This window comes from Pseudoalteromonas sp. AWH4_217 (assembly GCF_056161105.1).
The window spans coordinates 114,968-230,310 of record NZ_JBSWYM010000010.1; the positions used below are offsets into that span (position 1 = coordinate 114,968).

At 48.8% G+C, this 115,343-nt stretch carries 100 protein-coding genes and 2 riboswitches (2 of these 102 running past the window's edge); of the genes, 56 read left to right on the top strand and 44 right to left on the bottom strand.

Annotation, left to right across the window (positions count from 1 at the left end; all coding sequences use genetic code 11):
• Together pta and ACXAH1_RS14040 are read right to left on the bottom strand one after the other, a co-directional pair.
• On the bottom strand, positions 1-1,976 hold the 5' portion of the coding sequence (gene pta / locus ACXAH1_RS14035) for a phosphate acetyltransferase (RefSeq protein WP_475197503.1). It extends 172 nt beyond the left edge of the window; only the first 1,976 of its 2,148 coding nucleotides appear in the window; the start codon lies at positions 1,974-1,976; its stop codon lies off the left edge, out of view.
• Positions 1,977-1,979: 3 nt separating this feature from the next.
• Positions 1,980-3,179, bottom strand: coding sequence for an acetate kinase (locus tag ACXAH1_RS14040; RefSeq protein WP_475197506.1), 1,200 nt, complete (start codon positions 3,177-3,179; stop codon positions 1,980-1,982).
• Between the two features lie 325 nt (positions 3,180-3,504).
• Between ACXAH1_RS14040 and yfbV the strand changes: the two genes are divergently transcribed.
• Positions 3,505-3,948 carry a terminus macrodomain insulation protein YfbV gene (yfbV, locus tag ACXAH1_RS14045; protein ID WP_138551364.1) on the top strand — a complete coding sequence of 148 codons (444 nt, stop codon included), beginning with the start codon at positions 3,505-3,507 and terminating at the stop codon, positions 3,946-3,948.
• Between the two features lie 49 nt (positions 3,949-3,997).
• On the opposite strand, the gene rlmA is transcribed toward yfbV, so the two are convergent.
• From rlmA to xthA, 3 genes are read right to left on the bottom strand one after another with little or no spacing between them, the layout of a single operon-like run.
• On the bottom strand, positions 3,998-4,801 hold the full coding sequence (gene rlmA, locus ACXAH1_RS14050; protein WP_475197507.1) for a 23S rRNA (guanine(745)-N(1))-methyltransferase: 804 nt from the start codon (positions 4,799-4,801) through the stop codon (positions 3,998-4,000).
• A complete protein-coding gene (locus ACXAH1_RS14055) occupies positions 4,798-5,424 on the bottom strand; it encodes an energy-coupling factor ABC transporter permease (RefSeq protein ID WP_475197509.1) in 627 nt (208 codons plus the stop codon). The genes rlmA and ACXAH1_RS14055 overlap by 4 nt, the downstream gene beginning before the upstream one ends.
• A 5-nt stretch (positions 5,425-5,429) precedes the next feature.
• On the bottom strand, positions 5,430-6,239 hold the full coding sequence (gene xthA, locus ACXAH1_RS14060; RefSeq protein WP_475197511.1) for an exodeoxyribonuclease III: 810 nt from the start codon (positions 6,237-6,239) through the stop codon (positions 5,430-5,432).
• A gap of 295 nt (positions 6,240-6,534) precedes the next feature.
• Here xthA and ACXAH1_RS14065 point away from each other — a divergent pair, with 295 nt between their 5' ends.
• The gene (locus ACXAH1_RS14065; RefSeq protein ID WP_253046268.1) at positions 6,535-6,966 is read left to right on the top strand and encodes an exonuclease III; all 432 of its coding nucleotides are present in this window, start codon (positions 6,535-6,537) and stop codon (positions 6,964-6,966) included.
• Positions 6,967-7,198: 232 nt separating this feature from the next.
• Positions 7,199-9,865, top strand: coding sequence for a TonB-dependent receptor plug domain-containing protein (locus ACXAH1_RS14070; RefSeq protein ID WP_475197513.1), 2,667 nt, complete (start codon positions 7,199-7,201; stop codon positions 9,863-9,865).
• Between the two features lie 138 nt (positions 9,866-10,003).
• On the opposite strand, the gene ACXAH1_RS14075 is transcribed toward ACXAH1_RS14070, so the two are convergent.
• Genes ACXAH1_RS14075 through ACXAH1_RS14095 form a run of 5 tightly spaced genes read right to left on the bottom strand, consistent with a single transcriptional unit; the run spans position 10,004 to position 17,516 of the window.
• A complete protein-coding gene (locus ACXAH1_RS14075) occupies positions 10,004-10,783 on the bottom strand; it encodes a peptidylprolyl isomerase (protein ID WP_138551326.1) in 780 nt (259 codons plus the stop codon).
• 47 nt (positions 10,784-10,830) lie between these two features.
• A complete protein-coding gene (narI, locus tag ACXAH1_RS14080) occupies positions 10,831-11,511 on the bottom strand; it encodes a respiratory nitrate reductase subunit gamma (RefSeq protein ID WP_475197515.1) in 681 nt (226 codons plus the stop codon).
• Positions 11,512-11,521: 10 nt separating this feature from the next.
• On the bottom strand, positions 11,522-12,235 hold the full coding sequence (gene narJ / locus ACXAH1_RS14085; RefSeq protein ID WP_475197517.1) for a nitrate reductase molybdenum cofactor assembly chaperone: 714 nt from the start codon (positions 12,233-12,235) through the stop codon (positions 11,522-11,524).
• A 5-nt stretch (positions 12,236-12,240) separates the two neighbouring features.
• Positions 12,241-13,776 carry a nitrate reductase subunit beta gene (narH, locus tag ACXAH1_RS14090; RefSeq protein WP_138551323.1) on the bottom strand — a complete coding sequence of 512 codons (1,536 nt, stop codon included), beginning with the start codon at positions 13,774-13,776 and terminating at the stop codon, positions 12,241-12,243.
• Positions 13,777-13,790: 14 nt separating this feature from the next.
• Complete coding sequence (locus tag ACXAH1_RS14095; RefSeq protein WP_475197518.1) at positions 13,791-17,516, bottom strand: nitrate reductase subunit alpha; 3,726 nt, start codon at positions 17,514-17,516, stop codon at positions 13,791-13,793.
• 209 nt (positions 17,517-17,725) lie between these two features.
• On the opposite strand from ACXAH1_RS14095, the gene ACXAH1_RS14100 reads away from it, so the two are divergent.
• Positions 17,726-19,606, top strand: a complete 1,881-nt coding sequence (locus tag ACXAH1_RS14100) for a histidine kinase (RefSeq protein ID WP_475197520.1) — start codon at positions 17,726-17,728, stop codon at positions 19,604-19,606.
• A 4-nt stretch (positions 19,607-19,610) separates the two neighbouring features.
• On the opposite strand, the gene ACXAH1_RS14105 is transcribed toward ACXAH1_RS14100, so the two are convergent.
• From ACXAH1_RS14105 to ACXAH1_RS14115, 3 genes are all read right to left on the bottom strand, one after another.
• Positions 19,611-20,015, bottom strand: coding sequence for a hypothetical protein (locus tag ACXAH1_RS14105; protein WP_475197521.1), 405 nt, complete (start codon positions 20,013-20,015; stop codon positions 19,611-19,613).
• 34 nt (positions 20,016-20,049) lie between these two features.
• Positions 20,050-20,487, bottom strand: coding sequence for a hypothetical protein (locus tag ACXAH1_RS14110; RefSeq protein ID WP_475197522.1), 438 nt, complete (start codon positions 20,485-20,487; stop codon positions 20,050-20,052).
• Between the two features lie 176 nt (positions 20,488-20,663).
• Positions 20,664-21,116, bottom strand: a complete 453-nt coding sequence (locus ACXAH1_RS14115; RefSeq protein WP_475197523.1) for a hypothetical protein — start codon at positions 21,114-21,116, stop codon at positions 20,664-20,666.
• A gap of 530 nt (positions 21,117-21,646) precedes the next feature.
• Here ACXAH1_RS14115 and ipdC point away from each other — a divergent pair.
• The 10 genes from ipdC to ACXAH1_RS14165 all read left to right on the top strand — a co-directional run bounded on the left by ipdC (position 21,647) and on the right by ACXAH1_RS14165 (position 29,430).
• The gene (ipdC, locus tag ACXAH1_RS14120; protein WP_475197525.1) at positions 21,647-23,293 is read left to right on the top strand and encodes an indolepyruvate/phenylpyruvate decarboxylase; all 1,647 of its coding nucleotides are present in this window, start codon (positions 21,647-21,649) and stop codon (positions 23,291-23,293) included.
• 71 nt (positions 23,294-23,364) lie between these two features.
• Positions 23,365-23,495, top strand: a riboswitch (molybdenum cofactor riboswitch).
• A complete protein-coding gene (gene moaA / locus ACXAH1_RS14125; RefSeq protein ID WP_475197526.1) occupies positions 23,483-24,454 on the top strand; it encodes a GTP 3',8-cyclase MoaA in 972 nt (323 codons plus the stop codon). (Overlaps the previous riboswitch by 13 nt.)
• A gap of 1 nt (position 24,455) precedes the next feature.
• Positions 24,456-25,022 (top strand): molybdenum cofactor guanylyltransferase, encoded by a 567-nt coding sequence (mobA, locus tag ACXAH1_RS14130; protein ID WP_475197527.1) that lies wholly within the window; start codon positions 24,456-24,458, stop codon positions 25,020-25,022.
• Complete coding sequence (gene moaB / locus ACXAH1_RS14135; RefSeq protein WP_138551317.1) at positions 25,010-25,561, top strand: molybdenum cofactor biosynthesis protein B; 552 nt, start codon at positions 25,010-25,012, stop codon at positions 25,559-25,561. Before mobA ends, moaB begins: the two co-directional genes overlap by 13 nt.
• Positions 25,561-26,055, top strand: a complete 495-nt coding sequence (moaC, locus tag ACXAH1_RS14140) for a cyclic pyranopterin monophosphate synthase MoaC (RefSeq protein WP_475197528.1) — start codon at positions 25,561-25,563, stop codon at positions 26,053-26,055. Before moaB ends, moaC begins: the two co-directional genes overlap by 1 nt.
• Positions 26,048-26,293 carry a molybdopterin synthase sulfur carrier subunit gene (gene moaD / locus ACXAH1_RS14145; protein ID WP_475197530.1) on the top strand — a complete coding sequence of 82 codons (246 nt, stop codon included), beginning with the start codon at positions 26,048-26,050 and terminating at the stop codon, positions 26,291-26,293. Before moaC ends, moaD begins: the two co-directional genes overlap by 8 nt.
• Entirely contained in the window at positions 26,293-26,745 is a 453-nt protein-coding gene (locus ACXAH1_RS14150; protein WP_475197531.1) for a molybdenum cofactor biosynthesis protein MoaE, read from the top strand. The genes moaD and ACXAH1_RS14150 overlap by 1 nt, the downstream gene beginning before the upstream one ends.
• A 15-nt stretch (positions 26,746-26,760) precedes the next feature.
• On the top strand, positions 26,761-27,504 hold the full coding sequence (gene modA, locus ACXAH1_RS14155; protein ID WP_475197532.1) for a molybdate ABC transporter substrate-binding protein: 744 nt from the start codon (positions 26,761-26,763) through the stop codon (positions 27,502-27,504).
• 4 nt (positions 27,505-27,508) lie between these two features.
• A complete protein-coding gene (gene modB / locus ACXAH1_RS14160) occupies positions 27,509-28,210 on the top strand; it encodes a molybdate ABC transporter permease subunit (RefSeq protein ID WP_475197533.1) in 702 nt (233 codons plus the stop codon).
• Positions 28,211-28,212: 2 nt separating this feature from the next.
• On the top strand, positions 28,213-29,430 hold the full coding sequence (locus ACXAH1_RS14165; RefSeq protein WP_475197534.1) for an ATP-binding cassette domain-containing protein: 1,218 nt from the start codon (positions 28,213-28,215) through the stop codon (positions 29,428-29,430).
• Here ACXAH1_RS14165 and ACXAH1_RS14170 read toward each other — a convergent pair.
• Genes ACXAH1_RS14170 through narL form a run of 3 tightly spaced genes read right to left on the bottom strand, consistent with a single transcriptional unit; the run spans position 29,422 to position 31,627 of the window.
• The gene (locus ACXAH1_RS14170; protein WP_475197536.1) at positions 29,422-29,667 is read right to left on the bottom strand and encodes a hypothetical protein; all 246 of its coding nucleotides are present in this window, start codon (positions 29,665-29,667) and stop codon (positions 29,422-29,424) included. The two genes, ACXAH1_RS14165 and ACXAH1_RS14170, sit on opposite strands and share 9 nt — an antisense overlap.
• 44 nt (positions 29,668-29,711) lie before the next feature.
• Positions 29,712-30,971: a molybdopterin molybdotransferase MoeA gene (moeA, locus tag ACXAH1_RS14175; RefSeq protein WP_475197537.1), complete on the bottom strand. Its 1,260-nt coding sequence runs from the start codon at positions 30,969-30,971 to the stop codon at positions 29,712-29,714.
• Between the two features lie 2 nt (positions 30,972-30,973).
• Entirely contained in the window at positions 30,974-31,627 is a 654-nt protein-coding gene (gene narL, locus ACXAH1_RS14180; RefSeq protein ID WP_138551309.1) for a two-component system response regulator NarL, read from the bottom strand.
• A gap of 274 nt (positions 31,628-31,901) precedes the next feature.
• Here narL and ACXAH1_RS14185 point away from each other — a divergent pair, with 274 nt between their 5' ends.
• Positions 31,902-33,515, top strand: a complete 1,614-nt coding sequence (locus ACXAH1_RS14185) for an MFS transporter (RefSeq protein WP_475197539.1) — start codon at positions 31,902-31,904, stop codon at positions 33,513-33,515.
• A gap of 71 nt (positions 33,516-33,586) precedes the next feature.
• Entirely contained in the window at positions 33,587-33,958 is a 372-nt protein-coding gene (locus tag ACXAH1_RS14190) for a ribonucleotide reductase subunit alpha (protein WP_475197540.1), read from the top strand.
• Between the two features lie 118 nt (positions 33,959-34,076).
• On the opposite strand, the gene ACXAH1_RS14195 is transcribed toward ACXAH1_RS14190, so the two are convergent.
• On the bottom strand, positions 34,077-35,801 hold the full coding sequence (locus ACXAH1_RS14195) for a bifunctional protein-serine/threonine kinase/phosphatase (protein WP_475197542.1): 1,725 nt from the start codon (positions 35,799-35,801) through the stop codon (positions 34,077-34,079).
• Positions 35,802-36,117: 316 nt separating this feature from the next.
• Here ACXAH1_RS14195 and ACXAH1_RS14200 point away from each other — a divergent pair, with 316 nt between their 5' ends.
• From ACXAH1_RS14200 to ACXAH1_RS14210, 3 genes are all read left to right on the top strand, one after another.
• Positions 36,118-37,386, top strand: a complete 1,269-nt coding sequence (locus ACXAH1_RS14200) for an MFS transporter (protein WP_475197543.1) — start codon at positions 36,118-36,120, stop codon at positions 37,384-37,386.
• Entirely contained in the window at positions 37,383-38,585 is a 1,203-nt protein-coding gene (locus tag ACXAH1_RS14205; RefSeq protein ID WP_475197545.1) for an NnrS family protein, read from the top strand. Before ACXAH1_RS14200 ends, ACXAH1_RS14205 begins: the two co-directional genes overlap by 4 nt.
• Before the next feature lie 150 nt (positions 38,586-38,735).
• Complete coding sequence (locus ACXAH1_RS14210; protein WP_475197546.1) at positions 38,736-39,176, top strand: putative zinc-binding protein; 441 nt, start codon at positions 38,736-38,738, stop codon at positions 39,174-39,176.
• Here the strand turns inward: ACXAH1_RS14210 and ACXAH1_RS14215 are convergent.
• Complete coding sequence (locus tag ACXAH1_RS14215) at positions 39,173-39,919, bottom strand: HesA/MoeB/ThiF family protein (protein ID WP_475197547.1); 747 nt, start codon at positions 39,917-39,919, stop codon at positions 39,173-39,175. The two genes, ACXAH1_RS14210 and ACXAH1_RS14215, sit on opposite strands and share 4 nt — an antisense overlap.
• Positions 39,920-40,118: 199 nt before the next feature.
• On the opposite strand from ACXAH1_RS14215, the gene ACXAH1_RS14220 reads away from it, so the two are divergent.
• Entirely contained in the window at positions 40,119-41,309 is a 1,191-nt protein-coding gene (locus ACXAH1_RS14220; RefSeq protein ID WP_475197548.1) for an alginate export family protein, read from the top strand.
• A gap of 314 nt (positions 41,310-41,623) precedes the next feature.
• A complete protein-coding gene (locus ACXAH1_RS14225) occupies positions 41,624-43,102 on the top strand; it encodes a NarK family nitrate/nitrite MFS transporter (RefSeq protein WP_475197550.1) in 1,479 nt (492 codons plus the stop codon).
• 65 nt (positions 43,103-43,167) lie between these two features.
• Here ACXAH1_RS14225 and mog read toward each other — a convergent pair whose 3' ends face one another.
• Positions 43,168-43,695 carry a molybdopterin adenylyltransferase gene (mog, locus tag ACXAH1_RS14230; RefSeq protein WP_475197551.1) on the bottom strand — a complete coding sequence of 176 codons (528 nt, stop codon included), beginning with the start codon at positions 43,693-43,695 and terminating at the stop codon, positions 43,168-43,170.
• Positions 43,696-43,938: 243 nt separating this feature from the next.
• On the opposite strand from mog, the gene nrdG reads away from it, so the two are divergent.
• Positions 43,939-44,388, top strand: a complete 450-nt coding sequence (gene nrdG / locus ACXAH1_RS14235; RefSeq protein ID WP_475197552.1) for an anaerobic ribonucleoside-triphosphate reductase activating protein — start codon at positions 43,939-43,941, stop codon at positions 44,386-44,388.
• Between the two features lie 3 nt (positions 44,389-44,391).
• The gene (nrdD, locus tag ACXAH1_RS14240; protein ID WP_475197553.1) at positions 44,392-46,203 is read left to right on the top strand and encodes an anaerobic ribonucleoside-triphosphate reductase; all 1,812 of its coding nucleotides are present in this window, start codon (positions 44,392-44,394) and stop codon (positions 46,201-46,203) included.
• 69 nt (positions 46,204-46,272) lie between these two features.
• Here nrdD and ACXAH1_RS14245 read toward each other — a convergent pair whose 3' ends face one another.
• The 5 genes from ACXAH1_RS14245 to ACXAH1_RS14265 form a co-directional block, all read right to left on the bottom strand.
• Complete coding sequence (locus tag ACXAH1_RS14245; protein ID WP_475197554.1) at positions 46,273-46,932, bottom strand: hemerythrin domain-containing protein; 660 nt, start codon at positions 46,930-46,932, stop codon at positions 46,273-46,275.
• Positions 46,933-47,241: 309 nt separating this feature from the next.
• Positions 47,242-47,823, bottom strand: coding sequence for a DUF4136 domain-containing protein (locus ACXAH1_RS14250; RefSeq protein ID WP_475197555.1), 582 nt, complete (start codon positions 47,821-47,823; stop codon positions 47,242-47,244).
• Between the two features lie 107 nt (positions 47,824-47,930).
• The gene (locus ACXAH1_RS14255) at positions 47,931-50,708 is read right to left on the bottom strand and encodes an ATPase (RefSeq protein ID WP_475197556.1); all 2,778 of its coding nucleotides are present in this window, start codon (positions 50,706-50,708) and stop codon (positions 47,931-47,933) included.
• On the bottom strand, positions 50,705-51,256 hold the full coding sequence (locus tag ACXAH1_RS14260) for a condensin complex protein MksE (protein WP_054016843.1): 552 nt from the start codon (positions 51,254-51,256) through the stop codon (positions 50,705-50,707). Before ACXAH1_RS14260 ends, ACXAH1_RS14255 begins: the two co-directional genes overlap by 4 nt.
• 8 nt (positions 51,257-51,264) lie before the next feature.
• A complete protein-coding gene (locus ACXAH1_RS14265; RefSeq protein ID WP_475197558.1) occupies positions 51,265-52,521 on the bottom strand; it encodes a hypothetical protein in 1,257 nt (418 codons plus the stop codon).
• Positions 52,522-52,678: 157 nt separating this feature from the next.
• On the opposite strand from ACXAH1_RS14265, the gene nhaD reads away from it, so the two are divergent.
• The 4 genes from nhaD (at position 52,679) to ACXAH1_RS14285 (ending at position 57,780) form a co-directional block, all read left to right on the top strand.
• On the top strand, positions 52,679-53,926 hold the full coding sequence (gene nhaD, locus ACXAH1_RS14270) for a sodium:proton antiporter NhaD (RefSeq protein WP_475197559.1): 1,248 nt from the start codon (positions 52,679-52,681) through the stop codon (positions 53,924-53,926).
• A 117-nt stretch (positions 53,927-54,043) separates the two neighbouring features.
• A riboswitch (Lysine riboswitch) is annotated at positions 54,044-54,217 on the top strand.
• A gap of 84 nt (positions 54,218-54,301) precedes the next feature.
• A complete protein-coding gene (lysC, locus tag ACXAH1_RS14275; protein WP_475197560.1) occupies positions 54,302-55,648 on the top strand; it encodes a lysine-sensitive aspartokinase 3 in 1,347 nt (448 codons plus the stop codon).
• A 90-nt stretch (positions 55,649-55,738) separates the two neighbouring features.
• Entirely contained in the window at positions 55,739-56,269 is a 531-nt protein-coding gene (locus tag ACXAH1_RS14280; RefSeq protein ID WP_475197561.1) for a DUF924 family protein, read from the top strand.
• 185 nt (positions 56,270-56,454) lie between these two features.
• Positions 56,455-57,780, top strand: a complete 1,326-nt coding sequence (locus tag ACXAH1_RS14285) for a sodium-dependent transporter (protein ID WP_475197562.1) — start codon at positions 56,455-56,457, stop codon at positions 57,778-57,780.
• Positions 57,781-57,836: 56 nt separating this feature from the next.
• Here the strand turns inward: ACXAH1_RS14285 and ACXAH1_RS14290 are convergent, their stop codons facing one another.
• Both ACXAH1_RS14290 and ACXAH1_RS14295 read right to left on the bottom strand, forming a co-directional pair.
• Positions 57,837-58,814 (bottom strand): 2-hydroxyacid dehydrogenase, encoded by a 978-nt coding sequence (locus tag ACXAH1_RS14290; RefSeq protein ID WP_475197563.1) that lies wholly within the window; start codon positions 58,812-58,814, stop codon positions 57,837-57,839.
• Complete coding sequence (locus ACXAH1_RS14295; RefSeq protein ID WP_138546785.1) at positions 58,780-59,295, bottom strand: glutathione peroxidase; 516 nt, start codon at positions 59,293-59,295, stop codon at positions 58,780-58,782. The genes ACXAH1_RS14290 and ACXAH1_RS14295 overlap by 35 nt, the downstream gene beginning before the upstream one ends.
• Before the next feature lie 132 nt (positions 59,296-59,427).
• On the opposite strand from ACXAH1_RS14295, the gene ACXAH1_RS14300 reads away from it, so the two are divergent.
• Positions 59,428-60,312 (top strand): NAD(P)-dependent oxidoreductase, encoded by an 885-nt coding sequence (locus ACXAH1_RS14300; RefSeq protein ID WP_475197564.1) that lies wholly within the window; start codon positions 59,428-59,430, stop codon positions 60,310-60,312.
• A gap of 67 nt (positions 60,313-60,379) precedes the next feature.
• On the opposite strand, the gene ACXAH1_RS14305 is transcribed toward ACXAH1_RS14300, so the two are convergent.
• Positions 60,380-61,726 (bottom strand): dicarboxylate/amino acid:cation symporter, encoded by a 1,347-nt coding sequence (locus ACXAH1_RS14305; RefSeq protein WP_253046279.1) that lies wholly within the window; start codon positions 61,724-61,726, stop codon positions 60,380-60,382.
• Between the two features lie 178 nt (positions 61,727-61,904).
• Here ACXAH1_RS14305 and ACXAH1_RS14310 point away from each other — a divergent pair, with 178 nt between their 5' ends.
• Together ACXAH1_RS14310 and topA are read left to right on the top strand one after the other, a co-directional pair.
• A complete protein-coding gene (locus ACXAH1_RS14310) occupies positions 61,905-66,833 on the top strand; it encodes a hypothetical protein (RefSeq protein ID WP_475197567.1) in 4,929 nt (1,642 codons plus the stop codon).
• A gap of 254 nt (positions 66,834-67,087) precedes the next feature.
• On the top strand, positions 67,088-69,730 hold the full coding sequence (topA, locus tag ACXAH1_RS14315; protein ID WP_475197568.1) for a type I DNA topoisomerase: 2,643 nt from the start codon (positions 67,088-67,090) through the stop codon (positions 69,728-69,730).
• A gap of 73 nt (positions 69,731-69,803) precedes the next feature.
• Here the strand turns inward: topA and ACXAH1_RS14320 are convergent, their stop codons facing one another.
• Positions 69,804-70,052 (bottom strand): hypothetical protein, encoded by a 249-nt coding sequence (locus ACXAH1_RS14320; protein WP_054016854.1) that lies wholly within the window; start codon positions 70,050-70,052, stop codon positions 69,804-69,806.
• A gap of 220 nt (positions 70,053-70,272) precedes the next feature.
• Here ACXAH1_RS14320 and ACXAH1_RS14325 point away from each other — a divergent pair, with 220 nt between their 5' ends.
• Genes ACXAH1_RS14325 through ACXAH1_RS14335 form a run of 3 tightly spaced genes read left to right on the top strand, consistent with a single transcriptional unit; the run spans position 70,273 to position 73,623 of the window.
• Complete coding sequence (locus ACXAH1_RS14325) at positions 70,273-71,754, top strand: alpha/beta hydrolase (protein WP_475197570.1); 1,482 nt, start codon at positions 70,273-70,275, stop codon at positions 71,752-71,754.
• A gap of 1 nt (position 71,755) precedes the next feature.
• Complete coding sequence (locus ACXAH1_RS14330; protein ID WP_253046284.1) at positions 71,756-72,490, top strand: ABC transporter ATP-binding protein; 735 nt, start codon at positions 71,756-71,758, stop codon at positions 72,488-72,490.
• Entirely contained in the window at positions 72,487-73,623 is a 1,137-nt protein-coding gene (locus ACXAH1_RS14335) for an ABC transporter permease (protein WP_475197571.1), read from the top strand. The genes ACXAH1_RS14330 and ACXAH1_RS14335 overlap by 4 nt, the downstream gene beginning before the upstream one ends.
• Positions 73,624-73,664: 41 nt before the next feature.
• Here ACXAH1_RS14335 and ACXAH1_RS14340 read toward each other — a convergent pair whose 3' ends face one another.
• Positions 73,665-73,910, bottom strand: a complete 246-nt coding sequence (locus ACXAH1_RS14340; protein ID WP_475197572.1) for a hypothetical protein — start codon at positions 73,908-73,910, stop codon at positions 73,665-73,667.
• Positions 73,911-74,079: 169 nt separating this feature from the next.
• Here ACXAH1_RS14340 and ACXAH1_RS14345 point away from each other — a divergent pair, with 169 nt between their 5' ends.
• Entirely contained in the window at positions 74,080-75,150 is a 1,071-nt protein-coding gene (locus ACXAH1_RS14345; protein ID WP_475197573.1) for a hypothetical protein, read from the top strand.
• A gap of 51 nt (positions 75,151-75,201) precedes the next feature.
• Here ACXAH1_RS14345 and ACXAH1_RS14350 read toward each other — a convergent pair whose 3' ends face one another.
• Positions 75,202-76,530 (bottom strand): anti-phage deoxyguanosine triphosphatase, encoded by a 1,329-nt coding sequence (locus ACXAH1_RS14350; RefSeq protein ID WP_475197574.1) that lies wholly within the window; start codon positions 76,528-76,530, stop codon positions 75,202-75,204.
• A gap of 304 nt (positions 76,531-76,834) precedes the next feature.
• Here ACXAH1_RS14350 and ACXAH1_RS14355 point away from each other — a divergent pair, with 304 nt between their 5' ends.
• Positions 76,835-77,656 (top strand): glucosaminidase domain-containing protein, encoded by an 822-nt coding sequence (locus tag ACXAH1_RS14355; RefSeq protein WP_475197576.1) that lies wholly within the window; start codon positions 76,835-76,837, stop codon positions 77,654-77,656.
• Between the two features lies 1 nt (position 77,657).
• Positions 77,658-78,302 (top strand): DUF2987 domain-containing protein, encoded by a 645-nt coding sequence (locus tag ACXAH1_RS14360; protein WP_475197577.1) that lies wholly within the window; start codon positions 77,658-77,660, stop codon positions 78,300-78,302.
• 78 nt (positions 78,303-78,380) lie between these two features.
• Here the strand turns inward: ACXAH1_RS14360 and htpX are convergent, their stop codons facing one another.
• The gene (htpX, locus tag ACXAH1_RS14365) at positions 78,381-79,241 is read right to left on the bottom strand and encodes a protease HtpX (RefSeq protein WP_475197579.1); all 861 of its coding nucleotides are present in this window, start codon (positions 79,239-79,241) and stop codon (positions 78,381-78,383) included.
• 333 nt (positions 79,242-79,574) lie between these two features.
• On the opposite strand from htpX, the gene ACXAH1_RS14370 reads away from it, so the two are divergent.
• Positions 79,575-81,470, top strand: a complete 1,896-nt coding sequence (locus ACXAH1_RS14370) for a DUF294 nucleotidyltransferase-like domain-containing protein (RefSeq protein WP_475197580.1) — start codon at positions 79,575-79,577, stop codon at positions 81,468-81,470.
• Entirely contained in the window at positions 81,470-82,177 is a 708-nt protein-coding gene (locus tag ACXAH1_RS14375) for a 3'-5' exonuclease (RefSeq protein ID WP_475197582.1), read from the top strand. The genes ACXAH1_RS14370 and ACXAH1_RS14375 overlap by 1 nt, the downstream gene beginning before the upstream one ends.
• A gap of 101 nt (positions 82,178-82,278) precedes the next feature.
• On the opposite strand, the gene ACXAH1_RS14380 is transcribed toward ACXAH1_RS14375, so the two are convergent.
• The 9 genes from ACXAH1_RS14380 to ACXAH1_RS14420 form a co-directional block, all read right to left on the bottom strand.
• Positions 82,279-83,856, bottom strand: a complete 1,578-nt coding sequence (locus ACXAH1_RS14380) for a BCCT family transporter (RefSeq protein ID WP_475197584.1) — start codon at positions 83,854-83,856, stop codon at positions 82,279-82,281.
• 404 nt (positions 83,857-84,260) lie between these two features.
• Positions 84,261-84,923 (bottom strand): CoA transferase subunit B, encoded by a 663-nt coding sequence (locus ACXAH1_RS14385; protein ID WP_010381523.1) that lies wholly within the window; start codon positions 84,921-84,923, stop codon positions 84,261-84,263.
• Between the two features lie 10 nt (positions 84,924-84,933).
• Positions 84,934-85,632, bottom strand: a complete 699-nt coding sequence (locus ACXAH1_RS14390; RefSeq protein WP_054016864.1) for a CoA transferase subunit A — start codon at positions 85,630-85,632, stop codon at positions 84,934-84,936.
• A gap of 35 nt (positions 85,633-85,667) precedes the next feature.
• On the bottom strand, positions 85,668-86,576 hold the full coding sequence (locus tag ACXAH1_RS14395; protein WP_475197587.1) for a hydroxymethylglutaryl-CoA lyase: 909 nt from the start codon (positions 86,574-86,576) through the stop codon (positions 85,668-85,670).
• Between the two features lies 1 nt (position 86,577).
• On the bottom strand, positions 86,578-88,521 hold the full coding sequence (locus ACXAH1_RS14400) for an acetyl/propionyl/methylcrotonyl-CoA carboxylase subunit alpha (protein ID WP_475197589.1): 1,944 nt from the start codon (positions 88,519-88,521) through the stop codon (positions 86,578-86,580).
• Between the two features lie 10 nt (positions 88,522-88,531).
• Positions 88,532-89,314, bottom strand: a complete 783-nt coding sequence (locus tag ACXAH1_RS14405; RefSeq protein WP_475197591.1) for an enoyl-CoA hydratase/isomerase family protein — start codon at positions 89,312-89,314, stop codon at positions 88,532-88,534.
• A 9-nt stretch (positions 89,315-89,323) separates the two neighbouring features.
• On the bottom strand, positions 89,324-90,931 hold the full coding sequence (locus tag ACXAH1_RS14410; RefSeq protein ID WP_054016868.1) for a carboxyl transferase domain-containing protein: 1,608 nt from the start codon (positions 90,929-90,931) through the stop codon (positions 89,324-89,326).
• A 9-nt stretch (positions 90,932-90,940) separates the two neighbouring features.
• Positions 90,941-92,116, bottom strand: a complete 1,176-nt coding sequence (locus tag ACXAH1_RS14415) for an isovaleryl-CoA dehydrogenase (protein ID WP_475197592.1) — start codon at positions 92,114-92,116, stop codon at positions 90,941-90,943.
• Positions 92,117-92,194: 78 nt separating this feature from the next.
• Positions 92,195-92,587, bottom strand: a complete 393-nt coding sequence (locus ACXAH1_RS14420; RefSeq protein ID WP_054016870.1) for a MerR family transcriptional regulator — start codon at positions 92,585-92,587, stop codon at positions 92,195-92,197.
• A 396-nt stretch (positions 92,588-92,983) separates the two neighbouring features.
• Between ACXAH1_RS14420 and ACXAH1_RS14425 the strand changes: the two genes are divergently transcribed.
• From ACXAH1_RS14425 to ACXAH1_RS14460, 8 genes are all read left to right on the top strand, one after another.
• Positions 92,984-94,162 (top strand): acetyl-CoA C-acyltransferase, encoded by a 1,179-nt coding sequence (locus ACXAH1_RS14425; protein ID WP_475197594.1) that lies wholly within the window; start codon positions 92,984-92,986, stop codon positions 94,160-94,162.
• Between the two features lie 69 nt (positions 94,163-94,231).
• Positions 94,232-95,722, top strand: coding sequence for a CoA-acylating methylmalonate-semialdehyde dehydrogenase (locus ACXAH1_RS14430; RefSeq protein ID WP_475197595.1), 1,491 nt, complete (start codon positions 94,232-94,234; stop codon positions 95,720-95,722).
• A 132-nt stretch (positions 95,723-95,854) separates the two neighbouring features.
• Positions 95,855-97,012: an acyl-CoA dehydrogenase family protein gene (locus ACXAH1_RS14435; RefSeq protein WP_475197596.1), complete on the top strand. Its 1,158-nt coding sequence runs from the start codon at positions 95,855-95,857 to the stop codon at positions 97,010-97,012.
• A gap of 12 nt (positions 97,013-97,024) precedes the next feature.
• Positions 97,025-97,801: an enoyl-CoA hydratase gene (locus ACXAH1_RS14440; RefSeq protein WP_475197597.1), complete on the top strand. Its 777-nt coding sequence runs from the start codon at positions 97,025-97,027 to the stop codon at positions 97,799-97,801.
• Entirely contained in the window at positions 97,801-98,940 is a 1,140-nt protein-coding gene (locus ACXAH1_RS14445) for an enoyl-CoA hydratase/isomerase family protein (protein ID WP_475197599.1), read from the top strand. The genes ACXAH1_RS14440 and ACXAH1_RS14445 overlap by 1 nt, the downstream gene beginning before the upstream one ends.
• Before the next feature lie 11 nt (positions 98,941-98,951).
• The gene (gene mmsB, locus ACXAH1_RS14450) at positions 98,952-99,842 is read left to right on the top strand and encodes a 3-hydroxyisobutyrate dehydrogenase (protein WP_475197600.1); all 891 of its coding nucleotides are present in this window, start codon (positions 98,952-98,954) and stop codon (positions 99,840-99,842) included.
• Between the two features lie 21 nt (positions 99,843-99,863).
• Positions 99,864-100,625 carry an SDR family oxidoreductase gene (locus ACXAH1_RS14455; protein ID WP_475197602.1) on the top strand — a complete coding sequence of 254 codons (762 nt, stop codon included), beginning with the start codon at positions 99,864-99,866 and terminating at the stop codon, positions 100,623-100,625.
• 304 nt (positions 100,626-100,929) lie between these two features.
• Positions 100,930-101,538 carry a MarC family protein gene (locus ACXAH1_RS14460; RefSeq protein WP_475197603.1) on the top strand — a complete coding sequence of 203 codons (609 nt, stop codon included), beginning with the start codon at positions 100,930-100,932 and terminating at the stop codon, positions 101,536-101,538.
• Positions 101,539-101,621: 83 nt separating this feature from the next.
• Here the strand turns inward: ACXAH1_RS14460 and ACXAH1_RS14465 are convergent, their stop codons facing one another.
• Positions 101,622-102,137 carry a DUF2062 domain-containing protein gene (locus tag ACXAH1_RS14465; RefSeq protein WP_054016879.1) on the bottom strand — a complete coding sequence of 172 codons (516 nt, stop codon included), beginning with the start codon at positions 102,135-102,137 and terminating at the stop codon, positions 101,622-101,624.
• A 24-nt stretch (positions 102,138-102,161) separates the two neighbouring features.
• Between ACXAH1_RS14465 and ACXAH1_RS14470 the strand changes: the two genes are divergently transcribed.
• The 7 genes from ACXAH1_RS14470 (at position 102,162) to tcdA (ending at position 109,545) form a co-directional block, all read left to right on the top strand.
• Positions 102,162-104,372, top strand: a complete 2,211-nt coding sequence (locus ACXAH1_RS14470) for a DNA internalization-related competence protein ComEC/Rec2 (protein WP_475197632.1) — start codon at positions 102,162-102,164, stop codon at positions 104,370-104,372.
• 63 nt (positions 104,373-104,435) lie between these two features.
• On the top strand, positions 104,436-106,178 hold the full coding sequence (gene msbA, locus ACXAH1_RS14475) for a lipid A export permease/ATP-binding protein MsbA (protein WP_475197605.1): 1,743 nt from the start codon (positions 104,436-104,438) through the stop codon (positions 106,176-106,178).
• Complete coding sequence (lpxK, locus tag ACXAH1_RS14480) at positions 106,175-107,158, top strand: tetraacyldisaccharide 4'-kinase (RefSeq protein ID WP_475197607.1); 984 nt, start codon at positions 106,175-106,177, stop codon at positions 107,156-107,158. Before msbA ends, lpxK begins: the two co-directional genes overlap by 4 nt.
• On the top strand, positions 107,148-107,345 hold the full coding sequence (locus ACXAH1_RS14485; protein WP_010381495.1) for a Trm112 family protein: 198 nt from the start codon (positions 107,148-107,150) through the stop codon (positions 107,343-107,345). The genes lpxK and ACXAH1_RS14485 overlap by 11 nt, the downstream gene beginning before the upstream one ends.
• Positions 107,333-108,097 carry a 3-deoxy-manno-octulosonate cytidylyltransferase gene (gene kdsB / locus ACXAH1_RS14490; protein WP_253046308.1) on the top strand — a complete coding sequence of 255 codons (765 nt, stop codon included), beginning with the start codon at positions 107,333-107,335 and terminating at the stop codon, positions 108,095-108,097. The genes ACXAH1_RS14485 and kdsB overlap by 13 nt, the downstream gene beginning before the upstream one ends.
• A complete protein-coding gene (locus ACXAH1_RS14495; protein WP_475197609.1) occupies positions 108,084-108,749 on the top strand; it encodes a TIGR01621 family pseudouridine synthase in 666 nt (221 codons plus the stop codon). The genes kdsB and ACXAH1_RS14495 overlap by 14 nt, the downstream gene beginning before the upstream one ends.
• A 1-nt stretch (position 108,750) precedes the next feature.
• Positions 108,751-109,545 carry a tRNA cyclic N6-threonylcarbamoyladenosine(37) synthase TcdA gene (gene tcdA, locus ACXAH1_RS14500; protein ID WP_475197610.1) on the top strand — a complete coding sequence of 265 codons (795 nt, stop codon included), beginning with the start codon at positions 108,751-108,753 and terminating at the stop codon, positions 109,543-109,545.
• 22 nt (positions 109,546-109,567) lie between these two features.
• Here the strand turns inward: tcdA and ACXAH1_RS14505 are convergent, their stop codons facing one another.
• The 3 genes from ACXAH1_RS14505 to ACXAH1_RS14515 all read right to left on the bottom strand — a co-directional run bounded on the left by ACXAH1_RS14505 (position 109,568) and on the right by ACXAH1_RS14515 (position 112,618).
• Entirely contained in the window at positions 109,568-109,975 is a 408-nt protein-coding gene (locus ACXAH1_RS14505) for a SufE family protein (protein ID WP_475197612.1), read from the bottom strand.
• A gap of 2 nt (positions 109,976-109,977) precedes the next feature.
• On the bottom strand, positions 109,978-111,201 hold the full coding sequence (locus tag ACXAH1_RS14510; protein ID WP_475197613.1) for an aminotransferase class V-fold PLP-dependent enzyme: 1,224 nt from the start codon (positions 111,199-111,201) through the stop codon (positions 109,978-109,980).
• Positions 111,202-111,331: 130 nt separating this feature from the next.
• Positions 111,332-112,618: a citrate synthase gene (locus ACXAH1_RS14515; RefSeq protein WP_046003811.1), complete on the bottom strand. Its 1,287-nt coding sequence runs from the start codon at positions 112,616-112,618 to the stop codon at positions 111,332-111,334.
• 411 nt (positions 112,619-113,029) lie between these two features.
• Between ACXAH1_RS14515 and sdhC the strand changes: the two genes are divergently transcribed.
• The 3 genes in view from sdhC to sdhA are tightly spaced (each overlapping or abutting the next) and all read left to right on the top strand, a layout consistent with a single transcriptional unit that may run on beyond the window.
• Positions 113,030-113,407 carry a succinate dehydrogenase, cytochrome b556 subunit gene (gene sdhC, locus ACXAH1_RS14520; protein WP_082225568.1) on the top strand — a complete coding sequence of 126 codons (378 nt, stop codon included), beginning with the start codon at positions 113,030-113,032 and terminating at the stop codon, positions 113,405-113,407.
• On the top strand, positions 113,398-113,745 hold the full coding sequence (gene sdhD, locus ACXAH1_RS14525; RefSeq protein ID WP_046003812.1) for a succinate dehydrogenase, hydrophobic membrane anchor protein: 348 nt from the start codon (positions 113,398-113,400) through the stop codon (positions 113,743-113,745). The genes sdhC and sdhD overlap by 10 nt, the downstream gene beginning before the upstream one ends.
• Positions 113,746-115,343, top strand: the 5' portion of a protein-coding gene (gene sdhA, locus ACXAH1_RS14530; RefSeq protein WP_010381483.1) for a succinate dehydrogenase flavoprotein subunit. 175 nt of this gene lie beyond the right edge of the window; 1,598 of the gene's 1,773 nt are visible here — the first part of the coding sequence; its start codon is at positions 113,746-113,748; the stop codon falls past the right edge of the window.

Genomic DNA, 115,343 nt, shown 5'->3' on the forward strand with positions numbered 1-115,343 from the left:
GTATTGAGGTCCGGGAATACAAATACCGTCGCTTTACCAGCTACTTTGCTGTTTGGCGCTTTCTTACGTGCGACATTTTCCATAATGGCTGCGTCGTACTGCAGTGGCCCGTCGATATCCAAATCCGGTCGCTTTTCTTGCGCAATACGCGTTGCTTCACGCACTTTGTCGACATCGGCTCCCTGGCCAGATGTGCCGGTACTATAGCTTATCATCGCCACTTTGGGCTCAATGCCGAATGCGGCAGCAGACTCAGCAGACTGGATTGCAATGTCAGCCAGTTGCTCAGCGGTGGGGTCCGGGTTAATTGCACAATCGCCATAAACAAGAACCTGATCGGGCAATAGCATAAAGAACACAGAACTGACCAGTGACGAGTCCGGGGCTGTTTTGATTAGCTGAAGTGGTGGACGAATGGTGTTCGCGGTCGTGTTGACTGCACCCGATACCAAACCGTCCACTTTGTCTTCGGCCAGCATCATGGTGCCCAGCACCACATTGTCTTGTAGTTGCTCTGCCGCCACAACTTCCGTCAGGCCCTTGTTTTTGCGCAGCTCAACCATAGGCGCTATGTACTTTTCAACCTCTTCATTGGGATCGAGAATGGTGACATTGTCATTCAGCTCGACCCCTTGCTGCGCGGCGATACGTTCGATTTCTTCTCTGTCACCCAGCAGCACTGTTTTGGCAATGCCTCGCTCACCACAGATAGCTGCGGCTTTGATGGTACGAGGCTCGTTGCCCTCTGGCAGTACTATAGTCTTATTTGCTTTACGTGCTGAATCTGTCAGCAAGAAACGAAACGCCGGAGGCGATAACTTTCGGGTTCGGGCCACGCCCTGAGCCAGCGAGTCCAGCCAGTCGGCGTCAATATGATCGGCATTATGTTGCTTCACTTTGTCGATGCGCTGTTCATCATCAGCAGGGACTTCCATATTAAAGTTATGCAATAACAACGAGGTCCGCCAGGTATCTGCAGTGGTAGCCAGGATTGGCAGGCCCGTTGCCATGGCTTGTTCGCACAGCTCCATGATTTTGGCTTCTGGTTTGAATCCGCCAGTGAGCAAAATGGCACCCAGCTTTGTGCCGTTCATGGCACTCAAGCAGCCCGCAACCAGAATATCGGAGCGGTCACCTGGCGTGACCAACAGGGCGCCTGGTGTAAAGTGATTGAGGATATTTGAGACGGTTCTGGCACAAAAGGTGACGCGTCTTAAACGGCGATGCGCCATGTCACCGGCGTTGATCACCTCCGCGCCCAGATAGTTACTCAGGTCAACCACACGTGGTGCGACCAGATCAAAATCCCACGGAATAGCACCAAGCAACATAAACGGATGCTTGCGGAAGATGGGCAAAGAAGCCAGCCTGTTTAGCTCATTCTCCAATTGCTCCGGCTCATGTTGATCAACCAGATCGGCACGTGCCCGGCCATCTTCATCAAGTGGTGCGTTTACTTTGTTAAAGATACAGCCTAATACCCGAGCGTGGTCGACGCCACCATAGTTGCCCGCGGCAATTTCCAGGCGGTCTTCGAGCTGGTCATTGCTGTCGTTGCCCGGGGTGAGTACAAACACAATATCTGCACCGAGTGTCTGGGCGATTTCCCGGTTGACACGGCCTGCGTAAGGCTGACGACGTGTTGGCACCATGCCTTCGATAATAGCCACTTCACCCGGGTTAATAGCACTTTCAAAGCGCTCGACTATTTCTTCGAGTAAATCGTCGCCTTTGCCATCGCCAATCATTTGTTCGGCATAGCTCAGCTCAAATGGTTTAGGCGGGGAAATAGAAGATCCCTGTTGTACAATCAAGGTTGATTTTTCCGGGCCTGTGTCTTCTTTTCGGGGTTGTGCTATTGGCTTAAAAAAATTAACCGCAACGGCTTTTTGTTCCAACGCGCGCACCAAACCAACCGACACGGACGTTAAGCCAACGCCGGTTGAAATAGGGATCAGCATAATACGACGGCTCATGATTTAGTGCTCCTGTGCCAGTTGCGCGGCATCATGGGCAATGACCCATTCTTCATTCGTTGGGATCACCCATGCTTTAGTCGCAGCGCCAGCGCGGGTAATTTCACCCTCTTTGCCAAAGCGGGCATCGAGGTTTGCCTGCGCATCAATCTCCATCCCTAAAAAGCCGAGTTGTTCAACCACTTTTGCGCGGATCACATCTGAGTTTTCGCCAATACCACCGGTAAATACCAGCGCATCTACGCCACCCAGGGGCACTGCAAAGCTGGCAATTTGCTTAGCCAGGCGATAACAGAACATGTCCAGCGCTAAGGTTGCCTGGGGGTGTCCATCTGCGGCGGCTTCTTCAATGGTGCGGCAGTCATTCGACAATTCACTGATCCCCAACAAGCCACTTTGTTTGTTCAGCAAGGTATCGACCTGTTCAACACTGTAATCCAGCTGGTTAACCAGGTAGGAAAACAGGCCCGGATCGATATCACCGCTGCGAGTACCCATGATCAGGCCCTCCAGTGGTGTCAGTCCCATGCTGGTATCGACCGATTTACCATCTTTTATTGCACAAACAGAGCAGCCGTTACCCAGGTGTGCGGTAATAATGCGAGAACTTTTTTGCTCAAGGTCTAATGCTTTGATGGCTTGAGTCGATACAAAATAGTGGCTGGTGCCATGGAAGCCATAGCGGCGGATCCCATGGGATTTGTATAGCTCGTAGGGGAGCGCGTAGAGATACGCAGTAGGCGCCATGCTCTGGTGGAAGGCTGTGTCGAATACCGCAACCTGGGGCAAGTGACTGAATGCCTGAGTAGCAGCATCTATGCCCAGCAGGTTGGCTGGGTTGTGTAACGGAGCCAGATCGGCTGTTTTGACAATAGCCTGGCGCACATTGTCATCTATCAGTGCGGAGTGTGTAAAGTGCTCACCGCCATGCACTACGCGGTGACCGACTGCCACCAGTTCTTTATCCAACCCAAGGGACTTGACCAGTTCAACCAGTTTGTCGATAGCAACCTGGTGGGCGTCGCCAGTATTGAGTGTGACAACGTGCTTTTGGCCTTCATGCTTATATTTTATCTGTGGATCGCTTTCGCCGAGGCGTTCCGCGAGTCCAGAAAGGTGTTCCTGGGCGGTGTTTGGGTCGATGATTGCGAACTTGAGGCTGGAGCTGCCACAATTGAGTACCAGAACATGGGAAGATGACATAATGACTATCCGTTTTGACAATAACTGTTATTGCGTATTAAGCTAAATGAAAAGGCGCATTTAGCTACATATTAGACTAAGGTATAATTGACGAGTATGAAGTTAATTTTACCCGATTTTTTTAAGAAACGTTAGGCCATCGGTATTGGTTTATCGTGATTTGTTGCTCGTTTTGTTGGTTCGAAAGTAGGCAACGGTCGATGGCAAGTAAGCAACAGGTTAATGATGTTGCTCCGCTTTACGAAATTGACCAAATGTAAGTTGTCAGTTGCCGTGTTAAGCTGATATAACGAGTAAAAATTTGCCCTTGCACCCGGGAGTTATGATGCAGAAAAGTCTTATTTCACAAGTGCAACTTGGACGTCAGTACGCCAAAGAATGGCCAATGCGCAAGGAATTGACGCTGTTATTTCCCGAATTCAGAGTGATTAAAGCGACTGAATTTGCCCTGCAGGTGATGCCTGTGTTGGCAGTTATTTCGGTTTTTATTCAGACTTCGTACCTGGGAATGGCGTATCTTCCTCAGGCCATCACCATTGCTCTGTTCTTTTTGTCTTTGCCTGTACAGGGGTTGTTGTGGCTTGGTAAGCGGGCAGATACACGCCTGAATCCGGCGTTGAATAGTTGGTACAAAGAGCTTTATCACAAAATGGTAGCCAATGGTTATCAGGCCGACGCGTCACGGGATCCCAAATACCGTGAGTTGGCAAAACTGCTCAAAGATATGTTTGAGAAAATGGATAAAGCATTTGCAAAAGAAAACCTCTGACAGCTCAGAGGTTTTCTTTTATCTGGTATGAGTGTTGACGACAGCCAGCTCAGGACTTTTGATAGCGGGTTACCAAGAAAGAGAAGGTGACCTGGTGGTTTGGCGCTTGTTCCAGCGTTTGATAGTGGCTCTCTTTGAACTTCCACGCGAATGGGGTCATCTTGATCAGGTGCTTAATAACCTCTGTGGCCACTTGCTGTGTTTGCTCCAGGTGAAGCTGTTCCACTTCAACAAATCCTGACGGACAATCTGGCGCGTCGTGCAGGCGAACGTCATCATAGATATGTTGTTTTAACTCATACAGGTGCTTAGGTCCCGGGCTGACAACCAATAATTGCCCTTCGGGCTTTAGCAGGCGAGCCATTTCCTCTGCAAATACTGGGGCGAACACACTACACAGCACATCGGCCTGCCCAGCTAAAAATGGCGCATCTTTAATCGAAGCGACACTGAAGTGGACCTGAGGGTAGCGTTTTGCGGCGTATCTGATAGCCGGTTTAGAAATGTCCACACCAAACACCTGGCTGGATTCAGGTAGCGCGCTGGCAATGGCCTGAGTATAAAAGCCCTCTCCACAGCCCATGTCTATGACAGACTCGCATGGCATAGCTGAAATGGTTTGTGCGAGATGGGTCTGTAAAAACTGATAGTGCTCGGTGGAAAAAAAAGCACGCCGGGCTTGCACCATATCCAGATTATCACCAGGCTGGCGGGAGTTTTTAAACTGGACCGGAAGCAGGTTAACATACCCTTCTTTTGCCACATCAAACTGATGATTGTGCTCACAACGAAGCGTCTTGTTTTGCTCAGTCAAAGGTGCCGAGCAAATGGGGCAGCGATAATGCAGCGTCATTTATCTAAGTAATCCCTATCATAAAAGGTTTTGACCCAGTGTGGTCGGTAGGTGATCAGTAAGGTGATGGCCATTCCGTTAAGCATGGCTTCCGGAAACCACATGATGATCGCGTAAAAAATATAGTTGTCGACCAGCACAGGCCAGTCATAAAGCCCGATACTGAAGTAATACAGTGCACTTATCGCTATCTTACTGGCTGCTACCAGACCTCCACACAAAAATGCACAGACGAAGATATAGACGAAAAAGTGGCGGCTGAGAAAATGATAACAGAGTAAGAACAGACCATAGCTCAGATAGACAGGTAGCAGGGCTGTAAAGAGCCAGAATGTCCAAAAGTTATCGATGGGCATAGGACCAAAGAAATAACTGAGCAAAGTTGCCAGCGTCGTGCACAGCAGACCCATATGCCAGCCAAGTGTGAGTGTCGCCGCGGTGATCCCCAAAATATGGATAGACAGTTGCGGTAAAATACCAGCCTGGATCTGCCACAGCAGCGCCAGTACCAGCGCACAAGCCAGCACACCGGTTTGCCGTGCCGGCGTTTGCAGCAGTGCCTGATACTGGTGCTTATTGATACTCAGGGCAAACAAGCCGATGGCTACAAGAGCGGTAAACATATCGACTATAGATCAAATGTTGCCCATACCGGCGCATGATCTGAGGGCTTTTCGATACCACGCAGTTCATAATCAATGTCACTTTCGACACATTTGGCCATCAAAGGGGCAGTGGCCAGAACAACGTCGATGCGCAGGCCGCGATTGTCATCGAATCCTTTAGAGCGATAGTCAAACCAGGAATATTTATCACAGGCATCCGGGGTTAGTTCACGGAAGGTATCCTTGAGACCCCAGTCCAGCAAAGTCTGCAGCCATTCACGCTCTATTGGCTGGAATGAGCACTTACCGGTTTTCAGCCAGCGCTTACGGTTAGGCTCGCCAATGCCGATATCCAAATCGACAGGGGAAATATTGATATCACCCATGACTATCAGATTTTCACCGTTGTCTGCTGTTGTGTTCAGGTGGGTCATTAAATCAGCATAGAACTGACGTTTGTACGGAAACTTGGTTTCGTGATTAATGTTATCACCCTGGGGGAAGTAACCGTTCATCACCGTGATGTCTTCACCATTGTCACTTTCAAAGGTGCCGATGATCATCCGCTTCTGCGACTCTTCTGTATCTGTTGCAAACCCTTTTTGGATCAGCTTGGCGGGTTTTTTTGAGAGCAGTGCGACACCATAGTGTGCTTTTTGACCGTGAAAATAGACATGGTAGCCCATTGCTTCAACATCTGCGACAGGAAAAGCTTCGTCATGTACTTTGATCTCCTGCAATCCGATCACATCGGGTTGATGTTTGTCGATCAGGGCTTGTAGCTGGTGCAGGCGAGCGCGCAGGCCATTTATATTGAATGAGATAACTTTCATCGTTGTTGTTCTTAATTTGCATATAGTCAGTGACGCTAAGTCTATCATTTTTGTCTGCATGAATGGAGGGGGAGGTGCGAATTTAGCAGGGTATGTTCGGCCCTCTAGGTGTTCTAAAAATTGGGAATTATGACATCTAAAATTGTTAATGAATGCGAAAATTGTAACGGCTTTAAAGCGCCTGATTAGGGAGTTGTGAATAGGCTATTAAATGATCAAGAAAGTTCATTTTTACCATTTACACACTAAAACTTGTATATATAATGCGCACCAATTCGTTCATTTGGGGTAAATTATGTTTAAGTCTCTCTCTCTTGTTACACTGATCTCGATTGCATCTTTTTCTGCTACTGCTGCACCAGTTGTGAGCGGTAACGCATCACCAGAATCTAAAGTATGCGCTATCGCGGCGGAACAAGGTCTGAGTGCTGCACGTGCATATGGAGCGAAGCACGGTGTATTCGTATCACGTTTTTCTAAGACGCTTGAGTGTAACGGTGAAGACATCCGTTCATTTGCCAAACAGGCACAGATTGAGTCTGCGAATACCGAAGCGAAAGTGAAACTTGTCGCTAAAAACAGTACTGTTGCAACTGAGCTTTGCCTAAAAGCAGCCAAAGAGGGACTTTCCAGTCTGGGCAAACTTCGCCATCAGACACGTAACCTGAAGTGCAATGATGTACCAGTTAAGCAGTTTATTAAAAACATCAATAATACTGCTATCTAAATATCCGCGATAAACGCAATAAAAAGCCCGCACAGCGGGCTTTTTTGATCTTGCTATAAATATACTTTAAGGGGAGCACAGGACGGTTCCCATGTATTCCATATGCTTAAATGTAACCTCTGCATTAATTTGTTTCTCTTTTGTATTACATAAATGTTCTTAATGTGTTTTTCATATGTTATAAAATGTTTGGTTATTACAAATATAATTAACACTATGGAGAAGAGGAAGAATGAAAAAGGGGATTACACTTACTGCACTTGCAGTCTCAACCGTACTTTCAGGCAGTTTACAGGTTGCTATGGCGGAAGAAGGTGAAGTGGAACGCATTGAAGTGACGGGGTCGCATATTAAACGTTCAGACATGGAAGGGCCCTCACCGGTTCAAACTATTTCAGCATCTGACCTGGCAGCGACGGGATCAACTGATCTGATAGGCGCTTTACAAAAGCTACCCGTTGCGGGCACAGGCACCTTTAGTACCCAAGGTAACTCTAGTGATGACACCGCCAATGGGGGGTCTAGTGTAGCGCTGCGTGGTCTTGGTGCATCATCGACTCTGGTATTGATCAATGGACGGCGGGTGGCTGTTAGCCCGTTTGCAAAAGACATTGAAACGTCCTTCGTTGACTTAAACACCATTCCTGTTTCTGCGGTTAAGCGGATTGATGTACTTAAAGATGGTGCGTCGGCTACCTATGGTTCGGATGCAGTAGCAGGTGTTATTAACATCATTTTACGTAACGACATAGACGGCTTCGAAGTCGCGGCTAAAGTCTCTGATACAGCCGATGGCGGTGGTGAAGAGCAAAACTTTACTTTACTGTGGGGTAACTCCACCAGTAAAGGACATCACAACTTTACGCTTGATTACTTCAAACGTGGCGACGTGTTTTACTCGGATCGGGATTATACCGCAACGGCTGATCAACGTTTTCGCGGCGGCAATAATTCGCTGAGTTCATCTGGTTTTCCAGGCAGTGTTGAAGTAGAGCGTGCGTCACTGAGTGACGAACAATGGGCCCGCTTACCTGTTGTCCGTGTAGAAGATGACGGCACACAGGTTCGTCAAACCCTGTTCGCTGACGTATGGGGTAATGATGTCTGCCCGGCGGACATGATAATCGGGGATGTATGTCGCTATGACTATGCGCCGCATATGAGCCTGGTGCCCTCAACCGAGCGAGTGACTTTTAACTACAATGGTGTCCAGGAGATCATGGACGGTGTTGAAGGCTTTGCAGAGTTTTCGGCGCAGCATGCCTCAACCTTCATTCAGGGTGCCGGTAGCCCGAGTTTTACTGAGCTGACAATGGCGGGTGACAACCCGAACCACCCGTTAGCTGATCAGCCTGATCACTTCCTTCATGGTGTAGACATCTCAATGCGACGCCGCACCGTAGACATTGGTAACCGTAAAAAAGACGTGGACTCAGAATACTATCGTGCCGTGATGGGGATGCGTGGTCAGTGGCAGGATTGGGAGTGGGAATTTGCATACTCGGCTATCCGCTCCAGTGCTGTTGAAAAAGGCTTTGACGGCTTCCCGAATAAACGCCTTGCTCAACAAGCCATTGATGAAGGCCGCTGGAATCCATTTGAGCCCAGCACTAATACACAGGAAGGATTAGATTTCTTTGAAACGACGACCACCCGTTATGGCTCTTCGACCATGCAATCACTGGATGGCACCATTTCCGGTGAGCTATTTGAACTTGGTGACGGTTATGTCTCTGCGGCGTTCGGTTTTGAGCACCGCTATGAAAAAATTGAAGATAACCCGGATAGCCAGTACCTTCGGGGCGAAATCTTTGGTACCGAAGCGACACAAGCCAATGGTGATCGGGACAATACCGCGGTCTTTGCGGAATTTAGCGCGCCATTACTGGATAACCTTGAACTTCAGTTAGCACTGCGCCACGAGGATTACAGTGATTTTGGTAATACCACAGACCCTAAAATCGCTTTTCGCTGGACACCCATAGATTCTGTTGTGGTACGAGGTTCCTGGGGGACTGCATTCCGCGCGCCTTCGCTCGTTCAGTTACACTTGGGGCGCACCGACGAATCGCCCAGCGTAATCGACAAAGAGCGTTGTAAGCAAACAGGCGCAGATGTGGATTGTTCGCCTACCGAATATACCGCCATCGTTGCCGGTAATAAGCAATTGCAACCGGAAGAGTCGGAGAACTTCAACCTGGGTGTGATCTGGCAGGCGACGGATACCTTTAGCATTGGGGTAGACTACTGGAACTATGATCAGGAAGACTTGATCAAGAAAATTGGTGCGCAAAAGCTGGTCGACTGTTGCGGTACCGATCCCAATCTGGTTGTGCGGGCTCCCAGCCAGGGCAGCACCTTAGGCCGTATTCTGACAATCAATGATACCTTCGTGAACATTGGTGGTCGTGAAACGGACGGTCTGGACTTAGACATCGAATACTTGCTCAACACCTCTGATATGGGTGAGTTCCGCTTTAACTATAATCTCACTTATACACTGAACTTCGAAGAGCAGTCGTTTGAAAGTGATGATGACGGAAATACCAGTACCGTAGTTGAAGACCTGAATGGTGAGTACCAGCATCCGAAATACCGCTGGACAGCCGGGGTTGACTGGTCAATGGATGATTTTGTTGCCAACCTGAGCTTTAACTATGTCGACAAGAACCTGGACCTGGCCGACAGCAACGGGGATAAATATGAAATTGATTCCTGGACGACGGTTGATACCAGCGTAAGCTATGTCGGCTACGACAAACTAACCGTGACTTTAGGTGCATCAAACCTGTTGAATGAAGAGGCGCCACTGGCGCCGTCTGAATCTATGGGTATTGATAATAAGACCCACAGCGCCTTGGGTCGTCAGATGTATCTGAAGTTTGGCTATCAGTTTTAACGACCCGATATCTAAGCGCAGAAATAATATGTACGAATATCGTACGGTTATTTAAGCAATGAATAATACATGTAAAGGCGAGGGACCTGCCTTTACATGTGATAATTGAATTTACCTCCAACCCGGGGATTGCAAGCGTCACTGCACCAGCGGGCTGGCACTTACGTTAAAATCAAACCCTTCTATTTTTGCCTTGGAAATTAAACACTCTATATATTGTGCAATGGCTTTACGCTCTACTTTTTTATCCAGGTAGTTTTTGATACGTGTTTTGACTGCTTCAAAGGGCAACTGTTTGCCTGCTTGTTTAAAGTCGACAAACACAATGTGAAAGCCAAAGCGACTTTCCACTGGGTGGTCTATCAACCCTTCATCGGCACTGAACACCTGACGTTCAAATTCACTGACGGTCTGGCCTTTCGAGAGCTGTCCGAGTTGACCGCCAAGCTTGGCTGACTCGCACTTAGAATATTGCTCGGCCAGTACACTAAACGATTCTCCTTTGGTCAGTGCTTCCAGAATGGACTCTGCGGTTTCTAAAGCGTTGGCTCTGGCATTTTCATCTTCCACAGGTGCCGGTATTAAAATATGGCGTGCAGCAATTAAAGGGGAAGAACAAAACTTAGCCAGGTTCTGTTGGTAATAGTGCGCACATTCTTGCTCTGTTGCACAGGGAATGGCCACCTCAGTTTCAATTAGTAAGTTCAGCAGGGCATTTTGCTTTTGTTCCTCACTGTCAAGCTGCTCGCCTGTTTGCAGATGCAGTCCCAGCTCATCCAGGCGCTGATTGAACAGCTCGCCTATGATCAAGCTTTCTGCTGCGTCTATCATGGCTGCGCGGTGGTCCTTTGCCGGATGATACTGCATCTCCTGAAGTATCTGTGCTTCGCTGATTGTTGTTTGGTTGACGGTAATCATAATTGACCTCAGCTAAAGCCCTGGCTGGCAGGGCTTATATTTAGGGGTTATTTGCTACGTACGACCTGGTAGTTCCGGGTCAGGTACTGAAGTGGCACACTGGCAATGTGGACCAACCGGCTGAACGGGAAGACAACAAACAATGTCATGCCCAAGAATACGTGCAATTTGTAGATCCAATGTACATCAGAGATAGCAGCAGCAGCGGCGGTGCCGTTAAAGGTCACCATGTTTTGCGCCCAGCTCATCAGCTTCAGCATCTCAGCGCCATCCATATGGCCTGCTGAAACAAAAATCGATAACAGGCCCAGAATGAGCTGAACATAAAGTAGCAGCAGGATGGCAATGTCCATGGTACTGCTGGTGGCGCGAATACGCGGATTAAACAGGCGGCGTCTGAGCAATATGGTCAGGCCATAAAAGCAAATTAACCCAAAAAAGCCACCTAAGCCCATTGCTATCAGCTGTTTATGACTGGCTTCAATGCCTAACAGGTGCCAGATCTCTGATGGTGTCAGCAGGCCAACAAAATGACCGAGTAACACCATAATGACGCCAATGTGAAAGGCTCTGCTACCTTGCTTTAATTGTTTGCTTTCCAGCAGCTGACTGGAGCCTGTTTTCCATGTGAACTGCTCACGGTCATACCGAACTACCGAGCCTATGATAAAAATAGACAGGGCTATGTAGGGATATATCCCAAATAGTAGTGTATTTAAATAAGTCATAATGTACTCCTTAACTGGCCTGCTTGTTAAAGTCAGTCCAGGTCACTGGAACATGTTGATCTTTGCGTTGAGATTCACTGGGGCGATTGACCGCGCTCGGGCAGCTGTCGGCATCCGGCGCACCAAAGGTGACGGCTTCTTCTTCCCATTCTTTGTCTATGGCCTGCTTAGTATCATCGCGTTTTTCACCATTGACCTGGTCGCGCAGTGTGCTCAGGTCAAAGGTGCTTTGTGCGATATCAAGTAACGACACAAACACAATGGCGTATTCGCTGTCGCGTTTTTCCAGTCGACATTGCAGCAGGGCCAATATGTGTTCTACTTCGCTCAGCCATTGCCGGGCATTGTCCTCGCCTTGGGTTGCCAGAAACTCAAGAAACAAAGGGATGTAGTCGGGTAGTTCGTTTTGTGCCAGTTCCAGACCGGCTTGCTTGTACTGCCCAATTAAGTCGATCATTGCCTGACCACGGTCACGGCTTTCACCGTGAACGTGTTCAAACAGCCAAAGCCCCAATGCACGACCGCGCTCAAACAGGCCATCGTACTCTGCTTGCCATTCCATGACGTCTTTTGCGCATTGTGTTTCGATAAAAGCACAGAGCGCCTTACGTGTGTCGGGGCTGATCGAGCTCTCGTTGACAATCGCCAGCAGATCTTCTTTCGCTGCAACAAACTCGGCTGATGGATAGTCGAGCAAATGGGATAGTACACTTAATACTTGCATGGTCTTTACTCCGTTATCTCGACAGGGATGATTTGTTTACCAGTTTGTTTTTTACCGCCAAACAGGTTCACTCCGTTGTTGCCATCACTACAGCCGTTACCAAAGCTGAACCCACAACCACTCTTCATGTCGTACGCATTTTCTGCATAGGATTTGTGGCTGGTTGGGATCACAAAGCGATCTTCATAGTTGGCAATCGCCATGTAGCGGTACATGTCTTCAACCTGTTCGGGGGTAAGGCCAACCTGTTTCAGTACTGCCAGATCTTCCTGTCCCTCAACTTGTTGTGCGCGTTTAAATGCCCGCATAGCAATCATGCGCTCCAGTGCTGTCACAACCGGCTTTTCATCGCCCGCAGTCAGTAAGTTGGCGAGATAGCGCAGTGGGATCCGCAGTGACTTCAGGTCCGGTATGACGCCCGCCATACCCACATGACCCGCTTCTACCGCTGTCTGAATAGGTGACAGGGGCGGGATGTACCACACCATCGGCAAGGTTCTGTATTCCGGGTGCAGGGGCAGGGCAACTTTCCAGTCCATCGCCATTTTGTACACCGGTGACTGGCATGCCGCTTCCAGCCAGCTGTCAGGAATGCCTTCTTCTTTGGCTGCTGCAATAACTTCTGGATCATGTGGGTCTAAGAACATACCCAGTTGAGCGGGGTACAAGTCTTGCTCGTTGGGCGTATTAGCCACTTCTTCTACTTTATCTGCATCGTAAAGCAGCACGCCCAGATAGCGGATCCGGCCTACACAGGTTTCGGAGCACACTGTAGGTTGGCCAGCTTCAATACGCGGGAAGCAGAAAATACACTTCTCGGATTTACCGGTTTTCCAGTTGTAGTAGATTTTTTTGTAGGGGCACCCTGATACGCACATGCGCCAGCCACGACATTTGTCCTGATCAATCAGTACAATGCCATCTTCTTCGCGCTTGTAAATTGCACCAGACGGGCAACTCGCTACGCAGGCTGGGTTGATACAGTGTTCACACAGGCGTGGTAAGTACATCATAAAGGTCTTTTCAAACTGACCGTAAATGTCTTTTTGCACCACGTCGTCGAAGTTTTTGTCTTTCTTACGTTCAGAAAACTCAGTACCCAGGATTTCTTCCCAGTTCGGGCCCCAGTTGATTTTTTCCATACGCTGCCCACTGATCAGTGAGCGTGGGCGCGCAACGGGCTGATGTTTGCTGTCCGGCGCGTTGTGCAGGTGTTGGTAGTCAAAATCAAACGGTTCGTAATAATCGTCGATCTCGGGCAAGTCCGGGTTGGCAAAAATATTGGCCAGTAATCGACGTTTGTTACCCTGGCGAGGCTCAAGTGTGCCATTGCTGTTGCGTTTCCAGCCACCGTTCCACTTGCTCTGGTTTTCCCACTCTTTGGGGTAACCAATACCAGGTTTAGTTTCAACATTGTTAAACCAGGCGTACTCAACGCCTTCGCGGCTGGTCCAGACATTCTTACAGGTGATAGAACAGGTATGGCAGCCGATACATTTGTCCAGGTTTAAGACCATGCCTATTTGTGCACGTACTTTCATAATATTATCCTCGGCTACTCGTTATCTAACCAATCAACTTTGTCCATTTTACGGACAATGACGAACTCATCGCGGTTACAGCCCACAGTGCCGTAATAGTTAAACCCATAGGCTTGCTGCGCATAGCCACCTATCATGTGGGTTGGTTTCATGACCGCGCGGGTCACCGAGTTATGGATACCGCCACGGGTACCTGTCACCTCGGAGCCAGGGGTGTTCACAATGCGCTCCTGTGCGTGATACATCATACTCATCCCTTCAGGGACACGTTGAGAGACCACCGCACGCGCGGCAATCGCACCGTTGACGTTAAAAACTTCAATCCAGTCGTTGTCTTTAATACCGCCTTCTTTGGCATCGGTTTCACTGAGCCAGACAATGGGGCCACCACGGCTGAGTGTCAGCATCAACAGGTTGTCAGAGTAGGTTGAGTGAATGCCCCATTTCTGGTGTGGGGTGATCCAGTTAAGCGTTAACTCTTTATGTCCATTTGGCTTTTTGCCCAGCAAGGGCTGCGTTGTTTTCAAGTTAATAGGGGGCTTGTACGACACCATGGTTTCACCAAAATCACGCATCCATTGGTGGTCCTGATAAAACTGCTGTCTGCCCGTAACGGTACGCCAGGGTATCAGCTCATGTACGTTGGTGTAGCCGGCGTTATAAGACACATGCTCATCTTCAAGACCTGACCAGGTCGGCGAGCTGATGATCTTACGCGGTTGCGCCTGAATATCCCTGAAACGGATTTTTTCCTCTTCTTTGGGGCGTGCCAGGTGCGTGTGGTCTCTGCCCGTAAACTCACCCAGTGCTTCCCAGGCTTTTACTGCGACCTGACCATTGGTCTCGGGTGCCAGGCTCAGGATCACTTCAGCGGCATCAATGGCAGTATCAATTTTAGGGCGTCCTTTGTGTGGCCCTTCCTCTGTGTGTTTGTAGTTTAGTTCTCCCAGGAACTCGACTTCTTTTTCGGTGTTCCAGTTGATCCCTTTGCCGCCGTTACCCAGCTTGTCCATCAATGGACCTAACGAGGTGAAGCGGTTGTAGGTATTCGGATAGTCCCGCTCGACCGGGATCATGTTAGGCGCTGTTTCGCCCGGAATGAGGTCGCACTCGCCTTTCCACCACATTTTCACACCGTCAGGCTGAGCCAATTCCCCTGGGGTGTCGTGCATCAGTGGCATGGTTACCAGGTCGTTTTCAACACCCAGGTGTCCGTCACACAGCTCAGAAAACTTCTTCGCAATGCCTTTGAAAATATCCCAGTCTGAACGTGACTCCCATACCGGATCGACCGCTTTAGATAGAGGGTGAATAAACGGGTGCATGTCCGAAGTATTCATATCATCTTTTTCGTACCAGGTTGCCGTTGGCAGTACGATGTCTGAATACAGGCAGGTCGTTGACATACGGAAATCCAGCGTAACCCAAAGGTCTACTTTGCCTTCCGGTGCATCGTCGCGCCATACCACGTCTTCTGGTTTTTTATCACCACTCTCTCCCAGCTCTTTACCTTGCAGGCCGTGTTTAGTGCCCAAGAAGTGACGCAGCATGTATTCATGGCCTTTGCCCGAGGAACCAAGCAGGTTTGAGCGCCAGATAAACATGTTGTGTGGGAAGTTTTGCGGATTGTCCGGATCTTCACAGGCAAATTTCAAATCACCCGATTTGAGCTGTTGCACTGCGTAGTCTTTTGCAGACATCCCGGCTTTTTCGGCGTCTTTGCACAGTTGTAGTGGATTCATACCAAGCTGTGGTGCTGAAGGTAACCATCCCATGCGTTCTGCGCGGGTGTTGTAGTCAAGAATGGAGCCGGTCCAGTTGCTTTTGTCTGCCAAAGGTGAGAGGACTTCCGTCATTTCCAGTTTTTCGTAACGCCATTGGTCAGAGTGGTTATAGAAGAACGAGGTGCCGTTCATCTGACGTGGCGGACGCTGCCAGTCCAGACCGAATGCCAGGGGCAACCAGCCGCATTGTGGACGCAGTTTTTCCTGCCCTACATAGTGTGCCCAGCCACCACCGGATTGACCTACACAACCACACATCATCAACATATTGATAAGACCACGGTAGTTCATGTCCATGTTGTACCAGTGGTTGAGGGCAGCCCCAACGATGACCATACTGCGACCGCGCGTTTTGTCTGCGTTGTCTGCAAATTCGCGGGCAACCTGGATCACGTGGTCGGCGTTTACACCGGTGATTTTTTCCTGCCATGCTGGTGTATAGGGCACGTCATCGTGTAGTGTCTTCGCAACTGCTGGATCGTCCAGGCCATTGTCTACCCCATAGTGCGCAACCATCAAGTCGAATACGGTGGCAACCAGTGCTTCGCTACCGTCTTTCAATGTAATGGTTTTAACCGGTACTTTGCGCACTTGTATTTCATCGTGCTCCGTGTGCTGGAAGTAGCCCAGCTCATGCGCCTGACCACCGAAATAAGGGAACAGCACGGATTCAACTTTGTCTGAGTGCTGTTTCAGGCTCAATGCCAGTTTGACTTCGTTTCCGGTTTTACCATCTCGTTGTTCAATGTTCCACTTGCCTTTTTCGCCCCAGCGGTATCCGATAGCACCTGTTGGAGAGACCATGGAACCAGACGTTTCATCTATCCCGATGGTTTTCCATTTCGGGTTATTGTCCTGTCCCAGGTTGTCTGCCAGATCTGACGCTCTTAAAAATGCCCCCTGAGTGTAGCCTTTGTCGGTTTGATCCAGTACTACAAGCATCGGCATATCCGTGTAACGACGAACATAATCCGTGAAATATTCACTGGGTTTATCTATGTGGAATTCTTTTAAGATGACATGGCCGAACGCCATAGCCAGTGCTGCGTCAGTACCTTGTTTTGGTGCCAGCCACATGTCTGATAATTTTGAACATTCAGAATAGTCAGACGTGATGACAACGGTTTTTGTACCTTTGTAACGAACTTCCGTAAAGAAGTGGGCATCAGGTGTTCTTGTTTGAGGCACGTTTGAGCCCCAGGCAATAATATAGTTGGAGTTGTACCAATCGGCGGATTCAGGCACATCGGTCTGCTCACCCCAGATCTGTGGCGATGCGGGTGGCAAATCACAATACCAGTCATAGAAGCTGAGACAGTGACCACCGATCAGCGACAGGTACCGGGCCCCTGCGGCATAGCTCACCATACTCATCGCCGGAATGGGTGAAAAACCGATGATGCGATCTGGTCCGTATGTTTTTGCCGTGTATACGTTGGATGCGGCAATAATTTCGTTTACTTCATCCCATTTAGCACGAACAAAGCCACCTAATCCTCGCTTAGATTTATAGCTTTTGGCTTTTTCGGGGTCAGTAACAATGGAGGCCCATGCTTCAACGGGATCAGAGAAGTTCTGTTTCGCGTCTCGCCAAAGCTTTAGCAGAGCTTGACGGACTTTGGGGTATTTTAATCGGTTGGCGCTATAAATATACCAGGAGTAGCTCGCGCCACGCGGACAGCCCCGAGGTTCGTGATTGGGTAAGTCCGGGCGGGTACGTGGGTAGTCTGTTTGCTGTGTTTCCCAGGTAACCAGACCGTCTTTAACGTAAATTTTCCAGCTGCACGACCCTGTACAGTTTACCCCGTGCGTTGAACGTACAATTTTATCGTGTTGCCAGCGGCGGCGGTATCCGTCTTCCCAATCGCGATTTTCGTCGGTGGTAACACCGTGACCGCCAGCAAAGCTTTGCTCGTTGGTCTTGAAAAAGCGCATTTTATTTAAGAAATGGCTCATATCTTTACTCTCCTATCCTGCTCAATTTATGTGTGCTGCCAGGTGACACATTAATTAGGCAGGCAGCTACATTGCTCATCAAATATAGTGGCGTAGCAGTAAAGTAACTTGACGATGATCAAATTCTCAAGCTCTGTAAACTACTGAAAAATATTGGAATACCTACAAAGTGGTAGAGCATTTTGCGGCGCTTTATGGCGAAATAACTGGTGTTGATAACATTCAAGCGTTATCGTCTGTTGGTAGAAAATAAGTGGGTAATTATTGTGGGTATGCGGTTCAATGAACTAAAAAGTCGCTTCAAAGGCTCGGTGATGGTTTACATCAAGGGCTCTATTATTGGCGTGATCAGTCTGGCGATTTGTACTTTGTTTGCATCGTACTGGATAGCAGAGCTGGCCGACCTGGATGCCAGAGCGATTAACCTGAGTGGCTCGCTGCGAATGGACGCGTATCAACTGGGCATGTATGGCTTAGAGGGTCGCTCAGAGCAAGTGGGCGAGCGGATTGCACTGCTTGAGGAAAAACTCAGAAACCCCATCTTTCAAAAGTTGCAAAGCGACGCTGAGATAAATCAACTGTGGTCTGCCCTGGTTGAACACTGGCACAGCGCATTAAAACCTGAGTTGATGAATTTACCCATCGAAAATCACTCCCAGTTCAATGAGCTGGTGGCGATGCATGCAACATACGCCGATAATTTCGTCCTGGCGGTACAAATGCACGCAGAAAGTAAGATCCGCTTACTGCGCACAATACAGGTTGCCGCCTTATTTATCACCTTGCTGTTCGGGGCATTTATTCTGCATCTGATCAGCCTGCGAGTAGAAAAGCCACTGATCGAATTAACCCATGCAGCTTATGCTATCGGCAAAGGCAACTTTACCCACCAAATGAACCTCAAGGGCGATGATGAACTGGCGCTGTTGGCAGCCACGTTTAATCATACCAGCAGTGCTATCGCGTCTATGTATGGTCAGCTTGAAAGTCGCGTTAAAGAGCAAACCCAGGAGCTTGAAGTAAACAACCAGGCACTCACCTTTTTGTTTAAAACGGCAAGGCTGTTATTAGAGTCCCAGGAAAACAAAATAGATTTACAGCACGTACTGGACGATCTTGCCCAGCTGATAGAGGTCGATGATATCGAGCTGTGTTTAATGACTGCAAGTGGCGACATACCCTATGCACAATTAAAGCCTCATACTGACAGCAATGCTCTCTGTGGGGCGAAAAACTGTGATAACTGTGATGGCAGTGGGGCATTTATTGCACTAGCGCAACCCACTGTGATGAAGTTTCCTCTGGTTTACGGTAGCAACAATTACGGCGTGATTGTCGTTCGAGGTCAAAAGCGTTTTGAGTCAGACTCATGGCAAATGCAACTGGTACAATCGGTTGCTGATCAGGTGGCCTTGTCATTGAATTTAGAAGTGCAGCACGACCAGGAACGGCGTATTGCATTGTTAAATGAACGTACCGTGATCGCACGTGAATTGCACGACTCTCTGGCTCAGGCACTGTCGTACTTAAAGATTCAGGTCACACGGTTGTCCAAAACCCAGGAAAAGCAGAAGTTTGACCTCCAACCGCCCATCATTGATGAGCTTAAAATGGGGCTGGATTCTGCCTATCGTCAGTTGCGTGAGCTACTTACTACATTTCGGCTTAAAATGGTCAGTGAGGGGCTCGAAGCAGCTCTAGAGAAAACTATCGAGCAGTTGTCAGAGCAATCAAAAATGCAATTCCACTTAAATTTTGCCATCCAACAAATTCCGCTGTCGCCAATGGAAGAGATCCATCTACTGCAAATTACCCGTGAGGCGTGTCAAAACACGGTGCATCACAGTAAGGGGAACAATGTCTGGGTCGATCTACAGGTCACTGAGGACAAGCGACTTCAGCTGGTTGTTGCCGACGATGGTGTGGGCATCGCGAGTGGATCGGAAAAACTCAATCACTATGGGATGGCCATTATGCAGGAGAGAGCCAAGCACCTGCACGGTGAGCTGTTTATTGTCCCCAGGGCTGAGAGAGGGACCGAAGTAAAGCTGCTATTTCAACCCGTTGGTGGCGGCCAGAATTATCATTGATGTGTTAGCTGCTACTTGACCATAGTTCGTATCTACGACTTTGATGTTGGCGTCCAACTGGGCATAAGTAATCGATAAATATTATTAATTTATTATCCGTAATATTACGAATATAACCGAAGCTTTTTGGGTTAGTTCCCTTATTAACTTCAGAAATACTTAAAGCGATGTCTAAATTATCTTTATTTAGTATTACTGTGCCGACTTTCAAAGGAGCGCAACCATTTAGCTCTTTGGGGCCTACAATACTGATATTTGTAGCCTCTTTGTCACGAGATAACTCGATAATGAATCCAAGTGCACTTGCCAGAGTTTGATTTAGCTTTACTGACTCGATAGGCGCAGATGCTTGAGTAATAAATGAAACAAAAAGACCTAAACTTAAAGCGACAGCTCGAAGCATAACCATATGGCACCTAACGCTTTCCCACTTTAGTAACTTGTTAAATACCATAGTTCTCCGATAGTACGTCAGAAACACTAGATAAACTCTCCCCATATGCAAAAAAATCTATAGCTACCAGCCATGTATCTTTGTATTTTTGGCCACTTAAATACATTGCTGAACCAAGTTGAACATCATCGAAGTATCCAGAACTTTTTAAGTTTTGATCAATTGAACTTTGCTCGCCATATAGCCAAGCTCCGTCTGCATGAATGATTTTATTTGACACTTCTCTTAGACTTTTCAGGGGTTGATATTTGCTGTAATCGAAACCAAAATTTGGAATAAATATGTTTTTATTAAAGGCTGTATTATCAAGCTCTGCCTCTTTCAATAAAGCTTTATATTTATATTCTAGCCTTCGATGAAGAATTGCGGTACTCAATAATTTTAATCGAAGTTTATCTAAAAAAACTGTTCGAAATGATTCGTACACTTCAGCTTTTCTTAATTTTGATTTTTCTGATTTTTCTTGTTTTATAAATAAAATTTTACATCTTCACTACACGGCCTGCAGGCGAAAGAAAAAGAACTAAAAATACTAATGTTCTCCTCTATTTTTACCTTCAAAATAACGCAGCCAAGTTTTCTACGTCCTACTTGATAACTTTGTTAGAGCTTGCTTTTTGCCCAAGAGTTTATGCTTGATATTACTATTACGCCAGCTAAAAACAATAAAGCATATGAAGTTAACCCCACAAATTGGAGTTTGGTCAAAGTATTTGGTTCGGAATATTTCCATGCTACTGGAATAGCAAACAAAAGACCTGAAGTAAGGCGATAGATACCCAATGTACCATCCCCAACTTCTCCAATGTAAATTATTTTTTGCTTTGCTTCTTTTTGTTTGTCTGGGTTAAACCTATACCCGTATAACCAGAAAAATAAGGTTAAAAATAGGTGCAACAAGAAAAATGATAAGAAATAATAAAAGAGATAGTTTGGAACCAAAGCACCAGATACAAAATCTTTGAGCTTGCCTACTCCCTCGTTATATTGAACTAACAAAGCAGGAAAGCAACCAGTTGAAGCTACTAATATTATTTCTTTAATGGTGATGTTCATAACACTCCATGTAAGCTCTAACGCTTTAGTCATCACGCGCACCCAGTACGCTTAAACTCTTGTTGAACTTGGCCGCTATCTGCACGCCTTATTCAGCTGGTGTGGTTTTTGCGAAGGGGATTAACTTTTGATGAGTAACTTGTGTAATGAACCGTTTGTGATGCAAACCGATACAGCACGACTCACCCCGCCTGAACAACGTATTAATGCACACTTATTAGACCCACTTTTGTCTAGTTTGGCAAGGTACAGTGACTCTTGCGTAGTCAATCGCACTCTGCCTTGCCGTTGGCCCTGGCAGACTAACTATCTCCGCGTGGCGGCTTAGTTCAACAGCACGTTAGATGTGGTTACTTCTAAATGGAGGCACATTGGAGCGTATAATTTTTATTATGGAGGTATAAAAAAGTGAGCTATCAGCGCATTGGGGGTAGTGTGGTTTACAGACAATTCTGAATTGAGCTAAATCAATATCCGATCAATTTGGTTCTGGCAAGGTGTCCCGAAATTGTTGTCTATCGGAGGTGATTATGACGCTCGCTCGTACTCTATTAACCATGCTCAAAAGCGTTGGAGCAAAACAAGTCTGGGGGATCCCTGGCGACTTTATACTGCCTTTTTTCCGAGAAATGGAACAGAGTCAAATCCTGCCCGTGTACTCCCTGAGTCATGAACCCAGTGTAGCGTTCGCGGCAGATGCCAGTGGGCGGCTGCACGATGGCATTGGGGTACTTGCGGTAACATACGGCGCCGGTGCGCTGAACAGTGTTAATGCCGTTGCACAGGCATACGCCGAACGCTCCCCTTTAGTAATAGTGGCGGGGGTCCCTTCGCAAAGCGAAATGGAAATGGGCTTACAGTTACACCATCAGGTTAAGTCAATCGACAGCCAGGCCCATATTTTTAAAGAGATCACGTGCGCGCAGATCCGCCTGGACGATATCAGTCAGGCACCCAAACAAATCGCTAAGGTACTGAGCACCTGTAAAGAGCAATCGCAGCCGGTGCTGATTGAAATACCGCGTAATCTGTCAGCGGCGCCGTGTGATGCGGATAACGCAGGTTTGCTGAACATGTTACAGGCAGATTCCGAAGTGGCTTCGATAGAAAAATGTGTTCAGGATTTACAACAAGTTATTGCCAGCGCACAGCGGCCCGTTGTGTTAGTGGGAGTAGAGGTAAAACGCTATGATCTGGAAGATGTATTGTGTCAGTGGCTCAATAAACTGGCAGTCCCTTGTTTTACCACTTTAATGGGCAAAGGTATCGCGGCTGAGCAGAAAAACTCACCGGTTAAAGGTACTTATTTGGGAGACGCTGGCGACCCCCATATTGCAGCCATTGTCGAACAGTCTGACCTCGTGATTATGGTCGGAGCGATACTGTCTGACAGCAATTTTGCGATCAGCGCAGAAACCTTGTCCGGTCGCCAGGCCGTATTTATTCAACATCGCGAAGTCAATCTTGGACACTACAGTTATCATGGGATCGGGTTAACCGCCGTATTATCAAAGTTGGCGGACCTGGCTGAGTGCAAAAATTGGGACATGCACCAGCCACACCACGTCGTTGAACAACAAAGCCCAGATGTGCCCGATGGGACTATTGCCCCTATGATGATTGCCCAGACGCTCAATCGTTGCTTTGAACACTATGAACAACTGCCTGTTGCCAGCGACGTGGGCGACTGTTTGTTTGTCAGTCAGGGCATAGAGAACAGCGCGGTGGTGGCACCGGGTTACTATGCTTCAATGGGGTTTGGGGTGCCAGCCGGTTTTGGCATTCAGGCAACCACTGGCCGGCGGCCCGTTGTGTTGGTGGGAGATGGTGCGTTTCAGATGACGGGGATGGAGCTTGGACATTGTCGTCGTTATGGCTTTACGCCCATTGTTGTGGTGCTGAACAACCAGGGCTGGGAAATGATCCGCGCGTTTGCCCCTGACAGCCAGGCCGCTGATTTAGGGCTATGGCCGTTTGCAGAAATGGCGACGCTATGGGGAGGCAAAGGAATTCGGGTCTCTACACCCGATGAACTCGCAAGCGCCATGGACAATGCATTTGAAGATCCTTCGCAGTTTTATCTGATCGATGTACAAATTCCAAAAGGGTGTATGACACCCAGTCTTTCACACTTCGCTAAGGTTTTGACCAGTAAACAAAATATGGCGAGATCTTAAGCATCTACCCATTCTGGGGTAGGTCAACTGCCCCTTCTTTTGTATGGTGTGCCCGGGTGATAGCCACTATTCTGGGCATCATACGCCGAAGTATACTCACCTAAACCCAAACGGGCATGGCGAGTATACCGTGGTTTACCACCGGGTTTGTCAAGAAATTGCCAGGCCTCCCGATTTGGAAAGGCTAACATGCTGCAAGATTCGTTTAACCGAAAGTTCAACTATTTGCGTTTGTCGGTCACGGAAGTCTGTAATTTCAAATGTAATTACTGTCTGCCGGATGGCTATAAATGCGAGACTCGTCCGACTACACTGGCATTGGCGCAAACGCACACGCTACTGCGGGCATTTGCGATGGTCGGCACCAAAAAAGTGCGCTTAACCGGTGGTGAGCCAACCTTGCGCAAAGAGCTACCTGACATCGTGGCCCTGTGTAACGACACGCCGGGTATTGAGTCTGTGGCACTCACTTCAAACGGCTATCGCCTGACTCAAAAACTGCCCAGACTGATTGATGCGGGCCTCACCGCGCTTAACTTGAGTGCAGACAGCCTCAGCCCTTACACGTTTTCTCAAATAACGGGCAACAACAGCCTGGATGAAGTATTGCGTTGCATTGATTTGGCATTTGAGCTGGGGCTGAAAAAAGTAAAGCTAAATGCGGTGCTACTGAAGCAGTACAACGGCACTCAGTTAACGCAATTCCTTAATTTTATTAAAGACAAACCGGTCACTTTTCGCTTCATTGAGCTAATGCGAACGCTTGATAACGCCGCGTATTTTAACGCGCAGCATGTATCCGGGCAGAGTATCCGTACCACGCTGGAAAACAGCGGGTGGCAAATGCAACCCAAGGGGCCGGATGCCGGGCCAGCGGTGGAGTTTTGTCATCCAGATTATGCCGGTCAGGTTGGCTTAATTATGCCTTACAGTAAAGATTTCTGTGCGAGCTGTAACCGCTTGCGGGTGTCTGCTGACGGCAAACTGTACTTATGTTTGTTTGGTGACGCCAATGATGATTTAACCCCCTGGCTTGACGATGGCGATGTCACAGGTCTGGCAACCTATTTGTCCAATCGCGTTTTAACCAAATGGCAAGGGCATCAATTGCACCTTGGCAAGTCCGGCCTGACCAGAGATCTGGCGATGTTGGGAGGTTAATATGCTACTGGGTATTATTCTGGCGGGCGGTCAGTCACGCCGTATGGGGACAGATAAGGCCACATTATGCTGGCAAGGAGATACCTTGCTATCTCATGCACAGCAACTGCTGTTGGCAGTGGGATGCGATCAGGTGCTGATCAGTCGAAATGGCCCCGGTTATGTTCAGGATGTTTATACCGGGAAAGGGCCTCTGGCCGGTATTCACGCGTGTCTTGAGCAACATGTATGCGATGAAGCGGTGGTTATTCCAATCGATATGCCGCTGTTGTCCAGTGCTTGTCTTAGCGCGCTGATCAAACAAGGCCGCACGGCGCAACATAGTTGCCATTTCGCTGACTCAGTACTGCCTTGTTATCTTTCAAATTATTCTCAGGCGCTGGCGCAGTGCCGCAACCAGCTTAGTCAGCAGCGCTTATCTGTGCGAGGGTTTCTCGGTGCCATCACTGCATCAGCTATAGAGGGTGAGCAGCCCAATAGCGAACTGACCTTAATGAACACCAATACACCCGAGCAGTGGGCGTGTGCACAACAAATCATGCAACAGGAGACAGTATGGGCCGTGTAAAATCAGAACACTTTATACCGCTGAACATTGCTATCTTAACGGTGAGCAATCGCCGCACATTAATTGATGACACGGCGGGTGACCTGTTACAGGAGCGAATTGGCAGTGCAGGACATAGTGTGGCTGACAGGCTTGTCGTGCGTGCCAACAAGTACCACATCCGCGCCGCTATCAGCAACTGGATTGTCAGTGCCGACATACAAGTGATTGTGGTCTCGGGCGGAACGGGGTTGACCGACGATGATGTGACACCCGAGGCCATCGAGGTGTTATTTGATAAAAAAGTAGAAGGATTTGGTGAGCTATTCCGTCAGTGCTCTTTGCGACAGATTGGCTATTCAACCTTGCAGTCGCGTGCGACAGCAGGCCTGGCCAACAAGACCTTGATCGTTGCGCTGCCCGGCAGTCCCCGGGCCTGCGAGCTGGCTTGGGATGAAATGCTCAGCTCACAGCTGGATGCACGTCAGGGTCCGTGCAATTTTGCACCCCATCTGAAAGCAACAGATGCGGATGCGTGTACATCAAGGGAGCGCAACTAATGGGATTAACGCATATAGATCAGCACGGTCATGCCGCGATGGTGGATGTCGCCGATAAACCTGTCACCGCCAGGGAAGCCAGCGCGCAAGCCTGCGTTGAGATGAAGCCAGAGACGCTGCAATTAGTCAGTCAAAATCAGCTAAAGAAAGGCGATGTACTGGGTGTTGCACGGATTGCCGGAATACAGGCTGCAAAGAAAACAGCTGATCTGATCCCGCTGTGCCACCCGCTGGCACTCAGTAAAGTGTCTGTTGAGTTTAAGCTGGACGAAGAAAAATCACAGATATGGGTGTTTAGTTACTGCAAACTGGCAGGCCAAACCGGTGTTGAGATGGAGGCGTTGGCCGCAGCTTCCGTTGCATCGCTGACCATCATCGATATGTGTAAAGCGGTGGATCAGGATATGGTGATCTCCGGGTTGTGTGTGACACACAAGTCAGGGGGTCGACGCGGGGTATATCAACGAGTAAGTGAGGTCAGTGATCATGAATAAAATTCTGTTTTTTGCCCAGTTGCGCGAGCGGCTGGAATGCGACGAACTTGACCTGGATGTCGCCGGGCTCAGCGTCGGCGAGCTGCGTCAGCAGCTGGCACAAAAAAATGAACGCTGGCAAAAGTGGTTGCTCGACAAAGACGTGCTGGTGGCGGTTAATCAGACGTTAGTCGCCGCAGACAGTCGTATTGGCGCGGGTGATGAAGTGGCGATGTTTCCGCCGGTGACCGGAGGATAATGATGATCCGTGTACAACAAGCCGATTTTGATATGAACCAGGAGTATCAGGCACTGATCAGCGACGATTGCAGCTCTGGTGCTGTGGTGATGTTTGTTGGCCGGGTGCGGGACGTGAATCAGGGTCATCAGATAGATGAGTTGTATCTGGAGCACTACCCCGAAATGACGAACAAGTACTTATCACAGCTGGAGCAGCAAGCTCGGGCGCTCTGGCCACTTGAAAACGTGACGATTATTCATCGCGTTGGTCCTTTGCAGTTAGAAGACAAAATTGTGCTGGTTGGCGTGTCGAGTGTTCACCGGGAAACGGCATTCGAAGCTGCTCAATATCTGATGGATTTATTGAAAACCAATGCGCCATTTTGGAAAAAAGAAGTGATCGAAGGTGGACACAACCGCTGGGTTGAGGCGAATCACAAAGATACCGTTGCCGCAGCGCAGTGGGCCTGAAGTTGAGGGGGTAGCGTGAGCAGATCTGGAGTCGGACACAGTTACACAGCGATATGCTTGGTTGTATTACTGCTGCTTTTTGTGCCCTTGACAGAGGCCAAGCCGACGCGCCTGACCCTGGCTTGTGCGGCTAATTTCAGTGCTACCATGAACAAGCTGGTCATGCTGTTTGAGCTGCAAACCAAAGAGGCCATGGATATTCGCGTATCCGTTGGGTCGTCTGGTTCATTGGCTACCCAGATCCAACACGGTGCGCCCTATGACGTGTTTTTATCTGCCGATAAGCACTATGTCGAGTTACTTACGCAAGCTGGGTTTGGTTATGACAGGACCCCCTATGCCATAGGGAAGCTGGTGCTGTATTCACTCGATAAATCACCCCAAGGGCTGGATCTGGCGTTGATGAATACCGCAAAAGCAACGGTTGCCATTGCCAATCCAAAGCACGCGCCGTATGGTCGCGCGGCAGAGCAAATCCTGCAACGCCACCGTGCAATGCCAAAGCGGCTGGTTAAAGGCAATTCTGTGTTACAGGCTTTTCAGTATGTCGAAAGTGGCCATGCTCAGTACGGCTTAATTGCCAAAAGTTTATTAAAACCGGGATTTAAAGGGCAGTGGTTCGACATTCCCGCACATTGGTATGACCCCATTGAACAGCACGCGTTGCTGTTGGCTGAGCACGCGGCAGCCCGGGCGTTCTTTGAGTTTATTCAAAGCGATGATGCGCAGCAGCTGATAAAGGCATCAGGGTACAGGTGAACGTATGTCCGACACAGATTTGCAAGCAACAATCCTGACGCTACAGCTGGCAAGTATGACCACCCTTTGTCTGCTGCTGATCTGTGTGCCGGGCGCCTATTATCTGGCGCACAGCCGCAGTGTGGTAAAACCTTTTATAGAAACCCTGGTCACCTTGCCACTGGTGCTGCCACCAACGGTGATGGGGTATTATTTCTTAGTGCTGTTTTCTCCCAATGACGGGCTTGGGTTATGGTTACGTGACACCCTGGGCATAGAGCTGGTATTTAGTTTTTCAGGCATCTGGCTTGCGTCGATGATTTACAGCCTCCCTTTTACGTTCAGACCACTGCAAAGTGCTTTTGAACAATTGCCGAAAGACCTGTACAACGCCGCTGCACTGCTGGGATTTTCCCCCTGGCAACAATTCAGAAAAGTGATATTGCCAGCCATTAAACCGGCTCTGTTTACGGCTGCAACGCTGAGCTTTGCTCATACCATAGGTGAGTTTGGTGCCATTCTCATGATTGGCGGTAACATTCCGGGAGAAACTCAGGTGCTGTCTTTGGCGCTGTTTGATCACGTAGAAAGTTTAGATTTTCAGGCGGCAGAACAACTGGCATTGCTGATGCTGGCGTTTTCATTTAGCGTTGTGTTTGCCTGTCAGTGGTGGCAAAAGCAAAGTGCCTATGTGGGCTACATCTCAGACGATCAGGTCAGGGGGTAACCATGCTGAACGCGATCCTAAACACGTTTAACATTACAGAGTCAGCATCAGAGCAGAGACAAGATTGCCGATGCGCTGGTACGGTCATGATTGACGTACAGGTCAGCTCACCTGTGTCACAGCATTTCAGCTGCATGTTGCGCTGCGCTCAGGTTGGTGTCTTGTTAGCGCCGAGCGGGGCGGGGAAAACCTCTCTGCTAAACGCACTGGCGGGTTTGAGCCCCGCAACGGGCTCTATTCAGGTCGATAGCAAGGGGGCTGAACAAATAGACTTACCTGCTCATCAACGGCGTATCGCCTATGTAACCCAGTCCCCGACTTTGTTTGGCCACCTCTCGATACAAGCTTTATTGAATTTGGTGTCTGCTGAGCAGACGAATGCATTCGACGTGACCTGGGCGGTTGGGTTATTGAACCTCAGCGGCGTGTTGCATTTACGCGCTCAGCAGCTGAGTGGAGGCCAGCAGCAGCGGGTGGCGCTGTTACTGGCGATGATCAAAGGCGCGCCGTTATTGCTCTTGGATGAAGTGTTGACCGGGCAGGATCACACCATGAAGCACGCTTGTATTGCCGTCATAAAAGAGTACCTGAAGCAAACAAATGCTGCTGCGCTGATGGTGTGTCATCAGATGGAAGACGCACTGGCGCTGGCTGATATGGCATGGGTGCTTAAAGATGATGGAAGTTGCAAGCACTGGCAGGCGATGCCTATTGGTGCTGGTCTGCACCTGTATCAACACCAGCTGTTGACATCGTTTCAGGATGGTTTAAATGGAGGTGAGGGCCATGCCAGCGAGTTCTTATCTGTTGTGCAGGCGACCACATTGGCGCATCGCACATCACTTGGGCTGACCGAGTATCGGCTGAACGGGCAGGCCTGTTTCAGTGTTCATACGCCCCACACCAAGCCGGGGCAAGCTGTGTCATTGGTCCTTAAGGCAAACCGGGTTGGTCTGTCCAGGAAGGCTATGCCAGATAGCAGTTTTGTCAATCAATGGCTGGCAACCATCACCAGTACACGTGAAATCGTATGGCAGGGCGAGCAGGGTATGCTGATCGATGTTAAATTGGTGAGCAAAGACGACAGCGATGCAGCACAGTGTAATGACCTGTCCGTCTGGATAACCCGCCTGTCTTTCAATCAGCTTAAGCCCGCCGTCAACGAGCCCTGGTATCTCATCAGTAAAGCCGACGCACTGAGTGTTAACAGCCTACATTAAGCGGTTACGTACCAAACCACGTTTAACGTTTTTACAGAGCTTAGCGAAGCGCCTGATGTCATCAAACTGGGGAACCACACCACAGTTGAGCTGGTGTTCCCAGTAGGTTAAATCAGTATCCACTAATTCCATGAGTTTTTTCGGGCAACCGACACAGGAGGTGTTGGTACCACAAAAGAAGGTATCCGGCTCGTAGAGCGGCAACTCTTTTTTGACTTGCTCGATGAGTAACCGCATTGCGGTTACTCTGTCGGGCTTACGGGGGCGCATTGTTACTGTACTCAGCTCAGTACCCAGTCGAAAGGCACATAGGTGACCAGCTCATTCTCTTGCCAGTTGGCACCGTCAGCGTCGAGTAGCAGGTATCCGCTGCTTGCAGCAAACGTACTCAGAATACCTGAGCCTTGTCCCTGTAAGGGCTTAACTCGAGTACCTGACGGGCTGTGTTCAAGGGATGCTCGGATAAACTCCAGTCGCCCGGGTCTTTTTGAGATAGGAGAGGCGAGCGGCAGCCGCTGCGATAGTGCAGGGGTCACTTGTTCTCCTGCTAACTTCCGCAGCGCCGGGAGCGCCAGTTGATGCAGTGTGACCACACTTGAGACCGGGTTTCCAGGTAAGCCAAAAAAGCGTTTGTGGTGGCCTTGTTGGTTACAGGTGTGAAAATGCCCATACGCAAACGGTTTACCCGGTTTGATGGCGACTTTCCAGAACTGCATATTACCCAGCTCATCCAGCACTGTTTTGGTGTGATCGGCGTCACCAACAGACACACCGCCTGAAGATACCACTACATCTGCCTGTGCAAGTGCCTGATTAAAGGTACTGGACAGTGCGTCAGGGCAATCAGGGACAATACCAAAGTCCAGTACTTCAAAAGCCAGATTCTCAAGCATGGCGCGGGTGGTGTAGCGGTTGGTATCGTAGATTTCACTGGCTTGTTTATCGTTACCAGGCTCACAGAGCTCATCTCCCGTTGATAAAACGGCCACTTTTAAGGGCCGGAACACAGATACAGATCCTACGCCGATAGACGCGAGCAAGCCAATATCCGTGGCCGTTAACCTGTGCCCATGGGCAAAGAGCGCAGTATTGGCGGCAATATCCTCGCCGCGTTTACGTAAGTTCTGCTGAGGTTTCGGTGCAGTTGTGAAGTGGATATGTGTTTTATCTTCAATTTGCTCTGCGACTGCCTGTTCCTGCATGACGATGGTGTCAAAACCCTCTGGCACGGGGGCGCCGGTCATAATGCGAATACAGCTGCCCGGTTGCCAGGTGCCGGTAAACGGGTGACCCGCCAACGCCGTGCCGATAAGTTCAAATTCGCTAAACTGCCCCAGGTCCTGATACGCAATAGCGTATCCGTCCATGGCCGAGTTGTCATAACCCGGCACATCAAACGGCGCGATAATATCTGCAGCCAGGATCCGCTGCCTTGCACTGTGTAACGGGCGTGTCTCGCTACCAACAAAGGTTGAGGCATCTTCTTCTAGTGCCGCTAATGCCGCTTCAAAAGAGAGGAAAGTGGGTTTGGGATCAGTCATGGCTAGGCCCCTTTTTGTTGGTTTATCATCCATACTGCGGCTTCTACACGCGAACGCAGGCTTAGCTTTTTCAGCAAATGCTTGACGTGTACCTTCACCGTACCGTCTGAAATATCCAGTTCTCTGGCGATGAGTTTATTCGACAGCCCCTTGGCAATCAGCTTGAGTATTTCAAATTCCCGACTGGTTAAAGAGTTCAGAATGTTGGCTTTCTGAGAGACATCTGGCTTGCGAATAGCCTGCGCCAGTACACCGGTCAGCTTTTCACTGAGTACCATTTTACCCAGTGCGGCTTGTTTGATTTTTTCGAGAATGTCTTCCGGGTCCATGTCTTTGAGCAAGTAGCCGTCTGCGCCGTAACTGATCGCAGTCAGGACATCTTCATCGTTGTCTGACACCGTTAACATAATGATCCTCGATGTCACGTCATTGGCACGCATGGCCTTGAGTGTTTCCAGACCATCCATGCCCTGCATGTTCAGATCCAGGATGATCAAATCCGGGTCGCTATCAATGGCGATTTCTAAGCCTTCTTTGCCATTGGCTGCTTCGCCAATCACCGTTAGCTCATCTTCTAACTCGATTAACTGCTGTAAACCTTTGCGCAGTAAGGGGTGGTCATCCACAAGTAGTATTGTGCTAACTAGCTCACTCATAAGTTACTCTTACTCTATAAAGACGGTCAAAATCACGTGTTTATAATAGTAACTTGGATTAACAAGGCATTCATTACAAACATCGGGTGCTACTCCAAAAGACCTTTTAACCACTCTTTAAAAGTCATAAAAATTAGATGGTTACATGTTTTTATACCTAAAAGTGGGTATGTCCTGCTATTCCCTCATTGTTGCTTATTACCCATCAATGTGAATTGTCTGTCCTCTTTTTTATGCACATAGTGAGGGTAATTCGATTGTAAGGAGCGGCACTATGGCTGATCTACAAAAATGGGAACCCGAAAACGAGGCCTTTTGGGAATCTCAGGGTAAAAAAATTGCACAGCGCAACTTGTGGATATCCATCCCAAGTCTGTTGTGTGGCTTTGCTGTATGGCTCTACTGGGGCATTTTAACGGTACAAATGATGAACGCGGGATTTAACTTTTCCGCACAAGAGCTATTTACACTAACGGCGATTGCGGGCTTGTCCGGTGCGACTTTACGGATCCCCAGTAGCTTCTTTATTCGTTTCTGTGGTGGCAGAAATACCATCTTCTTCACAACCTCTTTGTTGATTATTCCGGCCTTCTTTACTGGTATGGCACTGCAAGACCCCACCACGCCGTTGTGGCAATATCAGTTGTTGGCGTTGCTCTCTGGATTTGGTGGCGGTAATTTCGCATCGTCGATGTCCAATATCAGCTTCTTCTTTCCCAAGAAGCAGCAAGGTCTGGCACTGGGACTCAATGCGGGGTTAGGTAACTTTGGCGTGACGACCATGCAGATACTGATCCCACTGTTTATGACCTACGGTGTGTTTGGCGCACTCGGGGGCGATCCGGTGACGCTGGTCAGCCCTTCAGGTAGTTTGATCGGGAAAATTCCAGCGGGTTCAGAAACCTGGATCCAAAATGGCGGATTCCTGTGGTTGCTGTTGTTGGTGCCTCTATTCTTTGCCACCTGGTTTGGCATGAATAATATCCGCACGCCAGAAGTATCGCCAAATCTCGGCAGTCCATTGGGCGCGTTCGCGATGATTTCTGTGATGCTGACCATTGGTCTGGCAACAGCTGCGGCGGGGTTATGGTTAATGCTGCCCGAATCGGCTAATGGTTCCGGGTTTGGGGTACCAAAAGAGCTGGTGTTGGTGTTGGTGGTTGCGACGACTGTGTTCTTGCTCAAGATGTTACCCGGCGCGATTGGTGAAAGCCTGTCTAAGCAGTATCAGATTTTCAACAACAAACACACCTGGGTGATGAGTGTCATCTACACCATGACATTCGGCTCTTTCATTGGGTTTGCGGCAGCATTCCCGCTGGCAATTAAAGTTATTTTTGGCTTCCAGCACGTGATGGTTGATGGTGTGATGACCCACGATACGGTGAATCCGAATGGTCCAAGTGCCCTTATGTATGCCTGGATGGCCCCTTTCATCGGAGCGCTTATTCGTCCGCTTGGCGGCTGGATTGCTGACAGGTTGGGTGGCGCGTTAGTAACACAGATTTGTTCTGTGGTCATGGTAGGTTCTTCACTGGGGGCGGCCTACTATATGCAAACAGCTTATCAGTCTGCGACGCCAGAAGAGTTCTTTGTACCTTTCTTTGTACTGTTTTTAATCCTGTTTGCTGCCACTGGTATTGGCAATGGTTCAACATTCCGCACCATCGCCATGGTGTTTCCAAAAGAGCAAGCGGGTCCGGTACTGGGCTGGACATCGGCAGTGGCAGCTTACGGTGCTTTCTATATTCCTATGGTCTTTGGCCAGCAGATTAAAGCCACCACACCAGAAGTGGCCCTGATTGGGTTTGCGGTGTTCTACGGAGTATGCGTATTCATTAACTGGTGGTTTTATTTGAGAAAGGACGGTGAGTTCTACAACCCATAATCATCTCCACTATAGCAAGAGCCATTAACATCAGGTTGTGGCTCTTTTTCCAATTTTGCAGGGTAAAATAAATGAGCAAGTTTCAAGAGTTACTAACCATGTCACGTTATCAGCCAGAGCCCGTTAAGCTTCTGATGCTGTTTACCAAAGCCAATGTTGAAAGTGCATCGAACGATGTGAACAAAGGGTTTATTGAGCCAGTTATGTGCGTTGATAAACTCCCGAACGAATTAAGCGACTATGAGGCCTTGTGCAAAGAGGCGGATGTTATAAACCCTGATTGGGATTTGGTTTTTCTGACCAGTATAAATGCAAATGTTGACAGCAGTATTATCGACAAGAGTATGAAATCTATGGTCAGTGACGTCCAAACGGGTAAAAATACCTCAATGTATGTTGTGCTCGACCGTCAGGACAATCTCGTTGAGCTGGTAGGTAGTTAAGCGCTCACGCAGGTTAATTCGTAATCTGAAGAGCGATTGTGTAGATAAAGTAAAGGCAGCAAATACTGCCTTTCTTGCATTGAAATTTCGATAGCCAACCGACTCAGGTTTTGCGTGGTTAAAGCTTTGACTGACTGAACAGATAAATCACTAAAATTAACGTGATAAACCAAAAGCCACTGACCAGTTTCCAGAACACCAGACTGCTGGCTTCTTTGGGCTCAGGTTCTGGCTTGAGGAATAGGGGGTTGGGTTTGGTGAGATCCTCTAATAGCGCATCTATGGTTTGATATCGCGTAGTCAGATCAAAGCTCACACCTTTTTGCAGTGCTTTATCAAACCACACGGGAATAACCGGGTTGTATTTGGTCGCGCTCTGGTAGCGCAATTTGTCATAGTCAAACATGGAAGTACAGGTTTCAACTTTGTCGCCATAAGGCAGATGCCCGGTAAATAGTTCATAGCAAATGGTTGCGAGGCTATATACATCTCCCTGAATGGCCGAATTTTTGCCAACCAGATAGTTTGGGTCGGAGTAACTGGCGGTGCCCAGCGCGCCAATGTGTTCAATAGGGCGGTACAGTTCAGCGACACCGGCCACAAACACCGAGCCAAAGTCCACCAACTTAACTGACCCATCTTTCATTATCATGATGTTGCCGGGCTTTAGGTCCTGATGAATTGCATCGTTGTCGTGAAATGCCTGGAGCCCTTTAGCAATGTCTTTAACGATTGCGATGGCGTGTTTTGGCTTCAAAGGGGCATTTTTTGCGAGCCAGTGGTCGAGGCTCAGACCCTCGAGATGCTCCATCAGGTAGTAGAGCGCGGTTCTTGGGCGGTTGTGCTGGATGATCTTAACTACGTAGGGTGAATCTATGCGGCTACCAATCCATTTCTCTTTGAGGAAACGGTCAATGTAGTGTACGTCGTCTTCAAAGTTCATGGAAGGTGTTTTCATCGCATAGTGCTGACCACTCTTTTCATCTTCTACCAGATACAACTGGCTTCTGGGAGAAGCAAAGATCTCTTCGATGACCCGATACCCATCCAATTTCATGCCCGCTTCCAGAGGCGGGGGAAACGGCAAACGGGTTAAGTCTGCGTTGAACTCATTGTCGTCTTGATGGGGCAGGGACTTCACCCTTAATACCACGCAACTGATGTTGTCATCACTGCCATTGGTCTGAGCTTGTGCACACAGCGAAGATGCGATATCGCTGGCGGGTACTGAGGAGGACAAGGCTCTTATCAGCGCTGCGGTCGGGATAAAGTCGTGCACGCCATCCGTGGTTAACAGGTAACAATCTCCCTCCTTGAGCTCGAAATTGCTGTAGTCAATGTGAATGTTGTTGTCCATACCAAGGGCGCGTGACAGGAAGGACTTACCCTGACCTAAGTGGGTTACGTGGTCAGCGGTGAGTTGCTCAAAGGAGTCTGAGCGCAGCCGGAATACCCGGCTGTCGCCAACGTGAAATAAATGGCCGTGAACACCTTTTAAGAGCAGGCAGCTTAAAGTGGTCAAGTAGCCTTTATTATCCTGCTTAAACTGATGGCTTTTACGGTATAGTCTGAGGTTTATTGCTGACAGGACTTGCTCACCACAACGGCTCACGGACCAGGTATCCGGGGTCTTAAAGTATTCTGATAAAAAGCGCGTCACAGCAGTTTCACTGGCTTCTTTGCCCGCTTCTGCTGAACTCACGCCATCGGCAATGCAAAATGCTAGCCCTTTGACTTTGCTTAGGTAACTATCTTGTGGGATCAGGAAACCCGCGGCGTCTTCGTTGATGTCTTTGATACCCGCAGTGGTTTTTACCCCAACCTGAACCCTGATGTTTTGCATTTATCTCACACTTTAACCCTGTCTTAATGTGAAAATAGTGCAAGAAAAGCACGCTGTAGTTCAACCTAAAATAGGTCTGGTTGGGGTAAAAATGACAGCCTCTATGACTAAATGGTACCAAGCATACCTATTATTGGGTATGTGGCGTGCTTTATATCTATGTGAAAATAAACGCATCTTTTGCTGATGGGGTATTAGCGCCGGGCATGTTGAGGCATTGGGGGTAGAAGTCCACTACCTCTCAACAACTTAGGTAGAATATACACCATACTATTGTTACTCAGAACCTGGCTAAATTATTGGGGTGGTTTGCTATATGTCAGAAAAAATTGCAAAACGCGCATTGCTACTCGCTACCCTCGCATTCGCAGCAAATTTTTCCGTTTGGACACTGTATGCTGCTTTGGTTATTCCTATCACCACACAATGGGAGTTGGGTGTACTTGAGGTAACGGCACTGTTGTCTGCCCCGATGCTGACGGGGGCACTCTCCCGTATTCCCGCGGGTATTGCCGCCGACCAAGGCTCCCCAAAAAAACTGTTTGTGATTCAAATGCTGATTTGCCTGCCGCCACTGGCGCTGTTGTATCTGGCAGATACCTACATGGCGTTATTCCTGATTGGCTTGTGGCTTGGTCTGAGCGGCAGTTCTTTTACGCTGGGTAATCGTTATGTCAATGACTTCTTTCCCCGAGACCAGCAGGGCACTGCGATGGGGGTATTTGGTGTGGGCAATGCCGGGGCCGCGATTACTTTGGTGTTTGTGCCCTTTTTGATGCAGTCGGTCGGCTGGCACTATGTTGGATTGGTTTATTCCGTTGGGCTGTTGCTTGTAGCATTGGCGTTTTTGTTTTTTGCACCACAGCGACCAGCCAGTGAAAATCGACCAGAACCGTGCAATGAACCCTGGTATACCCTGTTAAAGCAAGCCCGGATATGGCGACTTGGCCTGTACTATTACTTTGTATTTGGATCGTTTCTCGCCCTGCTGCTGTGGCTGCCTTATTACTATACCGAGGCCTACCAACTACCGCTCTCTCAGGCCATGGCTTTTACCTTGTTTTTTGTTGCCACTTCGTCTGTGGTTCGGGCCTTGGGAGGGTGGTTTGCAGACAAATACGGTGGCCGAAGCGTGAACTGGAGTGTGTTCTGGGTGTGTCTGGTATGCCTGTTTTTCCTGAGTTACCCACCCACCACGATGACCATTCATGGCGTTGAGCAGGATGTGCATATTCAGATTGCCATTAACGTGTGGTTTTTCTCTGTTTTGTTATTTGTGATTGGTATAGCGCAAGGTTTTGGCCGCGCAAGCGTGTTTAAAATGATCCATGAATACTATCCGAACGATATGGGCAGAGTTGGTGGAATTGTTTCCGCAATTGGCGCATTGGGCGGCTTTACGTTGCCCGTTCTGTTTGGTGCTGCGGTAGAGGTGTTAGGTTTCTACAGTGCCAGCTTTATGTTGCTGTACGGGGTACTGGCTGTGTGCATGATGGCAATGTACTTTGCAATCCGGGCAGAGCGTTACAGCCGCAGGCTGAAAGAAGCTGCGAGCTATAATTTTTTGGAAGATGATGACTTATGATGCAGATACTCGATACCCAAAAAGAGGAGCAGATCCCGCCAGTGCTCCGCTTGGCCTTTAGACCTTTTTTCCTGTTAGGCGGTTTTTTCAGTTGTTTGGCGTTAATTGTATGGGGTAGTGTTTTAAGCGGTACCTTACACTTTACGCCGTATGGTCATGTCCTTTTCTGGCACAGCCACGAGATGCTATTTGGTTTTGTTAGTGCGATCGTTGTGGGGTTTTTATTAACGGCTGTGCAAAACTGGACGGGTATACCCAGCATCAGAGGCAGCAGGTTGGCCGTTCTTACGGGATTGTGGCTGGCAGCTAGGATCCTGATGTTGTTTTCTTCGGTACCCCCATGGCTTGTTATTTCTGTGGACTTACTGTTTTTACCCTTAGCAGGGTACTGGCTAGCTAAACCCATTATTGCAATCGGACAGATGCGCAATTTGTTTTTTGTGCCGATACTGGTTTTTCTGAGTGCAACTAACCTGCTCATGCATATGGGAGTTGTGCTTAATTTGCCCAGCTTATATCAACATGGTTATATTTCAGCTATCTGGCTTATTACGCTGTTGATGAGTATTTTGGGTGGCCGCGTGATCCCGTTTTTCACGGCCAACGGAACCAAAACTAAAAAAGTCACACCAATCCGCTGGCTGGAGCATCTGGCTTTGGGGACAACATGGGGCATATTCGCCTTGTATATCTCGGGGCTAAATCATTATTTTCCCGAGCAATTTCTGGGCGGGTTCATGCTGCTATGTGCGCTAGCCCATGTGATTCGTGTGCTGAGGTGGAAATTCAGGCTAACGCTGAAAGTCCCGTTGTTGTGGAGCCTGCACGTGGCATACTGGTTTATCCCCATTGGGATTGCTTTGATAGGTATTTCCTATCTATCCGACATGTTGACGTTGTCGACGGCTTTTCATGCGTTAACGGTTGGTGCAATGGGGAGTATGATCCTGAGCATGATGTCGCGAGTAAGCCTCGGTCACACCGGGCGAAAACTGGTGGTCAGGCATCTGGTGGTGGTGGCATTTGGTGCCGTGTTTGTGTCGGCCCTGATCCGGGTGTTTGGGAGCTTGTTCTTTGCCAGTTTTAGTTTTTCATCGATTCTTGTTTCGATAGTGGCCTGGTGTATTGCCTATGGTCTGTTCACTCTGGTGTATTATCCGGTGTTGACGCAACCAAGGGCGGATGGTCGCCCAGGCTAATCCTCATTGCTACTTCCTGTGGTAACCCGAAAGGGTTACCAACTACCTCTTTTGCGCGCATAAATCACTTAAGGCTGTTGATGTGGATCAAGCTCCAATTCCATGTGGTGCCTATGCTTTAAAACACAGTTCAACTTGGAATGTGTTGCAATGAAAAATACTCCCTTACCTTGCATTATGAGCTGCTCTGGTTGTTGTCACGGCGGAGCGCTGTCTGACGATATCGCGATTATCCTGCAGCAACAAGGCAAAGTTGAGCGGGTAGCGGTGGCGGCCATTGCGGCTGGGTCGCCTCAGCATCTGAAAAAGATTAAACAAAGCGGCCAGATTATCGCCGTAGATGGCTGCGCATTACAGTGTATCAAGCGCTGTTTAACCGCTTGTGGTATTGACGGGGTAATCCATTTCGACATTGCCAAAATTGTCAGAGAACTACCGGACAAAGCAAAAAGAAGCACCTTACAAACTGAGCTTCAGGTTGCATCATACGTCTGTCGAGAGCTGGCGCTGCGATTACCGGATGCTCAACCGCCTCAATCAGAGTCGGCGGACTCCAACATTATTGCACTGTTCCCGTGTACGAAGGGTTAGTGAGTGCCTGAGCAGGTTGGACAGTCTGCGCGCTTGGGGATGTCAAACGCCCTGAATTGCATAGACTGGGCATCATATAAGGTTAGTTTGACCGTGTCTGGGGCTAATTTTAACAAGCTCTTGAGGGCTTCGGTTGCCTGCAAAGTACCTATGGTACCGACGACCGGTGACAGGACACCCGCTTCCATACAGCTCAGAGACTGCTCGCCAAATAAACTGGCGACACACGCATAGCAGGGGTCTTTGGCACGCATGGGAAAGTGGATCACCTGACCTTCCAGGCGTATTGCAGACCCAGAAATCAACGGCGTGTGATAACGCCAGCACAGATCATTTAACAACAAGCGTGTTTGCAGGTTGTCGCTGCAATCTACGACCACATCGGCCTGTTCTATCGTTTCACTGTGGACTTCACTCAGGGCTGTTTCAAAGATATTGACCCGGATGGACGAATTGATTCTGCTGAGCGATTCAGCGGCCGATTGTGCTTTGTTTTTCCCTACATTGTGCTCGCAATGCAGGATCTGGCGTTGCAGGTTGGTGATGTCGATCTGATCATGGTCAAACACGGTGAGTGTACCGACGCCTGACGCTGCAAGATAAGGTAAAACAGCGCAGCCCAAACCTCCGGCACCCACCACCACAATATGGCTTTGTAAAAATGCTTCTTGCCCGTCCTCCTGCACCAGAGGCAGTAAAATGTGCCGACAGTAGCGCATTGTATTTGTATCATCTAACTTCATGCTGCTTTCACCTTGTTGTGTTCAGGCCACGTATTAACTAAAGACTACAGCAAATTGGGAAGTGTTGTTATACCCACAAAGAGAGAGGTAAGTGCAGAGTGGGTAACGCAAATCAGGCTTTGATATAAATCAAATTAGGAGGCAGATCATGGCATTAGGCTACGTACAACATCACTACTGCGTAGCAAGGTATTAAAGTATGAAAACACAGCTTTCTGTAATTGCCACATTGCTCTTATCCGGTCTGAGCATTTCGGTTCAGGCATTTGTTCACGACGGTATCGACAACATGCTATCAGAAGGCAAGGCCAGTGGCTTGCTGAGATATAGATATGAAAATGTTGATCAACAAGGCGTTGACGAAAAAGCACACGCCTCTACATTGTTAACACGACTGAATTACACCAGCGGGACATTGCGCGGTGTCCGGGCGTTGTTGGAAGTCGATAATGTCACCCGTATCGGCAGCGACAACTACAACAGCACAGTCAACGGGATTAAGGACCACCCGGTGGTGGCTGACCCAACTGGCACAGAAGTCAATCAGGCCAATCTGCAACTCAATCAGGGCAAGTTGGCGTTTACCCTGGGCAGGCAGCGGATCAATCTGGATGACCAACGCTTTATTGGAGGTGTGGCATGGCGACAAAACGAACAAACGTTTGACGGATATCGCGCGCGCTATAAGGCCAGCGACGCTCTGACGTTTGATTATAGCTATGTGTACAACGTGAATCGTATTTTTGGCGAAAAAAGTGCCAAGAGCGATTTACCCGGCAGGCTCCATCTGGGCAATGTCGCTTATCAGGTCAGTCCCGCGTTCTCGGTATCGGGTTTTGCTTACCTGTTAGACTTTGAGCACAATGCGGCCATTTCAACGCGCACACTGGGTGTGCGGGTTGCGGGCAAAGCCTTTGATAACGTGAAGTACACATTGAGTTATGCCCAGCAACAGGACTATGGTGACAATCCAACAGATTTCAGCACCGACTATTTTCTGGCTCAGGTAAAAGGTAAGTTCAAAAAACTTGGCTGGACGATTGGTTATGAGTCACTGGGATCGGACAATGGTGTTGGCTTTAGTACGCCACTGGCCACGGCACACAAGTTTCAGGGCTTTGCCGATAAGTTTCTGGGCACCCCACCCAATGGCGTGGCAGACTGGTATGTTGGCGTCAATGGCATGGTATCTGGTGTAAAGCTGGGCGTGACTTACCACAAGTTTGACAGCGTGGAAAACAGCATTGATTACGGCAGTGAAATCGATTTTACGGCGGCGTATAAGGTCACAGATAAATGCAAGTTGTTGCTCAAATACGCCATGTACGATGCAGAGGCATTGGCCTCCGACACAGACAAGTTGTGGTTGGTGTTGGCACATAAATTCTGAATGCGCTGACACCATTACTATAAGATTCCCTGCAATATGTTGAGCCTCTTCGGAGGCTTTTTTTGTTTTTCGTTAGTTCCTGATTGCACTGAGTATCACTATTGATATCAAGGTGGTGGGTTGGGGTAGTCCGTATATATCTTAATAGGTAGTCAGCTGCGTATTTCCGCATGCTGCCACTTTATGACCAAAAATCCAAATAGGTAGGGGCGTTATTACGCGCATTTTACGGCCGGGAATTACTTGATTTACGTCAATTATTTTTGTGCAGATCGAGCCAGAATGGCTTGGAATCTACCGTATTGGAGAGAATTATGGCCAGTGAAAAATTTAATGTGTTTTCCATGAAGGGGAAAATGAAAGTTCTGCACTTAAGCTGGATTGCATTTTTTATTACCTTCTTAGTGTGGTTTAACTTTGCCCCTCTGTTGCAGGCCGTAAAGACGACCCTTGGACTCACTACCGAACAAATCAAGACACTTCTGATACTCAACGTTGCGTTAACTATCCCTGCGCGCGTTATTATTGGCATGCTCACGGACAAATACGGCCCGCGCATTGTCTACTCCAGCCTGCTTGTATTATGCTCTGTACCCTGTTTTATGTTTGCCTTTGCCGATAGCTTTTTACAGGCAGCGATTGCCCGTTTCTTGCTGGGCTTTATTGGTGCCGGTTTTGTGATTGGTATCCGCATGGTTTCTGAGTGGTTCCCACACAACGAACTAGGCACCGCTGAGGGCATTTACGGCGGCTGGGGTAACTTTGGTTCTGCGGCAGCAGCTTTTACTCTGCCAACGGTGGCATTGCTCTTTGGTGGTGACGATGGCTGGCGTTATGCCATTGGAATAACCGGGGTGATGAGCCTGGTTTATGGTTTTATTTACTACGCCAGTGTGACCAATACACCAAAAGGCTCGACCTATTTTCGGCCTAAAAACCTGGGGGCGATGGAAGTCACGTCTAAGGGCGATTTCTTTTTACTCTTGCTAATGAAAATACCTATGTATGCAGCCCTTGCACTGTTGGCCTGGAAACTGTCTCCCAATGGCGTAAACATGCTGGATGCAACTGTCGTAAATGCGACCTATGTTGCGTTGTGCCTGCTGTATCTGTTTGAAGTGAAAAAGGTGTGGTCGGTCAACAAAGGCGTATTTGAAAAAGAAGTCCCCGAGTTACACCGTTATAGCTTTAAGCAGGTCGCGGTACTGGATATTTTGTATTTTACCAATTTCGGCTCTGAGCTTGCTGTTGTGTCTATGTTGCCGCTGTTCTTTGCTGAGACCTTCTCGCTGGACCCGGTCATGGCCGGTATGGTGGCAGGTGCCTATGCATTTATGAACCTAATGTCTCGCCCCGCAGGTGGCTGGATCTCAGATAAATTTGGCCGTAAAACAACCTTGCTGATTTTAACCGCTGGCCTGGCAATGGGATATTTCTTAATGGGCATGGTGGATGCGCAATGGCCGTTATGGCTGGCAGTTGCCACAGCAATGGCGTGTTCTTTCTTTGTTCAGTCTGGCGAAGGCGCTGTGTTTGCAGTGGTACCGCTGATCAAACGTCGCCTAACCGGTCAGATCGCGGGTATGACAGGAGCTTATGGTAATGTGGGCGCGGTGACCTTTCTGACCGTTCTGTCTTTTGTTGACTATGCCACCTTCTTCTACGTTATTGCAGGTACCGCCATGATTGGATTTGTAACCTTGTTTTTTATGGATGAACCCAGAGGACAAATTGCAGAAGTGCGTGAAGACGGTACCGTTGAACTGATCGATGTATCACACAAAAAAGTTTAGCAATCTCCAGAACCAAAAAGCCAGTGCAAATGCACTGGCTTTTTTATGGGTAATGATTATACAGATTAAGATTCTGGCCTGAATACCTGGATCACAGCATCATCGCATGTCAGGTAAGGGCCTTCCAGCAGGTCAATACAGTAGGGCACAGCCGGGAATACCGCATCCAGACACTGTTTGATGGCCTTTGGTTTGCCCGGCAAGTTGATGATCAGTGCCTGATTGCGAATGCCGGCAGTCTGGCGGGATAAAATCGCGGTCGGAACATATTTTAAACTTTCCTGGCGCATCAGTTCGCCAAAGCCGGGCATCATCTTATCACAGACCGCTTCTGTTGCTTCGGGTGTGACGTCGCGTTTTGCCGGGCCTGTACCGCCGGTGGTGATGATTAATGCACAGCCTTCGTCATCGCTCAGTTTACGCAAAGCCTGCTCAATCAGTGGTTGTTCGTCTTCAACAAGAATACGCACAGCCTGCCACGGCGAAGAAAGATAGGCCGTGAGTGTGTCAATAATAGCGGGTCCGGAGAGATCCTCATACTGACCTCTGCTCGCACGGTCGCTTACCGTTAAAATACCAATTTTAGCTGTCATAGCCGCCCTTTAACATTCGTAAAAAAGCCAGTCTAGCAAAGAATATACAGTATGAAACTCCTCCAAAGTAGGTAGAAGCACCCACACAGTACACCCTTGCGCATGCACCTTTTTTGTTACCACTAAAGTGTCTTTTTTAACCGTGAGTAAGCTTGATTCAGATCAAGCGGGAGACTGGTCGGAATACACTGAAGTGCTATATATTGTGTTTTAAATTTGAAAAATAACTACATATGGTGTTTTGTGAATGTGTTTGAGCCGCAGATCTGTTTTCAGGAAGTGCCCAATGAGATAGCGTTGGGCTTTTTGTGTACCGGGTGCCAGATCGGTTGCCGGGGGTGTCACAGCCCACAGGTGTGGGATGCACAAAACGGCACGCCACTCACGGTTGCACGCTTTACCGGGCTGTTACACAAATACAGTGGGCTTATCACCTGTGTGGTGTTCTTTGGTGGTGAGTGGCAGGCACCGCTGTTGATCAAATTACTGCAACTTGCCAGACACGCTGGCCTGAAAACCTGCCTGTATACCGGGCAGCAGGCAGTGCCTGCGCCATTGCGAGCAGAGCTCACTTACCTGAAAACCGGCCCGTACATCCAGGCTTTAGGTGGCCTGGACAAGCCAAATACAAACCAACGTTTTATCGACGTGGCCTCCGGCCAGATCCTTAATGCACACTTTTCCAGGGAGTAATCTATGTCTGTGCTGACCCAGCATCAACTCGAAGAAAAACGCCGTTTTATAGGCAACTACTGTGCGGCGCACAATGCCGCCGACGGCTCCACCATGGACGCCAACGCCAATGTGACGCTCAAAAACATCGCCACCTTAGAATCTGAACTAATGAAAGACTATTTTATTCAGGTTAACCGGGCGCAGGTGGCGGCAAAAATCAAAGCGCTTTATGGCGATGCACTGGCACAGGAATATCAGCGTCAGATCACCGAACACGAGATCTATGTGCACGATGAAACCAGCCTGAAACCCTATTGCACGTCTGTTACTATGTACCCTTTTTTACTGGACGGGCTGACCCGCCTCGGCGGTGAGTCGAAGGCGCCGCAGCACCTGGAGTCATTCTGCGGTAGCTTTGTCAATCTGGTGTTTGCCATCAGTGCGCAATTTGCCGGTGCGGTTGCGACGGTCGAATTTTTGATCTACTTCGATTATTTTGCACGTAAAGATTACGGTGACGACTACCTATCAACACATAGCAAAAAGATTGAAAACCACCTGCAGCACGTGGTGTATGCGTTAAATCAGCCCGCCGCCGCACGGGGGTATCAAAGCGTATTTTGGAATATCTCTTTGTATGATCAGCCCTATTTTGAGGCCATGTTTGGTCACTTTGTGTTTCCTGATATGACCTCGCCGTGCTGGTCGTCGGTTAAAGCACTGCAACACTTTTTTCTTGACTGGTTTAACGCCGAGCGCAACAAAGCCATTTTAACATTTCCGGTGGTAACTGCCGCCATGTTGGTAAAAGCGGGCGAGCCAGTGGATACGGGATTTTCCAGTATGTGTGCTAAAAACCTCAGCGAAGGTGGGGCATTCTTTGTGTATCAGTCTGAGCATGCCGACTCGCTGGCGTCCTGCTGCCGGCTTCGTAATGAAATCAGCGATCACGGCTTTTCTTACAGTCTGGGAGCGGGTGGGGTGGCGACAGGCTCGGTGAATGTCATCACACTGAATATGAACCGATTGGTGCAGGACGGTCGGGATCTCGCCACTGAAGTCAAAAAAATACACCAATATCAGATAGCCTACCGCCAGTTGATGGAGGAGTATCAGGCCGCAGGATTGCTACCAGTGTACGATGCAGGCTTTATCTCTTTTGACAAGCAATTCCTGACCATTGGCATTAACGGACTGGTAGAAGCGGCCGAGTATCTCGGCATTGAGGTTGGTACTAATGAGCAGTACAACGCGTGGGTGCAGTCGCAACTCAAAGTGATTTATCAGTTAAACCGGACGGCGTCTGAAGAAACCGGGTATTTGTTCAATACCGAATTTGTACCCGCCGAAAACCTGGGCGTGAAGAATGCAAAATGGGATGCAAAAGATGGCTATGTTGTGCCGCGAGACTGCTACAACAGCTATTTTTACCGGGTAGAAGACGACACCCTCAATCATCTGGACAAGTTTATTTTGCACGGTAAGGCGCTGACCCAGTATCTGGATGGTGGCTCAGCATTGCATCTGAATCTACAAGAGCATTTAGACGAGCAGCAATACCTGCACCTGTTCGGGGTAGCCGCCAAAACCGGCTGCAACTATTTTTGTATTAATGTTAAAACCACCATCTGCAATGTCTGCGGACATATTGAAAAATCGACCCGAATGCACTGCACTGCCTGTGGTTCCATTGATGTTGATTTTGCTACCCGTGTGATAGGGTACTTAAAGCGTATTTCGGCTTTCAGCCAAGGCCGCAGAGTAGAGCATGAGTTCAGACATTATCATAGGCAACAGATTAAACGGCAACACAGTACAAGCAACGCCAGATAGCCAGTGAAAATAAAAAGAGCAGGCCGCAGGTAAACTTCGGCCTTTGTGCTGGAACGACTTTATGCGCGCTTAACTGGGTGGTTGAAACAAAATATCGTTCTCGAGGTGGATATGTGCTTTCAAATCAAAATAGAGAGCCTGTAAATCAGTATACAGTTTAGCCCAGCTGTTGCTGGCATCGGCAGGTGGTGCAAATTCATTAGTTAATTCCCTGAGGTATTCCAGCGATTTGGCATGATCAACATGCTCGGCTTCCATGACTGAGATAGGCCCACTCGGATAGATCCCTTTTTCCATCATTGGAAACAGGATCACTTCTTCTTTCATCATATGTTCTTCAAGATCAAACTGCATCCGAGTTAGCTGGGCTTCTAATTCGTGCGGAAAATTGGCGTGGTGGTCATGAGCTGTCGCCACTTTTTGCGTAAGCCGGATAGCGTCTGAGAATTGAACACGGTGCTTTTCGTGATAATTCTCAATAATATGGGCTATCAGCTCGTTGGCACTGACTTGTCGCCATCGCTCATAGCCACTGTCAGGGCCGGTACGCAAAAGAAACTCCAGCCGTTCAGTGACTTCGAACAACTTCAGTTTGCCGTTTAAGACGGCATCCTGCAGAGGTTGTTTTTTTTCCGTCCTATAATTAATTTGATAAGTCTCAAATAGCTCTGATGCGCCAGGTACGTTAACAGCGAGATCCTGAACTGAACGTTGTACTAGATTCATCATCTGCTCCTTTTTCAGAATTGTAGTGTGATTCTAGAGCAATCTGCGGTATTTGATATTCCCATTAAGGGGTAGGTGTAAATTGAATTGACAGAATCATTTATCCTGGTGCAACCTCCAGAATCGCTGATTTTGATGTCGCTTTTGTAAAAAGTAAAAAACGTACACACTTTTATTTGGTATGTACGTTTCATCAGCAAGTTTAAAACCTTGTATATATTGAACAGTATCTCAACCGTGAAAAGACGAGCTATATTACTGCAAACACTTAAAGAGCAGAGGTATTACCCGCCATTTTCATGTCACACACGTCTAATGCTGCACTTTAGGCGGGAAGTTCGCCAGGATCTCGGCAATGGTTTTATTAATAGACTCGGTTCGTTGCTCTGGTGTTTGCTTGGCGCGCAAACGGCTTTCTTTTGCACCGCGCCAGACTAACTGATTAGAAGTACGATCAATGATGTCAACCACCAGGGTGCCGACTTTATATTCCCGAGTGGTCGTGTGGTGATCAACACCCCAGCCCCAGTAGCTCCAACGTGCGCCATAACTGACCTTAAAGGTGTCTACTTCCAGCTTTTTATCCACTGCTACGTGGTAGTTGATTAGTATATCGGCAGCAGGTGCATCCACCAGCCTGAAGCCCTGTTTTGCCATTTGCTCGGTGATGGCGTTACGAATGCGCTTTTCCATCAGCCCGTTGATTTGGTAATTTTGCGGACGAGCTTTTAAGCTCGCTTCGGCTGACCAGGCATAGGTTTTATAGTTGGTAAATTCTACCGACTTGTCATAGTCCCAGTCTGGCGTTGTACCACAGGCACTGAGCATCAATAAACCGGCTACAATGGCGAAGGTTTTGGTGCTGGCAAGGTGCTTTTTGAGTTGGTTCAGCATGGCTTACTCCTTAAAAACATAAAATCTAACGCGTACCTTAGTATACGACAGTTAAAACGCTAAGATCATCACAAAAAAAGGGCACTAAAGTGTGCCCTGATTTTATCTTAACTGTGTTCGACTTCGATCCAGTCTTTTTCGTCAACCCAGTTCTGGCTGCCCTGATTGACGCTGCGGATTGGCACCAGATAGTCACAACTTATTTGCGGTTTAACCGACGCGAAAATTGGCACAAAGCCAAAGCTGAGGGCGGTTTCGATGATCGCCTTCTGGTTTTGCGGGTCAATGTCGGCCGCTTCATCAATGTAAATCGGAATACGATACATCGCCTGCTCCTGATCGGAAAGCAGGTAGCGAATAAACAACATACCACACAACAACTTTATGGTGATCCGTGTACCATTCGAACCGGCAGAGTCAATTTTATCAAAGTGCTCGGTATCGCCTGCGCGATTGACTACCTCAAAGCGGATATCAAACAGATCGGTCAGTGTCAGGCCTGCTTTGTCACTGGCCAACTTGATAATGTGATCTTTCGCCTTGTTAACGGCATTACTGTCGGCTGGCTGCTCGCTTAGTAAGTCAAAGCTCTCGCCTTGCTCGTACAAGTCGGAGGTTGCGATAATGGTATCGATACTCTCTACCAGCATTTTTCTTGGGATCACATTGATCTTAAACGCCTTAAGGTTCGAGATACGGTGCTGACTAATGCCCTTATTAAAACTGTTCATTTCCCGGCGCAGGCGATCTAAGTCTTCACGCAGGCCCTTAATGGTCGCTGCAACTTCAGTCAGGGCTACGCGGGCCTGACGCTCTACCGCATCGCGCTCATTGTCTATGTTGTGATAGGCGCTGATCAGCTTGGCGTATTTTGTCGCGTCGTCTGTTTCGTTGTCGAACTTGGTAATGCCGGCATTGTATATGTGCAAATAAGTATTGCGCACATTGACATCCAGGTTACGCAGTTCCTGACAGTCTTTGTTGAACTGGTGGATCACTTCCGCCAGGTTGTCAAAGTCCAGATTGATCTCGACCGGGTAGGGGGTTTGCTTACCGCTATATAAATCCAGCGTATGATCAATGCGCTCCGACTTCACTTGCTTGAGGCGATCGGCCTGACGCAGGATCAAATCTTGTTTGCTTTTGATAATAGAGCGGCGATCGGAAATGGAGCCTGCATTGCGCTGTACATCTTGCAGATAGTCGTCGACCTGCTCACGTTCGGCCTGCAGCTGATCTTGCAATGCCTGTTGTGCTTCTGCCGACTGCGCCATGGTCTGGAATTGCTCAAAGCGCTTCAGTGCCGCTTCGGTGGCCATCAGTTCATCGTACAGTGCATCACGCTCTTGCTGTTTTTCGGCCACATTGGCAGACACTTCGCGCTGTTGCTTCAGCTCCAGTAACGATTGCTGCAGAGCGTCTAACTTTGCCTGCAACTGGGCTTTGTTTTCGCCGCTTTGCATTTGTACTGGTGCCAGCTTTTTCAGCTTGATGGTGGCACCGGGTAGTTTAAGTTCGCCGCCTTTGACCGCCGCAGACAGCTGGGCCAGGAAATCACCGAAGGCATCGTCGTCACTGATCTCAACTTCGCCCTTACCTGTGGTAGCAAAAGACAAAATATCCGGGTTAAGAATACGAGAGATCTCTTCGACTTCTTTGAGTGACAGGTCTTCACGCATTCGGGTAAAGAGGTTGAACTCCAGATTTTTCATCTGCAGTTTCAGGCTCTTAACCTGCTTTTGTGTTTCGCCAATCCGATAGTCGAGAGTGTGCAGGCTCTGGCCCTGAGCACTGTTAATCGAGAACGACAGCTGTTCGTACTCTTTTTTCAGCAGTGTCAGGTTGGTTTTCAGCGTGGCATGATTGGTCAGCTCAAATTCGGATTTGAGTGCGTGATAGTCGGTAAACCATTGTTCAATCTGAGTTTGCTTACGTTCAATATCGCGAGACTGCTGCACATACAGCTGTTGCTTTTCTTCAAAATCGCGCTTTTCCTGCTCGATGTTTTCAAGCTGATCATTGAGCTCGCCAATTTGGCTCTGCTGATACTCATCAAACTCGACAATGGCTTTGTCAAGCTTAGGTGCATAGGCGGCAAGCTTGCCCTTGAGCGTCGCTTCGCCTTCGATCATTTGTTCCAGTGCAGCAATGGGTTCCTGCATAGACTCCAGTGCGTTCAGCTCACGGCGAGATCGGTTTACTTTATCAAACGCACGACGCCATACTTCATAGAAATCGACTTTGGAGTTAGACATATGACGTTCAAACACCTTGAGCATAAAGCGTTTTACATCATGGGCACCCAGTTTGTGCAGGTTCAGGATACGGCGGAAGATCTCTTTATATACTGCGGCATCCTGAACATTATTCAGCGGGATCATCTTGAGGTTGATGTCACCATCGTATGGCGTTGCTCCACCTGTCAATAATGCATTCAGCTCGGCCGCTTTTAACTCAACCGGGCTAAAACCTTTTTCCTGCAAGTGATTGAACAGTTTGGTGTACTTTATGATGCTTTTACCCTGGGTAAAGTCATCCAGGTTTAGCTTGCCGTTATAGCAAAAGAACTGGTGGGCATAGCCGGCAATTTTACCCAGGCCCGCGACGCCTATCACCACGTCGCCATGGGGCAGGTTGGCTTCAAGCAGGATATAAGACTGATCGCTCGAAAAGTAGAACTTGCGGGTTTCTTCTAGATCGTGACCATCCCATTCGGTCAGGCGTAAATCGTTGATCAGCGGAAACTGCAAGGCATTGATAACCGAACTTTTACCTGTGTTGTTCGGGGCACAGATAGATGCACTTTTATCGAGTGGGATCACACACTTGGCATAACCTGCGGTGTTGAGCAGGGCGAGTTTACTGAGACCATACAGCTTGTTCATACTTCATCCTCAAGTGTGTCGTAATTGTCTTCGTTCACTTCCATCAGCGCATCGATATAACGATAAACCGGCGCAAGCAGAGAAAAGCCTTGCTCTACTTCGCGGGCCAGTCCCAGGCGCACCATGCGCAGGCACACGTCTTTACGTAGATCTGAGCCTGAGAAAATCTCCAGCTGATCAAACAGGTGCTTGTTAAGCTGTACCAGAGTCTGCATCAGCTCCAGGTCTAATACTTCGTCAAACAGGGCGCGCAAAGGATCTTTACCCTGGTTGGCGAAATGCTCGATCAAGATAAATACGGTCAGCGCGATGGCCCGGGAGATCTTACCCATGTTGGGGGTGCTTTCGTCGCTGGCCAGATAATAAAAGCCACGACTATCGTGTTGCAGGTCGTGGCCAAGCGCGCTGAACAGCGCCTGGTAAGACTCAATGTGCTGGTCCAGTTCCTGCCACTGTGTGGTGTCCTGTTCGCTGATGTGGTAGCCACTGACCAATTTCTTATTGATCGCCTGTAACTGGCTAAGTTCGTCTAGATTAATCTGTGTCATGGTGATTACTAATTGTGGTTATCTGTTTGCTTGTCCGTTGCACTGAACGGATAAAGTCGAATGCGGGTGTTGGCGATTTGCATCGTTTGCTGTTGCTCATCCTGGGCGATGTCCAGTTCAGGGTCGCTGATCAGCTTTTGGTACAGGAACAGCATTTCATCGGCTTCCAGAGCCGGGTATTGTTCGTTCAGGAAGCCAAGCAGGGCGGTGCGCTTTTTGCCAGACCCTTTAAACGATTTACGCACATCCGAATAGTCGGGAATGTTGGGGCTCTGATAAGCTGGCACATCCTGCTGATCGGGTAGCTGATATTCTTCGTGTTCAAACTCGCTGAGGCTGGCCATATAAGCCACCATATGGCGCTGCTGGCCGAGGCTGAAACGCTGAATGTCTGAGACAAAATGCGGCTGTACCGGTGCGAGCATACGATCAACGCCATTTTTACGGATCAGGCCTAATACCTTCGCCGCCTGGCGAGTGATAAGCGTGTTGCGTCTGAGCTCTTCACGCAGTGGCATCAGCATATCGGCACTTTTACCTAAACTTTCACGACCGATCAGATGCATATCGAGGATCCGGGTACGCAGTTGTTCAAGCATACGTTTGTCTTGTGCACCCCGGCCCAGTTGCTCAATTTGCGCAATTTGTTCACTGATCTGATGCTCTATGGTGGTGAAACAGGCCTGAAAGGGGCCATGAATATCCACCATTTCCAGCATCGGCTCGATGTATTCATCAAATGCTTCAATGACCGCGCGATAGCGTTTTTGCAAAGACAGGTTACCCTGATCGGACTTTGCTTGTTCAACCAGGTTCATGATGGCGCTTTCATTATGGTGGTAGAGTTTGACGATTTTACGTACCCGTTCATCCATAATGCGACTGAAACGGCGCAGTTCACTGTGGTCGCCCTCATCACCGGCTTGCGCTAAGCGTTCGCCCAGACGTTGCAGATCTTTGACTAATACTGTGATCTCTTCGGCAAGGCCAAGATGTTCTTCTTGTAACAAAAAGCTGGCAAAGTCGGCCACGGCACGGTTAATTTCGAGCTGTGACGATTTGGCCAGAGGAATAATAATTTCCTGATTGAGCAAGCGATTGGTTTCTTTATAGATGCGTTCACTTGACCAGTTGGGATTTTTTAGTTTGATGATGTTTTGCACATCTTTGAGGCTGAAATCGGCCATCTTAAAGCGTTTAAAAAGCAGCTCCAGGACGCCCCAGTGTTCATTCAGCGTATTTAATACTTTTTTGGCTGGGATCATAGCTTTCCAGTGTGTATCAATTTTGTGACGGTATCAGGTAAGAAAATTGTCATAATGTGTAACTACTCGTGGCACAGAATGCGGCTAAGTGATAGACTCCGCGCCGATTACGTTACCCTTCACAATTTTTACTTTTAATTACAGGTTGTTTACGCGTATGGTCACGCCCATTATCCTAACCCTGATAGCGGTCGCATTTGTGCTTATCGTTATAGAGGATATTATCCATGTAAACAAGGCCAAAACGACCCTTTTTTTTGGCACTTTATGTTGGATTATCCTATTTATCTCTCCGATCCATGGCGAAAGCTCAGAAACTATACAACATCAGCTCGATCACAACATACTTGAAATCGCTACCTTGTGGTTATTCCTGATGGCGGCGATGACTTTTGTTGCCTATCTGAACTCCAAAGGTTTTATTCAAAACATTGTCCATCGGGTGATGCCTACCCAGATCAGTGAACGCAAAATGATGTTCCTGGTGGGTGGATTTGCTTTCTTGTTTTCTTCGATTTCAGACAATATTACCGCAACGCTTATCTCGCTGGCCGTAGTGATGTCGCTGAAACTCGATCCGAAGAAACTTATCAAGTATGCCACATTGATCATCTTTAGTGTTAACTCGGGCGGTGTGTCTTTGATCACCGGTGATGTGACCACACTGATGATTTTTCTGGCTGGTAAGGTGACCATTCCGGACTTACTATTGCTGGTAGTCCCTTCCATTGTCAGCGTACTCTTGCTGGCGACGCTGTTGTCCATGGGCATGAAAGACCAGCTGGTATTTGAAAAGCAAGCGCTACGCAGAATAGAGAAAACGGACATCACGATTGCGGTGATCTTTATGACGACCGTACTCACCACGCTGTTTCTGAGCGTGCAATATCAGGTTCCTCCTATGCTGACTTTCCTGTGTGGCCTGTCGGTGATGTTTTTGATGGCCCAGTTTTTGATGCGCAAGAAAGACGTTAATAAAAAGATCATCGATTATATTCGTGAAATTGAGTACGACACCTTGCTGTTTTTTGTGGGTGTACTTCTGCTGGTTGGGGCGCTAAAAGAGGTGGGTGTCCTGAATATGTTTACTCAATTATATGAATTCATCGACCCTCAGTACGCCAGCTATCTGGTCGGCCTGATGAGTGCCGCGGTTGATAACGTACCACTGACGGCCGCTTTGCTCAAAGCAGACATCGTTATGAGCCCGCAGCAATGGCTGACCTTTACCTATGCGACGGGTGTAGGCGGCTCTATGCTGATCATCGGCTCGGCGGCAGGGATCATAGCAATGAGTAAAGTAAAGGCTCTAACATTTACGAGTTACTTAAGAATGAGCCTGTATTTGTTAATTGCCTACACGGCAGGTTATGCCGGTGCTTTCTTTATGGGGCAATTTATTTAATCTTTGATGACAGGGTCAATTTTATACTTGACACCTAGACGTCTAAAAGATACCTTTTTCAAGCCCGCTCAAAATGCGGGCTTTTATTTTGCCGGGATTCAGTTAAATTCCGGCAAAATAAGCAGAAGAGGCGCGATGCTTAGGTAGCTGATGTGAGGTGACGATAACCCGTGACCATCAGTGAGGGAGGTACTCGCCGAGGAAAACCATGCTACGTCGGCATGATTTTTCGGTCCTGGAGGTTGAATCCTCGGGACTGTCACCGTTTTCAGGTGGAGAGCTTCTGGCAGAGGTCATTTCTTTATGGTTAGTCCATCCTATTGCCAAGTTCTCCTTATTGATGTTGATCGCCGTGTGTGATCCCAAGGAGATAAAATGAATTCCCAGTATGTCGTTGCTAAATTTGGCGGCACCAGTGTTGCAAACTTCGAAGCCATGCAGCGATGCGCCGCAATTATCCATGACAACCCCGATGTTCGTGTGGTCGTCGTCAGTGCCAGCGCTGGTGTGACGAATCACCTGGTGACTCTGACGCAACAAAAAGTCGATGCGGCTGAGCGCGAGGCGCTGTTTCAGTCTGTGATGGAGATCCAGCAGGACATTCTGGCATGTCTGACACTCGATGCAGATCTGGAAGTGGGTTTTAACGAAACAAAGGACGCTTTTTACGCGCTGGCTCAATTACCCGCACTGGACGCACAACAATGTGACGAGATGCTGAGCTTCGGAGAGCGATTTTCTTCTTACCTATTCACTCAGGTACTCAGAAATTTAGGCGTTGCCAGTAGCCGTTTTGATGTACGTCAGGTGCTGAAAACTGACCGCCAGTTTGGTAAAGCCGTACCAGATGTGGCTGCAACGCGTGACGCAGCCTCGGCCCATCTGACGCCGCTACTGGCAGAGCAGGTGGTGGTGACTCAGGGCTTTATTGGTAGTGACAATCAGGGCCAAACCACCACATTAGGGCGGGGCGGCTCGGATTATAGTGCGGCACTACTTGCCGAGGCAATTGAGGCGCAAAGCGTACACATCTGGACTGATGTTGTGGGTATCTTCAGCACCGATCCACGTCTATGTCACAAAGCGCGGCCGATTGCCCGGCTAAGCTTCGATGAAGCCGCTGAAATGGCCACTTTTGGGGCTAAAGTATTGCACCCGGCTACTATCTTGCCGGCCAGTCGCAGTGGCATTTCGGTGTTTGTTGGCTCGAGCAGAGATCCCCATGCCGGTGGCACCTGGATTGAAAAGAATAACCGTTCTGAGCCGGGTATTCGCGCGGTCACACAGCGCAAGAACCAAATCTTGCTGACCCTGAAAAGCCCCGAAATGCTGTTAGCCAGTGGTTTTCTGGCACGCATCTTCACTATTTTAAGTGCACACAATATCTCGGTTGACCTGGTTACTACCTCGGAGATCAGCGTTGCCTTGACGCTCGACAATGCTCCTAACGCCACGCGCCCGGAGCTGGCGCAGGCTTGTCTGGATGAGCTGGGTGAGTTTTGTCAGGTCAGTGTTGAGAACAATCTCACCCTGGTGGCCATGATTGGCTCTGAAATTCAGTTGCGCCATGGCGAAGCAAGCCTGATGCAGGTACTGGCAGATTTTAATATTCGCTTGATCTGCCACGGGGCGAGTCGTCATAACCTGTGCTTCCTGGTTGAACAAACCGAATCGGACGCTGTGGTTCAGGCTATTCACAGCCGTTTACTTGAAGCCGCATAAACCTGGCGTATGCCAAGTCTGACTGGACACATTATCAGGAGCGGGTAATACTCGCTCTGAGACCAAATTTACTTACTCACAGGTGTGTCCATGGAATATCAGGAAATTTATCAGTTCTGGTTTGTTGAATGTCAGGAGCAGGACTGGTGGCAAAAATCGACCCAGTTTGATAACCAAATTACAGCCAGATTTGCACAGTTACACCAGCAGGCCACGGCTGGGGAGCTAGCCGAGTGGCGCAAAACTGCGGTCGGGGCGCTGTGTGAGATCATTGTACTGGATCAGTTTTCCCGCAATATGTTCCGTGATACACCCGCTGCCTTTGCCAGCGACCCATTGGCATTGTGCCTGGCACAACATGCCATTGAAAAGGGCTTTGATCAACAGCTGGAGAAAACCCAGCGTACTTTTATGTATTTGCCTTATATGCACAGCGAAAGCCTTAAAGTACATCAGCAGGCGGATGCTTTGTTTAAACCGCTACCAAATTATGAGTTTGAATTGGCGCACAAAAAGATCATTGAGCAGTTTGGCCGCTACCCCCATCGCAACGCTATTTTAGGGCGGGCATCGAGTGATGAGGAGCTGGCTTTTTTAAAGACGCCCGGCTCGAGCTTTTGAGTATAGTTTGGCAGCCTGTCAAAGCAGTCCATCATGCAGATTTTTGGGTGTGGCACTGCGTCGATTTGCAAGGGTAAGCACCTGACGTTTCAGGTTGTTCCGATTTGCTCTCACTGACACTCGCATTTTGTTTACAAGTGCGTATAATCGCCATTCTACAACAATAATTAACTTGGCATTCGATTATGGCTCAAGTGCGTGAAGGTTTTCAAAGCCGTCTGGGCTTTGTGTTAGCGGCAGCCGGTGCGGCAGTCGGACTTGGTAATATTTGGGGGTTTCCCACTCAGGCAGCGAACCACGGTGGTGGGGCGTTTCTGCTGGTCTATTTTATCGTTATTTTCTTACTGGCATTACCGGCTTTGTACACCGAGTTGTATTTGGGCCATCAGGCACAGGCCAACCCGGTTAAAGCATTGAAACAAGCCTGGCAGGAAAAGCAGCCTAAAATTGGTGCATCTGCGGGTTACATCGGCCTTGCCGGTGCCATTGTGATGCTCAGTTTCTATTCTATTGTAGCCGGCTGGATGTTGGCACATTCGCTCGAGCCGCTTGCACGTTTAGTTGGCTGGAATGAAGCCAGCGCTTTTCTGTCCGGTGATTCGACCTTACGGAATTTTATCTTTACCCCACTGATGCTGTTGCTGACGGCCGGCATTATTTTACAAGGGGTGAAGTCGGGAATTGAAACCTGGTCACGTCGACTTATGCCAGTGCTACTTATGCTGTTGGTGGCGCTGATTGCGTATATGGGGACGTTAGAAGGTGCTGCTGCCGGGTTTAAAGCGTACCTTGTGCCTGATTTTAGCAAAATTGGCGATCCTGAATTGATCATTGCTGCCATGGGTCAGGCGTTTTTCTCATTGTCTCTGGGGGTTGGCTGTATGATGATTTATGGCTCTTACCTGAGACCAAATGAGAACCTACCAAAACTGACCTTTAGCGTTGCGATGTTGGATACCGGTGTGGCGTTTCTGGCAGGGCTTTTGATCATTCCGGCTTTGTTTATTGCCCAGAATAATGGTGTGGAAGTTTTCCAAAATGGCAAACTGGTTGGTGAGGGCAGGCTTATCTTTGCCATTCTGCCTGAGTTGTTTGAAACCATGGGCGAGATAGGTTTGTTCGTCGGACTGACGTTCTTTGTGCTGATGTCGATAGCCTCACTGACATCCACGATTTCATCAACCGAAATCCCGGTGTCGTTCCTGGTTGAAAATCATGGCTTTAAGCGTGGTCAGGCAACCTGGCTGGTGACCTTTGTGCTGTTGATAAGCTCAGGCGCTATTATCCTCAATTTCGACTGGCTGTTTGGCTTGGTGATCCAGATTCTAACTCATTACCAGTTACCACTGATGGGCTTGTTCTATTTTATCACGGTAGGCTGGGTATGGCGTCGTGGTAACCAGCTGGCACTGGAATGCAGTGGCAAGATGTACTGGTTTGCCCAGTATGTACGCTTTGTCTGCCCGGTGTTGATGACAGCCGTTTTTGCTAATGTGGCTTTCTTTAAGTAACAGCAGTAGCCTGAATGCAGAAAGCCTGGCGATGCCAGGCTTTTTGTTGATGTAAATCAAACCTGGTTTTCCAGCGCTTGTCCCGTGCGAATGGCGTTGAGGTTAGTCACTGTGGTATGGGCGATTTCGCTTAAGGCTTCCTTGGTGAAAAAGCCCTGATGACCGGTGATAAGTACGTTCTGGAAGCTTGCCAGTCGCATAAAGACATCGTCCTGTATGACTTCATCGCTGCGGTTTTTAAAGAACAGCTCTGACTCCTGTTCATATACGTCCAGGCCAAGATAGCCGAGCTTTCTGGATTTTAGCGCGCGGATACAGGCTTTGCTATCTACCAGCGCACCGCGGCTGGTGTTGATCAGCATCACGCCTTGCTTCATTTTGTCAAAAGCCGCGTCGTCGATCAGATGGTGGGTGGCTTCGGTCAGTGGGCAGTGCAGGGTGATAATGTCGCTTTGCTCAAGCAGCATATCCAGAGAAACCTGAGTATAAGAGCCTTCTCCAATGTTCGGGTCGTACACCAGCACGTGGGCGCCGAAGCCATTGAGAATAGCAACCAGTGCCTGGCCTATTTTACCACAGCCAATGATACCGACGGTTTTGTTGTGCAGGTTAAAGCCCAGTAAACCGTTGAGATCAAAATTATCTTCTCGTACCCGGTTGTAGGCTTTATGAGTTTTACGGCTCAGTGTCAGCATCAGGGCAATACAATGCTCGGCCACGGCTTCAGGGCTGTAGGCTGGCACACGTACGACTTTAATGCCCAAGGCGTGGGCCGCTTCGATATCGACATTGTTAAAGCCTGCACAACGCAGTGCGACACTCTGAACGCCCAGCTCAGCGAGTTCGGCCAGCACGTTGGCATCAACCTGATCGTTCACAAACACACAAATGGCATCAAACCCTTGCGCCAGTGCAACGGTTTTATCGTTCAGTGCTTGCTCAAAAAACTCAAACTCAATATCAGGAAACTGGGTAAGTGCATGCTCAAAAAATGGCAGCTCATACTTTTGCGAACTGAATAGGGCGACTCTCATTGGACACTTGACTCTCTATAATCGATTTTAAGGTTTCGGGTTTTGTCCTGGGTGCATAACGGGACAATAAAACGCCCTCTGAGTTTACTAAAAACTTAGTAAAATTCCATTTAATCGCGCGGTTTTGCGCTATTCCTCTGGTATTTACCTTGAGGTAATTAAAGAGAGGATGGGCATCTGGGCCATTGACCAGTACTTTTTCTGAGATATGAAAACTGAGATTAAAATGCGACTGATAAAACTCTCTGAGCATTTCGTTTTCCAGCGGTTCATTACGGCCAAATTGATGGCAGGGAAAGGCAATGATTTCGAGTCCCATCGGGTGGTACTTTTTATAGAGCTTTTCCAGTGCACTGAGTTGAGGGGCAAAGCTACACTTGCTGGCGATATTGACAATCAATACGGGTCTGCCTTGCAAGGATCTGAGTGTCAGCGTCTCGCCATTCAGTAGTTTCACGCTGAAACGATATATGTTCTCCATCCTGTCAGGCTCCTTGATGTTTTTTCTTTTTAATCAATTGATTCATAGCTGGTATTTTTCATTTGCCATGCTTAGATGGCTCAGGTATAACAACTCCATCTTTCTAGCTTAACAGCCAAATAGGACAAATTTATGTCAGTCAAAGTCGCATTCATCGGATTGGGGGTGATGGGATACCCCATGGCCGGCCACTTACAACAAGCAGGTCACCAGGTCACTGTATACAACCGCACGACCGCTAAAGCACAGCGCTGGGCCGGGCAGTATCAGGGAACATATGCCCCGACACCTAAGGAGGCCGTAGCTGGTGCAGAATTGGTTTTCATGTGTGTAGGTAATGACGACGATCTCAGATCTGTGGTGTACGGTGAAGAGGGCGTTTTGGCGGGGATGGCTGAAAATACAGTATTGATTGACCATACGACCACGTCTGCAAAAGTAGCGCGTGAGGTTGCCGAGCGTGCAGCTGCTCAAAACGTGGCGTTCCTGGATGCGCCTGTATCGGGTGGTCAGGCTGGCGCAGAAAATGGCGTACTGACGGTCATGGTGGGTGGTGAGCCAGAAGTCTTTGCTCGTGTCCAGCCTGTTATGGCGGCATTTAGCCGTTTTAGCCAGTTATTGGGTGAAGTGGGTTCTGGCCAGCTGTGTAAAATGGTGAATCAAATCTGTATCGCAGGAGTGGTGCAGGGGCTGGCTGAAGGGCTGCACTTTGCCAAACAGGCAGGACTGGATGGTGAAAAAGTGGTAGAGACCATTGCCAAGGGGGCTGCAGGGTCATGGCAGATGGAAAACCGCTATAAAACCATGCTTGCTGGTGAATATGATTTTGGTTTTGCCGTCGACTGGATGCGTAAGGATTTGGGTATTGCACTGGACGAAGCGCGCAGCAATGGGTCTTCACTGTCACTGACCGCTATGGTTGATCAGTATTATGCGGATGTACAGGCGCTGGGGGGCGGTCGCTTCGATACTTCCAGTTTGTTGGCTCGCCTGGATGCAATTCACGACAAAAAATAGTTTATTTATTGGACATTAAAAAAGGCAGGGCGCTCAGGCGACCTGCCTTTTTTGTTTATGTGTTCAGTTAAGCTTTTTTAGACAGCTTTTCCAAATCCATGTTTTCTTCCAGATCTTTGGCGGCATCGGCGTCATTAAACACATCAATATCCAGCTCGCCTTCTGACTTAGCGACCACACAGGTGACCATACAGTCGCCGGTCACATTCACCGCGGTACGAGTCATATCCAGCAGTCGGTCTACGCCCATAATGATGGCAATCCCTTCAACCGGCAGGCCAACCTGGTTCAGAACCATGGCTAACATAATCAGACCAACGCCTGGCACGCCTGCGGTACCAACTGAGGCAAGTGTGGCAGTCAGAATAACCATCAGATAGTCGCTCACAGTTAGATCAACAGCGAATACTTGTGCAATAAACACGGTTGCCACACCCTGCATAATGGCGGTGCCATCCATGTTGATGGTTGCGCCCAGTGGGACTGTGAAAGAGGCCACAGAGTTATGTGCACCAAGTTTTTTCGTCGCGGTTTCTAATGTTACTGGCATAGTAGCACTTGAACTTGAGGTACTGAATGCAAACATACACGCATCTTTCATCTTGGCCAGGAAAGTAAGCGGGCTCAGACCTGTCAGCACTTTAAGCAAAATACTGTAATTAACAAAGGCGTGGATCAGCAAGGCAGCAACCACCACCAGGAAGTACTTACCAAGTTCTACAATCAGGTCCATTTCAATGGTGGTGAACAACTTGGCCATCAGACAGAATACACCGTAAGGGGCCAGGTTCATCAGCAAGGTAACCAGCTTGAGTACCACAGTGTTCAAATCTTCAAACACCTTGGCACAACGTTTACCCGCATCGCCACTCAACGCCATGGCAATACCAAACAGCAGAGCAAAGACAATCACCTGGAGCATCTTACCGCTGGCCATTGCATTGATAGGGTTGGTCGGGAACATGCTAATAATGACCTGTGCCAGCGTAGGTGCTTGCTGTGCATCGAAGGTCGCCGTAGTCGGAATTGCGACGCCTCCACCCGGGCTAACCAGCAGGGCAAGAGAAATAGCCACAGTAATAGCGATGGCAGTGGTAGAGAGGTAAAGCAAAATGGACTTACCACCCAGACGACCCAGCTTCTTAGGATCGCTCAGGCTACAGGTACCGACCACCAGAGAAATAAAGACCAAAGGAACAACCAGCATTTTCAAACTGGCGATAAAAATCTGCCCACCGATGTGGAACAGCCCGTCTACGAAAAAGCCTTTGATTGGCAAATCGAACAGGCCCAGAGGAATCGCAACTTCGGGCTTATCGCCCAGAATGGTTTGTATCAACAGACCCAGAATAACACCCAAAACCATGCCCAGCATGATACGGGTAGTTAGGCTCATTTTTTTGTTTTGTGACATAGCCTTTGACATCGTCCTAACACTTACATTTTACAAAATCGCTATAGCCTAACAGGATAGTTGAATATGAACAGAAAAAATCGATGACAGCCGCTAAAAATTTGTGATTTTACATCCACAATTGGGTTAACATGGTGAAAATAACTCAAAATTATTAGATTGCTAGGGAGAATCGAAAATGTCTCTGATGCGCTGGTTTAGTATTACTTTGCTCAGTTTGCTGATGATCGCCTGTGGTGGCGGTGGTTCGATTGAAAAAGACACCTCGGGAGGTGGCGGTACAAATACAGATTATGAACTGGTACTGAGTACAAGTTCAGCAAGTGGCGGAAGCCTCAGTATCAGTAACCCCATCACAATCACAGCAAAGCTCACCAATGATGGCGCACCCGTTGCCAATAATCTGGTTAAATTTACTAATGACGAGTTTTCTGACTTCGCCTCTGTGAGTTCACAACTTACCGACAGCAATGGTGAAGCGAAAGTGACGATTATCGCCAATCGGTTAGGCGGGGCGGGTACCATTTCAGCCACTGCGGACGTGGGTGAAAATACCGTCAGTGGTTCAGTACCTTATGCCGCGGCTGGTGATGGTGGTATCCAAATCGCGATGACGATTACCGGCTCAGATGGTCAGCCGATCAATGCGACTAATCCAATTAGCGGTACAGAGATTGCGACAGTCACCGCAATCCTAACCGACAATGGCACACCTTTGAATGGACAGGTACTTGAGTTTTCTAAAGAGGCCGACAGCGAAGATCTACTTGTTACGAATGGCAACTCAAATGTACAGACTGACGCCAATGGTGCGGCACGTTTACTTGTCCAGGCAACGGACAAAGTGGGAGCGGGCTATGTTCAGGTTACCTATAACGAAGACATCAACGCCCGTATCGGATTCGAGTCAGCAGGTAACCCCTTTTACGATAAAGAGGTTTACGACCTGCGCGTGCAATTGGTTAACGCTGCTGAGCAAGCTTCCAGTGACCTGTCACTGGCTAATCCGTTGACGGCACAAATTCAGCTCACTTTGAATGAACAGCCTGTTGCAAACGCTGAAATCGCGGTTTCTGTTGAAGCCAGCGCGCGCTTTGCAAAGCCAACCGAGTCAGTCAGAACAGATGCGAATGGTCAGGCAGAAATTCAAATTTTCGCGACAGAAACAGCGACGGTTGATCAACAACTTGATGCGTTTACGGCAACTTACTCAGTGTCCGGTGATGAAGCAGCCAGAACCGTTGCCAGCTACGTTGGCGCGGGAGATGGTGGTCTGCAAATGACGGTCTCCGTGGTTGACTCTGCCGGAAATGCAATCACCAAAGAAAACCCCCTACTTATGGAAAGAGAGGGGACAGTAGAAGTGAACCTCACACGAGATGGCGCGCCTGTCGCAAATGAGCTGGTTACTGTGGGTGAGTTAGTAAGATCAGTGATAGATGACGAAGCTGCACTTACTAATGACGACGGTGATGCGATTTTTAAACTCACTGTGAATAACTCCAAAGGTTGGGAGGAGTTTGATGTATCATACGCCGGGCGAGCGTTAGCAACAGGCAGATATTACTCTCAGGGCATTGTAGCGGGTGAAGGAATACAACTTTTAGTCAGCGTCGTCGACGATCAGAACAATGCCATTAACCAGGAAAACCCTCTCAAACCAGGTACGGTCACACGAGTGGTCGCAACCTTGACTAAAGACGGTGATCCAATTAAAAACGAGTTGGTGACCATTTCCGGAGGCACTAAGGCGGTTACTGCCCCTTCTGATGGTGTGACGATCACTGATGACAATGGCGAGGCCGTTGTTACACTTATTCCAAATAAAATCATCGGGTGGGATCAGGTTTCTGCCTCCTATGGCAGTGGTGGTGCCGCTGTGACAGAAGTGGCGAGATACTACTCTGACGGTGACGAAGATTTTGGCGAAAGCGGTTACAAACTGCTTATTTCAAGTTCGAATGCACAAGGCGCGTCAAATTCAGTGTCCGCTGCCTCACCCCTGACGCTGTCGGTTAACTTAACACTAGACAGTGATGCAGAAGAAAATGCGCGCATCCAGTTTACCGTTGATCAGTATGCTGACCTGGAAGACCCATTCTCAGGTGATATAGTAAAAACTTACTCGACGCTCACAGACAATACCGGTAACACGAGTATCAGACTTGTAGATAATTCTACTTCTGGCGCGGGGTCAGTAACCGTGTCATTTATTGAAAACGATGCCGTGGTAGTGTCTAGTCGCCTTAACTTTATTAGTGCCGGTGATGGTGGCATCAAGCTATCTGATATTTCTCTTGTTAATTCATCTGATCGTGATCAGAATATTGATGCAAGCACACCGCTTAACGACCAAACAACGGGTATTGCGATTGTTACACTGACTCAAAATGGTGTGCCTCTGGCTAACAAGCCAGTGTTATTCACGACGGATAGCCTGGCAACCCTGAACCCGGCCAGCGGCTTAGTTCAGACTAACGCAAGTGGTGTTGCAGAAATAACGGTATTGCCTACCGTAACATCTGGTTTGGGGCGTATAAATGTTGCTTATGAATTAAATGGGGTCACGTATACAAGCGATGAGCCTAAATACTTTAACTCTGCCGGTGCGAGTAATCAAAATGAAGGGGACTACAACATTCAAGTTAGGCTACTGACTGAGTGCAATTCAAATTGGGATGCAGACAGAGAAACGGTGAAATTGAATCCGTCTGACCCGTCAACCAACTGTAATAGCATTACCAATCTGGAGTCGACAGAGATCCCCGATATTTATGTCAGTATCACTGAACGTCAGGATACTTCGAAAAACATTGCTAATGCGATCGTAGATATCACAACCAGCGTAGGCCAGGTGTTACCTTCTTCTGGCAGGGTATTAACCGATAGCCAAGGCGTTGCGCTACTTAAGTTTCAACCGGGCAATGGTAGTGGCGCGGGCACCATTACGGCATCGTACAACGGAGAAACCGGCTCCCGTAACTTCTCTATTGGCCTGCAGAGTCTGTATTTAGACTTATCTGCGCCCCATGGTACCGACGAAGCCACGGCACTTAAATCTGGTGGCTCTATGGTCATTACCGCCAGTGTCTATTCGGATGAAGCAAAGCAAAACCCGTATACACTGCCTGTTGATGTAGAATTTAGTTCGACCTGTGCTGATGAAGGCACAGCAACAATTGATTCACAGGTGAGGTCTATCAATGGCGTTGCCAGTTCAACGTTCAGAGCAAACGGTTGTAATGGTCTTGACACTGTGGTGGCGACGATTACATCTGGTGGCGGTGTAAATCAACCTGAGTCCATTCAATTCAGAGTATTGGAGGCTGAAGCCCAGGCTATTGCTTTTGTTTCTGCATCTAACGCGTTTATCGGTTTACCTCCTGGTATTGGGGGAGTGCCAACAACTTCTGTTCTAAAATTTAAGCTGACAGATACAGATAGTTTGCCATTAAAGCAAAAGCGGATGGACTTTAAGGTCTCAGATCAATCCGGTGAAGCTTTGCTCGTAAACTATAGTAGCAGCACTGATAATGAAGGGGTTGCGCAAACCACTATCACATCAGGGATAGTGCCGGGCGCTCTGGTCGTTGAAGCCTGCTATGTCAAAGATGAGCTGTATAAAGACCTGCCGGATGGACAAAATGTAACGTGCTGGCAGTCGCAAATCGATCTCTGTGCTTCTCTCTCTGAATCTGAACTCGACGAAGGAAAGTTTGGCTGTGTCAAAGATGAAACATTGACCCTTATTCCAATCGCGGACCAAATCAATGCGGTGTCTTCTGGCGTTATCTTGTCATCAGGTGTGCCTGATCAAAACAGTTTCGACGCCGCACCGACTAAGAATAACCTTAATGCATTGAACAATATCGGTGTAACAACGGATATCCATGTGTATTTTGGCGACCAGTTCAATCAGTTGTCGGGTGATAATATCGTTGCCAATGTGCTCGCAGAAGCGGGTGTTGTTGGTGCCATTGGCGGACCAGCAAGTAGCACATATGAATGTCAGGCTGTTGACGGCTTGTGTGTTGTTCAATGGAGACGCCAGGGAGATATTCCGTTTAGTGACACAAAATGGGGGAATACCCTCGATAGGGTTTGTGATACATATTTTGGACAGACTGCACCATGTATTGGCGGGTACCCCGCGAACAACTTAGATGGCAATCCGATAGTGCGAGGGGGTAGAGTATCTATTCTCGTTACTGCCAAGGGCCAGGAGAGCTTTGTTGATAAACCCAGTTCAGATGGAATAGAAAGAAGAAATGGTCGATTCGATCAGGGGGAATTCTATACCGCATTCGATTTGCCAGAAGCCTTTATTGATAATAATGAAGACGGCAAGTTCAGAAACTGTGACGAAAATGGGGAGAACTGCCAACCGGTGAGCTGTGACCTGCCTTCTCAAGATTGTGAACCGGGTAACAGCACTGGCGGGCATTTCGAAACCTTTAGTGATATCAACAACAACGGCGTATATGACAAAGCTGATGGTATTTATAACGGCCTGTTATGCTCTGAAGAGGCGATGAACGCTGATGGTGGTCCGTATTGTACAAGAGACTTAATAGAAGTACGTAAGACGTTTGAAATTGTCTTGTCGGGTAACATACCTTATGTCAGATTTGCGGTTCCCAAGACATATATGAATCCCGCCTACGCAACGGATCCGGTTGCTAACCCCGTCAGTTGTGATGGGACATCTGAGGCTTTGCTTATTGGGTTGGCGTCTCTCGAAGATTCGAATAGTGCTGATTACTGTGATATCGAACAAATAGACCTTACTCATGCTAACGTTGGTGCAACCACTTTTATTCCCGTACATATTTTCTATTCGGATATTAACGGCAACACGTTACCGGCTGGCACCACTATCACCATTACAACAAACAATGGTGAAGTCGGTGTGGGTAGCCTGACAGGAACTATTACCGACTCAACTGCAAGTGGTACTCTAGAGGCGGTCGTTTCAATTTCCAGAGAGGCAGCATCTAACAGCAGAACCGTCGGAAATATGACTGTCACCTTTACTATTCCATCAGCCAGTGATGATGGTGAATCTACAGTTCATACCAGAACGTTGAGCATTATAGACGCTGGCTAACAACGTCAAAACAAGGGCCAAATTATTGGCCCTTTTTCTTTAACCCTTGAAATTCCTTTCATATCCGCTATATTCGCCCTTTCCATCAAGCAATCTATACGCCTGGGTAAATTAGCAACAACAATTGTTCATAAAATCACTGCTTGGCGAAAAGATCGAACGAAAAGCTTGTAACAATAGGTATTTGTGGATATACCTATATTTAATCGCGCCCAATGAAGGGCAACAACCAGACAGAAGTCAAATAGGCAGCTATGGGCAAATCGCTAGTAATCGTAGAGTCTCCCGCAAAGGCAAAAACTATCAATAAGTACCTGGGTAAAGACTACATTGTGAAATCCAGTGTTGGTCATATCCGTGATCTTCCTACCTCAGGCGCAGGTAAAACTAAAGGCCTGGCAACAAAATCTCCCGCTGAAGTGAGAAAGATGTCGCCAGAGGAAAAGGCTGAATATAGAAAGAAGAAAGATTACGCGAACCTGGTTGCCCGGATGGGAATAGACCCGGAAAAAGGCTGGGAGCCGCACTATGAAGTGCTACCTGGCAAAGAAAAAGTCGTACAAGAACTGGCTAAGCTCGCAGAAAATGCAGACACCATCTATCTCGCAACCGATTTGGATAGAGAGGGAGAGGCAATCGCGTGGCACCTTGAAGAAGTGATCGGTGCTGATGCAAGCAAATATAAACGTGTTGTATTTAACGAAATCACCAAAAATGCCATCACACAGGCGTTTGAGGCACCAGGGCAGCTAAACACTGACATGGTTTATGCGCAACAGGCACGACGTTTCCTCGACCGCGTTGTGGGTTTTATGGTATCTCCTTTGTTGTGGCAAAAAGTCGCGCGCGGATTATCAGCCGGTCGTGTTCAGTCTGTGGCCGTTCGCTTACTGGTAGAACGTGAGCGTGAAATTAAAGCGTTTATTCCGGAAGAGTTTTGGGATATTCATGCGGACACAGCGTTAGCGGAACAAGACGTCCGCTTTGCCGTGACCAAGTATCAGGGTGAAGCTTTTAAACCACTGAACGAAACGCAAGCTAACAAAGCCGTTACAGAGCTGCAAAAAGCACAGTATCAGGTTGTTAAGGTTGAAGAGAAACCCAGTAAGAGCCGTCCCAGTGCACCTTTTATTACCTCAACCATGCAGCAGGCGGCAAGCACTCGTCTGGGCTACGGGGTGAAAAAGACCATGATGCTGGCACAACGTTTGTACGAAGCGGGTTACATTACCTATATGCGTACAGACTCTACCAACCTGTCTAATGATGCGGTTGAAATGGCCCGTGGTTATATTTTGGATAACTTTGGTGATAAGTACTTGCCGGGTGTTCCCATTAAATACAGTGCAAAAGACAATGCTCAGGAAGCGCACGAGGCAATCCGTCCTTCTGATGTTAAAATCCTTTCCGGACATGTTGAAGGCGTTGATGCTGATGCTAAGAAGCTCTATGAGCTTATCTGGCGTCAGTTTGTTGCCTGTCAGATGACACCAGCAGAATACGACCTGACTAATATCACTGTAGGTGCAGGCGATTACACGCTTAAAGCACGCGGCCGTGTGTTGCGTTTTGACGGTTGGACACGTGTGCAGCCAGCAGTACGTAAGAAAAACGAAGAGGAACAGGCACTGCCAGCCGTTGCGGTAGGTGATACCGTGCAGTTGCAGGCGCTGGATCCAAAGCAGCACTTTACTAAACCGCCGGCACGCTTTAGTGAGGCGAGCTTGGTTAAAGAGCTTGAAAAACGAGGCATTGGCCGTCCATCTACTTATGCGTCAATTATCTCGACCATTCAGGATCGTGGTTACGTGCGAGTGGAAAACCGCCGTTTCTATGCTGAAAAAATGGGGGAGATTGTTACTGACCGGTTGATAGAAAACTTCGACGAACTGATGGACTTTGATTTTACCGCCAAGATGGAAAATCGCCTGGACGAAATCGCCGAAGGTGATCGTGTCTGGACTCAGGTGCTTGATAAGTTTTATGCCGATTTCTCTAACCAGCTTGAACTGGCTGGTAAAGAGGAAGCCGAAGGCGGCATGCGTCAGAATGTCATGGTTGAGACCGACATCGATTGTCCAACCTGTGGTCGTAAGATGGGGATCCGTACTGCTTCTACCGGGGTATTCCTGGGTTGTACCGGTTACAACTTACCACCAAAAGAGCGCTGTACGACGACCATGAATCTCATCCCGGGTGATGAAGCGGTTGATGCGGATGTAGAAGACGCAGAAACCGAAAGTCTGAGACAGATGAAGCGTTGCCCTAAGTGCGAAACCGCGATGGACTCTTATCTGATTGATGAAAAGCGTAAGCTACATGTCTGTGGTAATAACCCGGGTTGTAGTGGCTACGTGATTGAGGAAGGCAGCTTCAAGATTAAAGGCTATGACGGGCCGGTCATCGAGTGCGACAAGTGTGGCGCAGACATGCAGCTTAAGTCAGGCCGTTTCGGTAAGTACTTTGACTGTACCAGTGAAGACTGCAAAAACACGCGTAAGCTGCTGAAAAGCGGTGAGCCTGCGCCACCTAAAGAAGATCCGGTGCACTTACCTGAACTCCCGTGTGAGAAGTCAGAAGCTTATTTTGTGCTTCGTGACGGTGCATCTGGTATTTTCCTGGCTGCGCATACCTTCCCTAAATCCAGGGAAACACGTGCGCCTAAAGTGGCTGAGCTTAAACGCTTCAGGGATCGTATTTCGCCTAAGTTCTATTATCTGGCGGATGCGCCAGAGCAGGATAGTGATGGTAACCTGGCCGTAGTAAGGTACTCTCGTAAAACCAAATCGCAATATGTGATGACGGAAGTCGAAGGAAAAGCCACAGGCTGGAAAGCGACCTACGAAAACGGTAAGTGGGTTGAGGAAGAGAAAAAGCGTAAGAGCGCTAAGTCTTAAATAACCAGTTTGATTACCCTATGATTGAAAACAAAAAGGCCAGCAAAAACTGGCCTTTTTTGATCTTTGAGTATTAGATGTCGACTTCTGTCACGGCCACGTAGCCGCTGGCAGATAGCTCCTCGTTAACACACTGCAAAACGTACTGACGTAGCGCATCGGTTGCAACTTCGTCATCCTGAGCCCATTCAACACACATTTGTGTCAGCTCTGCAACTAGGCTAGCTGGTGCACTTTGTAGTTGCGAGTCATCTGCAGCAACTGAGGTTGAAGTTAAAGTGGCGGCTAAAACGCAGCTCGCCAGGGCTGAAAATAGTTTCATTGATGTTTCCTTTTGTGTTTAGTGTAACGTTTCGTCACAGTGAATTTTTAAACTAAAACGCAAAAAAAGAACAACGAAATAAATCACTCTTAAAGATAAGTGAATGTGATTTGAAGAACAATCGACTGTTTTTGATTAGGGAACTGCCGACATAACAATGATATACTCGAGTAAATCTGACTTATAGAAGACCCGCCCGGGCACTGAAAAGGACGGTACAATGAAAAATAATCGCGGGCGATTCCGCATACTGCTCAGACACAGCCTGATTGCTGTTGGCCTGCTCAGCGGCACAGTCAGCCATGCCGACACAGCTGGCCTGACTCCTTGCTATGCCAAGGGACTTGCTGATCAGCTGCTGTGCGGCAGTGTGGAGCAGCCCTTATCGGAAAATAACAGTGAACAGATCAGCATACACTATGCAGTGATCCCAGCTATTAAACAGGTCCATCCAACAGAAGCCATTTTGGCATTCGCTGGCGGACCGGGGCAATCAGCCATTGACGTTGCGGCCGTCTTTGCACGTGTCTTGCGTTATGCCCGCGAAGAGCGGGATATTATTTTGGTTGATCAACGTGGTACCGGCAAATCCAGTTTGCTTCAGTGTGACATGGATCCTCTTGAGGCACAGTTTGCCTTTAATGACGATGCGCTGCCCATTTTTGAATACAGTCGTGAAGAAACCCAGAAGTGTAAAACCAAGCTTAATACTGATCTCAGCCATTTTACCACAGCTGCGGCAGTCAAGGATTTTGAAGCGGTACGCCTCGAGCTGGGATACAAAAAACTTCACCTCTTTGGGGCGTCTTATGGTACGCGTATCGCACAAGAGTATATGCGTCGCTACCCAGAAGCTGTGGCGAGTGCGACACTAGATGGCGTGGTACCTATGCAGCAAAGTCTGATTGCGATAGGCGAGGCCATAGATGACTCATTACAGGCGATATTCTCAGAATGTGCTGACAGCGTTGAATGTAACCGCCAGTATCCGCAGCTGGCGCAACAGTACCAGACGCTGCTTGACACACTGATAGCGCAACCAGCGACGGTACAGGTACCACATCCCAGAATGCACAACCTCATTCCGCTGGTGTTGACACAAAATAAGGTACGTTCGGCCATTCGCATGGCGCTGTATAGCCATACAACACGTGCTCTGGTGCCGCTGGCCATCAGCGAGGCGGTAAAAGGCAATTATTTACCTTTGGTTGGGCTGATGGGCAGTGATTCCGCATTTGGCTCGCTGGCGATGGGCATGCACAGTGCAATCGTTTGCGGCGAAGACTGGCCTGCACTCACGGCACAAACACGGTCGCGTTTTGCCAGCAGTTACTTTGGGCGTCTGATGATGGAGTCACTCGATGCCAGTTGTCCGATATGGCAGGTCAGCGCGGTCAAAAAAGACTTTTATCAGCCGCTTAGTACGGACATTCCAACCTTATTGTTGTCTGGCGGACTCGATCCCGCAACACCTCCAAGCTGGGCAGAGCTGGCCATGGTTAATATGACAAATGCGCGTCACCTGATCGCTGATGAGGCAACGCATGGCGTGGCAGGGCAAAGTTGTGCCGATAAACTGGTTGCTGAATTCATCAGTCAGGGTGACCCCGGCAAACTGGATGACAGCTGTTTAAAAAAGGCGACCGTCAGACGCTATTTTATGAACCCCAATGGCCCCGTAGTGGCAAGCCAGGAGCCGTAACATGATCAAAGTACACAATCTTAAAAAACAAATTGCCTCAGTGGACGCGATGGATGGCCTGAGCTTTAGTGCCGAAAACGGCCATATCACCGGGTTACTGGGTCCAAACGGGGCAGGCAAAACAACCTGTCTGAGAACTGTGTTTGGTTTGTTGCAAGCTGACGACGGGTACGCTGAGATCGATGGAATAAAGGTTCACGAAGATCCGATGGCTGCAAAACAACAGCTGGGCTTGTTTCCGGACCCATGCGGCCTCTATGAACGCCTGACACCCAGAGAATATATTGAGTTTTATGCGCAGCTGAGTGGTATGACGAAAACCGCGGCAAAAGCGGCGACTCAACGTGTTATCGAGCAGTTGAAAATGACAGACATTGCCGACAGACGCTGCCAGGGCTTTTCTCAGGGTCAGCGAATGAAAACAGCACTGGCTCAGGCAATCGTGCATCAGCCACGCAACATCATTCTTGATGAGCCTACTCGCGGGCTGGATGTAATGAGTACCCGCGTACTCAGGGAGCTATTGCTAATGCTTAAGGAGCAGGGCCATTGTGTGCTGTTTTCAAGCCATGTAATGCAAGAGGTAGCCGCATTGTGCGACCATGTTGTGGTGATGGCTAAAGGTAAAGTGGTTGCTCAGGGCACACCGGACCAGCTTTGTGAGCAGACAGGTAAAGCGAGCCTGGAAGAGGCGTTTATCGTACTGATAGGCAGCGATGAGGGGATTGCGGCATGATGAGACAGGTAAATATCCTCTTCAAAAAAGAGCTGCTAGATGCGTATCGTGACAAACGTTCGGTGATGGCTGGCTTGTATTATGCGTTTGGTGCACCTATCGTAATGTGCCTGCTGTTCTCAATCTTGTTGCAACAAATGGCGTCGCCTGAAGCACTAAAAATTACCATTGAAGGTGCTGATCGTGCTCCGAATCTGGTTCAGTATCTGGATAGCGCTGAAATTAGTCACAGTGACGCGGACGATGTAAAGCCCATTCGTCTGGAGATAAGTGAAGACTATCAGCAGGATATGGCCCATGGCCGTAGTGCAACCGTAGTGATTGTTGCTGATAAGTCAGACAGTAAGCTGATCAAATCCGTGCGCAGGCTGGAAACCGCGTTATTGAGATATAACAGCGAAGTTGCGGGACTGCGCCTGGTCGCGCGTGGTATCGATCCTGGCCTGATGCGCGCACTGGACGTGCAGACACACGACCAGGCTACTCCGGATGCTAAAGGAGGCTTGTTTCTTGGCATCGTGACCTTGTCCATCATTATTGCAGTGTTTTACTCCGCAATGAATCTAGGCATAGACACCAGTGCGGGCGAGCGGGAACGTAATTCACTGGCGCTGCTGCTGAGTCATCCGTTAAGCAGTATGCAGATTGTATTGGCTAAAGTCGCCGCGATTGCCACTTTCTCTATTCTGGGATTAGCTCTGGTACTGGTGGTGTCTAAGTTCGCTTACGCCATGGTGGCCTGGGAGCAGCTGGGCTTTAGCATTACTCTGGATATTCGTTTTATTCTGGTAAGCTTGATCATCGGAATACCAATTGCCCTCATGTCGGCCAGTATGCTGATTTTTGTGTCCTTTATGGCTAAGTCATTTAAAGAGGCACAGTCATACGTCACTATGGTTCTCATGGTGCCGGTTGGTCTGAGCATGATGACCAGTTACGATATCGCGACAGAAACTATCCAGTGGTTGCCGATTGCTGCGCAGCAATACGCTATGATTGAACTTATCAAAGGTAATGCAATACCATATACACCATTGGGCGTGGCGTCGGTCTTTACACTGGCATTGTTTGCGCTGTTTACTTACCTGAGTAGCAGATTGCTGAAAAGTGAAAAAGTGGTGTTTGGTTTATAACTCGCCCGAGCTGTTTGGTAATGATATCAAGCCGGCTAATATTAACCGGCTTGATATATAAAATAAAACACTGGCAGGCAGCTCAGTAGCCCGACAAAAAATATTTTGAAAAATCCGTCTCGATTTTCAGTGAGGTGGGCAAGGCCAATACTGTCTTGATCAGCCTGTTCGAATGGTTTGAAGTATCTGTATATCTTTATAATCACCAAACCAACAATAAACGGCAGCAACACCGCAGTAACCGCCAATAGCACCAAATACCAAGCTTCCGGAGCTGTACTTCTCATCTTATATACACTTCTATAAAATAGGTACATTAGCAAAAATGCACCTCTGTCTCAATCTACTTCAGGTAATTAGCCGTAATGGTAAAAACGACATTTTTAGACTCTACTGACCAAAGGGGGCAATCAAGCATCCGCATGCGCAGAGCAAATCAAGTTAAGGAGCAAGCAAATGTCACACGTCACACTAAAAAGAGTCAGGGGTTTAGGGGGGGAAACACTGTCTGAATATCGTACACGCCAGATGGAGGAGCAGCGCTGGAAATTTGTCAGGCGAGGTGTATCTGACGCAGATCTGAATAATAACTTTGAGTTTCTCAATGGTGCGGTACTTAATCGTGAGGCTAAAAAGCAACTACTGCAGACGACTACCGGGCTGTTTGGCCCAATTCGTACTGGTACCATTGTGCATTTAGACCCAAATGCCGATAATCTGGTGGTACCCAGTGAGCGGGCACCATTGAATCCTGACGGCGACTTGATCACCCGACTGAACCAATATCATCATGACCGTACGGGTAAACCTCCTGAGGCTGAAAACGCGCTTGCTGTCAGTGGCTTTTGGACAGCTGCAACTGATGGAGCAGGTATTGCTGGACTGGATGGCGCCTCTAACGTGTTCGGCAGTACGGGGCAACTTATTCTCAACCCTGCCTGCGCCGGAGAGTCGGTAAAACTAAAGTTTCCACTCTTACAGTTTGGTTCAACAGAACAGGAGCGCAACACTTATCTCGAAACGTTAGCGTATTATGGTGGAACCCTGCTTGAACCGGGTGAAATGTTTGATCTGGGTTTTACCCAGGATTTATGGGGTATTCAGTACGATCAAAAACTCCCGGAGTACGTCACGGAATATGAATTCAGCCCAATTAAAGGGGGTGGATTGTTTGTGGAACATCACCCTTTTCCACATATCTGGTTACCGGCAACAGGGGTTGATCCCGCGTTCAAAGAGCCGACTGTGTCCAGAATATTACTTGGCCGCCGACTTGACAATACTCGGGAGGATGGATACTACCGTACAGTAACCACGGAGCAGTTCCATTTTACGGTATTTGAAGTACCGAATGATGGCAGTGCATTGGCAATCCGGCCTCAGTGTATTCACAATGATAGTTTTACGAAAGGCGCGCAGACAGTGTTCCTGGGTAATACCGCGGCAAATACTGTTGCGCTGCGCCAAAGTACGCCGGTAACGCAGATGGATGTTGGTGGGACCCCGATCGGTAAACTGTCAGACTAGGCATATTTAACTGTCCCGGGTCTTTATACTGCGGTGTTCAGCAGAAACGGCTCACATATGTGGGCCGCTTTTCACTGGTGCTTGCATTGGACTGTTGCCGAATAGACGCTGATAACAGCGCCGTGCATATTCGTCTGTCATGCCCGACAGATAGTCTGCCAGTACGCGCATTTGTGCGGTCTCGTCCTGTGCCAATGCGTAGTGAGCCTGAGTGGTATGAGGGAGTAAGCGCAGGGGATCGCTCTGAAACGCCCCGAACAGGTCAATCAGCATATTTTGACCGCTGAATTCGATTTGCTGCATTTTCGGGTCGCGGATAAGTCTTGCAAAAACAAAGTGTTTGAGCACACCTAAAATGGCCTCAAACTCATCAGACAACTTGACGGTGTGGTGCAGTAACGGGTCGTTGAAATTGCTGTCCTGAGTACTGAGTTCACAGTTGACGATAAACAGGTTTACCAGCTCGCCAATTACGTCTTTACGCAGAGACTCATCGTGGGAGAACAAGCGTTCACTGATACTGTCGAGATGTTTATCCAGCCAGGGAGAGGAGATTTTGCGCAATTCGGGCAGAGCATAACGCTGCCATTCTCGTTCACTCAGGGTCTCCGTGGCTATGGCATCTTCCAGGTCGTGTACGGCATAGGCAAAGTCATCAGCATATTCCATGATGGCACTGTCGAGTGACTTGAAGCGGGTTTTCGCTTTATATTCGTTGACTTGTACATGGCTTTGCAGCAAGTTCTTGTCATCCTGACTAAATGGCGCCAGGATCCAGTCCAGGACATCTTTGTCACAGTGGTAGATCCCTTTGGCAGGCAGCCATTGCTGGGTATAAATAAAGCGCTGATTGGGGTCGGTGTGTGGAATGGCCAGCCTTAACTCATCAATGATTGCCGGGTACTTAATAAAGCCGAGCAAAGTTCGGCGAGTGAGGTTCATACCATACCCTTTGGAGTAGGGTTCCAGTTTGGTGACTATTCGTAGCGTTTGTGCGTTGCCTTCAAAGCCGCCATGATCACGCAGCAAATAGTTAAGGGCGATTTCTCCGCCATGACCAAAGGGAGGGTGCCCGATATCATGTGCCAGACAAATGGTTTCCATCAGACTTGAAGACGGAAACCAGGCAAAATCCGGATGTTGTGCTCTCAGGTGGCGCAATAAACCTGTGCCTATTTGAGATACTTCAAGAGAATGCGTTAAGCGCGTCCGGTAAAAATCATTGACGCCTATACTCATTATCTGTGTTTTTGACTGCAGACGTCGAAAAGCCGCGGCATGAATGATCCTGGAACGGTCAATCTGCCAGGCTGAGCGATTGTCGTTAGGGCGATACTTATTTTGGTCCAGCTGTCGTTGCTGCCATGGTGACTGGCTCATAGATGTCCTTCAATTGCGCTAAGCTATACTCAGTATATCTTTGCTGTGTCTGAGGATAAACGAAAAACCCAAATTAAAGCGCTGAACGCATTTGGGTTGAGGAAAGTCCCATCGCCACGATGAAATGCAGAAATTCGCGTTTAGTGGTAAGTTTTGTTATCATTATCCGCTAATTTGAAAATGAAAGAGCAAAGTACAGCAGGGTCATTCTGTTAGGGATTTTCAGAAAACCTGCGTAGTTACGCCAATTTAAGGGTGTTTTCAGCACTTTGATTTGGTAGTTGGTACTAGTGTGAGGAGAATCATGCGTTTACTAGTTAAAGTTATTATTGCCGCGATTTCAATATTCGCGATCCTGTATCCATTTATCGCCAAGCCCCCAGTTTCCCCAGAACCCTCACCTGAGCCAGAAGTCGTCGTGACGGAGCCTCAGGTTAAGGAAGTGGAAAAGCCTTTGCACAAGGTTAAGCTGCCGGAGTTTGGCAAAATTCGTGATATTGCCACTAAGAAAAAACGGTTTTTTGATTTTATCAAGCCCCATGTTGAAGCGGAAAACGAGCTGATCTTACAGCAACGTGCCAGTATAGAAATTGCCCTGATGATGCTGCAGTTTGAAGAGCCACTCAGTGATATTCAACAACAAAGGATCGAGCAGGTGTTTAAGCTCTACAGGATAGAGGATGACACCATCTCCATTGAGAACCTAAAACGGGCACTGCGTCGGGTAGATATTATCCCTAAAGAATTGGCGTTAATGCAGGCGGCCAATGAGTCGGCCTGGGGCACCTCGCGGTTTGCGCGTATTGGCCTGAACTTTTTTGGTCAGTGGTGCTATCGCAAAGGCTGTGGGATGATCCCAAAACGCCGTAACGATGAAGCGGTGCATGAAGTCGCGGCTTTCCAGTCGGTGCGGGCATCGGTTAAGTCGTATTTTAGAAACATCAATACCCATGATGCCTATAAAGACCTCAGGGCCAAGCGTGCTGAGCTGCGCGCGCAGAAAAAGCCGATTGAAGCCACGGCGTTGACCGCAGGACTCTTGTCATACTCGGAGCGGGGCGTGCATTATATTGAAGAACTTAACGATATGATCAGACACAACAAGGCTTATTTTGATGAAGAGTAGGATGTTAGCGCTTTTGCTGGGTATGGCAGGGGTTGCAACTGGCGTACAGGCTCAAGAAGAGTTTGTGGTTTCGTACGATGGCTTTTATGACCGCCTTAAGGTAGTTGAAAAGGGCGAGTTTGAATTTGCCCGGGTAAATTTTTATCTGGTAGACATTGCGTCACTGGCACCTTGTCAGCTCAAGGCTGGTAAAATTGTCACTGAAACCAGTGAGCAGCCACTCAATTATACCCAAGAGGCCCAGCTGTTGTTGCCGTTTAGTGAAAAGCTTGACAAAGACAAAGCTGTGATTGTTGCAAAGCCACTAAACGCTCAGCATGATTGTCAGATCAAATTTCAGATTGAATCTGAGTACTTTACTACTGCGCATCTGACCAGGCAGCGTTTGTATCAGTTGCATCATGAGTTTGACGGGCTGTTGTCGGATCTGTCCGGCTTTTTTGTCAGCAAACTGATGGGCTTTTTACTGCCACAGCAAAAGGGAGTAAAAGTGACGTTTTCCAGCGAGCCTAATCTGTCGGCACCCGGGGTCAGCTGTGATAAGCTGGTCTGTCATTTTGAAGTGATGGATGACTGGGAGAATGATGCCGCACGCTTTTATACGCTGAGTGAAGTCGTCTCGGTGACGCCCTGGATAGAAAAGTAATTAGCTGACCAGTTATCTGATAGGCAGTTTAATTTTCAAAAAAGGCTTCGCAATGCGAAGCCTTTTTTCTTGTTATATTTAACGTAGCGCCTGAATACGTTGCTCCAGTGGCGGGTGAGAAGCGAACATCTCCGACAAACTCTTACCCGATGCGATACCAAAGGCCATCATAGACCCTTCGAGCTGTGACTCTTGGTTGTGGCGCAGACGCTCCAAGGCTGCGCGCATTTTATGTGCGCCCACCAACTCCGCAGCGCCTTTGTCGGCCGCAAATTCACGTTGACGGCTAAAGTAGGCAACAATCACCGAGGCCAGGATGCCAAACAGGACCTGGAAAATCATATCGAAAATGATATAAGTCCAGCTCACACCGTTGTTTTCTTCGTCACCGTTAAGAAAGCCGTCAATCAGATTCGCCAATACTTTAGCGATAAAGATGACAAAGGTATTCACCACGCCCTGAATGAGCGTGAGCGTGACCATATCGCCGTTGGCAACGTGAGAAACCTCGTGTGCCAGCACAGCTTCAGCTTCATCCTGAGTCATATTGTGTAGTAACCCGGTACTGACCGCAACCAGGCTGTTGTTTTTGCTGGGGCCCGTTGCAAAGGCATTGATTTCAGGACTGTCGTAGATGGCAACTTCGGGCATTTGAATACCCACTTGTTTCGCCTGATTAGCAACGGTTTGTACCAGCCAGTGCTCACTTTCATTGCGGGGTTGCTCAATGACATAGGCCCCGGTTGATTTTTTAGCGATCCATTTCGACATAAACAGCGAAATAAACGCACCACCAAAGCCGAACACTCCGGCAATGAGTAGCATGCCGCCATAACTGCGGTTAGACAGACCTAACACAGACATGACGAGTGACAGAACAATCCCCAGCACCAGCATGACTGCCAGGTTGGTGATCAAAAATAGCACGATTCGTTTCATTTTAACCTCAAGCTTATACTCAACTTATTGTTTGCAGCCCACAAACTGGGATCAGCTTGTACAAAGTGGGCTATGTTACTTGCATACGTTTGCCTACACGCGCCAGGTGGGATCCATTTCCTTCAGCAAGGCGTTTTACCATAGGTTTAGTTGCAGTATTTTTAGCTTCCAAAGCACGCTTTGTATATGAAGGTAAATCATCATAATTACAAGTCACAGAGTAAAAAATTAGTGTGACAAAATGTGCACAGGGTACCGTGAGCGGGTGCCTCCCTTGCGTTCACCTGCGCAATTACCCACAATAGTGATTATCAGGGTCATATAACGGTCATTATGCAAATAGAACATTTTGAGATCATGCAGTTTTTGTCTGCACATCCACCATTTAATGATTTACCCGAGCACGCGCTTAAGCAGCTTGCTTCTGAGGTTGAGGTTGGCTATTACCGTGCTCGTAGCGAAATACTGCACTACGGGGAATCAATCTCAAGCTTGTATGTGGTGCGGGCCGGATCCGTGGAGGTTTACCGCAGAAATGGTGAGCTGTATAACCGAATTTCAGAAGGCGGGCTGTTTGGTCAGCGTGGTCTGTTGATGAACCGCAAGGTACGCTTTCCGGTAATGGCCCTGGAAGACACCTTAGTGTACTGCATTCCCGTGACCCTGTTTGAAGCATTTTGTGACGAGCATGAGGCATTTGCCGACTTTTTTGAGGCCGACGACAGCGGTGGACTGATCCAGGCGGTGTCAGATCAGGCAGACAACAACGACCTGACCACGGCCAAAGTCAAAACGTTGTTGCTCAGAGAGCTGGTATCGGTTGAGCTGACCTGCACTATTCGTGATGCCGCGAGACTGATGACCGAAGAACAGGTTTCGGCCTTATTGATTTACGATCCGAGTAAACCGGTCAACGATGATCCCGAAGATGATGACGGTCAAATTGTGGGGATCCTGAGCGATAAAGACTTGCGCATTAAAGTCGTGGCGCAAGGTTTAAACACAAATCAACCTGTCGCCAATATCATGACCCGGGAGCTCACCATCGTCGATTCTAATGCGTATGTCTTTGAGGCCATGATGATGATGCTCAGAGACAATCTGCATCATCTGCCTGTGGTTCATAAACGTCGGCCTATCGGTGTGATTGCCTTGTCGGACATCTTACGTTACGAGTCGCAGAGCAGCTTATTGTTTGTCAAAGGGATCATGGAGCAGCAAAGTGTAGAGGACGTAGCGCACTATGCCCAGTCGTTGTCCAGTGTGTTTGTGCGTTTGGTCAATGAAGATGCTAATTCACATATGGTGGGCACGGCGATGTCTGTGATTGGCCGCACTATTAAACAGCGGTTACTGGAACTGGCCGAGGACAAATTGGGGGAGCCCCCCGTGCCTTATTGCTTTATTGCATTGGGCTCAATGGCACGGGATGAGCAGCTTATCGTGACCGATCAGGACAATGCGCTGATCCTGGATGATGCGTTTGATGCGGATAAACATGACAGCTACTTTGCCGCGCTGGCCAAGTTTGTCTGTGACGCTCTGGCACAATGTGGCTACAAATTGTGTGATGGTGGCATTATGGCAACAAACCCGCAGTGGCGCTTAACTGCCAGTGACTGGCAGGCGCAGTTTGAAGACTGGATGGATAACCCCAAACCCGAAGCCCTGCTGCATAGCTCAATCTTTTTTGATCTGGACGGGGTCTTCGGTCACATTCAGCTGGCCAGTCGCCTGAGTGAGTTGGTGGCAAAAAAGGCAAAAAACACACCGCGTTTTTTAGCTGCTATGGCAAGTAACTCTTTACGCAGAACACCTCCACTGGGCTTTTTTAAAGATTTTGTGCTTGAGCAGGACGGTGAACACAAGCACTCGCTGAATATTAAGCGCCGTGGCACTGCACCGCTGTCCGATTTGGTGCGTGTGCATGCCCTGGCCATCGGCTCGCGTAAGCAAAATTCGTTTGAGCGGCTCGAAGACATAAAAGACGCCCAGTTGTTGCCGCCGGGAAAAGTCGAAGATCTTGAAGCGGCGCTTGAATATATCGCGATGATCCGGATCCGCCACCAGGCAAGGCAAATAGAACAGGGAAAGCAGCCGGATAATAATATTTTACCTAAGCGGCTGTCAGAGTTTGAGCAGCGAAACTTGAAAGAAGCGTTTGCGGTACTGGACAAAGCCCAGAGCTACCTCAAGATCCGCTACCAGAATAAAGCGATGCTAAAATAATGGCAGTACAAGGTGACATTTTATCCTGGCCAAACCGCTTCGCACATTTGGCCCGCCAGAGCAATGATGAGCGTCTGAGAGCGTTTTACAACGCAGGCGTGCAGGCACCTGAAACACCGGTGTCACAAGCGCGCTTTGTGGCACTGGATTTTGAGACCACCGGATTGGATCATGAAACGGATGATATTGTCAGTGTAGGCCTGGTACCATTCGATGCGCGACGAATTTATTGTCGTGATGCAAAACACTGGATCATAAAACCTGCTACGCCACTGCATACCGAATCTGTAGTGGTACATCAAATCACCCACTCGCAGGTCAGTGATGCCCCTGATCTTGAAGACATCCTTGAAGAGCTGCTTGCTTGCCTTGCTGGTAGAGTGATTGTGGTACATTATCGCCATATTGAACGGCTGTTTTTTAATCAGACTTTGATACAACGGCTGGGAGAAGGGATAGAGTTTCCATTGATTGACACCATGATGCTCGAACATCAGGTTGAAACTGCCCGGCAAACTTTCTGGCAACGCTTCACGCGCCAGCCTATTTCTTCTATTCGTCTGGCTGACAGCCGAAAACGATATGGTTTGCCATATTATATTGCCCACCATGCGCTGAGTGATGCACTGGCGACTGCTGAGCTATTACAGGCTCAGCTGCAACACCACTACACGCAAAACACAGAAATAAAATCGCTATGGGTATAGCTGTCCTCCTAAGTTGAGTCTGTGACCATAACAAAGAAAAATGGCATGTTATTAAACATGCCATTTTAGCTATTACTCTGGTCAGCTGGTCACTCAACTGTTTACGTGCTGGTTTTTTCTGTACGCAAGCCCAGGATAAGACTCAGGCACATTAGCAGGAGTACCACAGTAAATGGCAGACCGGTTGAAATAGCGCCCGCCTGAAGTGCTTGTATTGCTTCTGTGCCGCCGATCCAAAGCAGCGCCGCAGCGATAGCACCTTCTACTGTGGCCCAGAACACCCGTTGTGGGATAGGGGCATCAATTTTACCGCCGGCCGTAATACTGTCTATCACTAATGAACCTGAGTCCGACGAGGTGATAAAGAACACCAGTACCAAAACAATAGCGACAAATGACAACAGATCGCCCAATGGCAGTTGCTCAAACATTTCAAACATAGCCAGCGGCACCTGAGTCAGACCATTCTCGCCAAGTGCGCCAATGCCAGATTTCACCTGATCAATGGCGATACCGCCGTATACCGACATCCACAAGGTAGTGACTAAAGTCGGGATAAGCAGCACAGCAATGATAAACTCACGAATGGTACGGCCTTCAGAGACGCGGGCAATGAACATACCGACAAACGGTGACCAGGAGATCCACCAGGCCCAGTAAAACACAGTCCAGCCCTGGAACCAGGCTTCATCGTCACGACCGTGCGGGTTACTTAATGGAATGATGTTCTCCACATAGGCCATTATGGTGGTGGGAACATTGCCGAGCGCGACAGCAAATCCGGCTAGCATTACAAACAGCAGCAGGGCAAAGGCGATCAGCATATTAGTATTACTGAGCACCTTAACGCCGCCCTCAATGCCCCGCACCACAGAAATGATGGCCAGCAAAGTAACACCCACTATCACCATGATCTGCAGTCCCAGGCCTGCCTCGATACCAAACACATGTTGGATCCCGGCACTGGCTTGCTGTGCGCCAAGGCCTAGCGAAGTGGCAAGACCAAACAAGGTGGCCAGCACTGCCAGAATATCGATAACGTGTCCGGGCCAGCCCCAGGCTCTGTCACCTAATAGCGGATAGAAAATAGAACGGATAGACAGCGGTAGCCCCTTATTATAAGCAAAGAAAGCCAGAGAGAGCGCGACAACGGCGTAAATCGCCCAGGGGTGCAAGCCCCAGTGATACATAGTGGCACCCATGGCCAGCTCAGCAGCTTCAGGTGTGTTGGGGGTGACATTGAGCGGCGTTTTGAACCAGCCAGTGTAGTAGGCTACCGGTTCGGCAACGCCCCAAAACATCAGCCCTATACCCATACCTGCGGCGAACAGCATGGCCAACCAGGAGAGGGTGGTGTACTGAGGTTTGGCCGAGTGGCCACCAAGACGGATTTTGCCATAGGGAGAGAGCACCAGCGCCAAACAAAACAACACAAAAAAATTGCCAGACCACATAAAGACGGCATCGAATGCGCCGATGATTTTCCACTTCAGGCCATCCAGTGTTGCCTTTGCTGACTCTGCATCGCTTACTAAGATTGCAATAAGAAATAATAAGATCAGGCCCGCACTAACGCCAAAAACCGGGTTATGAACATCAAACCCCCATTTTTGTACGTTGTCCTGGCCCACGGTATAGTCAGTATTATCGATACTATACTTATCGTGATTGTCTGCCATCGTTACCTCATAGTTGAGAAATGAAATGGCAAATTGGTATAACACCCGGCTTTGATGCAAACTGCATGCGATGGGTTTATGTTAGTTACAGCGGTAATGGGCACGCCAAAGGTTTGCCATTACAATCGTCTTCTTGTCGTCCAAAAGACGTTTCGATGTAATTAAGATAAACCAACCAAAACGGGGTATGTGTACCACCTTGCCGTAAAAGTCTTAATTTATAAGTGTAAGCGCTAGAATATAAAAGTAAATGAATGGGCTATCAACTGAATAAAATCACACCAGTTAAGGGGTAAACAGGCAAAAAAAATCCCTCTTGCGAGGGATTTTGGGTAACTCAGCGCCTTTGGCACTGGGAATGAGGTCGGTACATAGTTGGTATTATAGTGTCAGACCGTGCTTGTTTAGCTGGCAAACTGCATTTCAGGAATGTCGCCATTTACAATAAGCTTACCTGCAGTTTTGCTGATAATTTCGTCTACACTAACACCCGGTGCGCGCTCTAGCAAATGGAACGCGCCATCTTTTACTTCAAGCACCGCTAAATCTGTGACGATCTTTTTCACACAGTTCACGCCGGTGAGCGGCAGAGTACAAGACTCCAGTAACTTTGAATCGCCGTGCTTGCTGGCATGGGTCATGGTTACCACGATATTCTGTGCGCCGGCAACCAAGTCCATTGCACCACCCATGCCTTTGATTAACTTCTTCGGGATCATCCATGAGGCAATATTGCCGTTCTGATCCACTTCAAATGCACCCAGTACCGTCAAGTCTACATGACCACCCCGGATCATGGCAAAGCTTTCGGCACTATTAAAAATAGCTGCACCTGTGGCTGCTGTCACGGTTTCTTTACCCGCATTGATCATGTCTGCGTCGACCTGGTCTTCCGTTGGGTATGGACCCATGCCCAGCAGACCGTTTTCGGACTGCAGCATTACTTCGATACCCTGAGGCACGTAGTTGGCAACCAGAGTTGGAATACCGATACCCAGGTTTACGTAATAACCGTCCTGAAGCTCTTGCGCCACGCGCATTGCAATTTGTTCACGAGTTAAAGCCATGGTGATCTCCTTACTTACGGGTTGTGACACGTTCGATGCGTTTTTCAAAGTTGCCCTGAATAACGCGATTAACATAGATCCCCGGAGTGTGGATCTCACTTGGCTCCAGTTCGCCTGGCTCTACGATTTCTTCTACCTCAGCAACGGTAATTTTACCTGCCGTTGCAGCCATTGGGTTAAAGTTCATCGCGGTGTGGCGAAATACCAGATTGCCATAGCGGTCAGCTTTCCAGGCTTTAACAATGGCGAATTCGCCGGTGATAGACTCTTCAAGAATGTAAGGGCGACCATCGAATTCTTTGACTTCTTTGCCCTCGGCAATCGGAGTGCCATAGCCAGTTGCCGTATAAAAACCCGGAATACCCGCACCGCCAGCGCGCATTTTCTCTGCCAAAGTACCCTGAGGAGTCAATTCAACGTCGATAATACCGTCTAACAACTGTTGCTCGAACAGGGCATTCTCACCCACGTAAGAAGCAATAATCTTTTTGATTTGACGATCATGGAGCAAAATACCCAGACCAAAGTCGTCGACACCACAGTTGTTTGACACGACGGTCAGCTCTTTGGTTTGTTTGCGCTTGATTTCTGCAATTAACCCTTCTGGAATACCACATAATCCAAAGCCACCTGCAATAATGGTATCGCCATCTTTCAGGCCCTCCATTGCTGCTTCATAGCTTGAAACTACTTTATCGAAACCGGCCATTAGCCCACTCCTAGTTGTTCGTTGTTTTTCAGTTGTTATGACTGACAGCTGTTTTTCAGCGCCAGAGACACCTTGCTTACTGGCGCCTTATCCAGCGCCTCACAAATCTGCCAGCCCGCTTTTGCAAGCCTTTCTAAATCAATTCCACTATCGATGCCAAGTCCTTGCAGCAAGTAAACAACATCCTCAGTGGCAACATTTCCTGACGCGCCCTTAGCATAGGGACAACCACCCAGTCCGGCAACGGCGGAATCTATGGTCGCAATACCCAGTTCCAGTGCGGTATGTATGTTTGCCAAAGCCTGACCATAGGTATCATGAAAGTGCACGGCAAGGCGCTCGGCTGGGATATGTGACAGTAATAACGTTAGCAGCTGCCTGACCTGGTTGGCTGTGCCCACACCTATGGTATCGCCAAGACTGATCTCGTAGCAGCCCAATGCCAATAATTGTTTACACACCGCCAGAACCTGCTCTGGTTCGACCTCTCCTTGATACGGGCAGCCAACCACACAGCTTACGTAGCCCCTGACTTTGATGTTGTTTTTTTGTGCAAGCTCGACCACAGGGCGGAAGCGTTCAATACTCTCTTCAATAGAGCAGTTGATGTTTTTTTGTGTAAAGGCTTCGCTGGCAGCGGTAAAAATCGCAAACTCGTCAACCTGATTGGCAAGCGCCAGCTCGGCACCTTTGAGGTTTGGCGTAAGGGCGCTGATCTCTACACCATCACGACGCACAAAGCCCTGGATGACGTCACTGGAGTCGGCCATTTGCGGCACCCATTTTGGCGAGACAAATGCCCCGGCCTCAATGTGTTTCAAACCGGCGTCGGCCAGTGCATTGACCAGCGCAATTTTCGCGCTGGTCGATACACTGGACTCATTTTGCAGGCCATCACGTGCACCAACTTCAACTATTTTGACCTGGGCAGGATAGTTCGCCATTTCAGGCCTCCTCAACAATCGCAAGCATTGCGCCGTGGCTGACCAGCTCGCCTTCGTCGAAACAATAGCTGGTGAGCGTGCCATCAAACGGCGCATTCAAAGTGTATTCCATTTTCATTGCCTCGATGACAACCACTGGATCGCCTTTGCTCACCTGAGCACCAACGCTTTGCAGGTGTTTCACGACCGTGCCGTTAAGTGGCGCAGCCAGTGGTGCTTCCTGATGCTCATGTTCGCTGACGTAGTGTTTAGACTTAAGCGCCACATCAAACTGGTAAGGACCAAACATAACTGTGATTTGCTCTTCGGTGATCACCACATCTGCCAGCAAGCGCTTGCCATCCAGGTTGGCGACCAGGCTGTGACCATCAAGGCGTACGTCCATCGTATGGTCGAGATCCTGATAAAATACCTGCCACTGATTGCCACTGGCTTCGGCTACCACCAGGTGGTCGGCAAATGGCAGTACCTGACGACGCGGCTGATTGAGCTTAAAGCCCGACAGCTGCCACGGCGAGGTGACTTTCTCAGCCTGCTGATGCGCCAGATAGGCCGCACTGGCCAGACAAACCAATAAGTCATTGGGCGCCTGAGACGCCGTCAGCGTCTCGGTTTGGGTGTCAATAAAGTGGGTATCCGGTGCTGTGGTACTGAATGCAGGGTGGCCTGCCAGATGATGTAAGAAGGCAATATTGCTCTTCAGACCTGCCAGATGCACCTCAGCCAGTGCACTGCGTAATTTTAATAGTGCAGTGCGGCGATCTCGACCATGCACAATCAGCTTAGCGATCATTGGATCGTAAAAGGGGCTGATCTCGTCGCCTTGTTGCACACCGGTGTCGATGCGCACACCGTCTTTGGCTTGTGGGAAGCCCAGATGGGACAATACGCCAGAGCAGGGCATAAAGTTTTCCTGCGGATCTTCGGCGTATATACGCGCCTCAAAGCTGTGACCGCTGAGGCGGATTTCGTCCTGGGTCAGAGGCAGTACTTCATTGTTGGCGACGCGGATCTGCCACTCAACCAAATCCTGATCGGTGACCATTTCCGTCACCGGGTGTTCTACTTGCAAACGCGTGTTCATTTCCATAAAGAAGAACTCGTCACCACACAGTAAGAACTCAACGGTACCGGCACCGCGGTAGTTGATAGCCTGGGCACAGCGCACGGCGGCTTCACCCATTTCACGGCGCAGCTCTGCACTCAGATCCGGGGCAGGGGCTTCTTCTATGACTTTTTGATGGCGGCGCTGCAATGAGCAGTCGCGGTCGCCCAGATACACGCAATTACCATGGCTGTCGGCAAACACTTGTACTTCAACATGGCGCGGCTTATCGACAAAGCGCTCCAGCAGCACCAGGTCATTACCAAAACTGGCTGCGGCCTCACGCTTTGCGCCTTCAAGGGCGCTGATAAATTCGCTGGCTTCGCGCACTACGCGCATGCCTTTACCGCCACCACCGTAAGCGGCTTTAATCAGCACCGGGTAGCCCACTTTCTCGGCTTCCTGAGCCAGAAAATCAGTATCCTGTTGCTTGCCGTAATAGCCGGGCACTAAAGGTACATTGGCCTCGGCCATGATCTCTTTGGCGCGGGTTTTTGAGCCCATGGCTTCAATTGAACTGGCCAGCGGACCAATAAAGGCAATATCGGCCTGCTCACAAGCTTGGGCAAAGGCTTCGTTTTCAGACAAAAAGCCATAGCCCGGATGGATACAATCCGCACCGGCACGCTTAGCAACGTCCAGAATACGCTCAGCAACCAGGTAGGAGTCTTTACTTGGCGCCGGACCTATGTGATAGGCCTCGTCTGCCTGTTGTACGTGCATGGCATTGGCGTCTGCATCGGAGTAAACCGCCACGGTGCTCAGGCCCAGGCGCTTGGCGCTGCGCATCACGCGACAGGCGATTTCGCCACGGTTGGCTATCAGAATTTTCTTTAACATAGTGTACTCCTTACTTGCTGGCCGCGTTTTGCCAGCCGGGGGCACGTTTGTCGAAAAAGGCGCTCAGGCCTTCCTGTCCTTCTTCGCTTACGCGGATCTCAGCGATCCGTTTTGCGGTGTGTGTAATCAGTGTGTCGTCTATGGCATGGCCAGCCACTTCGTCTATCAGTGCCTTGGCACTTTTGACCGCCACCGGACCATTGTTCAGCAGGCTTTCAATAAAGTGAGATTCGGCACCGGCTAAGTCTTCGGCGACTTCGTGGATCAGGCCCATGCTCAGCGCTTTGTCAGCAGTAAAGATCTCAGCACTGAGGAAATAGCGACGTGCCTGACGCTCGCCAATGGCGCGGATCACATAAGGGCTGATCACAGCAGGGATAAGTCCCAGCTTGACTTCGCTCAGACAAAATTTGGCATCCGGGGTCGCAACGGCGATGTCACAGCAGGCGATAAGGCCCAGTGCACCACCAAATGCTGCGCCCTGAACCAGGCAGACTGTTGGGTGCGGGCTGTTTGCCAGCACTTTCATTAGTTTGGCCAGCTCCATAGAATCAGCGACGTTCTCGTCGTAGTTATTGCCAGCCATGGATTTCATCCACGCCAGGTCGGCACCCGCAGAGAAGTGCTTGCCATTGGTTTTTAAAACTAATGCACGAATATCCAGCTCGTTGGCGTATTCAATGCTTTTGATTAATTCGGCTATGACTTCGGCATTAAATGCATTGTGTTTTTCCGGGCGGCTAAGTTCCAGCACGGCCACCTTACCTTTGGTGATATTTAAGGTTACTGACATAGGGCCTCCTTACATCCGGAAAATGCCGAATTTTGAATCCTGCTCAGGTGCATTGGCAGCCGCTTCGAGCGCCAGACCAAGCACTGTGCGTGTATCGGCAGGATCGATAATGCCATCGTCCCACAAGCGTGCGCTGGCGTAGTAGGGGTGGCCTTGTTTTTCGTATTGCTCAACAATGGGCTTTTTGAACTCAGCCACTTCTTCATCACTCATAGACTGACCTTTACGCGCCAGACCATCCTGACGAACCTGTGTCAGTACGCCGGCAGCCTGCTCGCCACCCATGACCGAGATACGGGCATTTGGCCACATCCACATCATGGTGGGTTCATACGCTCGGCCACACATGCCATAGTTACCGGCACCATAAGAGCCACCGATCAGCACGGTAAATTTCGGCACGTCTGCACAAGACACCGCGGTAACCATTTTAGCGCCGTGTTTAGCAATACCTTCTGCTTCGTATTTTTGACCTACCATAAAGCCGGTGATGTTCTGCAAGAACAGCAGCGGAATGTTACGCTGGGCACAGAGCTGAATAAAGTGGGCGCCTTTTTGCGCCGACTCAGAGAATAAAATCCCGTTATTGGCGACTATCCCGACCGGATGGCCATAAATTTCGGCAAAGCCGGTAACCAGGGTTTCACCAAAGTAGCGTTTGAATTCATCAAACTGTGAGTCGTCCACGATACGGGCAATGACTTCGCGTACGTCAAACGGCTTTTTCAGGTCCGTCCCGACGATGCCGTATATCTCACGGATATCGTATCGAGGCGCTTTAAAGTCTTTCAGAACGGGGCGAACAGGACGTTGGTGATTGAGGCGGGAGACACATTGGCGGGCGATAGACAGCGCGTGCTCATCGTTTTCCGCATAATGGTCAGCAACCCCGGATACTTTACAGTGCACATCGGCACCACCGAGATCTTCGGCGCTTACTTCCTCACCAGTTGCCGCTTTTACCAGCGGCGGGCCCGCAAGGAAAATCGTCCCTTGTTCTTTTACTATGATACTTTCATCGGCCATTGCTGGCACGTATGCACCACCGGCGGTACACAGGCCCATCACCACGGCAATTTGCGGGATGCCTTTGGCAGACATACGCGCCTGGTTATAGAAAATACGGCCAAAGTGCAGTTTATCCGGGAATACTTCATCCTGCTCCGGCAGGTTTGCACCGCCCGAGTCAACCAAATAAATGCAGGGCAGGTGGCAACGTTCTGCAATTTCTTGTGCGCGCAGGTGCTTTTTCACCGTCAGCGGGAAATAGGTGCCCCCTTTAACAGTCGCGTCGTTCGCTACTATCATGCACTCTACGCCTTTTACCCGGCCAATACCGGCCACGACACCAGCGCAGGGAATATCCTGTTCATACACACCGAAGGCGGCGAACTGAGAGATCTCTAAAAAGGGAGAGCCCTCGTCAAGCAGATGCTCAATGCGGTCACGGACAAATAACTTGCCACGACTCTGGTGGCGAGCGATCAGTGCTTCACCGCCGCCCATAGACAATGTGGCGACTTTATCATTGAGGTCGGCAACCAGAGACGCCATAGCGTCCTGGTTTGCCTTAAACTGCGGATCATGACTATTAACATTTGAGTTTAGTACTGTCATGCTGCCTCCTTAGCGGCTTTCGGTGAACAGCTCACGACCGATCAGCATACGACGGATCTCAGACGTGCCGGCGCCTATTTCATACAGTTTGGCATCACGCAGTAAGCGTCCGGTAGGATATTCATTGATATAACCGTTACCGCCCAGCAACTGAATTGCATCGAGCGCCATTTTAGTCGCTAGCTCGGCTGCATACAGAATTGCGCCAGCAGCATCTTTACGGGTGGTTTCACCACGGTCGCAGGCTTTAGCCACTGTATAGACATAAGAGCGTGCTGCATTCATTTGCGTATACATGTCGGCGATTTTGCCCTGTACAAGCTGGAATTCGCCGATAGACTGGTTGAACTGCTTACGCTCGTGGATATAAGGCACGACCACATCCATACAAGCCTGCATGATCCCAAGTGGACCACCGGCCAGAACCACACGTTCATAATCCAGACCACTCATCAGGACCTTTACGCCTTCATTATAGTTACCCAGAATATTCTCTTCAGGCACTTCACAGTTTTCAAAAACCAACTCACAGGTGTTGGAGCCGCGCATGCCCAGTTTGTCCAGCTTTTGTGCGGTAGAGAAGCCCGGGAAGTTTTTCTCAACGATGAATGCCGTGATACCACGCGGGCCGGCTTCTAAATCGGTTTTTGCATAGATCACAAAGACGTCGGCATCCGGACCATTGGTGATCCACATTTTATTGCCGTTAAGAATAAACTTATCGCCTTTTTTCTCGGCTTTGAGTTTCATAGATACTACATCTGAACCCGAGTTAGGCTCACTCATCGCCAGTGCGCCAATGTGCTCGCCGGAGATCAGTTTAGTCAGGTACTTTTCTTTTTGTGCCTGGTTGCCATTGCGGTTGATTTGGTTGACACATAAGTTTGAGTGCGCACCGTAACTCAAGCCGATAGAGGCGCTGGCACGGCTGATCTCTTCCATCGCAATAACATGCTCGAGATAGCCCATGTTTGCGCCACCGAACTCTTCTGGTACTGTGATGCCCAGCAGACCCATGTCACCAAACTTTGGCCACATTTCATTTGGGAAAGCGTTTTCTTCGTCGGTTTTTTCTGCCAGTGGGGCGATTTCGCTGCTGGCAAAGCTATTGACGTGGTCACGGATCATGTCCGCGGTTTCGCCCAGGCCAAAGTTAAGTTCTTTATAAAGTGATACTGTGCTCATCTGTAGTTATCCTGTGTGAGAGTTATTCTTGATTAAGCACTCGCCGCGACTCGCATTAAGTGCTACATTGCTCAATCACTATTCATCTAAATTCTTTAATGTATCCAGACAGCGACGTTCTGCTGTCACCAGCTCCATCAGGACGACTTTAATGTCGTCCATTTGCTGACTCAGATCGGCCTTTTTTTCTTCGATCAGTTGCAGCATAGTATGAAGCTGTTTGGCGCTTGATTTGTCAGCGTCGTAAAGCTCAAACAATCGACCGGTTTCTGCCAGGGTAAAGCCCAATCGCTTGCCACGCAGAATGAGTTTCAGGCGCACTTTGTCGCGCTTAGAATAAATGCGGGTCTGGCCATGGCGTTCAGGTGAAAGTAATCCCTGATCTTCATAAAACCGAATACTTCGGGTGGTAATATCAAACTCCTTGGCGAGTTCGCTGATTGAATAAGTTGGTTCTTTGTTGTCTTGCATCGTTTACGCACTTACATCAAAACTGATTTGTCCAATATAAGTGAAGTTTACGTAAAGGTAAAGTATGGCGTTTGTTTCATCCTATAGTCGCATATCGCAACCGCTCATACTGGTCTACTTTAGGTATTCGTTTTGCTTACAGAAGACCCGCTGAGGCACTCCAGATGGTACGTCACAATGCAGTATAGTCGCGTTATCCGAGACTGACTGGCGAGGAGGACGACACATCGTAAGTCACACCAGTGGCAACCTCGATGTGCAACTTAACTTTACACTTTCAGAGATCGCAATTTGCTTGATTTTAGATTTACGTTGGCGTAAACGTAAATATTAGGTATGCTCGACGTAAGAGATTACTAAAAGCAAGCAACTTGCTTGTAAACAGGAGTTTTTTTAATGAGTAACGAAGCTGTTGTCATTGTTGCTGCCAAACGTACCCCTATGGGTGGATTTATGGGCAGTCTTTCTGGTGCCAGTGCAACTGACCTGGGTGCCACTGCAATTAAAGCTGTGATGGCTGATACTGGACTGTCAGATGCCAGTATTGATGAAGTGATCATGGGCTGTGTGCTGCCTGCCGGTTTAGGTCAGGCGCCAGCGCGTCAGGCGATGTTGCATGCAGGTCTGGCTCGCTCAACGGGTGCCACCACAATCAATAAAGTCTGTGGCTCTGGCTTGAAAGCAGCGATGTTCGCGCATGACTTAATTAAAGCAGGCAGTATTAAAAATGCCATCGCCGGTGGTATGGAGAGCATGACTAATGCGCCATACTTCATTCCGAAAGCGCGTGGTGGTATGCGTATGGGTCATGGTGAAATTAAAGATCACATGATGGCAGATGGCCTGGAAGATGCTTACGATAACAAAGCCATGGGCTGCTTCGCACAAGATACGGCCGATGAGTACGGCATTACTCGTGACAATATGGACGAGTTTGCGCTGAGCTCACTGAGCAAAGCCAATGCGGCCATTGAAAACGGCAGCTTTAATAATGAGATTGCTGCACATACCATTTCTACCCGTAAAGGTGATGTGGAAGTAGCGATTGATGAGCAGCCTGGTAACGCGCGCCCGGACAAGATCCCATCACTGCGCCCGGCATTCAAAAAAGATGGCACCATCACTGCGGCGAACTCGTCTTCTATCTCTGACGGTGCAGCGGCGCTGGTATTGATGAGTGAATCAGAAGCGAAACGTCACGGTTTAACACCACTGTGTAAGATTGCAGGTCACACCACACACTCTCAGGCTCCTGCTGAGTTTACCGTGGCACCTGTTGGTGCAATGAACAAGTTGCTTGAGCAAACTGGCTGGTCTAAAGACGACGTCGATTTGTGGGAGATCAACGAAGCATTCGCTATGGTGACTATGTTGGCTATCAACGAGCTTGGTCTGGATCAGAGCAAAGTGAACGTGAATGGTGGTGCGTGTGCACTGGGTCACCCAATCGGTGCCAGCGGCGCACGTATTTTGGTAACGCTTATTCATGCACTACGCAATCGCGGTTTATCAAAAGGCATTGCCTCACTGTGTATCGGTGGTGGTGAAGCGGTGGCATTAGCCGTCGAAGTTTAAGTTAAGTATAGCGCCGCAACGACAATAATTAAGCGGCGCTTTTTCGTTTTAATTGGGGGAGGAGTGCACATGCACCAGGTACCATTATACATCAACGGTGAATTTACCCAGTCTCAGTCTGACAAGTGGCTAGATGTCGTTAATCCGGCGAATCAGGAAGTTTTAGCGCAGGTGCCATGCGCGACACATGATGAAGTACAAGCAGCTATTTCGTCTGCACAAGAAGCATTTAAAACCTGGCGCAATGTCCCGGTGACAGAGCGCGCACGTATCATGATGCGTTATGCTGCATTGCTGAAAGAGCATCAGGAAGAAATTGCGACTATCATCTGTCATGAACTTGGTAAGACCTTTGAAGATGCCAAAGGCGATGTATGGCGTGGTATTGAAGTCGTTGAGCAGGCAGCAAATGCACCGGCGCTGATGATGGGCGAAACGGTTGAGAACGTTGCCCGAAATATTGACACCTATTCTTATATTCAACCGCTGGGCGTATGTGCGGGTATTACCCCGTTTAACTTCCCGGCGATGATCCCATTGTGGATGTTCCCTATGGCGATTGTGTGTGGTAACACCTTCGTATTAAAGCCATCTGAGCAAGATCCATTAACACCTATGCGTTTGGTAGAGCTGTTCGAAGAAGCTGGTGCTCCAAAAGGTGTGCTACAAGTTGTGCACGGCGCGAAAGAGCAGGTAGATCAAATCCTTACTGCCCCAGAAGTGCGCGCGATTTCTTTTGTGGGTTCGTGTGGTGTCGGTTCTTATATCTACAGCAAAGGCACAGAGAATCTAAAACGTGTTCAGGCTTGTGTCGGCGCGAAGAACCACATGGTGATCATGCCAGATGCTAGTCGTGAGCAGACCATTAATAACCTGGTCGGTGCATCTGTGGGTGCCGCGGGTCAGCGTTGTATGGGTATCTCGGTTGCCGTGTTCGTTGGTAAATCCAAAGAATGGATCGACGATTTAAAAGCCGGTCTTGAAAAAGTACGCCCGGGTGTGTGGAACGACCCAGAAGCAGCTTATGGCCCGCAAACCTCGGCTCAGGCAAAGGCACGTATTCTGTCGCTGATAGAAAGTGGTAAACAGCAAGGTGCAACTTGTCTGCTGGACGGCTCAGGCTTTACGGTTGAAGGCTACGAAAATGGTAACTGGGTTGGTCCAACGCTGTTTACAGACGTTACACCAGACATGGATATCTATAAGCAGGAGATCTTTGGCCCCGTACTGAACTGCGTCTGTGTTGATACCCTGGAAGAGGCCATTGAACTGGTTAATAACAGTCCTTACGGTAACGGTACGTCTTTGTTCACGGCAAGCGGTGCTGCAGCACGTAAATTCCAGAATGAAATCGAAGTAGGTCAGGTGGGCATCAATATTCCGATTCCTGTGCCACTGCCGTTCTTCTCATTCACCGGCTGGAAAAACTCTTTCTATGGCGACCAACACACCTATGGTAAACAGGGTGTGCGTTTCTACACAGAAACCAAGACCATTACTTCACGCTGGTTTGCCGATGAGGCCGTAACGGGCCCGAATATGAGCATTAACTTGCGATAACGCCAGTCAGTTAACCTATCCGGCCCGGCATTTGCCCGGGCCGCTCGCAGTAATACCTGAGGCTCAGGTACATAAGAATAACGCCGGGCAGAATCATCACTTCGCCCGCTATGACAACAAGTGAGGTCTTTTATGGACTTTAATCTCAACGAAGATCAACAGGCTTTTGCCGAAACCGCCTATCAGTTTGCCATGAGCGAGCTGGCGCCCCATGCAGCCGAATGGGATCAGAAACATATTTTCCCTAAAGACGTAATTAAAAAAGCCGGTGAACTGGGCTTTTGTGGCCTATACACACCGGAAGAAGCGGGTGGTCTGGGCCTGTCGCGTCTTGATTCAAGCATTATCTTTGAACAATTGTCGATGGGCTGTACGGCCACAACGGCAATGCTGACCATACACAATATGGCCACCTGGATGATTGCCAGCTTCGCCACTCAGGCGGTAAAAGATCAGTACATGGATCAATTGGTGATGGGTGAGCTGCTGGCTTCATACTGTCTGACCGAACCAGGCTCTGGCTCTGATGCGGCATCACTGAAAACCAAAGCGGTACTGGAAGGTGGCGAGTATGTTCTGAACGGCTCGAAAATGTTTATCTCTGGTGCCGGTGAAACCGACGTGCTGGTGGTGATGGCACGTACTGGTGAAGACGGCCCGAAAGGCATTTCTGCCTTTGTTGTTCCGGCAGATGCCGAGGGCGTTATCTATGGTAAAGCCGAAGAGAAAATGGGCTGGAATGCCCAGCCAACCCGCCTGGTAACATTCGAGAATGTTCGTATTCCGGCGGCTAACCTGATGGGCAAAGAAGGCGAAGGCTTTAAATTTGCCATGCAGGGCCTGGATGGCGGACGTATTAATATTGCAACCTGTTCAATCGGTACTGCACAACAGGCACTGAACACAGCCAAAGAATACATGCAGGAGCGCCAGCAGTTTGGTAAGCCTCTGGCGGCATTCCAGGCACTTCAGTTTAAGATTGCCGATATGAATACTGAACTGGTTGCAGCGCGTCAGATGGTCCGTCTGGCTGCGTTCAAACTGGACAGCAACGACAGTGAAAAAACCACTTACTGTGCCATGGCTAAACGCTTTGCCACCGACGTTGGTACTAAGGTTTGTGATGATGCATTACAGATCCACGGTGGTTATGGCTACATCAAAGAATACCCACTTGAGCGCCACCTGCGTGATGTACGCGTTCACCAAATCCTGGAAGGCACCAATGAGATCATGCGGGTGATCATTGCACGCCGAATTCTAGCCGAAGGCGCTGCAAGCGTACTGTAGAGGAGCATCATTATGTCAGCACAATTGAAACTCGAAAAACAAGGCCATATCGCGATAGTGACTATGTCCAATCCACCGGCAAACACCTGGACTCGCGATACACTGGTCGGTCTGAAGGAGCTGGTAAACGAGCTTAATGCCGATAAAAATATTTACTCTTTGGTGATCACAGGTGAAGGCGAAAAGTTCTTCTCTGCGGGCGCCGATCTGAATGTGTTTGCTGACGGCGACAAAGGCGTTGCGGCGGATATGTCTCGCGTATTTGGTGAAGCGTTCGAAACCCTGAGTGATTTCCGCGGCGTGTCTATTGCAGCCATTAATGGCTTTGCGATGGGCGGTGGCCTGGAAGTCGCCCTGGCATGTGATATTCGTATTGCAGAAGCGCAGGCTCAAATGGCACTGCCAGAGGCCAAAGTGGGCTTGCTGCCTTGTGCCGGTGGTACACAAAACCTGTCATGGCTGATCGGTGAAGGCTGGGCGAAGCGCATGATCTTATGTGGTGAGCGCCTCAAAGCAGATAAAGCTCAGCAGATTGGGCTAGTTGAAGAAGTGGTTGAGCAGGGTAAAGCGCTTGAAGCCGCACTTGAGCTGGCTAAGAAAGTTGAAGATCAAAGCCCGGTGGCTGTGACCGCCTGTAAAGCCCTCATCCAAAAAGGTCGCACAGGTACCATCAACAGTGCACTGCCGCTTGAGCGTGAACTGTTCGTGACTTTGTTCGACACGCAAGACCAAAAAGAGGGCGTCAATGCCTTCTTGGAAAAACGTAAAGCAAACTGGGTGAATGGCTAATGGTTGAATTACAGTTACTGAACCAGGCAGATGCCACAGTGGTATTTGAGTTGGCGCACTGTAATAACGGCATGAAGGTGGCGGTTGCCACCCTCAATGCGCCAAAAGCACTTAACGCACTGAACCTGGAAATGATCCGCTTATTGGATCCACAGCTTAAGGCCTGGGCTGAAGACGAGCAGATAGCTATGGTGCTGCTCAAAGGCGCAGGTGAAAAAGCCTTTTGTGCCGGTGGTGATGTGGTTAGCCTGTACAATGCTATGGCTGCGGAAGATGGCAATAATCATCTGGAAGTTTTCTTTTCCGAGGAATATCGCCTCGATTACCACATCCACAATTATGATAAACCTATCCTGCTTTGGGGCAATGGCATCATCATGGGTGGTGGTCTGGGCCTGATGGCCGGCGCCAGTCATCGGGTGGTGACTGAATCATCACGTATTGCAATGCCGGAAATCACCATTGGTTTATATCCGGATGTTGGTGGCAGCTACTTCCTGAACAAGATGCCGGAGGGCGTCGGTTTATTCCTTGGCCTGACTGGTGCCTCCATCAATGCCACCGATGCCAAGTTTGTTGGCCTGGCCGACCACTATATGGATGGCGAACGTCTGGATATGCTGCTGCATAATCTCAGTGAAGTAAACTGGGGTAAAACCAATGTACTTAATCATGAGAAGCTGACTCAATTACTCATCTCGCTTGATGAGGCATCGCACATTCCGCCGCGCAGTGAAATCAAGCCGCTAGCTGAGTCTTTTGCTCAACTCGCTGAATTTGACACCCTGGAAGCACAGGTTGAGCATATTCTGGCGCTCGACAGCACAGAGAACAAATGGCTGAGCAAGGCGCAAAAAGCTCTCAAACATGGCTCTCCTTTGAGCGCAGTATTAATTCAGGCGCAACTAAAGCGTGCAGAAGGCCTGTCACTGAAGGAGTGCTTCTTGCGTGAATTGGCGATGTCGGTTCACTGTGGTGAAGTGGGTGAGTTTCGAGAAGGTGTACGTGCACTGCTGATTGACAAAGACGGACAGCCTCAGTGGCAATTTAAGACCATTACAGACGTAGACAGCGCTGTGATTGAGCGCTTTTTTGCGCCACGCTGGGAAGAGAGTGAACATCCTCTGGCTGATCTATAAGGAATAAACACATGGCAAAGATTGGATTTATAGGTTTAGGAAACATGGGTGGCCCGATGGCGGCCAATTTAGTAAAAGCTGGTCATCAGGTGATGGTATTTGATCTAAGCGCAGAGGCAGTGAATCACCTTGTTTCAATGGGTGCTCATGCCGCAGACAAAGTGTCTGACGTGTGCTCAGGTGCCGATTTTGTTGTCAGCATGCTGCCAGCCAGCAAACACGTTCGTATGATTTATACTGGCGAAGATGGGTTAATCAACTATCTTGAAAAGTCGACGCTGGTGATTGACTGCTCGACAATCGATGCCGAATCAGCGCAGTTTGTTGGTAATGCACTGGCTGACGCGGGTATTGCGTTTGTAGATGCGCCCGTTTCAGGCGGCGTAGCCGGGGCTGCGGCAGGTACTTTAACCTTTATCGTGGGTGGCAGTGACGCAGATTTTAACAAAGCACAGACTGTCCTGAACGATATGGGTAAGAATATTTTCCATGCCGGGGCGGTGGGTGCAGGCCAGGTCGCTAAGATCTGTAATAATATGCTGCTATCAATACTCATGGCAGGCACCAGTGAAGCACTGCAAATGGGCGTTGACCACGGCCTTGATCCAAAAGTATTGAGTGAAATCATGCTCAACAGCTCGGGTCGCAACTGGACATTGGAGTTATACAACCCATGTCCGGACGTATTAGAGAATGTGCCTTCGTCAAATGGGTATAAACCTGGTTTTATGGTTGACTTGATGGCCAAAGACTTAGGGTTGGCGATGCAGGCGGCACAGCAAACAAATTCGGCTACGCCGATGGGGGCACTGGCAAAAAATCTCTACAACCTGATGCAGAATCAGGGCAGTGGCAGTGAAGATTTTAGTGCTATTTTTAAACTCTATTCACAGAAGCAGTAACAGAAGCAGGGTTGAAATATCATGGATATAAAGAACAAAACGGTGGTGATCACCGGTGGTGCGCAGGGCCTTGGCTTTGCGATGGCAACGGAAATGGCCAAAATGGGTGCCAAACTGGCATTGATAGATATGCAGGAAGAGCAGCTGCAAAGTGCAGCCGCTGAGCTCAGAACACTGGATGTTGAAGTAAAAACTTATGTGGCGAATGTGAGCCTGGAGAGCGATGTTGAACAGGTATTCAGCGACATAGTGGCTGACCTGGGTAACATTGCGGTATTGGTCAACAATGCGGGCATTTTACGCGATGGTCTGCTGTTAAAAGCCAAAGACGGTGAAGTGACGGATAAAATGTCACTACAGCAGTTCCAGTCGGTACTGGACGTTAACCTGACCGGGGTATTCCTGTGTGGTCGTGAAGCGGCAACTAAGATGGTAGAAGGCCAGGAAGGGGGCGTTATCATCAATATGTCGAGCGTGGCACGTGCGGGCAATATGGGTCAGACCAATTACTCGGCAGCTAAAGCTGGCGTCGTTGCTATGACTACATCCTGGGCGAAAGAGCTCGGCCGCTACGGTATTCGTGTTGGCGCAATTGCGCCAGGTGTCATCCGTACACAAATGACTGACGCAATGAAGCCTGAAGCCAAAGAACGCCTGCTGAAAATGAAACCCGTTGGACGTTTGGGTGAAGCTGGCGAGATTGCCCACACGGCAAAATATATTATCGAGAATGATTTCTTCACCGGTCGTGTTGTAGAAATTGACGGCGGGATCAGACTCTGATAAATTAATACTTAAGTATCGGTTTGCTTTTACTTTTGACCTAAAACCAATACAAAAGAATTCGCATACTTATGTTCCTTTATCTTCGCAAGAAGAAAGTGTGTTGAATCAAGCGGCAGGCCACGCATACCTGCCGCTTTTTAGTTTCTGGCGCACAAGTGTTTGGCGTATTGGCTTATCTACTTCTTTTCTGAGCATGCCTTTTGCTCTTTGAATATTATTGAAAAATTACATATTCTTTTAACTAATCCATTGCTAAAGTAGCGCATTACTCATTATTTATCGTTACGAACAAGGGACGACTTTGATTGATTTTGTAGCCACTTTTATCTTCTTTTTTGCGGTTATCGACCCCATAGGCACGATACCCGTATTTATTGCGGTTACGCGTGGCTATGATGCCGCAGCGAAACGCAAAATTGCCGTGATTGCGAGTCTGGTTGCCGCGGCTTTGCTGGTGTTTTTTGCTGTTGCGGGTGAGATTCTACTGACTGCGATGGGGATCCCGCTGGCAGCTTTTCAGATTGCCGGTGGCATTGTGCTGTTCTTATTTGCATTGTCGATGATCTTTGGTGAGAGTAAGCCGGAAGAAGAGGTCCGGTTAATTAAAGACCACCGTGAAACTGCGATATTCCCGTTGGCGGTCCCATCGATCGCCAGCCCAGGTGCAATGCTTGCGTGTGTTTTGTTAACTGAGAATGCGCGTTTTAATATTTTCGAGCAAGTGCAGACGGTGGCTATGATGCTCGCGGTGATTTTACTGACGTTACTACTGATGCTGGTAGCAAGTAGCGTTCATAAGGTCATCGGTAATGCCGGTGCCAGTGTTATCAGTCGGGTAATGGGATTGATATTGGCATCCGTGGCGGTGACCAATGCATTAGCGGGTTTTGTGAGTTACTTCGATAAGTAAAGATTAGCTGGAAAAGCAGCCTAAGGGCTCGGGAAAGTTGGAAAAGCAGCCCTAGGGCTGCTAAACCAGTATAGAGTGGTGTGTCAGCTGGATTGCTGATTACGTTCTGCCCAGGCTTTATTAACAGAGCGACGCCACAAGAAGTCAATAACGAAAAAGCCCAGAATCGCAGCCATGCAGGCGCAGATCAACGAGCCGAGCATAAAAGCGGGGCCGATAGTCGACAGGCTCTCTACCAGCCAACTCCAGCTGGCTTCAAAATGAAACGGTTGCTCCTCCTGACCCAGTGCAAACGCACCCACCTGATATGATGCATAAAAAATTGGAGGCATAGTAAGGGGGTTCGTGATCCACACCAGTGCAATAGAAAGTGGCAGATTTACTCTGAAAGGAATAGCCAGGGCGGCTGCAAGAACCATTTGAAAAGGAACAGGGATGAACGCAAAGAACAGGCCTACGGAAAAGGCCCCACGCGCCGAGCGGCGATTTAAATGCCAAAGATTTGCATCATGTAACAAACTACCGAATATTTTCAGCGACTTTTGCTGTTTGATCTTATTGTGATCGGGTAGAAACCGTTGGATCGTCTTCTTTGGCATGTTAAGCAACCATTTACATCGATATTGATCTGCTGCGGCCTGATCAGCGGGTGCCTGATCTCAGTATTTTATCTGGGTCAGTGGCAGTGGTTTGTCTGCTCAGGCGTGCTCCTTTTTCTCTGCGGGTATTTTAAGACTTTTTCGAGTGTTTTGGCAGGTTTTATTTTAGGTATTTTTGTGACGGTTTGTCACTATTGGCTGGTTTATGCGCCACCGCTTGCTGAAAAAGGCTTAGAGCAGAACATTGAGGTGGTGGGTACTGTGAGCAAAATCATTGGTACAGGCGCGAACCCTTATGTCACGCTAGAGCTGGCAAGCATAGGCCAGTATAAGGTGCCCCGGTATCGCCGTGTACGCGCAAATGTGTCACTAAGTGGCGCGTTGCCCAATGACTTACATGGCGCAACACTGGCAGGCATGGCGACACTTAAACCGTTTCGCAGTCGAAAAAACTTCTCGGTATTTGACGCTGAGCTTTATGCCTTTCGCAATCAGGTACTCTACAAAGGCCGTCTGTCAGTGGAGGATGCAAGTTACGAACATAGCGAACGCTTGCGGACGACCTATCGCACTTGGGTGTCACAGGCGCTGGATGGATTGCATTTTAGCTGGTTTTACTATGTGATACTGACGGGAGATAAAAGCGCGGTACCGCAAGCCGATAAAGCTTACTTTCAATCGCTGGGTCTCAGTCATTTGCTGGCCATTTCCGGCCTGCATGTGGCCATTGTATTTGCGCTGAGCTTTGGTCTGTGCAAACTTGCCCTGGCTTTAATGTGGTCGCGTTTGGCTCAGCATCATAATTATCAGCTGGGCTACTTTACCTTTGCGCTGCTCTTAAGCGGGGTGTATGTCTGGCTCAGTGGTATGCAGGTGTCAGCGCAGCGCGCCTGGTTAATGGCCTTGCTGGGCGCATGTTGCTTTTTGTTTGCCCGGCGCCTGAGTCCTGCACGAACCTTAATCTATGCCCTGGCGGTGATCTTATTAGCTAATCCCTTTGCTGTGCTCAATCTGGGGCTGTATTTTTCTTTCTTTGCAGTGGCCACTATTTTTATGGTGTTTCGTAACGTAGTGCGTGAATCACAACGCCTGTCCCGAGTTAAACTGCTGTTATATTTACAATGTGGCTTATTTGCGGCTCTGTTGCCGCTTACCCTTTATTCCTTCCATGGCTTTAGCATGAGCAGCATACCGATCAACCTGGTGGTGATTCCATTGTTGTCGGTAGTGATTTTTCCGCTGCTGTTGACACATCTGCTCAGCGTAATGACCACGGGCTGGGCCGTTTTAGCTCTACCAGATGCCATGCTTAACTCGGCCTATCAGTGGCTAAACGCTTTTCCTTACCACTGGTGGCATACTGGCGCGATGGCACCAGAGCTGGTGATACTGAGCTACTTAGCGTTACTACTGTGTATGAGTACCTTAACCCGGCCATTTGCCTGGGTTCCGGTGTCTGCCGCCCTGATGGTAAACTTCTCCGAACGGCCACCCGACTGGCAGGTAGACGTTTTTGATGTTGGGCATGGCACAGCGGTACTGGTCACTGCTCAGGGCAATGGCGTGCTTATTGACCTTGGCGCCAGTTATTTTTCGCGTTATTCGCTGTTTGAAAATGTGATTAAGCCTTATTTGCAGGCGCATCGTATTACCCTTGTGCATACCGTGATCAGCCATGACGACAGTGATCATAACGGCGGGCTCGCTGACTTATACCGTTTCGATGGTGGCCGCTCCCTGGAACAGTTTCACCAGGGAGATGGCAAGGCGCTGTGCACACTCAAAACGGTGCAAATGGGCAAACTGAGTATCGAGTCTCTGTGGCCAGTTGAGCCAATGAGCAGCGACAATAACAATTCCTGCGTGGTGAGGATAAGTGATGGCACGACCGAGCTGTTACTACCCGGAGACATAGAGCAGGTTGCAGAAAAGGCACTGTTGGCATTGCAAGGGGAAAAGCTGCCATCGGAGATACTGATTGCTCCCCACCACGGCAGCAATACATCATCAAGTATGGCGTTTGTCTCTGCCGTTGCACCTAAATGGGTGGTGTTCTCGCGAGGATACCATTCTCCATGGCGCTTGCCACACGAAGAGGTGGTGGCGCGTTATCAATCGACGGGCAGCCAGATGCTGGATACCGCCACTGCTGGTCAGGTTCGATTCAAAATTACCGGGACAGAAGTTCAACTGGAAACCGCCCGCGACAGGAAAAGTTTTTGGTTCTTAAGATAATGCATTCAGTTTTGCCATCAGTACAGCTACAATACGCGGGTTATGACGTACCAGAGAGACACTATGCAACAATCCGCCAAGCAGATCTACAAGCGGCTTCTGAGTTACACCTTCGATTTTAAAGTGCCGGCCTTGTTTGCCATCATTGGCATGCTCGGTTACGCCGCCATGGATGCGCTGTTCGTTCAGCTAATGCAGCCGTTTATTGACGATGGCCTGACAGAGCGCAATGCCGAAGTGTTAAAAATGGCACCCATAGTGGTAGTGTTGCTGGTTATTGGGCGCGGTATTTTCAACTACATGGCATCGTATTGTCTGAGTTATGTGGGCTCTCAGGTGGTAAGAAAGCTGCGTCAGTCTTTGTTTGAACACATGCTGTTCTTACCTGTAAGCTTTCACGATCAGCACTCCAATGGCGAAATGATCTCAAAAATCACCTTTGATACTGAGCAAGTGCAACAGGCCGTGACCCGTGCTTTGCAGGTAATGATCCGCGAAGGCGCTTTTGTACTGTTTTTGCTGGTGGTAATGTTCAACGCCAGCTGGCAATTGTCTTTGATATTTTTAGTTGTGATTCCTATCGTCGGCGTGATAGTGAACCTGGTCTCTAAGCGCTTTCGAAAAATTTCAAAGAATATTCAGGATGCCATGGGTGAAGTAACCCGTAGCTCAGAGCAGATGCTGGCCGGGCATAAAGTGATCCATGGTTTCGGTGGTCAGGACAAAGAGATAACTCACTTTGCCGATGTGAATAACCGCAATCGCCAGCAACGTGTAAAGATGGATGCAACGCGTGCACTGAGCGTGTCTGTGATCCAAATTATTGCAGCCAGCGCCATGGCATTCATCCTGGCTATCATCGCGATGCCAGAAATGATAGATACCATCTCATCGGGCACCTTTGTGTCGCTGACTACCTCTATGATGATGATGCTCAGACCGCTTAAGCAGCTGGCGAATGTGAACAGTGATCTGCAGCGCGGTATTGCTGCAGCGACCAGTATTTTTGAAATTCTGGACAAAGAGCAGGAAAAGAATACCGGCGAACTTGAGGCAGACAGAGTAAAAGGCGAGATCGCGGTCTCAGGCGTGACATTCCGTTACCCGGGCAAAGATGAAGCCGTCATTAAATCCTTATCATTACAAATTCCGGCAGGTCAAAGTATCGCGCTAGTGGGCCGCAGTGGGTCGGGTAAGTCGACTTTATCGAACCTGCTGCCGCGTTTTTACGACTGGGATGAAGGAGAGATCACCCTGGATGGGGTGAAACTTCAGGACTACACACTATCCTCGCTGCGTAAGCAGTTTGCACTGGTGTCACAACAGGTCGTGCTGTTTAACGACACCATTGCCAACAATATTATGTATGGACTGGAGCGCGCTTATTCTCAGGAAGAGCTGGAGCAGGTAGCAAAGCAGGCCCATGTCTGGGAGTTTGTTAAAGACTTGCCTGAGGGTTTGAATACTATGGTGGGTGAAAACGGTGTCATGTTGTCCGGCGGGCAGCGTCAGCGCATTGCCATCGCCCGCGCGATTGTTAAAAACGCCCCCATTTTGATTCTCGATGAAGCGACTTCGGCACTGGATACCGAGTCGGAACGGTTGATCCAGCAAGCGCTCGACAACCTGATGAAAGATAAAACCTCCATTGTGATAGCACACCGCCTGTCTACCATTGAGCAGTCAGACTGTATTTATGTTCTCGATCAGGGTCGTATTGTTGAGCAGGGTAAACACCAGGCACTGCTTGAGCAAAAGGGCATTTATGCCGCGTTATGCCAGATGCAATACGGTGAGCAGGCATGAATCGCTTAGAGCGCAGCTGGTATCAGCCATTAGGGCTGTTAAATATCTTACTGCTGCCTTTGTCAGGCTTATTTTGGCTATTGAGCTCACTGCGCAGGGGGCTATTTAAGCTGGGCCTCAAGCGAGTCTATAAAGCGCCCGTACCGGTGATCATCGTTGGTAATATCGGTATAGGTGGCAACGGTAAAACACCGTTCGTGCTGTGGCTGGTGCCATACCTTGAGTCTTTGGGCCTGAAAGTAGCCGTGATCAGCCGGGGCTATGGTGCAAAGCCTCCCGGTCTGCCATACCGAGTGACGGACAACAGCAGCGCCGCAGAAGCGGGAGATGAGCCGTTATTGATATACAAGCGGCTGGGTTGTCCTGTGATGATAGGTGGCGACCGTCAGGCCAGCATTGAAATGCTGATGCGTGAAGACAAACCAGATATTATAGTCAGTGACGATGGCCTGCAGCACTATCAGCTGGCCCGAGATATCGAGATTTGTATTGTTGATGCACAACGCCGTTTTGGCAACAGTCTGCTGCTACCGGCTGGTCCTTTACGCGAAACATCAGGGCGTCTCAAGCACACAGATCTGGTTGTCTATAATGGAGAATCAGACGGGGTTGGTTATGAGCTGGCTCGCAGTGGCTATTTCAGCGTGAAAGACAATCAGGCGGTTGCGCGAACCGCCGGGCAGGGCGTTGCCGTAAGCGCCATTGGTAACCCGCAGCGATTTGAACAGTCCTTGCGCTCAGATGGCATTGAACTGACCGCTACACTGCATTTTGCCGATCACCATGCCTACAGCGCAGCCGACTTTGCCACGTGCGAAGATCAGGCTGTCTTTATGACCGAAAAAGACGCCGTAAAATGCCAGTCATTCGGCAAAGAAAATTGGTATTATTTAAAAGTAGAAGCCCAGCCCAGTGCTGCGCTTATACAACAACTGAATTCGTTATTAAAACAAAAAGGGATAGTCAACCATGGCCTTTGACACTAAATTACTCGAGATTATTGCTTGTCCGGTTTGCAAAGGAAAACTGAGATTTGACAAAGACAATCAGGAGCTGATCAGCACGGCTGCGAAACTGGCTTACCCTGTCAGAAACGACATTCCAGTACTACTGGAAAACGAAGCGCGCGAATTATCCCTTGAAGAGGTCGAAAAGTGGAATTCATAGTCGTTATTCCGGCGCGTTACGCTTCAACCCGTCTGCCAGGCAAACCGCTTGCTGACATTTGTGGTAAACCCATGATCCAGCATGTGTTCGAGCAGGCGCAAAAGTCTGGCGCCAAAGCCGTTTACATCGCGACCGACAACACTCAGGTGTTTGAGCGCGCTAAAGCCTTTACAGAGAACGTACTGATGACCCGAGAAGATCATCAGTCGGGGACTGAGCGCCTTGCAGAGGTGGTTGATCAGTTGGGGCTGGCCGACGATACCTTAGTGGTTAATGTGCAGGGCGATGAGCCCTTACTGGCGCCGGAAAACATCACTCAGGTGGCGACCTTACTGCATGAAGCTCAGGAAGCGCCGATGGCTACGCTGAGCGTTGATGTGACGGATGTGCAGGAAGTACTGAATCCCAATGCCGTTAAAGTGGTTCAGGACGCCCATCACAATGCGCTGTACTTTTCCCGCGCTTCCATCCCGTTTCAGCGTGACAGCATGATGGAGCTCGATGAGAGTAAAATTCCACTGGCACATTTTCAACGTCATGTGGGTATCTATGCCTATCGCGCCGGGTTTATTAAAACCTATCTGGCCTTACCGGTTTCTCCGCTGGAAGGGCAGGAATCGCTTGAGCAATTGCGTGTGTTATACCACGGTTATCGTATCAAAATTGCCAAGGCGTGTCGTCCGGTTTATGCCGGGGTTGATACACCGGAAGACTTAAAACGCGTCGTAGAGTACCTCAATGGCGCCCTTTGAGGTGATCGCCAGCCACCCGGACTTTGTGGTGGCACATAAACCCGCCGGGGTGAGTTTTCACAGTGAGCACGAAAGCGGCTTTGTTGCGTTATTGGCTGAGCAGTTGGGTGAGCAGCTTTACCCGGTTCACCGACTCGATAAGGTAACGTCCGGCTTGCTGGTACTGGCGCGCTCAAGTCAAGCCGCAGCCAGGCTAACTGAGTTGTTTACCAGTCGCGCCGTAGATAAGTTTTATCTGGCACTCATCGATAGCAAACCCAAAAAGAAGCAAGGCTGGGTTAAAGGCGACATGGCTAAATCCCGGCGCGGCACTTATAAGCTGTTAACCAGTCAAGACAACCCGGCTGTTACGCGCTTTTACAGTGCCAGCATAGCACCGGGTCTCAGAGCCTGTTTACTCAAGCCATACAGCGGCAAAACACACCAGTTGCGGGTTGCGCTAAAAAGCTTGTCAGCGCCTATCCTCGGCGATGTCAGCTATGGTGGCAGTGAAGCCGACAGAGTTTATCTGCACGCATATTGTTTGAGCTTTAAATGGGACAACGAAAGAATGACATTTTACGCTTTGCCTCAGGGCGGAGCACGGTTTGCTGAGCTGGCAGACACAGAAGTAATGCAAAGCTGGGCAAAGCCCAGAGAGTTAGAGTGGTAATATGACGCAAGATACATCCTTAAGATTTGGTGGCATCGGCCGCTTGTATGGTGATACAGAGCTTGCCTGGCTTGGCGAAGCCAGTTTCTGTGTTATCGGCATTGGCGGCGTAGGTAGCTGGGTAGCAGAAGCTCTGGCGCGCACCGGCATAGGTAAAATTACCCTGATTGATCTGGATGATATTTGTGTCACAAATATCAATCGCCAGCTGCATGCAAAAACTGAGACCATAGGCCAGCCTAAAGTCGAAGCCATGCAAGCGCGTTGTCAGTCCATCAATCCGGATTGTCAGGTTGAGGTGATAGATGACTTTATCACCCTGGATAATATCAAAGAGCATATTCAGGGTTTTGATTATGTCATCGAATGTATTGATGCGGTCAAAGAAAAAGCGGCATTGATCGCTCACTGTAAAAGGCAAAAAATTCCGGTGATCACCACAGGCGGCGCGGGTGGTCAGACAGATCCAAGTCAGATCTGTTATGGGGATGTGGCCAAAACCACTCATGACCCTTTACTTGCAAAAGTCCGATACCTGCTGCGTAAGCAGTATAACTTCACCACCAATCCGAAGCGTAAGTTTGCTGTAGACTGTGTGTATTCAACCGAGCAACTGGTTTATCCAACGGGAGATGGTAGTGTCTGTAAGGCCAAACAAATGGCCGATGGCAGTAAGAATATGGACTGTGCGACCGGATTTGGCTCTGCCACTATGGTGACGGGCAGCTTTGGCTTTTTTGCTGCGGCAAAGGCGATCCGCAAGTACTTAGACAAGCGCGCACGCGAAGCGGGCTAGTTCGCTACGGTTATTTCAGGTGCTATTGCAGCACCTGAAGTTGTTGATGGATACGTTCTACGATTGCACGTACTCCATTGCCGCGAGACGGGCTCAGGTGCTTGATCAGTCCCAGCTTGTCAAACAGCTCATAGCCATCAAGTTTACCTGCTTCTTGCGGTAACTGGTTGTTATAGCATGCAAGGATAATTGCCAGTAAACCTTTGACTATGCGGGTGTCTGAGTCTGCTATCAGTACCAGGCGTTGCTGTTGCTCATCCAGGTCAAGGTGTAACCAGACTTTACTCTCACAGCCTTTCACCAGCGCGTCATCCGTTTTTAGTGCATCCGGCATGGCCGGTAGTGCCTTGCCCAGTAGCATGATTTCGCGATACTTGCCCTGCCAGGCGCCGTGCTGCGCCAAGGTGTGCTCTATGTGTGATAAGTCCATAATTACTCTTCTAATAAACTGATGGTGTCTTTCAGTGCAACAATAAACCGACGGATGTCTTGCTGGTTGTTGTAAAACGCCAGGCTGACACGAATGGTACCTTCAATGCCCAAATGGGCCATCAAAGGTTGTGTGCAGTGGTGGCCGCTTCTGACGGCAATACCATGGGTATTGAGTAAGGTTGCCAGATCGTAATGGTGCTCGTTTTTGTAGCTAAAACTGACAGTGCCGACGTTGTTAGCGGTATCGCCCCAAATCCGGATCCCGTCAATTTCGTTTAGTTGCTGAAGCAGGCTCTGATACAGTGATTGTTCATGCCGGAATAATGCGTCATGATCTTGTGCTGACAGGTAATCAAGGGCTGCGCCAAAGCCGATAACACCGGCAATATTAGGTGTGCCTGGCTCAAATTTTTCAGGCGCCGGGCGAAAGGTGGTGCCACTAAAACTGACTGTGTCTATCATTTCGCCACCGCTTTGATAAACGGGCAGGGCATTGAGCAACTCATAGCGACCGTAGAGGCCACCAAGCCCGGTTGGCCCCAGTGCTTTGTGTGCAGAAAACACATAAAAATCGCAATCCAGCTGCTGTAAATCAGGGCGCAAATGCAAAAAAGATTGAGCACCATCTACCACTGTAACCGTGCCTGAGCTTTTACCGCTTGCTATCAATGCAGCCACATCATTGATATTGCCCAGCGCATTCGAGGCATGACAAATACTCATTACTTTGGGTTTTAATTTCTCTATCAAAGCTTTAGCTTGTTCAAGCTGGAGAATACCTTGTGCATCGACGGGCAACAATTCAATGCGTGCACCTGTGCGCTGCGCCGCGAGTTGCCAGGGTACGATATTGGCGTGATGCTCCAAAGGAGACAACAAGATCACATCATCTTTTTTTAAGCTGTCGCTCAGTCCATACGCAATTAAATTCAAAGAGGCGGTAGCGCCACTGGTCCAGACAATCTCCCGGTTTTGCACATTAAGAAATTGCGCTAATTTGCCCCGTACAGCCTCATAGGCCGTAGTTGCCTGCTCACTCAGTGTGTGTAAACCTCGGTGTACGTTGGCGTTCTGAAACTGGTAAAAATCCTTTACAGTCCGGATCACCTGATTGGGTTTCTGGGTGGTGGCAGCGGAGTCAAGATAACACAAAGGCTGGTCGTCAACCGAGACCTCAAATATGGGGAAATCACGCCGAAGTTGTATGCAAGGGTTATCGTTCAAAAGGGTCTCCTACTGCGCCTGAGCAGGCGGATTTTACCGGATTTATATGGGCTTGCAAGTCTGCCTGAAGACCTGGCACAAAAAAGGGCTGCCAATGGCAACCCTTTTCAAAGTGTCAGTTAAGCGATGCTTATCTGTCACCTTCTTTTTTGTAGTCACGTGCAGTGTAACCTGTGTACAGCTGACGTGGACGACCAATTTTGTGGCCCGGCTGAGACAGCATTTCGTTCCAGTGTGAGATCCAGCCAACAGTACGAGACATAGCGAAGATCACAGTGAACATGCTGGTCGGAATACCGATAGCCTTCAGGATGATACCTGAGTAGAAATCAACATTCGGGTAAAGCTTCTTCTCAACGAAGTAAGGGTCTTCCAGTGCGATCTGCTCAAGTTTCATTGCAACGTCAAGCAATGGATCCTGAATGTTCAGCTCTTTCAGAACTTCGTGACAAGTTTGACGCATTACGGTCGCACGCGGGTCGAAGTTTTTGTATACGCGGTGACCAAAGCCCATCAGACGGAACGGGTCGTTCTTGTCTTTTGCTTTTGCAACGTATTCGTCGATACGGTCAACAGTACCAATTTCTTCCAGCATGTTCAGACACGCTTCGTTTGCACCACCGTGCGCAGGACCCCATAGTGACGCGATACCCGCTGCGATACATGCATAAGGATTAGCGCCTGAAGAACCAGCAAGACGTACCGTTGAAGTAGACGCGTTTTGCTCATGGTCTGCGTGTAGCATGAAGATACGGTCCATTGCTTTAGCCAGTACAGGGTTAACCTTGTACTCTTCAGCAGGGACTGAGAACATCATGTGCAGGAAGTTTTCTGCGTAGCTCAGGTCGTTACGTGGGTAAACGAACGGCTGGCCTGTGTTGTACTTGTACGCCATCGCAGCAATGGTAGGCAGTTTAGCAACCAGTTTGATTGCACAACGCATACGCTGATCTGCGTCTGAGATGTCCAGGTCGTCGTGATAGAACGAAGACAATGCACCAACCACACCACACAGCATCGCCATTGGGTGAGAATCAACGCGGAAGCCCTGGAAGAACGACGCAATTTTCTCATGCAGCATAGTGTTGTGCGTAATGTTCTTTGCAAATTCTTCAAGTTGCGCATCGTCTGGTAATTCACCGTTCAGAAGCAGGTAGCACAGCTCAATGTAGTTAGATTGCTCTGCTAATTGCTCGATTGGGTAACCACGGTGTAGTAGTACACCCTTTGCACCATCGATATAAGTAATAGATGATTCGCAAGAGCCAGTCGACATAAAACCAGGGTCGTATGTGAAGAAGCCGTGAGCGCCAAGTGTGCGGACGTCGACTACGTCCTGGCCAGCAGTGCCAGAGTAGATCGGGAGTTCGATCGGATCATGACCATCGATATGGACTGTGGCTTTCTTATCTGCCATCTATTTATCTCCTATGAAATAACAATATTCTGATTGTTATGTTGTGATACTAATGTTAAGCAAATTCAGATCATTCTAACTTAAAATAGGGGTGGAAAGTCAATTTTTCTGAGAATTATGCACAAATGTATGATAAATATTCTACGCCGTTTAAATATTATACCATCGGCTAATTCGCAAGCGTCTCAATCTAAACAAGAATTGTAAAAGGCCGCTCGGCCTTATATACTATCTACGGTTTTATACCGTGTCGTCTGTGGGTAAACCTATTTTTACATTGGCATTTTCACAAAGTGAACCGCTCAGTGTTTAAACAGGTATATCTAGAGTGTGCCATTTGTGCAACCAGCGCAAGTGGTTTTATAAAAACAAGTAGATGAGCTCCTTTGTGAGCAAGATGGGCAAGTAACTGTGAAAAAGCAAAGACCTGTAAATCTAGATCTTACGACTATATCTATGCCACCTACGGCAAAAGCGTCGATTTTGCACCGTATCACCGGTGTTGCGTTATTCTTCGCATTGACCTTTGTCATTTGGGCGTGGTCTGAGTCTCTTTCTTCTCCTGAAGGGTTTGAATTTGTTAAAGAGCTAATGACTGGCTTTATTGCAAAATTCATTGCGTGGGGCACCCTGACTGTATTGTCTTACCACATCATTGGTGGCGTACGTCACATGATCCAAGACATGGGTCACTGGGAAGAATTAGAATCGGGCAACACCAGTGCAAAAATCGCATTGGCGCTGTGGGTAATCGTAGCCATCCTGGCAGGAGTGTGGATATGGTCTTAAATCAAGCAACTCTGAAGCGCGACGGTGTGCAAGACTATGTGTCATTGCGCGCGACTGCACTAATCATCCTGGCTTATTCGGTATTTATCGTTGGCTATTTTCTGCTAACGCCCGAAATCAGCTATGAAGCCTGGACAGGTTTATTCTCAAACCTGGCCGTTAAAGCGGCAACTTTCATCACACTGGTATGCATCATGGTCCACACTCGCATTGGTTTGTGGCAGGTTCTGACGGACTACGTTAAGTGTTCAACGATGCGTTCTGTGCTGGGCTTTGTACTTAATCTGATGGCACTGGCGTATGTTGCTGTTGGCCTGTTTGTATTGTGGGGTGTTTAAGTGAAATATAATGTTCGTGAATTTGACGCTGTTGTAGTTGGCGCCGGTGGTGCTGGCATGCGTGCAGCGCTTGCGATTTCTGAGTCAGGCAAAACTTGTGCATTGATCTCTAAAGTATTCCCGACACGTTCTCATACGGTATCTGCACAGGGTGGTATCACAGTTGCGCTGGGTAACTCCCACGAAGACAACTGGGAATGGCACATGTACGACACGGTAAAGGGTTCTGATTACATTGGTGACCAGGATGCCATCGAGTACATGACCAAAACGGGTCCTGAGGCAATCACTGAACTTGAAAACATGGGCCTGCCTTTCTCTCGTTTCGAGAACGGCCGTGTTTATCAGCGTCCTTTCGGTGGTCAGTCTAAGAATTTCGGTGGTGAGCAGGCTGCACGTACGGCAGCAGCGGCAGACCGTACAGGTCACGCATTGCTACACTGCTTGTACCAGCAAAACGTTAAGAACAAAACTAACGTTTTCTCTGAGTGGTACGCACTTGATTTGGTTAAAAACGACAAAGGCGACGTAGTCGGTGTAACTGCAATCGACATCGAAAGCGGCGAAGTTGTTTACTTCAAGTCTAAAGCGGTTGTTTTGGCAACCGGTGGTGCAGGTCGTATCTACGCATCAACTACTAACGCACACATTAACACTGGTGACGGTGTTGGTATGGCGGTTCGTGCTGGCATCTCTATGCAGGACATGGAAATGTGGCAGTTCCACCCAACCGGTATCGCGGGTGCGGGTACGCTGGTAACTGAAGGTTGTCGTGGTGAAGGTGGTTACCTTCTCAATAAAGACGGCGAGCGTTTCATGGAACGTTATGCGCCTAACGCGAAAGACCTTGCGGGTCGTGACGTTGTTGCGCGTGCAATGATGACCGAAATCCGTGAAGGCCGTGGTTGTGAAGGCCCTTGGGGTACTCACATTAAGCTTAAGCTTGACCACCTTGGTGAAGAAATGCTTAACCTGCGTCTGCCTGGCGTATGTGACCTGTCTAAGACATTTGCTCACGTTGACCCAGCTAAAGAGCCAATTCCGGTTATCCCAACCTGTCACTACATGATGGGTGGTGTACCGACCAACGTAAATGGTCAGGTACTGAACGTGAATGAAAACGGCGAAGAGCGCATCATTGAAGGTCTGTTCGCGGTAGGTGAAATTGCGTGTGTATCTGTACACGGTGCAAACCGTCTGGGTGGTAACTCACTGCTTGACCTGGTGGTATTCGGTCGTGCGGCAGGTAACTTCCTGGGTACTTACCTGCAAGGCTTCGAGTCTACAGGTGATGCATCTTCTGATGACGTTGAGCAGGCATTTGCACGCTTCAACCGTTGGGAGTCTTCAGAGAAAGGCAAAGGCGAAGATCCGGTTCAGATCAAGAAAGATCTACAAGAATGTATGCAGCTTAACTTCTCGGTATTCCGTGAAGGTGACGCGATGGCAGACGGCCTTAAAGAACTTAAAGAGATCCGTGAGCGTCTTAAGTTTGCGCGTCTTGACGACAAGTCTACTGAGTTCAACACCCAGCGTATCGAGTGCTTAGAGCTTGATAACCTGATGGAAACAGCTTATTCAACAGCCGTTGCAGCTAA

What these genes read in the sequence shown, in the direction of transcription:
- ACXAH1_RS14195 (WP_475197542.1), bottom strand. Translation starts at nt 35,801, where the DNA reads ATGCAAAACATCAGGGTTCAGGTTGGGGTAAAAACCACTGCGGGTATC.
- ACXAH1_RS14350 (WP_475197574.1), bottom strand. Translation starts at nt 76,530, where the DNA reads ATGAGCCAGTCACCATGGCAGCAACGACAGCTGGACCAAAATAAGTAT.
- ACXAH1_RS14065 (WP_253046268.1), top strand. Translation starts at nt 6,535, where the DNA reads ATGTTTAAGTCTCTCTCTCTTGTTACACTGATCTCGATTGCATCTTTT.
- ACXAH1_RS14280 (WP_475197561.1), top strand. Translation starts at nt 55,739, where the DNA reads ATGGAATATCAGGAAATTTATCAGTTCTGGTTTGTTGAATGTCAGGAG.
- ACXAH1_RS14385 (WP_010381523.1), bottom strand. Translation starts at nt 84,923, where the DNA reads ATGGCTTTAACTCGTGAACAAATTGCAATGCGCGTGGCGCAAGAGCTT.
- ACXAH1_RS14400 (WP_475197589.1), bottom strand. Translation starts at nt 88,521, where the DNA reads ATGTTAAAGAAAATTCTGATAGCCAACCGTGGCGAAATCGCCTGTCGC.
- ACXAH1_RS14425 (WP_475197594.1), top strand. Translation starts at nt 92,984, where the DNA reads ATGAGTAACGAAGCTGTTGTCATTGTTGCTGCCAAACGTACCCCTATG.
- ACXAH1_RS14375 (WP_475197582.1), top strand. Translation starts at nt 81,470, where the DNA reads ATGGCAGTACAAGGTGACATTTTATCCTGGCCAAACCGCTTCGCACAT.
- ACXAH1_RS14095 (WP_475197518.1), bottom strand. Translation starts at nt 17,516, where the DNA reads ATGAGCCATTTCTTAAATAAAATGCGCTTTTTCAAGACCAACGAGCAA.
- tcdA (WP_475197610.1), top strand. Translation starts at nt 108,751, where the DNA reads ATGACGCAAGATACATCCTTAAGATTTGGTGGCATCGGCCGCTTGTAT.
- ACXAH1_RS14405 (WP_475197591.1), bottom strand. Translation starts at nt 89,314, where the DNA reads ATGTCAGTAACCTTAAATATCACCAAAGGTAAGGTGGCCGTGCTGGAA.
- topA (WP_475197568.1), top strand. Translation starts at nt 67,088, where the DNA reads ATGGGCAAATCGCTAGTAATCGTAGAGTCTCCCGCAAAGGCAAAAACT.
- ACXAH1_RS14330 (WP_253046284.1), top strand. Translation starts at nt 71,756, where the DNA reads ATGATCAAAGTACACAATCTTAAAAAACAAATTGCCTCAGTGGACGCG.
- mog (WP_475197551.1), bottom strand. Translation starts at nt 43,695, where the DNA reads ATGACAGCTAAAATTGGTATTTTAACGGTAAGCGACCGTGCGAGCAGA.
- ACXAH1_RS14285 (WP_475197562.1), top strand. Translation starts at nt 56,455, where the DNA reads ATGGCTCAAGTGCGTGAAGGTTTTCAAAGCCGTCTGGGCTTTGTGTTA.
- ACXAH1_RS14170 (WP_475197536.1), bottom strand. Translation starts at nt 29,667, where the DNA reads ATGCGGTTACTCATCGAGCAAGTCAAAAAAGAGTTGCCGCTCTACGAG.
- ACXAH1_RS14445 (WP_475197599.1), top strand. Translation starts at nt 97,801, where the DNA reads ATGGTTGAATTACAGTTACTGAACCAGGCAGATGCCACAGTGGTATTT.
- ACXAH1_RS14255 (WP_475197556.1), bottom strand. Translation starts at nt 50,708, where the DNA reads ATGAACAAGCTGTATGGTCTCAGTAAACTCGCCCTGCTCAACACCGCA.
- ACXAH1_RS14325 (WP_475197570.1), top strand. Translation starts at nt 70,273, where the DNA reads ATGAAAAATAATCGCGGGCGATTCCGCATACTGCTCAGACACAGCCTG.
- mmsB (WP_475197600.1), top strand. Translation starts at nt 98,952, where the DNA reads ATGGCAAAGATTGGATTTATAGGTTTAGGAAACATGGGTGGCCCGATG.
- ACXAH1_RS14515 (WP_046003811.1), bottom strand. Translation starts at nt 112,618, where the DNA reads ATGGCAGATAAGAAAGCCACAGTCCATATCGATGGTCATGATCCGATC.
- ipdC (WP_475197525.1), top strand. Translation starts at nt 21,647, where the DNA reads ATGACGCTCGCTCGTACTCTATTAACCATGCTCAAAAGCGTTGGAGCA.
- htpX (WP_475197579.1), bottom strand. Translation starts at nt 79,241, where the DNA reads ATGAAACGAATCGTGCTATTTTTGATCACCAACCTGGCAGTCATGCTG.
- ACXAH1_RS14265 (WP_475197558.1), bottom strand. Translation starts at nt 52,521, where the DNA reads ATGATCCCAGCCAAAAAAGTATTAAATACGCTGAATGAACACTGGGGC.
- ACXAH1_RS14410 (WP_054016868.1), bottom strand. Translation starts at nt 90,931, where the DNA reads ATGACAGTACTAAACTCAAATGTTAATAGTCATGATCCGCAGTTTAAG.
- ACXAH1_RS14360 (WP_475197577.1), top strand. Translation starts at nt 77,658, where the DNA reads ATGTTAGCGCTTTTGCTGGGTATGGCAGGGGTTGCAACTGGCGTACAG.
- ACXAH1_RS14205 (WP_475197545.1), top strand. Translation starts at nt 37,383, where the DNA reads ATGATGCAGATACTCGATACCCAAAAAGAGGAGCAGATCCCGCCAGTG.
- ACXAH1_RS14075 (WP_138551326.1), bottom strand. Translation starts at nt 10,783, where the DNA reads ATGATTACCGTCAACCAAACAACAATCAGCGAAGCACAGATACTTCAG.
- xthA (WP_475197511.1), bottom strand. Translation starts at nt 6,239, where the DNA reads ATGAAAGTTATCTCATTCAATATAAATGGCCTGCGCGCTCGCCTGCAC.
- narH (WP_138551323.1), bottom strand. Translation starts at nt 13,776, where the DNA reads ATGAAAGTACGTGCACAAATAGGCATGGTCTTAAACCTGGACAAATGT.
- ACXAH1_RS14290 (WP_475197563.1), bottom strand. Translation starts at nt 58,814, where the DNA reads ATGAGAGTCGCCCTATTCAGTTCGCAAAAGTATGAGCTGCCATTTTTT.
- ACXAH1_RS14440 (WP_475197597.1), top strand. Translation starts at nt 97,025, where the DNA reads ATGTCAGCACAATTGAAACTCGAAAAACAAGGCCATATCGCGATAGTG.
- ACXAH1_RS14395 (WP_475197587.1), bottom strand. Translation starts at nt 86,576, where the DNA reads ATGGCGAACTATCCTGCCCAGGTCAAAATAGTTGAAGTTGGTGCACGT.
- nrdD (WP_475197553.1), top strand. Translation starts at nt 44,392, where the DNA reads ATGTCTGTGCTGACCCAGCATCAACTCGAAGAAAAACGCCGTTTTATA.
- mobA (WP_475197527.1), top strand. Translation starts at nt 24,456, where the DNA reads ATGCTACTGGGTATTATTCTGGCGGGCGGTCAGTCACGCCGTATGGGG.
- rlmA (WP_475197507.1), bottom strand. Translation starts at nt 4,801, where the DNA reads ATGACGCTGCATTATCGCTGCCCCATTTGCTCGGCACCTTTGACTGAG.
- nhaD (WP_475197559.1), top strand. Translation starts at nt 52,679, where the DNA reads ATGGTCACGCCCATTATCCTAACCCTGATAGCGGTCGCATTTGTGCTT.
- ACXAH1_RS14420 (WP_054016870.1), bottom strand. Translation starts at nt 92,587, where the DNA reads ATGCAAGACAACAAAGAACCAACTTATTCAATCAGCGAACTCGCCAAG.
- narL (WP_138551309.1), bottom strand. Translation starts at nt 31,627, where the DNA reads ATGAGTGAGCTAGTTAGCACAATACTACTTGTGGATGACCACCCCTTA.
- ACXAH1_RS14430 (WP_475197595.1), top strand. Translation starts at nt 94,232, where the DNA reads ATGCACCAGGTACCATTATACATCAACGGTGAATTTACCCAGTCTCAG.
- moaD (WP_475197530.1), top strand. Translation starts at nt 26,048, where the DNA reads ATGAATAAAATTCTGTTTTTTGCCCAGTTGCGCGAGCGGCTGGAATGC.
- ACXAH1_RS14150 (WP_475197531.1), top strand. Translation starts at nt 26,293, where the DNA reads ATGATGATCCGTGTACAACAAGCCGATTTTGATATGAACCAGGAGTAT.
- msbA (WP_475197605.1), top strand. Translation starts at nt 104,436, where the DNA reads ATGCAACAATCCGCCAAGCAGATCTACAAGCGGCTTCTGAGTTACACC.
- yfbV (WP_138551364.1), top strand. Translation starts at nt 3,505, where the DNA reads ATGCAGAAAAGTCTTATTTCACAAGTGCAACTTGGACGTCAGTACGCC.
- ACXAH1_RS14185 (WP_475197539.1), top strand. Translation starts at nt 31,902, where the DNA reads ATGGCTGATCTACAAAAATGGGAACCCGAAAACGAGGCCTTTTGGGAA.
- ACXAH1_RS14340 (WP_475197572.1), bottom strand. Translation starts at nt 73,910, where the DNA reads ATGAGAAGTACAGCTCCGGAAGCTTGGTATTTGGTGCTATTGGCGGTT.
- moaB (WP_138551317.1), top strand. Translation starts at nt 25,010, where the DNA reads ATGGGCCGTGTAAAATCAGAACACTTTATACCGCTGAACATTGCTATC.
- ACXAH1_RS14415 (WP_475197592.1), bottom strand. Translation starts at nt 92,116, where the DNA reads ATGAGCACAGTATCACTTTATAAAGAACTTAACTTTGGCCTGGGCGAA.
- narJ (WP_475197517.1), bottom strand. Translation starts at nt 12,235, where the DNA reads ATGCAAGTATTAAGTGTACTATCCCATTTGCTCGACTATCCATCAGCC.
- ACXAH1_RS14295 (WP_138546785.1), bottom strand. Translation starts at nt 59,295, where the DNA reads ATGGAGAACATATATCGTTTCAGCGTGAAACTACTGAATGGCGAGACG.
- ACXAH1_RS14310 (WP_475197567.1), top strand. Translation starts at nt 61,905, where the DNA reads ATGTCTCTGATGCGCTGGTTTAGTATTACTTTGCTCAGTTTGCTGATG.
- ACXAH1_RS14250 (WP_475197555.1), bottom strand. Translation starts at nt 47,823, where the DNA reads ATGCTGAACCAACTCAAAAAGCACCTTGCCAGCACCAAAACCTTCGCC.
- ACXAH1_RS14040 (WP_475197506.1), bottom strand. Translation starts at nt 3,179, where the DNA reads ATGTCATCTTCCCATGTTCTGGTACTCAATTGTGGCAGCTCCAGCCTC.
- ACXAH1_RS14505 (WP_475197612.1), bottom strand. Translation starts at nt 109,975, where the DNA reads ATGGACTTATCACACATAGAGCACACCTTGGCGCAGCACGGCGCCTGG.
- ACXAH1_RS14370 (WP_475197580.1), top strand. Translation starts at nt 79,575, where the DNA reads ATGCAAATAGAACATTTTGAGATCATGCAGTTTTTGTCTGCACATCCA.
- moaA (WP_475197526.1), top strand. Translation starts at nt 23,483, where the DNA reads ATGCTGCAAGATTCGTTTAACCGAAAGTTCAACTATTTGCGTTTGTCG.
- ACXAH1_RS14200 (WP_475197543.1), top strand. Translation starts at nt 36,118, where the DNA reads ATGTCAGAAAAAATTGCAAAACGCGCATTGCTACTCGCTACCCTCGCA.
- ACXAH1_RS14245 (WP_475197554.1), bottom strand. Translation starts at nt 46,932, where the DNA reads ATGATGAATCTAGTACAACGTTCAGTTCAGGATCTCGCTGTTAACGTA.
- ACXAH1_RS14220 (WP_475197548.1), top strand. Translation starts at nt 40,119, where the DNA reads ATGAAAACACAGCTTTCTGTAATTGCCACATTGCTCTTATCCGGTCTG.
- ACXAH1_RS14055 (WP_475197509.1), bottom strand. Translation starts at nt 5,424, where the DNA reads ATGTTTACCGCTCTTGTAGCCATCGGCTTGTTTGCCCTGAGTATCAAT.
- ACXAH1_RS14455 (WP_475197602.1), top strand. Translation starts at nt 99,864, where the DNA reads ATGGATATAAAGAACAAAACGGTGGTGATCACCGGTGGTGCGCAGGGC.
- ACXAH1_RS14260 (WP_054016843.1), bottom strand. Translation starts at nt 51,256, where the DNA reads ATGACACAGATTAATCTAGACGAACTTAGCCAGTTACAGGCGATCAAT.
- ACXAH1_RS14345 (WP_475197573.1), top strand. Translation starts at nt 74,080, where the DNA reads ATGTCACACGTCACACTAAAAAGAGTCAGGGGTTTAGGGGGGGAAACA.
- narI (WP_475197515.1), bottom strand. Translation starts at nt 11,511, where the DNA reads ATGACTTATTTAAATACACTACTATTTGGGATATATCCCTACATAGCC.
- ACXAH1_RS14485 (WP_010381495.1), top strand. Translation starts at nt 107,148, where the DNA reads ATGGCCTTTGACACTAAATTACTCGAGATTATTGCTTGTCCGGTTTGC.
- lysC (WP_475197560.1), top strand. Translation starts at nt 54,302, where the DNA reads ATGAATTCCCAGTATGTCGTTGCTAAATTTGGCGGCACCAGTGTTGCA.
- sdhD (WP_046003812.1), top strand. Translation starts at nt 113,398, where the DNA reads ATGGTCTTAAATCAAGCAACTCTGAAGCGCGACGGTGTGCAAGACTAT.
- ACXAH1_RS14465 (WP_054016879.1), bottom strand. Translation starts at nt 102,137, where the DNA reads ATGCCAAAGAAGACGATCCAACGGTTTCTACCCGATCACAATAAGATC.
- ACXAH1_RS14435 (WP_475197596.1), top strand. Translation starts at nt 95,855, where the DNA reads ATGGACTTTAATCTCAACGAAGATCAACAGGCTTTTGCCGAAACCGCC.
- ACXAH1_RS14300 (WP_475197564.1), top strand. Translation starts at nt 59,428, where the DNA reads ATGTCAGTCAAAGTCGCATTCATCGGATTGGGGGTGATGGGATACCCC.
- moaC (WP_475197528.1), top strand. Translation starts at nt 25,561, where the DNA reads ATGGGATTAACGCATATAGATCAGCACGGTCATGCCGCGATGGTGGAT.
- ACXAH1_RS14495 (WP_475197609.1), top strand. Translation starts at nt 108,084, where the DNA reads ATGGCGCCCTTTGAGGTGATCGCCAGCCACCCGGACTTTGTGGTGGCA.
- ACXAH1_RS14165 (WP_475197534.1), top strand. Translation starts at nt 28,213, where the DNA reads ATGCTGAACGCGATCCTAAACACGTTTAACATTACAGAGTCAGCATCA.
- ACXAH1_RS14190 (WP_475197540.1), top strand. Translation starts at nt 33,587, where the DNA reads ATGAGCAAGTTTCAAGAGTTACTAACCATGTCACGTTATCAGCCAGAG.
- modB (WP_475197533.1), top strand. Translation starts at nt 27,509, where the DNA reads ATGTCCGACACAGATTTGCAAGCAACAATCCTGACGCTACAGCTGGCA.
- ACXAH1_RS14305 (WP_253046279.1), bottom strand. Translation starts at nt 61,726, where the DNA reads ATGTCACAAAACAAAAAAATGAGCCTAACTACCCGTATCATGCTGGGC.
- ACXAH1_RS14335 (WP_475197571.1), top strand. Translation starts at nt 72,487, where the DNA reads ATGATGAGACAGGTAAATATCCTCTTCAAAAAAGAGCTGCTAGATGCG.
- ACXAH1_RS14225 (WP_475197550.1), top strand. Translation starts at nt 41,624, where the DNA reads ATGGCCAGTGAAAAATTTAATGTGTTTTCCATGAAGGGGAAAATGAAA.
- ACXAH1_RS14320 (WP_054016854.1), bottom strand. Translation starts at nt 70,052, where the DNA reads ATGAAACTATTTTCAGCCCTGGCGAGCTGCGTTTTAGCCGCCACTTTA.
- ACXAH1_RS14070 (WP_475197513.1), top strand. Translation starts at nt 7,199, where the DNA reads ATGAAAAAGGGGATTACACTTACTGCACTTGCAGTCTCAACCGTACTT.
- ACXAH1_RS14355 (WP_475197576.1), top strand. Translation starts at nt 76,835, where the DNA reads ATGCGTTTACTAGTTAAAGTTATTATTGCCGCGATTTCAATATTCGCG.
- moeA (WP_475197537.1), bottom strand. Translation starts at nt 30,971, where the DNA reads ATGACTGATCCCAAACCCACTTTCCTCTCTTTTGAAGCGGCATTAGCG.
- lpxK (WP_475197607.1), top strand. Translation starts at nt 106,175, where the DNA reads ATGAATCGCTTAGAGCGCAGCTGGTATCAGCCATTAGGGCTGTTAAAT.
- ACXAH1_RS14380 (WP_475197584.1), bottom strand. Translation starts at nt 83,856, where the DNA reads ATGGCAGACAATCACGATAAGTATAGTATCGATAATACTGACTATACC.
- ACXAH1_RS14210 (WP_475197546.1), top strand. Translation starts at nt 38,736, where the DNA reads ATGAAAAATACTCCCTTACCTTGCATTATGAGCTGCTCTGGTTGTTGT.
- ACXAH1_RS14215 (WP_475197547.1), bottom strand. Translation starts at nt 39,919, where the DNA reads ATGAAGTTAGATGATACAAATACAATGCGCTACTGTCGGCACATTTTA.
- ACXAH1_RS14105 (WP_475197521.1), bottom strand. Translation starts at nt 20,015, where the DNA reads ATGGTTATGCTTCGAGCTGTCGCTTTAAGTTTAGGTCTTTTTGTTTCA.
- ACXAH1_RS14115 (WP_475197523.1), bottom strand. Translation starts at nt 21,116, where the DNA reads ATGAACATCACCATTAAAGAAATAATATTAGTAGCTTCAACTGGTTGC.
- ACXAH1_RS14390 (WP_054016864.1), bottom strand. Translation starts at nt 85,632, where the DNA reads ATGGCCGGTTTCGATAAAGTAGTTTCAAGCTATGAAGCAGCAATGGAG.